The 115,343-nt window shown below is 72.5% G+C and carries 89 protein-coding genes (1 of these 89 running past the window's edge); 54 read left to right on the top strand and 35 right to left on the bottom strand.

From position 1 onward, the window contains the following. From ACPA54_RS28105 to ACPA54_RS28060, 10 genes are all read left to right on the top strand, one after another. Window positions 1–128 carry the 3' portion of a PucR family transcriptional regulator gene (locus ACPA54_RS28105; protein WP_423534175.1) on the top strand. The gene continues 1,435 nt to the left of window position 1, outside the view, so only the last 128 of its 1,563 coding nucleotides appear in the window; its start codon lies off the left edge, out of view; its stop codon occupies window positions 126–128. Between the two features lie 151 nt (window positions 129–279). Continuing rightward, window positions 280–1,722 carry an aldehyde dehydrogenase family protein gene (locus tag ACPA54_RS28100; RefSeq protein WP_423534174.1) on the top strand — a complete coding sequence of 481 codons (1,443 nt, stop codon included), beginning with the start codon at window positions 280–282 and terminating at the stop codon, window positions 1,720–1,722. Between the two features lie 107 nt (window positions 1,723–1,829). Beyond that, a complete protein-coding gene (locus ACPA54_RS28095) occupies window positions 1,830–3,044 on the top strand; it encodes an RNA-guided endonuclease InsQ/TnpB family protein (RefSeq protein WP_423534173.1) in 1,215 nt (404 codons plus the stop codon). Between the two features lie 69 nt (window positions 3,045–3,113). After that, entirely contained in the window at window positions 3,114–4,382 is a 1,269-nt protein-coding gene (dxr, locus tag ACPA54_RS28090) for a 1-deoxy-D-xylulose-5-phosphate reductoisomerase (RefSeq protein WP_423534172.1), read from the top strand. Further along, the gene (locus ACPA54_RS28085) at window positions 4,379–5,680 is read left to right on the top strand and encodes a M50 family metallopeptidase (protein WP_423534171.1); all 1,302 of its coding nucleotides are present in this window, start codon (window positions 4,379–4,381) and stop codon (window positions 5,678–5,680) included. The genes dxr and ACPA54_RS28085 overlap by 4 nt, the downstream gene beginning before the upstream one ends. A gap of 269 nt (window positions 5,681–5,949) precedes the next feature. Then, the gene (ispG, locus tag ACPA54_RS28080) at window positions 5,950–7,107 is read left to right on the top strand and encodes a flavodoxin-dependent (E)-4-hydroxy-3-methylbut-2-enyl-diphosphate synthase (protein ID WP_345678319.1); all 1,158 of its coding nucleotides are present in this window, start codon (window positions 5,950–5,952) and stop codon (window positions 7,105–7,107) included. Between the two features lie 210 nt (window positions 7,108–7,317). Next, window positions 7,318–8,859 (top strand): alpha/beta hydrolase, encoded by a 1,542-nt coding sequence (locus ACPA54_RS28075; RefSeq protein ID WP_423534170.1) that lies wholly within the window; start codon window positions 7,318–7,320, stop codon window positions 8,857–8,859. 98 nt (window positions 8,860–8,957) lie between these two features. Beyond that, a complete protein-coding gene (locus ACPA54_RS28070; protein WP_423534169.1) occupies window positions 8,958–10,463 on the top strand; it encodes an alpha/beta hydrolase in 1,506 nt (501 codons plus the stop codon). Between the two features lie 105 nt (window positions 10,464–10,568). Beyond that, window positions 10,569–11,414: a GNAT family N-acetyltransferase gene (locus ACPA54_RS28065; protein WP_423534254.1), complete on the top strand. Its 846-nt coding sequence runs from the start codon at window positions 10,569–10,571 to the stop codon at window positions 11,412–11,414. A 22-nt stretch (window positions 11,415–11,436) separates the two neighbouring features. Next, on the top strand, window positions 11,437–11,970 hold the full coding sequence (locus ACPA54_RS28060) for a GNAT family N-acetyltransferase (RefSeq protein WP_423534168.1): 534 nt from the start codon (window positions 11,437–11,439) through the stop codon (window positions 11,968–11,970). 58 nt (window positions 11,971–12,028) lie between these two features. Here ACPA54_RS28060 and ACPA54_RS28055 read toward each other — a convergent pair whose 3' ends face one another. From ACPA54_RS28055 to ACPA54_RS28045, 3 genes are read right to left on the bottom strand one after another with little or no spacing between them, the layout of a single operon-like run. Next, window positions 12,029–12,928, bottom strand: a complete 900-nt coding sequence (locus tag ACPA54_RS28055) for an aminoglycoside phosphotransferase family protein (protein WP_423534167.1) — start codon at window positions 12,926–12,928, stop codon at window positions 12,029–12,031. Window positions 12,929–12,954: 26 nt separating this feature from the next. Next, entirely contained in the window at window positions 12,955–13,428 is a 474-nt protein-coding gene (locus ACPA54_RS28050) for a ferritin-like domain-containing protein (RefSeq protein ID WP_423534166.1), read from the bottom strand. Beyond that, a complete protein-coding gene (locus ACPA54_RS28045; RefSeq protein ID WP_345678314.1) occupies window positions 13,425–13,907 on the bottom strand; it encodes a hypothetical protein in 483 nt (160 codons plus the stop codon). Before ACPA54_RS28045 ends, ACPA54_RS28050 begins: the two co-directional genes overlap by 4 nt. Window positions 13,908–14,122: 215 nt before the next feature. On the opposite strand from ACPA54_RS28045, the gene rimP reads away from it, so the two are divergent. The 9 genes from rimP to ACPA54_RS28000 all read left to right on the top strand — a co-directional run bounded on the left by rimP (window position 14,123) and on the right by ACPA54_RS28000 (window position 23,509). After that, the gene (gene rimP, locus ACPA54_RS28040; protein ID WP_423534165.1) at window positions 14,123–14,659 is read left to right on the top strand and encodes a ribosome maturation factor RimP; all 537 of its coding nucleotides are present in this window, start codon (window positions 14,123–14,125) and stop codon (window positions 14,657–14,659) included. Between the two features lie 3 nt (window positions 14,660–14,662). Then, window positions 14,663–15,697: a transcription termination factor NusA gene (gene nusA / locus ACPA54_RS28035; protein WP_423534164.1), complete on the top strand. Its 1,035-nt coding sequence runs from the start codon at window positions 14,663–14,665 to the stop codon at window positions 15,695–15,697. A gap of 9 nt (window positions 15,698–15,706) precedes the next feature. Further along, window positions 15,707–16,066, top strand: coding sequence for a YlxR family protein (locus ACPA54_RS28030; protein ID WP_423534163.1), 360 nt, complete (start codon window positions 15,707–15,709; stop codon window positions 16,064–16,066). Window positions 16,067–16,163: 97 nt separating this feature from the next. Then, window positions 16,164–19,256 (top strand): translation initiation factor IF-2, encoded by a 3,093-nt coding sequence (gene infB, locus ACPA54_RS28025; protein WP_423534162.1) that lies wholly within the window; start codon window positions 16,164–16,166, stop codon window positions 19,254–19,256. A gap of 201 nt (window positions 19,257–19,457) precedes the next feature. Next, complete coding sequence (locus ACPA54_RS28020) at window positions 19,458–19,751, top strand: DUF503 domain-containing protein (RefSeq protein ID WP_345679383.1); 294 nt, start codon at window positions 19,458–19,460, stop codon at window positions 19,749–19,751. Window positions 19,752–19,768: 17 nt separating this feature from the next. Beyond that, window positions 19,769–20,245, top strand: coding sequence for a 30S ribosome-binding factor RbfA (gene rbfA / locus ACPA54_RS28015; RefSeq protein WP_423534161.1), 477 nt, complete (start codon window positions 19,769–19,771; stop codon window positions 20,243–20,245). Beyond that, window positions 20,242–21,420 (top strand): DHH family phosphoesterase, encoded by a 1,179-nt coding sequence (locus tag ACPA54_RS28010; protein WP_423534160.1) that lies wholly within the window; start codon window positions 20,242–20,244, stop codon window positions 21,418–21,420. Before rbfA ends, ACPA54_RS28010 begins: the two co-directional genes overlap by 4 nt. A gap of 88 nt (window positions 21,421–21,508) precedes the next feature. Further along, window positions 21,509–22,408 (top strand): tRNA pseudouridine(55) synthase TruB, encoded by a 900-nt coding sequence (gene truB, locus ACPA54_RS28005; RefSeq protein WP_423534159.1) that lies wholly within the window; start codon window positions 21,509–21,511, stop codon window positions 22,406–22,408. A 156-nt stretch (window positions 22,409–22,564) separates the two neighbouring features. After that, window positions 22,565–23,509, top strand: coding sequence for a bifunctional riboflavin kinase/FAD synthetase (locus tag ACPA54_RS28000; protein ID WP_423534158.1), 945 nt, complete (start codon window positions 22,565–22,567; stop codon window positions 23,507–23,509). A gap of 90 nt (window positions 23,510–23,599) precedes the next feature. Here the strand turns inward: ACPA54_RS28000 and ACPA54_RS27995 are convergent, their stop codons facing one another. The 3 genes from ACPA54_RS27995 to eccE form a co-directional block, all read right to left on the bottom strand. Next, window positions 23,600–28,093: a nucleotide-binding protein gene (locus ACPA54_RS27995; protein ID WP_423534157.1), complete on the bottom strand. Its 4,494-nt coding sequence runs from the start codon at window positions 28,091–28,093 to the stop codon at window positions 23,600–23,602. A 196-nt stretch (window positions 28,094–28,289) separates the two neighbouring features. Next, window positions 28,290–28,979 (bottom strand): hypothetical protein, encoded by a 690-nt coding sequence (locus ACPA54_RS27990; protein ID WP_423534253.1) that lies wholly within the window; start codon window positions 28,977–28,979, stop codon window positions 28,290–28,292. Window positions 28,980–29,037: 58 nt separating this feature from the next. Continuing rightward, window positions 29,038–30,225: a type VII secretion protein EccE gene (gene eccE, locus ACPA54_RS27985; RefSeq protein ID WP_423534252.1), complete on the bottom strand. Its 1,188-nt coding sequence runs from the start codon at window positions 30,223–30,225 to the stop codon at window positions 29,038–29,040. 298 nt (window positions 30,226–30,523) lie between these two features. Between eccE and eccB the strand changes: the two genes are divergently transcribed. From eccB to ACPA54_RS27960, 5 genes are all read left to right on the top strand, one after another. Then, window positions 30,524–32,014, top strand: coding sequence for a type VII secretion protein EccB (gene eccB / locus ACPA54_RS27980; protein WP_423534156.1), 1,491 nt, complete (start codon window positions 30,524–30,526; stop codon window positions 32,012–32,014). Between the two features lie 183 nt (window positions 32,015–32,197). After that, the gene (locus ACPA54_RS27975) at window positions 32,198–32,506 is read left to right on the top strand and encodes a WXG100 family type VII secretion target (protein ID WP_345679329.1); all 309 of its coding nucleotides are present in this window, start codon (window positions 32,198–32,200) and stop codon (window positions 32,504–32,506) included. A 47-nt stretch (window positions 32,507–32,553) separates the two neighbouring features. After that, window positions 32,554–32,844, top strand: coding sequence for a WXG100 family type VII secretion target (locus ACPA54_RS27970; RefSeq protein WP_345679330.1), 291 nt, complete (start codon window positions 32,554–32,556; stop codon window positions 32,842–32,844). A 141-nt stretch (window positions 32,845–32,985) separates the two neighbouring features. Beyond that, window positions 32,986–34,227: a type VII secretion-associated serine protease mycosin gene (mycP, locus tag ACPA54_RS27965; RefSeq protein WP_423534155.1), complete on the top strand. Its 1,242-nt coding sequence runs from the start codon at window positions 32,986–32,988 to the stop codon at window positions 34,225–34,227. Window positions 34,228–34,306: 79 nt separating this feature from the next. Beyond that, window positions 34,307–34,978, top strand: coding sequence for a hypothetical protein (locus ACPA54_RS27960; protein WP_423534154.1), 672 nt, complete (start codon window positions 34,307–34,309; stop codon window positions 34,976–34,978). Between the two features lie 32 nt (window positions 34,979–35,010). Here ACPA54_RS27960 and eccCa read toward each other — a convergent pair whose 3' ends face one another. Continuing rightward, complete coding sequence (eccCa, locus tag ACPA54_RS27955; RefSeq protein ID WP_423534153.1) at window positions 35,011–39,003, bottom strand: type VII secretion protein EccCa; 3,993 nt, start codon at window positions 39,001–39,003, stop codon at window positions 35,011–35,013. Between the two features lie 318 nt (window positions 39,004–39,321). Between eccCa and eccD the strand changes: the two genes are divergently transcribed. From eccD to ACPA54_RS27925, 6 genes are all read left to right on the top strand, one after another. Next, window positions 39,322–40,764 (top strand): type VII secretion integral membrane protein EccD, encoded by a 1,443-nt coding sequence (gene eccD, locus ACPA54_RS27950; protein WP_423534152.1) that lies wholly within the window; start codon window positions 39,322–39,324, stop codon window positions 40,762–40,764. Window positions 40,765–40,966: 202 nt separating this feature from the next. Next, complete coding sequence (gene rpsO / locus ACPA54_RS27945; RefSeq protein WP_235058440.1) at window positions 40,967–41,254, top strand: 30S ribosomal protein S15; 288 nt, start codon at window positions 40,967–40,969, stop codon at window positions 41,252–41,254. 387 nt (window positions 41,255–41,641) lie between these two features. Continuing rightward, the gene (locus ACPA54_RS27940; protein ID WP_423534151.1) at window positions 41,642–43,855 is read left to right on the top strand and encodes a polyribonucleotide nucleotidyltransferase; all 2,214 of its coding nucleotides are present in this window, start codon (window positions 41,642–41,644) and stop codon (window positions 43,853–43,855) included. Next, window positions 43,852–45,210, top strand: coding sequence for a M16 family metallopeptidase (locus tag ACPA54_RS27935; protein WP_345679336.1), 1,359 nt, complete (start codon window positions 43,852–43,854; stop codon window positions 45,208–45,210). Before ACPA54_RS27940 ends, ACPA54_RS27935 begins: the two co-directional genes overlap by 4 nt. A gap of 120 nt (window positions 45,211–45,330) precedes the next feature. After that, window positions 45,331–46,083, top strand: coding sequence for a 4-hydroxy-tetrahydrodipicolinate reductase (dapB, locus tag ACPA54_RS27930; RefSeq protein ID WP_423534150.1), 753 nt, complete (start codon window positions 45,331–45,333; stop codon window positions 46,081–46,083). 22 nt (window positions 46,084–46,105) lie between these two features. Further along, window positions 46,106–46,597, top strand: a complete 492-nt coding sequence (locus ACPA54_RS27925) for a hypothetical protein (protein ID WP_423534149.1) — start codon at window positions 46,106–46,108, stop codon at window positions 46,595–46,597. 94 nt (window positions 46,598–46,691) lie between these two features. On the opposite strand, the gene ACPA54_RS27920 is transcribed toward ACPA54_RS27925, so the two are convergent. Together ACPA54_RS27920 and ACPA54_RS27915 are read right to left on the bottom strand one after the other, a co-directional pair. Beyond that, a complete protein-coding gene (locus ACPA54_RS27920; RefSeq protein ID WP_423534148.1) occupies window positions 46,692–47,459 on the bottom strand; it encodes a TetR/AcrR family transcriptional regulator in 768 nt (255 codons plus the stop codon). Window positions 47,460–47,589: 130 nt separating this feature from the next. Further along, on the bottom strand, window positions 47,590–48,084 hold the full coding sequence (locus tag ACPA54_RS27915) for a GNAT family N-acetyltransferase (protein ID WP_423534251.1): 495 nt from the start codon (window positions 48,082–48,084) through the stop codon (window positions 47,590–47,592). A gap of 358 nt (window positions 48,085–48,442) precedes the next feature. On the opposite strand from ACPA54_RS27915, the gene ACPA54_RS27910 reads away from it, so the two are divergent. From ACPA54_RS27910 to ACPA54_RS27890, 5 genes are all read left to right on the top strand, one after another. Continuing rightward, window positions 48,443–48,823 carry a transposase gene (locus ACPA54_RS27910; protein WP_423534147.1) on the top strand — a complete coding sequence of 127 codons (381 nt, stop codon included), beginning with the start codon at window positions 48,443–48,445 and terminating at the stop codon, window positions 48,821–48,823. Between the two features lie 632 nt (window positions 48,824–49,455). Continuing rightward, entirely contained in the window at window positions 49,456–49,779 is a 324-nt protein-coding gene (locus tag ACPA54_RS27905) for a hypothetical protein (protein ID WP_423534146.1), read from the top strand. Between the two features lie 93 nt (window positions 49,780–49,872). Continuing rightward, window positions 49,873–50,610 carry an FAD-dependent thymidylate synthase gene (thyX, locus tag ACPA54_RS27900; RefSeq protein WP_345679341.1) on the top strand — a complete coding sequence of 246 codons (738 nt, stop codon included), beginning with the start codon at window positions 49,873–49,875 and terminating at the stop codon, window positions 50,608–50,610. A gap of 284 nt (window positions 50,611–50,894) precedes the next feature. Further along, window positions 50,895–51,794: a 4-hydroxy-tetrahydrodipicolinate synthase gene (dapA, locus tag ACPA54_RS27895; RefSeq protein ID WP_423534145.1), complete on the top strand. Its 900-nt coding sequence runs from the start codon at window positions 50,895–50,897 to the stop codon at window positions 51,792–51,794. Between the two features lie 96 nt (window positions 51,795–51,890). Further along, the gene (locus ACPA54_RS27890; protein WP_423534144.1) at window positions 51,891–53,579 is read left to right on the top strand and encodes a ribonuclease J; all 1,689 of its coding nucleotides are present in this window, start codon (window positions 51,891–51,893) and stop codon (window positions 53,577–53,579) included. A gap of 107 nt (window positions 53,580–53,686) precedes the next feature. Here ACPA54_RS27890 and ACPA54_RS27885 read toward each other — a convergent pair whose 3' ends face one another. The 4 genes from ACPA54_RS27885 to ACPA54_RS27870 all read right to left on the bottom strand — a co-directional run bounded on the left by ACPA54_RS27885 (window position 53,687) and on the right by ACPA54_RS27870 (window position 59,210). Continuing rightward, complete coding sequence (locus tag ACPA54_RS27885; RefSeq protein ID WP_423534143.1) at window positions 53,687–53,860, bottom strand: hypothetical protein; 174 nt, start codon at window positions 53,858–53,860, stop codon at window positions 53,687–53,689. Between the two features lie 346 nt (window positions 53,861–54,206). Then, the gene (locus ACPA54_RS27880; RefSeq protein WP_423534142.1) at window positions 54,207–55,583 is read right to left on the bottom strand and encodes a type IV toxin-antitoxin system AbiEi family antitoxin domain-containing protein; all 1,377 of its coding nucleotides are present in this window, start codon (window positions 55,581–55,583) and stop codon (window positions 54,207–54,209) included. Between the two features lie 71 nt (window positions 55,584–55,654). Beyond that, window positions 55,655–56,332: a peptidoglycan-binding domain-containing protein gene (locus ACPA54_RS27875; protein WP_423534141.1), complete on the bottom strand. Its 678-nt coding sequence runs from the start codon at window positions 56,330–56,332 to the stop codon at window positions 55,655–55,657. 313 nt (window positions 56,333–56,645) lie between these two features. Beyond that, a complete protein-coding gene (locus ACPA54_RS27870; RefSeq protein WP_423534140.1) occupies window positions 56,646–59,210 on the bottom strand; it encodes a SpoIIE family protein phosphatase in 2,565 nt (854 codons plus the stop codon). A 481-nt stretch (window positions 59,211–59,691) separates the two neighbouring features. On the opposite strand from ACPA54_RS27870, the gene ACPA54_RS27865 reads away from it, so the two are divergent. From ACPA54_RS27865 to ACPA54_RS27825, 9 genes are all read left to right on the top strand, one after another. Beyond that, on the top strand, window positions 59,692–65,352 hold the full coding sequence (locus ACPA54_RS27865; protein ID WP_423534139.1) for a HAMP domain-containing protein: 5,661 nt from the start codon (window positions 59,692–59,694) through the stop codon (window positions 65,350–65,352). Window positions 65,353–65,732: 380 nt separating this feature from the next. Next, window positions 65,733–66,437, top strand: coding sequence for a response regulator (locus ACPA54_RS27860; RefSeq protein WP_423534138.1), 705 nt, complete (start codon window positions 65,733–65,735; stop codon window positions 66,435–66,437). Window positions 66,438–66,591: 154 nt separating this feature from the next. Then, window positions 66,592–69,117: an FtsK/SpoIIIE family DNA translocase gene (locus ACPA54_RS27855; RefSeq protein ID WP_423534137.1), complete on the top strand. Its 2,526-nt coding sequence runs from the start codon at window positions 66,592–66,594 to the stop codon at window positions 69,115–69,117. Window positions 69,118–69,296: 179 nt separating this feature from the next. Next, on the top strand, window positions 69,297–70,052 hold the full coding sequence (locus tag ACPA54_RS27850) for a helix-turn-helix domain-containing protein (RefSeq protein ID WP_423534136.1): 756 nt from the start codon (window positions 69,297–69,299) through the stop codon (window positions 70,050–70,052). Window positions 70,053–70,335: 283 nt separating this feature from the next. After that, complete coding sequence (gene rimO / locus ACPA54_RS27845) at window positions 70,336–71,970, top strand: 30S ribosomal protein S12 methylthiotransferase RimO (protein WP_423534135.1); 1,635 nt, start codon at window positions 70,336–70,338, stop codon at window positions 71,968–71,970. Between the two features lie 281 nt (window positions 71,971–72,251). Beyond that, window positions 72,252–73,001, top strand: a complete 750-nt coding sequence (pgsA, locus tag ACPA54_RS27840) for a CDP-diacylglycerol--glycerol-3-phosphate 3-phosphatidyltransferase (RefSeq protein ID WP_423534250.1) — start codon at window positions 72,252–72,254, stop codon at window positions 72,999–73,001. Between the two features lie 39 nt (window positions 73,002–73,040). Next, the gene (locus tag ACPA54_RS27835; RefSeq protein ID WP_423534134.1) at window positions 73,041–74,309 is read left to right on the top strand and encodes a CinA family nicotinamide mononucleotide deamidase-related protein; all 1,269 of its coding nucleotides are present in this window, start codon (window positions 73,041–73,043) and stop codon (window positions 74,307–74,309) included. Window positions 74,310–74,486: 177 nt separating this feature from the next. After that, entirely contained in the window at window positions 74,487–74,873 is a 387-nt protein-coding gene (locus ACPA54_RS27830; protein ID WP_345679351.1) for a helix-turn-helix domain-containing protein, read from the top strand. A gap of 204 nt (window positions 74,874–75,077) precedes the next feature. After that, complete coding sequence (locus ACPA54_RS27825) at window positions 75,078–75,428, top strand: hypothetical protein (RefSeq protein WP_423534133.1); 351 nt, start codon at window positions 75,078–75,080, stop codon at window positions 75,426–75,428. 99 nt (window positions 75,429–75,527) lie between these two features. Here the strand turns inward: ACPA54_RS27825 and ACPA54_RS27820 are convergent, their stop codons facing one another. From ACPA54_RS27820 to ACPA54_RS27800, 5 genes are all read right to left on the bottom strand, one after another. Next, window positions 75,528–76,325, bottom strand: a complete 798-nt coding sequence (locus ACPA54_RS27820) for an SDR family NAD(P)-dependent oxidoreductase (protein WP_423534132.1) — start codon at window positions 76,323–76,325, stop codon at window positions 75,528–75,530. Window positions 76,326–76,454: 129 nt separating this feature from the next. After that, window positions 76,455–76,925 carry a hypothetical protein gene (locus ACPA54_RS27815; protein ID WP_423534131.1) on the bottom strand — a complete coding sequence of 157 codons (471 nt, stop codon included), beginning with the start codon at window positions 76,923–76,925 and terminating at the stop codon, window positions 76,455–76,457. Between the two features lie 175 nt (window positions 76,926–77,100). Then, on the bottom strand, window positions 77,101–77,883 hold the full coding sequence (locus tag ACPA54_RS27810; protein WP_423534130.1) for a DNA-formamidopyrimidine glycosylase family protein: 783 nt from the start codon (window positions 77,881–77,883) through the stop codon (window positions 77,101–77,103). 295 nt (window positions 77,884–78,178) lie between these two features. Then, entirely contained in the window at window positions 78,179–82,963 is a 4,785-nt protein-coding gene (locus tag ACPA54_RS27805) for an ATP-dependent helicase (RefSeq protein WP_423534129.1), read from the bottom strand. Window positions 82,964–83,063: 100 nt separating this feature from the next. After that, window positions 83,064–83,258: a DUF3046 domain-containing protein gene (locus ACPA54_RS27800; protein WP_423534128.1), complete on the bottom strand. Its 195-nt coding sequence runs from the start codon at window positions 83,256–83,258 to the stop codon at window positions 83,064–83,066. Between the two features lie 103 nt (window positions 83,259–83,361). On the opposite strand from ACPA54_RS27800, the gene ACPA54_RS27795 reads away from it, so the two are divergent. Beyond that, window positions 83,362–84,612, top strand: a complete 1,251-nt coding sequence (locus ACPA54_RS27795) for an AI-2E family transporter (protein ID WP_423534127.1) — start codon at window positions 83,362–83,364, stop codon at window positions 84,610–84,612. Here the strand turns inward: ACPA54_RS27795 and ACPA54_RS27790 are convergent. After that, window positions 84,588–85,367 carry a site-2 protease family protein gene (locus ACPA54_RS27790; protein ID WP_423534126.1) on the bottom strand — a complete coding sequence of 260 codons (780 nt, stop codon included), beginning with the start codon at window positions 85,365–85,367 and terminating at the stop codon, window positions 84,588–84,590. The genes ACPA54_RS27795 and ACPA54_RS27790 overlap by 25 nt on opposite strands. 150 nt (window positions 85,368–85,517) lie before the next feature. Further along, window positions 85,518–86,411, bottom strand: a complete 894-nt coding sequence (panB, locus tag ACPA54_RS27785) for a 3-methyl-2-oxobutanoate hydroxymethyltransferase (protein ID WP_345679359.1) — start codon at window positions 86,409–86,411, stop codon at window positions 85,518–85,520. A gap of 259 nt (window positions 86,412–86,670) precedes the next feature. Here panB and ACPA54_RS27780 point away from each other — a divergent pair, with 259 nt between their 5' ends. The 3 genes from ACPA54_RS27780 to ACPA54_RS27770 all read left to right on the top strand — a co-directional run bounded on the left by ACPA54_RS27780 (window position 86,671) and on the right by ACPA54_RS27770 (window position 90,189). Then, window positions 86,671–88,269 carry an MFS transporter gene (locus ACPA54_RS27780; protein WP_423534125.1) on the top strand — a complete coding sequence of 533 codons (1,599 nt, stop codon included), beginning with the start codon at window positions 86,671–86,673 and terminating at the stop codon, window positions 88,267–88,269. 3 nt (window positions 88,270–88,272) lie between these two features. Next, window positions 88,273–88,932, top strand: coding sequence for a TetR/AcrR family transcriptional regulator (locus ACPA54_RS27775; protein WP_423534124.1), 660 nt, complete (start codon window positions 88,273–88,275; stop codon window positions 88,930–88,932). A gap of 234 nt (window positions 88,933–89,166) precedes the next feature. Beyond that, window positions 89,167–90,189: an endonuclease/exonuclease/phosphatase family protein gene (locus tag ACPA54_RS27770; RefSeq protein WP_423534123.1), complete on the top strand. Its 1,023-nt coding sequence runs from the start codon at window positions 89,167–89,169 to the stop codon at window positions 90,187–90,189. Between the two features lie 79 nt (window positions 90,190–90,268). Here ACPA54_RS27770 and ACPA54_RS27765 read toward each other — a convergent pair whose 3' ends face one another. The 3 genes from ACPA54_RS27765 to ACPA54_RS27755 form a co-directional block, all read right to left on the bottom strand. Next, window positions 90,269–92,038, bottom strand: coding sequence for an acyl-CoA dehydrogenase family protein (locus ACPA54_RS27765; protein WP_423534122.1), 1,770 nt, complete (start codon window positions 92,036–92,038; stop codon window positions 90,269–90,271). A gap of 68 nt (window positions 92,039–92,106) precedes the next feature. Beyond that, window positions 92,107–93,090, bottom strand: a complete 984-nt coding sequence (gene sigJ, locus ACPA54_RS27760; protein WP_423534121.1) for an RNA polymerase sigma factor SigJ — start codon at window positions 93,088–93,090, stop codon at window positions 92,107–92,109. Continuing rightward, window positions 93,087–93,551: a carboxymuconolactone decarboxylase family protein gene (locus ACPA54_RS27755; protein ID WP_423534120.1), complete on the bottom strand. Its 465-nt coding sequence runs from the start codon at window positions 93,549–93,551 to the stop codon at window positions 93,087–93,089. The genes sigJ and ACPA54_RS27755 overlap by 4 nt, the downstream gene beginning before the upstream one ends. 252 nt (window positions 93,552–93,803) lie before the next feature. On the opposite strand from ACPA54_RS27755, the gene ACPA54_RS27750 reads away from it, so the two are divergent. Then, window positions 93,804–95,165 (top strand): glutamine synthetase family protein, encoded by a 1,362-nt coding sequence (locus ACPA54_RS27750; protein ID WP_345679366.1) that lies wholly within the window; start codon window positions 93,804–93,806, stop codon window positions 95,163–95,165. Window positions 95,166–95,286: 121 nt separating this feature from the next. Here the strand turns inward: ACPA54_RS27750 and ACPA54_RS27745 are convergent, their stop codons facing one another. Beyond that, a complete protein-coding gene (locus ACPA54_RS27745) occupies window positions 95,287–95,898 on the bottom strand; it encodes a TetR/AcrR family transcriptional regulator (RefSeq protein ID WP_423534119.1) in 612 nt (203 codons plus the stop codon). Between the two features lie 283 nt (window positions 95,899–96,181). Between ACPA54_RS27745 and ACPA54_RS27740 the strand changes: the two genes are divergently transcribed. Then, the gene (locus ACPA54_RS27740; protein WP_423534118.1) at window positions 96,182–99,235 is read left to right on the top strand and encodes a bifunctional [glutamine synthetase] adenylyltransferase/[glutamine synthetase]-adenylyl-L-tyrosine phosphorylase; all 3,054 of its coding nucleotides are present in this window, start codon (window positions 96,182–96,184) and stop codon (window positions 99,233–99,235) included. Here ACPA54_RS27740 and ACPA54_RS27735 read toward each other — a convergent pair. Both ACPA54_RS27735 and ACPA54_RS27730 read right to left on the bottom strand, forming a co-directional pair. Next, window positions 99,196–100,083 (bottom strand): phosphatase PAP2 family protein, encoded by an 888-nt coding sequence (locus tag ACPA54_RS27735; RefSeq protein WP_423534117.1) that lies wholly within the window; start codon window positions 100,081–100,083, stop codon window positions 99,196–99,198. The two genes, ACPA54_RS27740 and ACPA54_RS27735, sit on opposite strands and share 40 nt — an antisense overlap. 161 nt (window positions 100,084–100,244) lie before the next feature. Then, the gene (locus ACPA54_RS27730; protein ID WP_423534116.1) at window positions 100,245–101,168 is read right to left on the bottom strand and encodes an NADP-dependent oxidoreductase; all 924 of its coding nucleotides are present in this window, start codon (window positions 101,166–101,168) and stop codon (window positions 100,245–100,247) included. A 222-nt stretch (window positions 101,169–101,390) separates the two neighbouring features. Here ACPA54_RS27730 and ACPA54_RS27725 point away from each other — a divergent pair, with 222 nt between their 5' ends. Both ACPA54_RS27725 and ACPA54_RS27720 read left to right on the top strand, forming a co-directional pair. Continuing rightward, window positions 101,391–102,266: a helix-turn-helix transcriptional regulator gene (locus ACPA54_RS27725; protein WP_423534115.1), complete on the top strand. Its 876-nt coding sequence runs from the start codon at window positions 101,391–101,393 to the stop codon at window positions 102,264–102,266. Next, on the top strand, window positions 102,263–103,228 hold the full coding sequence (locus tag ACPA54_RS27720) for a pirin family protein (RefSeq protein WP_423534114.1): 966 nt from the start codon (window positions 102,263–102,265) through the stop codon (window positions 103,226–103,228). Before ACPA54_RS27725 ends, ACPA54_RS27720 begins: the two co-directional genes overlap by 4 nt. A 115-nt stretch (window positions 103,229–103,343) precedes the next feature. Here the strand turns inward: ACPA54_RS27720 and glnA are convergent, their stop codons facing one another. Beyond that, window positions 103,344–104,759, bottom strand: coding sequence for a type I glutamate--ammonia ligase (gene glnA, locus ACPA54_RS27715; RefSeq protein ID WP_423534113.1), 1,416 nt, complete (start codon window positions 104,757–104,759; stop codon window positions 103,344–103,346). 245 nt (window positions 104,760–105,004) lie between these two features. On the opposite strand from glnA, the gene ACPA54_RS27710 reads away from it, so the two are divergent. Then, window positions 105,005–105,514 (top strand): RDD family protein, encoded by a 510-nt coding sequence (locus ACPA54_RS27710; protein ID WP_423534112.1) that lies wholly within the window; start codon window positions 105,005–105,007, stop codon window positions 105,512–105,514. Between the two features lie 96 nt (window positions 105,515–105,610). Here the strand turns inward: ACPA54_RS27710 and ACPA54_RS27705 are convergent, their stop codons facing one another. From ACPA54_RS27705 to ACPA54_RS27685, 5 genes are all read right to left on the bottom strand, one after another. Continuing rightward, a complete protein-coding gene (locus ACPA54_RS27705; protein ID WP_423534111.1) occupies window positions 105,611–106,297 on the bottom strand; it encodes a DUF4191 domain-containing protein in 687 nt (228 codons plus the stop codon). A 71-nt stretch (window positions 106,298–106,368) separates the two neighbouring features. Then, a complete protein-coding gene (locus tag ACPA54_RS27700) occupies window positions 106,369–106,593 on the bottom strand; it encodes a hypothetical protein (protein WP_345679390.1) in 225 nt (74 codons plus the stop codon). A 301-nt stretch (window positions 106,594–106,894) separates the two neighbouring features. Then, window positions 106,895–107,842, bottom strand: coding sequence for a lipoyl synthase (gene lipA, locus ACPA54_RS27695; RefSeq protein WP_345679376.1), 948 nt, complete (start codon window positions 107,840–107,842; stop codon window positions 106,895–106,897). A gap of 120 nt (window positions 107,843–107,962) precedes the next feature. Next, window positions 107,963–108,748: a lipoyl(octanoyl) transferase LipB gene (gene lipB / locus ACPA54_RS27690; protein ID WP_423534110.1), complete on the bottom strand. Its 786-nt coding sequence runs from the start codon at window positions 108,746–108,748 to the stop codon at window positions 107,963–107,965. Window positions 108,749–108,813: 65 nt separating this feature from the next. Continuing rightward, window positions 108,814–109,449: a hypothetical protein gene (locus tag ACPA54_RS27685; RefSeq protein ID WP_423534109.1), complete on the bottom strand. Its 636-nt coding sequence runs from the start codon at window positions 109,447–109,449 to the stop codon at window positions 108,814–108,816. A 390-nt stretch (window positions 109,450–109,839) separates the two neighbouring features. Here ACPA54_RS27685 and ACPA54_RS27680 point away from each other — a divergent pair, with 390 nt between their 5' ends. After that, a complete protein-coding gene (locus tag ACPA54_RS27680; protein ID WP_345679379.1) occupies window positions 109,840–111,213 on the top strand; it encodes an NsdA family TPR-like regulatory protein in 1,374 nt (457 codons plus the stop codon). Between the two features lie 90 nt (window positions 111,214–111,303). On the opposite strand, the gene ACPA54_RS27675 is transcribed toward ACPA54_RS27680, so the two are convergent. The 3 genes from ACPA54_RS27675 to sucB all read right to left on the bottom strand — a co-directional run. Then, window positions 111,304–112,608: an NAD(P)/FAD-dependent oxidoreductase gene (locus tag ACPA54_RS27675; protein WP_423534108.1), complete on the bottom strand. Its 1,305-nt coding sequence runs from the start codon at window positions 112,606–112,608 to the stop codon at window positions 111,304–111,306. Window positions 112,609–112,865: 257 nt separating this feature from the next. Continuing rightward, complete coding sequence (locus ACPA54_RS27670; RefSeq protein WP_423534107.1) at window positions 112,866–113,783, bottom strand: TIGR01777 family oxidoreductase; 918 nt, start codon at window positions 113,781–113,783, stop codon at window positions 112,866–112,868. 105 nt (window positions 113,784–113,888) lie between these two features. Beyond that, the coding region (sucB, locus tag ACPA54_RS27665; RefSeq protein ID WP_423534106.1) for a 2-oxoglutarate dehydrogenase, E2 component, dihydrolipoamide succinyltransferase at window positions 113,889–115,343 on the bottom strand (1,455 nt) is incomplete at its 5' end.

The raw sequence follows: 115,343 nt of genomic DNA, 5'->3' as shown, positions 1-115,343 counted from the left end.
ACCGGCACACGCTGCGGTACCGCATCCGGCGTGCCGAGGAGATCCTCGGCCGCCGCCTCGACGACCCGGACGTGCGGGCGGAACTGTGGCTCGCGCTGCGCGCGGCGGGGGAGCCGGAAACGTCCTGACCGGCACCGCCGACCTGCTGGCCATTCCGTAGCGTTCGCCGGGCCGGATTCCGCCGCAGTGGACAAAGCCGCTCTCGCGTGCCCGCCGTACCGTGAGGGACAACGGCGCGGCCCTGCGCCGATCCCGTACGCGCAGCAGCATGGAGTTCCCGTGACCACGACCCACGCGTTCTGGCTGGCCGGTCGGCAGGCGACCGGCGAGTCCGCCTTCGACGTCACCCACTCCTACGACAACAGCCTCGTCGGCCGGGTCAGCGTGCCCACCGACGCGCAGACCGAGGAAGCCGTCGCCGCGGCCTACGCCGTCCGCGACGAGTTCTCCGGCCTGCCCGCGTACCGCAAGGCCGCCGCGCTCGACCACGTGGCCAAGCGCCTCGCCGAGCGCACCGAGGAGATCGCCCGCCTGATCACCGCCGAGAACGGCAAGCCGATCAAGTGGGCGCGCGGCGAGGTCGGCCGCGCCGTCTCGGTCTTCCGCTGGGCCGCCGAAGAGGCCCGCCGGTTCAACGGCGAGGGCATGCGCCTCGACACCGACGCCGGCGGCACCGGCCGCTACGCGCTGGTCCGCCGCTTCTCGCGCGGCGTCGTGCTCGGGATCGCGCCGTTCAACTTCCCGCTGAACCTGGTCGCGCACAAGGTCGCCCCGGCCATCGCGGTCGGCGCGCCGATCATCCTCAAGCCGGCCCCGGCCACCCCGATCAGCGCGCTGGTGCTCGGCGAGATCCTCGCCGAGACCGACCTGCCCGCCGGCTCGTGGAGCGTCCTGCCGGTGCCGAACGACAAGATGCCCGCGCTCGTGCGGGACCCGCGCCTGCCGGTCATCTCGTTCACCGGCTCGGGCCCGGTCGGCTGGTCGATCCTCGACTCCGTGCCGCGCAAGCACGTCACCCTCGAACTCGGCGGCAACGCCGCCGCGGTCGTCCTCGCCGACTATGCGTCCGACGCCGACCTCGAATGGGCCGCGACCCGCATCGCGACCTTCTCGAACTACCAGGGCGGCCAGTCCTGCATCTCGGTGCAGCGAGTGATCGCGGACGCCGCGGTCTACGACCGCCTCGTCGAGAAAGTCGTCGTCAAGGTCGGCGCGCAGGTCACCGGCAATCCGTCCGACGACACCGTCGACGTCGGCCCGCTGGTCAGCGAGGACGCCGCCAAGCGCGTCGAGTCGTGGGTCGACGAGGCCGTCGCGGGCGGCGCGAAGCTGCTCGCCGGCGGCAAGCGCGAAGGCGCGACCTACGCGCCGACCGTCCTCACCGACCTCCCGGACGACGTCACCCTCGCCTGCGAAGAGGTCTTCGGCCCGGTCCTGACCATCGCCAAGGTCGACGGCACCGACGCCGCGTTCGCCGCGGTCAACGCCTCCAAGTACGGCCTCCAGGCGGGCGTCTTCACGCACGATCTGCAGACCGCCTTCCGGGCGCACAAGGAGCTGGAGGTGGGTGGCGTGGTCATCGGCGACGCCCCGTCCTACCGCGCCGACCAGATGCCGTACGGCGGCGCCAAGGAGTCCGGCGTCGGCCGCGAGGGCGTCAAGTACGCGATGGACGACTTCACCTACGAGCGCGTCATGGTGCTCACCGGCCTCGACCTCTGATCGAGACCCCCATACGACGGGCCCGGCGACCTGGGGTGGGTTGCGCCGGGCCCGTTTGCCTTTCCGGCTCACCGCTTGTGTCGGACTCATCGCGTAGAGTCCTGGCCATGGTGCGAACGCGTGGGGCCTCCGGCGACACCCGCCGTGTCCGGTACACCTATCGCCTCCGCATGTCACCTGTTGCGCAAGATCGGTTGCTTGCGGAATGGGATAGGTGCCGATGGGTCTGGAATGCGTGCGTGTCCGCGTCACGTGCCGCGCACCACGCGGGCGTCCAGTGCGGTCCTGCGGCATTGGACAAGCGCCTGACCGGCTGGCGTGCCGAGCATGGATGGCTGGGTAGCGGGGCGTCGGTGCCGCAGCAGCAGGCGGTGCGTGACTTCGCCAAGTCTCGCGCCAAGGCGCTCAAGGACGTCAAAGCCGGGACACCGTTTTCCCGCCGTACCGGGATGCCCAGGTTCAAGAAGAAGGCCCTGGCTGCGCCGACGCTGAACTACACCGGGCGCGCGTTCCGTATCAGGGACGCACGATTGCATCTGGTCGGGGGAATCGTCGTTCGGCCGGTGTGGTCGCGTGACTTGCCTGCCGCGCCAACGAGCGTGCGCGTTTACCGGGACGGCCTGGGGCACTGGTATGCCAGTTTTGTTCTGTCGACACGTGTAGAACCCTTGCCGGCGACCGGCCGAGTGATCGGCGTCGACTGGGGCGTGGCAGCCGTCGCGACGACGACCAGCGACGACCACGATCTGGCTCACGCGGAGCACGGCAAGTCCGCCGCACAGAAGCTTGCCCGATACCAGCGCATGATGGCCCGCCGCAAGCCGAAGCGCGGTCACGCTGCATCGAGTGGTTACCGGCATGCGAAGCGGCAAGCCGCAAAGGTCTACCGGAAGGTCTCGCGCCGACGGCAGGACACCGCCCGTGTGTGGGCGAAGCGAGTGGTCCGAGACCACGATGCGTTGGCGGTCGAGGATTTCCGTCCGAGGTTCTTGGCGAAGTCATCAATGGCCCGCAAGGCGGCGGACGCCGCCATCGCGACTACGAAGGCCGAACTGGTCATGATGGCCAGGAAACACGCCCGGGTACTCCATCTTGTTGCCCCGGCGCACACCACGATGGACTGCGGCCGTTGCGGAGCGAGAGCCAAGCACGCATTGCCGCTGTCGGAACGTATCTACACGTGCACGACGTGCGGGTTCGTGTCTCCGAGAGACAAGAACTCCGCGCGTGGGATGCTCGTCCGGGCTGGGCTGTACCCGGTCGGCGCCGACGACGTAAGACCTGCGCGCCCGCCGGGCGCTCAGGCAGTCCGAGCCGGATAATCCCCCCGTAACGCCCCTGAACGGAGGAGCCCTTCTCCAGCAGGGGAGGGGAGCAGTCAAAATGGTGCGATGGACTCCCTGGCCGACCCGTACGCCCCGTTCTCCGATCCGTCCCGGCCCGCCGCACGGCGCGACGTCGTGCTGCTCGGCTCGACCGGTTCCATCGGGACTCAGACGATCGACGTCGTCAAGGCGAACCCCGACCTGTTCCGCGTCGTGGGCCTGTCGGCCGGCGGCGGACGCGTCGACCTGCTCGCCGCCCAAGCCCTCGAACTCGGCGTCGAGGTCGTCGCCGTCGCGCGGGCCACCGCCGCACAGGACCTCCAGCTGGCGTTCTACGCCGAGGCCAAGCGCCGCGGCTACGCGACCGGCGAGTACCAGGTCCCGCGGATCCTGGCGGGCCCCGACGCGGCCACCGAACTCGCCGCCCACCCGTGCGACGTCGTGGTCAACGGGATCACCGGCTCGATCGGCCTGGCCCCCACACTGGCCGCCCTCAACGCGGGCACCACGCTGGCGCTCGCCAACAAGGAATCGCTCATCGTCGGCGGCCCGTTGGTCAAGGCCGCGGCCAAGCCCGGCCAGATCGTGCCGGTCGACTCCGAGCACTCGGCGCTGTTCCAGTGCCTCCGCGGCGGCCGCTACGACCAGGTCCGCAAGCTCGTCGTCACGGCCAGCGGCGGGCCCTTCCGCGGCCGCTCGCGCGCCGAGCTGACGGACGTCACCCCCGCGCAGGCGATGGCGCACCCGACCTGGGACATGGGCCCGGTCATCACCATCAACTCCGCGACCTTGGTCAACAAGGGCCTCGAAGTCATCGAGGCGCACCTGCTCTACGACATCCCGTTCGACCGCATCCAGGTCGTCGTCCACCCGCAGTCGATCGTCCACTCGATGGTCGAGTTCGTCGACGGGTCGACCCTCGCCCAGGCCGGCCCGCCCGACATGCGGCTGCCCATCGCGCTCGGCCTCGGCTGGCCCGACCGAGTGCCCGACGCCGGCCCCGCGATGGACTGGACGAAGGCGCAGAGCTGGGAGTTCTTCCCGCTCGACCACGAGGCGTTCCCCGCGGTCGCGTTGGCCTGCGAGGCGGGTGCGACGGGTGGGACCGCGCCCGCGGTGTTCAACGCGGCCAACGAAGAATGCGTGGACGCGTTCGTCGCCGGGAACCTTCCGTTCCTCGGGATCGTGGATACCGTCGCGCGCGTTGTCGGAGAGCACGACGTCCGCGGGAAGGGCGAGGAAGGCCTCACACTGGAGGACGTCCTCGACGCCGAACTGTGGGCCCGCCACCGTGCGCGAGAACTTGTCGCCGAAGCTCTGGGAGTCACCCGATGACGCTGCTCATGACCGTGATCGGCATCGTCGTCTTCGTGTTCGGGCTGCTGTTCTCGATCGCGTGGCACGAGGCCGGTCACCTGGCGATGGGCAAGCTGTTCGGCGTCCGCGTCCCGCAGTACATGGTGGGCTTCGGCAAGACCCTGTGGTCGAAGAAGATCGGCGAGACCGAATACGGCCTCAAGGCCATCCCGGCCGGCGGCTACTGCCGGCTGATCGGCATGTTCCCGCCGGACGACCAAGGCCGCGTCAAGGCCAAGAGCACGTCGCCGTGGCGCAGCATGATCGAGGAGGCCCGCGAGGCGTCCTACGAAGAGGTGGGCCCCGGCGACGAGACGCGGATGTTCTACACCCGCAAGCCGTGGCAGAAGTTCCTCATCATGCTGGCCGGGCCGGCGATGAACCTGGTGCTGGGCGTCGCGATCCTCACCGGAACGTGGATGTTCTACGGCATCAACCAGCCGAGCACCAAGGTCGCCGTCGTGACCGACTGCGTGGTGCCCGCGAGCGACGCGAGCCGCGAGTGCAAGGCCGACGACGCGGCCGCGCCCGGCAAGGCCGCCGGGCTGAAGGTCGGCGACCGCATCGTCGAGTTCGGCGGGGTGCCGGTCAACTCGTACACCGACCTCCAGCCGCTCATCCGCAAGAGCAGCGGCCAGGTCACGGTGGTCGTGGAACGCGACGGCCAACGCGTGACCCTGACGCCGACCATCGCCCAGAACGAGCTGGCGAAGCTGGACGGCAACGGTCAGGCGATAGACGGCAAGTACGTGCGGTCCGGTTTCCTCGGCTTCAGCCCCCTGATCGAGCGGAACACCCTGGGCGTCGGCGGGGTCGTCGACGAGATGGGCACGTACATCGACAAGTCCATCGAAGGCCTGGCGCGGATCCCGCAGAAGGTCCCGGCGCTGTGGGGCGCCGCGTTCCAGGGCGAGGAGCGCGACAAGGACTCGCCGGTCGGCATGGTGGGTGCCGCCCGGATCGGCGGCGAGGTGCTGGCCGCCGATGCTCCCGCGACCGACCGGATCTTCTACTTCGTGCAGATCCTGGCGATGGTCAACATCGGCCTCTTCCTGTTCAACATGCTGCCGCTGCTGCCGCTGGACGGCGGGCACATGGTCGGCGCGCTGTGGGAGTCGCTCCGCCGCCGGGTCGCCCGGATGTTCCGCCGCCCGGACCCGGGGCCGTTCGACGTCGCCAAGCTGATGCCGGTGGCGTACGCGGTCGCGATGGTGTTCATCGGCTTCACGGTGCTCGTGCTGATCGCCGACCTGGTGAATCCGGTCAAGGTCACATAACTCGCGCCTGACCTGCGCCGACGCCGGGCCCGCACTGCCGCGCAGTGCGGGCCCGGTCGTTTTCGGACACCCGTGGTGATCGCCTTCCGGGCCGGACCAGCCGGTTGTCGCAACGCTATGTGCCGGTACTGCAACAGATTCGCTCGGTAGGGGACGCCTTTACGCGGTTGCCTGGCGCGTGCCGTAGCGTGGGTGATCGGCTTCCGTGCCGACTGCGTCGGCGACGGGCCGCGCACTGTTCGTCCGACCTACCCGGGGCTGAAGCAGCTATGACCGCGATCACGCTCGGCATGCCGTCCGTACCCAACCGGCCGATCGCTCCGCGCCGCAAGTCGCGGCAGATCATGGTCGGCAACGTGCCCGTGGGCGGCGACGCCCCGGTCTCGGTGCAGTCGATGACCACCACGCTGACCTCCGACGTCAACGCGACCCTCCAGCAGATCGCCGAGCTGACCGCTTCGGGCTGCCAGATCGTCCGCGTCGCCGTCCCGTCGCAGGACGACGCCGACGCGCTGCCGGACATCGCCCGCAAGTCGAAGATCCCGGTCATCGCGGACATCCACTTCCAGCCGAAGTACGTGTTCGCCGCCATCGACGCCGGCTGTGCCGCGGTGCGTGTCAACCCGGGCAACATCAAGGCGTTCGACGACAAGGTCGGCGAGATCGCCAAGGCCGCGTCCGACGCCGGGGTGCCGATCCGGATCGGCGTCAACGCCGGCTCCCTCGACAAGCGCCTGCTCCAGAAGCACGGCAAGGCCACCCCCGAGGCGCTCGTCGAGTCGGCGCTGTGGGAGTGCTCGCTGTTCGAAGAGCACGGCTTCCGCGACATCAAGATCTCGGTCAAGCACAACGACCCGGTCGTCATGATCGAGGCGTACAAGCAGCTGGCCGCGCAGTGCGACTACCCGCTCCACCTCGGCGTCACCGAGGCCGGTCCGGCGTTCCAGGGCACCATCAAGTCGTCGGTCGCCTTCGGCGCGCTGCTGTCCCAGGGCATCGGCGACACCATCCGCGTCTCGCTGTCCGCGCCGCCGGTCGAAGAGGTCAAGGTCGGCGCGCAGATCCTGGAGTCGCTCGGGCTGCGGCAGCGCGGCCTGGAGATCGTCTCCTGCCCGTCCTGCGGCCGCGCCCAGGTCGACGTCTACAAGCTCGCCAACGCGGTCACCGCGGGCCTCGACGGGCTCAAGGTGCCGCTGCGCGTCGCGGTCATGGGCTGCGTCGTCAACGGCCCGGGCGAGGCCCGGGAAGCCGACCTCGGCGTCGCGTCCGGCAACGGCAAGGGCCAGATCTTCGTGAAGGGCGAGGTCATCAAGACCGTCCCGGAGTCGAAGATCGTGGAGACGCTCATCGAGGAAGCGCTCATCATCGCCGAGCAGATGCAGAAGGACGGCGTGATCTCCGGCGAGCCGATCGTCGACATCAGCTGAACCTGGTTGGCCGCGGCCGACCCGGGCTGACGCGGCGTCGGCTCAGGCCCCGCGCAGCGGCGCTCTCCAGTAGTTCCCCAGTCCACCCGATCGGGCGTTTTTCCGCCCCGGTCGGGTGGACTGTTCGTTGTTCCCCTTCATCCGCCCGCGGCGGCTGCCGATCATCGGCCGAGGAGGCCGCGCACCCGGCGTCGGCGGGAGGGGGATGCTGTGCCACGCGTCGTGACCAAGAGCCTTGCGGTGGCGGCTGTCGCGGCGGCGCTCGCGGCACTGGGCATCGCCGGCCCCGCGGTCGGCACCGACGGCCGTGACGGGAACTCCGCCACCGAAGGTCCCGCGCCCCGGGTCTCGCCCGGGCTCGCCTGGGGCGCCTGCCCCGCCGACCTGTCCCGCTCGCTGCGCTGCGGCACGCTCGCCGTCCCGCTCGACCACGAGCACCCCGACGGCCGCACCACCACGCTCGCCGTCTCGCTCGCCCAGGCCACCGGCCGCGGCCCCAAGGCGGGCACCATCCTGGTCAATCCGGGCGGGCCCGGCGGGCGGGGCATGTGGCTGGCCGCGGCCGTCCAGCAGCGGCTGCCCGCCGACCTGCGCGACCGGTACGACATCGTCGGCATCGACCCGCGCGGCAACGGCCACAGCTCGCCCGTGCAGTGCGTCGACACCGCGGTCTTCGACCGGGCGCCCAAGCCCGACCCGGTGCCGCGCACCGAGGCCGACAAGCAGCGGCTGCTCGACAGGGCGCGCACGTACGCCGAGGGCTGCGCGGCCCGCGGCGGGGACTTGCTGCCGCACATGAGCACCGCCGAGAACGCCCGCGACATGGACGACGTCCGTGCCGCGCTCGGCGAAGCGAAGGTGTCCTACCTCGGCTGGTCCTACGGCACCTATCTGGGCGCCGTGTACGGCCAGTTGTTCCCGCAGCGGGTCGACAAGCTGATCCTCGACAGCGTCGTCGACCCCAGCCCCCGCGGGATCTGGTACGGCGTCAACCTCGACCAGGACATCGCCTTCCAGCACCGCTGGCGGGAGTTCATCCGCTGGGCGGGCCGGCACGACGACGTGCTCAAGCTCGGCGCGGACGCGGCCGCGGTGGAGGCCGCCTTCGGCCGGGTGCTCGCCGGCGTCCGCGCGGCCCCGGCCGGGAACATCGGCCCGGCCGAGGTCTACGACATGGTCACCACCGCGATGTACGACGACGACCAATGGCGCGATCTCGCCCTCGCGTTCTCCGGATACCTGGCCGGAGACCCGGCGCCGCTCGGCAAGCTCTACGAGCCGCCGAGCGCGGTGCAGGCCAACATGACCGCCGTCTACACCGCCGTCGAGTGCAACGACGCGCCGTGGCCCCGGGACTGGTCGGTCTGGAACCGCGACGCCGACGCGCTGAACCGCGCCAACCCGATCCTCACCTGGCCGAACACCTGGCTCAACGCGCCCTGCCTGTTCTGGAAGACGCCGCCGCGCACGCCGCTGCCGATCGACGGGCGCGGCCTGTCCGGTGCACTGCTCGTGCAGGCCGAGAACGACGCGGCCACCCCGCTCGTCGGCGGCGTCGCGATGCACCGGGCGCTGCCCGCGTCGCGGCTGGTCACGCTGCGCGGCGAGGGCAACCACGGCGTGCTGATCTTCAACCCGAACGACTGCGTGTCCGACGTCGCGTGGGCCTACCTGCGGGACGGCACCCTGCCGTCGGCGGACGTGGTGTGCGCGGGCGGACACGAACCCGACGCGCGAGAGGCGAAGCAATGAGGGGCGGCAGCACGGGAAATGCGGCAGGACGGCCGGAGCGGGCGCCGGGGGCGGGCACAGCCTCCGCGGCCGGGGCGCGGCGCCGCGGGATCGCCGTCGTGCTCGCGGCGCTCGCCGTGGCCGCGTCGGCCGCCGCCGCGCCCGCCGACACCCCCGCGCCCCAGCCCGCCCCGGAGCATGCCGCGCCCGGCGTGCAGTGGGGCACCTGCCCGCCCCACACCGCGGCGGGGGAGCGCTGCGGGACGGTCGCGGTGCCGCTCGACCACGACCACCCGGGCGACCGGACCCTGCAGATCGGCGTGTCCCGTTCGTCCGCGACCGGCAGCGCGGCGGAGCGCCAAGGCGTGCTGCTGATCAACTTCGGCGGGCCCGGCGCGGGTGCCGTGGGGTCGGCCGCGGCGTTCGCCCGGCTGCTGCCGGACCCGGTGCGGCGGGCCTACGACGTCGTCGGTTTCGACCCGCGCGGCCGCGCCACCAGCACGCACGTCGACTGCCTCGACCTGCCGACCTTCGCCCGCGCGCCGAAGCCCGACACCGCGCTGACCACCGCCGCCGGGCAGCAGGCCATCGTCGACGCGGCCCGCGTCTACAGCGACGGGTGCAAAGCCAAAGCTCCCGACCTGCTCCCGTATCTGACGACCCGCCAGATCGCCGACGACATGGACGCGATCCGCACCGCGTTCGGCGAAGACAAGATCAACTACCTCGGCTACTCGTACGGCACCTACCTGGGCGCCGTCTACGGCCAACGGCACCCCGAGCGGGTCCGCCGCATGATCCTCGACAGCATCGTCGACCCCACCCAGGTCTGGTACGGCACCGGGGCCGGCCAGGCGCACGCCTTCTGGCTGCGCTGGCGCGACTGGGCCGACTGGACCGCCCGGCACGACGCCGCATACGGCCTCGGCACCACCCGCGACGCCGTCCTCGCCGCCTGGAACCGCACCCGCGAAGCCCTGGCCGCGAGCCCTGCCGAGGGTGCTCTCGGCGGCACCGAGTTCGACACCCTGACCATCGGCGGCCTCTACAGCGACCGGCAGTGGCCCGCCCTCGCCCAAGCCGTCTCCGCGTACGCCCAGCGGTCCGACGCGGGCCCGCTGCGCGACCTCAAGGGCGCGGTCACCGCCGACGACGAGAACTTCGACTCGGTCTTCCAGACCGTCACCTGCGCCGACGCCCCCGCGCCGGCCGACCCCGCGGTGTTCGCGCGCGACACCGAGGACCTCGGCAGGAAGTACGGCTACCTCGGCGCCAACATCGCCTCCGCGGGCGCCTGCCTCTCCCTGCAGAGCAACACCCTCCCGCCCACCGTGATCGACGGCAAAGGCCTGCCGCCGGTGCTGCTCATCCAGGGCACCCGCGACCCGGCCACGCCCTACACGGGCGCCGCGCACATGCGTGCGGCGCTCCCGTCGGCGCGGATGCTGACCGTGCAGGGCAGCGGCAACCACGGCCAGTTCATCGGGGGCGGGCCCTGCGTCGACGACGCCGGCTCGGCCTACCTGGTGCACGGCACGCTCGCCGACGACGCGAGCTGCCCCGCGCTCCCCGAGCCCGACCCGGGGACGCGCGCACCGCGCGGAGCGGTGCCGCCGGTGCGGTGACGGACCCGGCCCGGGCCCTCGGGAACGCCCGTGTCCCGGCGGGTCCGGGCGGCCCGGGTACCCGTACTCTGGTGAGGTGATCCGCATGATGGCAGGGTGAGGCCCGTGCTTGGCTCGGTTTCCTCCAAGGTGCTCGACGGCACCGATCTGCCCGCGGTGCTGGAAATCCTCGACCGCGACCCGGTGACGAACGTGTTCGTCGCCTCGCGGGTGTATGTCGCCGGTGTCGACCCGTGGCGGCTCGGCGGCGAACTCTGGGGCTACTACGAGAGCGGCAGCCTGACCTCGCTGTGCTACGCGGGCGCCAACCTGGTGCCCGTCGAAGCCGGCCCCGAGGCGATACGGTCGTTCGCCGACCGCGCCCGCCGCCAAGGCCGCCGCTGCTCCTCGATCGTCGGCCCCGCCACCGCCGCCGCGAACCTGTGGGGGCTCCTGGAGCCCGTCTGGGGCCCGGCCCGCGAGGTGCGGCCGCGCCAGCCTCTCATGGTCGCCACCGAGCCGTCCGCGACGGTCGTCCCCGACCCGCTCGTCCGCCGGATCCGCCGCGACGAAGTCGACATCGCCATGCCCGCGTGCGTCGCCATGTTCACCGAAGAAGTCGGTGTGAGCCCGCTGGCCGGCGACGGCGGCGCGCTCTACCGTGCCCGCGTCGCCGAACTCGTCGGCGCCGGACGCGCGTTCGCGCGCATCGAGGACGGCAAGGTGGTCTTCAAGGCGGAGATCGGCGCGGTCACCCCGCACGCCTGCCAGATCCAAGGCGTCTGGGTCGCGCCCGAACGCCGCGGCGAAGGCCTGTCGGAGATCGGCATGGCCGCCGTCCTCGACTACGCGCTGCGCGAGATCGCCCCGGTGGCCAGCCTGTACGTCAACAGCTTCAACCTCCCCGCGCGCGCCGCGTACAAGCGCGTCGGATTCGCCGAGACGGGCGCGTTCATGAGCGTCCTGTTCTGACCACGCGATAACGTTCCGCGCCATGGAATGGACGTGCCGGCTCATCGACCTCGGCGACTTCGCCGTGGAAACCGTCGAGGTGCAGGCCCTCGCCTTCGGGCTCAACGACGACGAGATCGCGGTCCGGCAGCGGATAGTGCACCGGCACGCCGGATTCCCGGGCATCCGTGCCCTCGGCGCCTTCGACCCGGACGGCAAGCTCATCGGCTTCGGCTACGGCTACCCGAACCTCAAAGACCAGTGGTGGTCGCTCGTCATCGAGCCCTACCTGGCCCGCACCGGCAACGCCGACTGGCTCGACGACGCCTTCGTGGTGGGGGAGTTGCACGTCCTGCCGCGCTGGCAGGGCCTCGGCGTCGGCCGCACTCTGCTGAGCCTGCTCTGCCAGGGCCAGGAACGCACCCGCATCCTGCTGTCCGCGGTCGACGACGACACCCCCGCGCGGCGGCTGTACTACGGCGTCGGCTTCCGCGACCTCGCCGTCCCGGTGCTGTTCCCGGGCAACGCCCGCCCCTACACCGTGATGGGCGCCGAACTCCCGCTGCTCATCGAATGACCGTCGCATGACCGCGGGCGGCGGCGACCGGAAACCGGTGCCCCTGGACCGAACTCGGCTACGCGAGCCACTCCGCGACCGACAGCAGGTCCTCACCCGTCGAGTCGTGCACCGACAGGCACCACAGCCCCAGCGCCAGCGCCTGCACCAGCGCCCAGCCGCGCACCCGCTCCACGTCCAGATCCAGCGAGTTCGCCAGCCACGTCACCCGCCGCCGGACCACCGCCTGCGGCCGCGTCTCCGCGACCACCGTCATCAGCCGGTCCCGCACCAGCGGCCCCAGGTCGAACGCCGGCTCTCCGAGCATCGGCCGCGGGTCGATCGCCAGCCACTTCGCCCGCTCGCCCGCCAGCACGTTCCCGTGGTGGCAGTCGGTGTGCAGCACCACCGTCTGCGCCTGCGAGCCCGCCAACTCGGTGCACAGCGACACCGCCTCGTCCAGCAGCGCCTTGGGGCACGGCTCGCCCAACTCGGCGAACCGGCGCGGCATCGACTCGGTCCAGTACCCCGCCCGATCGGCGACCAGGTCGATCGGCGACCCCTCCGGCGCGGGCACCCACAGTCGGCGCAGCACCTCGACGGCTTCCAGCATCGCCCGGTCCTCGGGCAGCGACCGCAGCGACACGTCCGGCTGCAGCCGCTCCAACAGCAAAGCGCCGCGCGCGGGTTCGGCCTCCAGGAGACGCACCGCACCGCGGCCGTCCCATATCGACAGCGCGTCCGCCTCGTGCGCGGTGTAGCGGTCGACGAAACCCAGCTTCAGCGTCGCCGGCGTGCCGTCCGCCCGCCGCACCAGAAAGGTCAGGCTCAGCGCGCCGCCCGGGAGCACCAGGCGCTCCGGCTCCAGCTCCCAGCGCGCCAGGAACTCGGCGGCGGCCTCCGGGAGTCCGGCCAGCCACGGCCGCGCGGCCTCCTCGCCGCACCAGCGCAACGCGGTGCGCACGAGTCTCGCGGGCACTTCCACAGGACTGCCGGCCGCGCCGGTCACGAGGCGCGCCCCGACGGGGACGCGGGAGTGTCCGGGAGCCCCGGGAACGGCACACTCGACCCGCGCCAGGCCGCTCCCGCCACGGCGGCGTCCCGCAGCCACTTCGCGGCCGTCACCCGCGTGTCGCCCGGCGCGGCACCGACCAGGTCCACCAGGTGCGCGGCGACGCCTTCCTCCAGGTACACGGCCAACCGCCCCGCGTCCGCGGGCGTGTTCACCGGGAACGGCAACGCATACGCCGCCGCGGCGGCATGCGGTACGGCACCCTGCTTCTCGACCTGCTGCGCCAACGCGTCGCGGCGGGCCCGGTGCGCGTCGTACGCGGTACGCGCCGAGGTCTGCTGCGCGCCCGTGGACTTGGCGCCGACGACGCCGTAGCCGTAGACCGCGGCGTGCTCGGCGTCCAGCGCCGACTGCAGCGCCCGGACCAGCGGTGACTCGGACGACGAAGGGGACGGAGACGTGCTCACGACGGGCTCCCCAGGCTTCTCGCGTGGACGGTCTGACTCGCCGAGATCGACGCGATCGTCCGCGCCAACTGCGGGCCGACGGCCGGAAGATCCGCGATCCGGTCGTCCGCGGCCCGCTGCTCGCGCGCGGCCAGGTCGGCCACGGCGGCCTGCTCGGTCGCCGGCACCGGCTCGGGCGGCGCGGACGGCGGTACGGTCGGCCGGGTCCCGCCCAACGCGGCCAGATGCCGGCCCACCTCGTCGGAATAGGGGCGCAACCGGCCCGCGAGTGCCGGATAGGCGGCGATCACCGCGTCGTACCGGTCGAGCAGTGCCACGGCCGCGGCCCGGGCCCGCACACGGGCCTGGTCGTCCGCTTTCCGTTGGTCCGGTCCCGGCCCCGAACCGCCCCCCGAATCGCAGGCCGCCGCACCCAGGCCCAGGGCGAGAGCGCCGAGGCCGGCCAGGACGGTCCTGCGCGACGGCCCCGCGTCGTGCATTCGTTCGACTCCCGCTGATCGTCCGGTCGAATGGGCCGCGCAAACGGCGCGGATGCTGACGGACGCTATCGCATCCCCGAGGGCACGGACGGGCGCCCGACCGCGCGTGCACGCGAAGTGTTGCCGACCGGATACTGTTGTCACTCTCAGCGGCCCGGGAGCGGGCCCGCCCGAAGATTCGCGACAACAGCACACGCAGCCGAGGAGTCATCCGGATGAGCACCACCCAGAAGGACCGGCTGCGCGAGTTGCTGGAACCCGTCGCCGCATCTTCCGGTGCCGATCTGGAAGACGTCTCCGTCAGCCCCGCGGGCAAGCGCCGCGTGCTGCGCGTGGTCGTGGACGCCGACAAGGGCGTCGACCTGGACGCGGTCGCGACGATCAGCCGGGCCGTCTCCGAAGCGCTCGACGCCTCCGACGTGATGGGCAGCATGCCCTATGTCCTGGAGGTCACCACTCCCGGCGTCGACCGTCCGCTGACCGCCGAGCGCCACTGGCGCCGCAGCATCGGCCGCCTGGTCGAAGCCGTGCCGGCGGACGGCGGCAAGGTCGTCGGCCGCATCGTCCACGCCGACGCCGACGGCGTCGACCTGGACGTCGACGGCAAGCCGCGGCGCCTCGCCTACGCCGAGATCGCCAAGGCCACCGTCCAGGTCGAGTTCAACCGCAAGACCGATGAGCCCGTCGCGGACGGCACCGACGCTGATGCCGACGCCGACGACGAGGACGACGACATGAACGAGGAGGCGTAGGACGTGGACATCGACATGAGCGCCCTGCGCGGGCTCGAACGCGAGAAGGAAATCAAGTTCGACCGCCTGGTCGAGGCGATCGAGTCGGCGCTGCTCACCGCATACCACCACACGCCGGGCAGCCAGCCGCGCGCCCGCGTGGAACTGGACAAGGCCAGCGGCCACGTCACGGTGTGGGCGACCGAGACCGACGAGGCCGGCCAGACCACGCGCGAGTACGACGACACCCCGCACGACTTCGGCCGCATCGCCGCGACCACCGCCAAACAGGTGATTCTGCAGCGCCTGCGGGACGCCGAGGAAGAGGTCACGTTCGGCGAGTACGCCGGCCGTGAGGGCGACATCGTCTCCGGCGTGGTGCAGCAGGGCAAGGACCCGCGCAACGTGCTGGTCGACCTCGGCAAGATCGAGGCCATCCTGCCCGCCGCCGAGCAGGTCCCGGGCGAGCGCTACGAGCACGGCCTGCGGCTGCGCGCCTATGTGGTCACGGTCCGCCGCGGCCCCAAGGGCCCGTCGATCGGCCTGTCGCGCACCCACCCCAACCTGGTGCGCAAGCTGTTCGCGCTGGAGGTCCCGGAGATCGCCGACGGCTCGGTGGAGATCGCCGCGATCGCCCGCGAGGCCGGCCACCGCACCAAGATGGCGGTCTACTCGACCCGTTCGGGCCTCAACGCCAAGGGCGCCTGCATCGGCCCGATGGGCGCGCGCGTCCGCGCGGTCATGGCGGAGCTGCACGGCGAGAAGATCGACATCGTGGACTGGTCGGACGATCCGGCCACCATGGTCGCCAACGCATTGTCACCCGCCCGGGTGAGCCATGTGGAGGTCGTCGACCTCGCCGCGCGCTCCGCGCGGGTGACCGTGCCGGACTACCAGCTGTCCCTCGCGATCGGCAAGGAGGGCCAGAATGCCCGCCTCGCCGCCCGCCTGACCGGGTGGCGCATCGACATCCGGCCGGACACCGAGGGCGACCCCGGAAGCGGCGACGGAGGCCCGGGCGGAAGAACGCCCGAGCCGCGCGGCGGCCGGGAGCGGTAGACTGAGTTGATGTCTGGTCGGACGCGGGCTAACGCATGCCCTCCTACACGTAAGCGACAGGCCCTGCCGAACCTGGCGGGCCCGGTGCGGACGTGTGTGGGATGCCGAGCCCGAGCCGCCAAGACCGACCTGGTGCGGGTCGTCGCGGTCGAGGGCGCATGCGTCCCCGACCCACGCGGCACCATGCCGGGGCGCGGAGCACATCTGCACCGCGACCCCGACTGTCTTGCCCTGGCGGAACGCCGCAAAGCGTTCCCTCGGGCGTTGCGCGTGGTCGGGCCGTTGGATACGGCCCGTCTGCATGCGTGCGTGGCCCCGGATTCCCAGGGCCGCGGATCGGAACAGCAGTACCTCGCGAGTTGGAAGTAGGTCGAGATTGCGATGAGCACTCGATGAGTACGCGATGAGTACGTACATGCGGTAGCGACGGTCCGGCGGACGACCACCCCGGACCAGAAGGAGCGAAGTGGCTAAGGTCCGGGTATACGAACTCGCCAAGGAGTTCGGAGTCGAGAGCAAGGTCGTCATGGCCAAGCTCCAAGAACTCGGTGAGTTCGTCCGTTCGGCGTCCTCCACGATTGAGGCGCCGGTCGTACGCAAGTTGACTGATGCATTCAAGAAGGACGGCGGGCCTTCCGCACGTCCCGCGGCGCGCAAGCCGGCCGGCGGCGCGCCCGCACCGGCGGCATCCGGTGCCCCGTCCCCGTCCGCCGCGCGTCCGGGGCCGCGCCCCGCGTCCGGCGGCGCCCCGACCCCGGGTCCGCGTCCGGCAGCTCAGCCGGGCCCGCGTCCGGCCGACGCCCCGGCCGCGCCCGGCAGCAAGCTGCCCGGCAGCGGTCCCCGTCCGGCTGCCCAGCCGGGCTCCGGCCCGCGCCCGGCCGGCGCGCCGACCCCGGGGGCCCGTCCGGGCCCGCGTCCGGCGGCGGCCCCGGCCGCTCCGGCGGCAGGCACCCCGCAGACCCCGAGCGCGCCGCGTCCTGCGGCGGCAGCCCCGGGCGGCTCCGCGCCGCGTCCGGGCGGCCGTCCCGGCGACACCCGCGGTGGCGCTCCCGGCCGCCCCGGCCAGGGCGACCGGCAGCAGCGTCCCGACCGCGGTGCCGGCGCACCGCGTCCGGCGGGCGGTCCCGGCGGCTCCTCGCCGCGTCCGGGTCCGCGTCCGGCGGGTCCGCGTCCCGGCAACAACCCGTTCACCTCGGGCAGCACCGGCATGCCGCGTCCGCAGGCTCCCGGTGGCGCGGCAGGTCCGCGTCCCGGCGGCAGCGGCGGCCCCGGCGGTCCGCGTCCGGCGTCGCCGGGCGGCGCCGCGGGTCCGCGTCCCGGCGGCACCGGCGGTCCGGGCGGTCCCCGTCCGGGCGGTCCGCGTCCGAACCCGGGCATGATGCCCAACCGTCCGGCTCCGGGCCCGCGCCCGGGTCCCGGCGGCGGTCGTCCCGGTCCGGGCGGTGCCCGTCCGGGTGGTGCGGGCGGCGGCGGCGGTCGTCCCGGCTTCGCCGGTCGTCCGGCGGGTCCCGGCGGCGGTCCGCGTCCCGGCGGTGCCGGCGGCGGCGGTCGTCCGGGCGGTCCGGGCGGTGGCGGCGGCTTCGCCGGCCGTCCCGGCGGCGGCGGTCGTGGCGGCCCCGGTGGCCGCGGCGGCACGCAGGGTGCGTTCGGTCGTCCGGGTGGACGTCCGGGCCGCGCGCGCAAGTCGAAGCGCCAGCGTCGTCAAGAGTTCGACAACATGTCGGCACCCGCGATCGGCGGCGTGCAGGCTCCTCGCGGCAACGGCAAGGCCATTCGCCTGTCGCGCGGCGCCTCGCTGACCGACTTCGCGGACAAGATCAACGCGATCCCCGGCTCGCTCGTCCAGATCATGTTCCACCTCGGGAAGATGGTCACCGCGACGCAGTCGGTGTCCGACGAGGACCTGCTCGCGCTGGGTGTCGAGCTGGACTGGGACGTCCAGATCGTCAGCCCGGAGGAGGAGGACCGCGAGCTGCTCGAGTCCTTCGACCTCGAATGGGGCGAGGACGAGGGCGACGAGGAAGACATGCGGCCGCGGCCGCCGGTCGTCACCGTCATGGGCCACGTCGACCACGGCAAGACCCGCCTCCTCGACGCGATCCGCAAGTCGAACGTGGTCGCGGGCGAGGCCGGCGGCATCACCCAGCACATCGGTGCCTACCAGGTGGCCACCGAGGTCAACGGCAACGAGCGCAAGATCACGCTCATCGACACCCCGGGTCACGAGGCGTTCACCGCCATGCGTGCCCGTGGTGCCAAGTCGACGGACATCGCGATCCTCGTGGTCGCGGCGGACGACGGCGTGAAGCCGCAGACCATCGAGGCGCTCAACCACGCCCAGGCGGCGGACGTGCCGATCGTGGTCGCGGTCAACAAGATCGACAAGGAAGGCGCGGACCCGACCAAGGTCCGCGGCCAGCTCACCGAGTACGGGCTGGTGGCCGAGGAGTACGGCGGCGACACGATGTTCGTCGACATCTCCGCCAAGCAGGGCATGGGCATCGACGAGCTGCTCGAAGCGGTCATCCTGACCGCCGACGCGGCCCTCGAACTGCACGCCAACCCGGAGCAGGAAGCGCAGGGCATCGCGATCGAAGCCCACCTGGACAAGGGCCGCGGCGCCGTCGCGACCGTCCTGGTGCAGCGCGGCACGCTGCGCGTCGGCGACTCGATCGTGGTGGGCGAGGCCTACGGCCGCGTCCGCGCGATGCTCGACGAGAACGGCACCCAGGTCGCCGAGGCGGGCCCGTCCCGTCCGGTCCAGGTGCTCGGTCTCACCACGGTGCCGCGGGCCGGCGACAACTTCCTCGTGGTCGAGGAAGAGCGCACCGCGCGCCAGGTCGCCGAGAAGCGCGCGGCGCGTGAGCGCAACGCGATGCTCGCCCGCCGCAACAAGCTGATCTCCCTGGAGGACTTGGACAAGGCCCTCAAGGAAGGCCAGATCCAGCAGCTCAACCTCATCCTCAAGGGCGACGTGTCCGGTTCGGTCGAGGCGTTGGAAGACGCCCTGCTCAACCTGGACGTCGGCGAGGACGTCGAGCTGCGGATCATCGACCGCGGCGTCGGTGCGATCACCGAGTCGAACGTCACCCTCGCGGTGGCCTCGCAGGCGATCATCATCGGCTTCAACGTCCGGCCGGAAGGCCGGGCGCGGACGATGGCCGAGCGCGAAGGCGTGGATGTCCGGTACTACTCGGTCATCTACCAGGCCATCGAGGAGATCGAGGCCGCGCTCAAGGGCATGCTCAAGCCCGAGTACGAGGAAGTTCAGCTGGGCACCGCGGAGATCCGTGCGGTCTTCCGCTCGTCCAAGCTGGGCAACATCGCGGGCTGCATGGTCACCTCGGGCCAGATGCGCCGCAACGCCAAGGCCCGTCTCATCCGGGACGGCGTCGTGGTGGCGGAGAGCGTCACGATCGAGGGGCTCCGCCGCGAGAAGGACGACGTCACCGAGGTCCGCGAGGGCTTCGAGTGCGGTATCAACCTTGGGTCGTACAACGACATCAAGATCGACGACCGCATCGAGACGTACGAGATCCGCGAGAAGCCGCGCAGCTGAACGCAGTAACGACGGTGCCCTCCGCGTCGCCCACGGCGGCGCGGAGGGTTCTCCGTTGCGGGCCCCTGGCGGGGCCCGGCCCGGTGTTCCGGCGGCGGCCGACGGCAAGCCACGAAAAATGGCCTGCGCGGTCCGGCGCGGCACCGGTAGAAACAACGCAACATCCCCTGATGGCCCCCGGGCGCCTGGCCCGTGATGCCTGTGTTCGTCGGAACGATCACACTGGACCTGCTGTTCGGCGACGTGCACTCCCTCAAGGAGAAGCGCTCGCTGCTCCGGCCGATTCTGGCCGATCTGCAGCGCAAGAACGCCGTCGCCGCGGCGGAGGTCGACTACCAGGACCTGCACCGGCGCAGCCGCATCGGGATCGCGGTGGTCTCCGCGACCGTCGATCGGTGCGCCGAGGTGCTGGACGAATGTGAGCGGCAGGTCGCCGGGCGACCTGAACTGGAGCTGCTGTCCGCCCGCCGCCGGGTGTTCAGCGAGGACGATTGAAAGCAGTTGGAGGATCAGTGACCGACACCGCGCGGGCGCGCAAACTGGCCGACCGCATCAAGGTCGTGGTCGCGGAGACGTTGGACCGGCGGATCAAGGATCCCCGCCTGGGCTTCGTCACGATTACGGACGCCCGGGTGACCGGGGACCTGCGGGACGCCACCGTGTTCTACACGGTCTTCGGCGACGAGACCGAGCGTGAGGCGAGCCGAGCGGCGCTGGAGAGCGCCAAGGGCGTGCTGCGCAGCGAGGTCGGACGGCAGACGGGCGTGCGTTATACGCCTACGCTGACATTCGTCGCCGACGCCGTGCCGGACACCGCGCGCACCATCGACGAGCTGCTTGCCAAGGCGCAAGAGGCCGACGCGGCGGTACGCTTCTCCGCCGCGGGCGCCACCTACGCCGGCGACGCGGACCCGTACCGCACCTCGAACGAGGACGAGGGCGACGAGGAGGGCGGCGGGGACTCCCCGAAGGAGGAGGAGCAGCGGTGAACCCCACGGTGTCGGCGGCTGGGATCCCTGCGATCCCCGGACCCGCGAAGGCTCAGGACTCCCTGACGGACGCCCGCAAGGGCGCCGCGGCGGGCGTGTCGGGCGGCGGTTCGTCCGCCGGCGCCGCCGTATCCGCGCAGCCGACACCGCCGCACGATCGCGATTGGGATGCGGTGGCCGACCTGGTCGGCGCCGCGTCCCGCATCGATTTGTTCGCGCACGTCAACCCGGACGGGGACGCGCTGGGCTCGGCGCTGGCCGTGGGGCTGGCGCTGCGGGCGCTGGGCCGGGACGTGCACGTGTCGTACGGCGACGATCCGCTCGTCGTGCCCGCGTCGCTGCGGTTCCTGCCCGGGCAGGACCTGCTGGTGCCGCCGCACGAGGTGCCGGACGCCCCCGATCTGGTGATGGTGTTCGACGCCGCGGGCAGTTCCCGGCTGGGGCTGCTGGAGGCCAAGGCCAAGGCGGCCCGGGCGCTGGTGGTGGTCGACCACCACGCGTCGAACACGCGTTTCGGCACCCACCACATCATCGACGTGGCCGCGCCCGCGACGGCGGTGCTCGCCGAGGAGCTGGTGTACCGGCTCGGCGGCACGCTGACCGCGGACATCGCCACCGCGCTCTACACCGGTCTGGTCACCGACACGGGATCGTTCAAGTACCCGGCGACCACGCCGGAGACCCATGCGATGGCCGCGCGCCTGCTGGCCACCGGCATTCCGCACGCGGACATCTCGCGCGCCATCTGGGACACCTGCCGCTTCGGCTACCTCAAGGTGCTGTCCGGGGCGCTGGCCGAGGCCCGGCTGGACGCCGCCGCGGCGGGCGGCCTGGGGCTGGTGTGGACGGTGGTGACGCGCACCGACCGGCACGCGCACGGCATCGCCCTCGACGAGATCGAGGGGATCATCGACGTGGTCCGCAAGGCCGCCGAGGCCGAAGTGGCCCTCGTGCTGAAGGAAGACGACGACGGCCGCCTGCTGGCGTCGGCTCGGTCGAAAGGCCGTGTCGACCTGGGCAAGGTGTGTGCCGCGTTGGGCGGCGGCGGGCACGCGTTCGCCGCCGGTTACACGGCGCGCGACGAGACTCCGGGGCAGGTGGTGGCCCGGTTCCGGGCGCTGCTGGCCGACGCCCGGATTCCGTCGCCGGCCGATCCGGCGGATGCCGCCGGGTGATCTTTCCGTTCCGGCCGCTCCGGCGACGCCGGGTCCACTCCGTTGCGTCGATCCCGACGTCTCCCCGTTCTCTCCGTGGAAAGCAGCGATGAGCAAGCCACGCCGTACCGGCCCCCCGCCCCCCGACGGTCTCGTGATCGTCGACAAGCCCGCCGGATTGACCTCCCACGACGTGGTCGGCCGGATGCGCCGCATCGCGGGGACGCGCAAAGTCGGGCACGCGGGCACGCTCGACCCGATGGCGACGGGCGTCCTGGTGATCGGCGTGGAGAAGGCCACCCGGCTGCTGGGGCACCTCGCGCTCACCGAGAAGACCTACGAGGCGACGATCCGCCTCGGGCAGACCACCGTCACCGACGACGCCGAGGGCGAGGTCACCGCGACCGCGTCGGCGGCCGGGGTGGTGCGGGAGGACCTCGACAAGGGCATCGCGGCGCTGACCGGCGCGATCATGCAGGTGCCGTCGAAGGTGTCCGCGATCAAGGTGGACGGCAAGCGGTCCTACGCGCGGGTACGCGAGGGCGAGGACGTCGAGCTGGCCGCGCGGCCGGTCACGGTGTCCCGCTTCGACGTGCACCACGTGCGCCACGAGGGCGAGCTGCTCGACCTGGACGTCACGGTCACCTGCTCCTCGGGCACCTACATCCGGGCGCTGGCCCGCGACCTGGGCGCCGGGCTCGGCGTCGGCGGCCACCTGACGATGCTGCGGCGGACCGCGGTCGGGCCGTACACGATCGACCGGGCCCGCACCCTGGAGCAGCTCGAGGAGTCCTTCGCGGTGCTGCCCATCGCCGATGCGGCCGCGGCCGCGTTCCCGCGCCGCGACGTGACCGCCGAGGAGGCCCGCCTGGTCGCGCACGGCGGCCGTCTGGCGGCTGCCGGGCAGGAGGGCGGGCCGGTGGCCGTGTTCGGCCCGGACGGGGCGTTCCTGGCCCTCGTGGAGGAGAAGAACGGCCAAGCCAAGCCGATCGCGGTGTTCGTCGGCTGAGCGGACCCTCCCGGGCGCGGGCGAGTGTGCCGCACGTCGCGGGCAGGCCCGCTCATGCCCGGGGCCCGGCGCATGGCAGGCTTGGTCTGCGACATCCGCCCGGGCGATGTCGTGGAAACCGTCGTTGAGAGCGGACGCAAGAGCAAGGAGCGGTCAGTGCAACGCTGGCGGGGCTTGGAGGACGTCCCCACGGACTGGGGGCGCTCCGTCGTCACCATCGGGTCCTACGACGGTGTGCACCGCGGGCACCAGCGCGTCATCGGCCAGGCCGTGGACATCGCGCGCGAGCGCGGCCTTCCCTCGGTCGTCGTCACCTTCGACCCGCACCCCAGCGAGGTCGTCCGCCCGGGCAGCCACCCGCCGCTGCTGACGCCGCACAACCGGCGCGCGCAGCTCATGGCCGGCCTCGGCGTCGACGCGGTACTCATCCTGCCGTTCACGCTGGAGTTCTCGCGGATGGACGCGGCGGACTTCGTGCGCCAGGTCCTCGTCGAGACCCTGCACGCGCAGATCGTCGTCGAAGGCCGCAACTTCCGCTTCGGCCACAAGGCCACCGGCAACGTCGAACTCCTCGAACGCATGGGCGCGGAGAACGACTTCGTCGTGGTCGAGCCGGAGCTGTTCGCGGACGGCGACACCGTGTTCTCGTCCACCGTGGTGCGCGGCCGGGTCGCGGAAGGCGACGTCGACGGCGCGCATGCCGTGCTCGGGCGGCCGCACCGGGTCGAGGGCGTGGTGGTGCGCGGCGACCAGCGCGGCCGCGAACTCGGCTACCCGACGGCGAACTTGGAGACGCTGCCGTACACGGCGATCCCGGGCGACGGGGTGTACGCGGGGTGGCTCGTGCTGGGCGAGGAGCGGCTTCCGGCGGCGATCTCGGTGGGCACGAACCCGACGTTCGACGGGACCGAGCGGCGCGTCGAGGCGCACGCGCTCGACCGCACCGACCTCGATCTGTACGGCGTGCACGTGAGCGTCGAATTCCTGTCGTGGCTGCGCGGCATGGAGCGGTTCGACTCCATCGAGGCGCTGCTGGAGCGGATGGCGGACGACGTGAAGCGGGCGCGCGAGCTGGTGGACGCCTACGACGCGGCGCGGTAGTTCCGGCGCGGCTGCGGCGCTTGCGCCCTGATGACATGAACGAGGGGCTCCTCACCCGGGTGGGTGAGGAGCCCCTCGTGCGTTGTCGGGTCAGCCTTGCGGGGGCTGCTGCGCCTGCGGGGCTTGCGGGTTGTGCGGCGACTGCGGGTTGTGCGGGGCCGGTGGGTTGTGCGGGGCCTGCGACCAGGGTTGGCCCGCCGGGGGTTGTTGGCCCGGGTTCGGGGCGGGCTGCGGGTAGGGCTGCGCGGCTTGGGCCTGGTGGCCTTGCGCTTGGGTGCCGGGCTGGGAGCCGGTGGGCGGCGGGTAGGCCGCGGGCTGACCGCCGTAGGCCTGCGGCTGGTGCTGGTGCTGGTGCTGTTGCTCGGGCGCCCACGAGTTCTGCTGCCACGGCTCGCCGGCGGGCGCGGTACGGCCGAAGTCCTCGGCGACCAGCGCGGCCAGTTCGAAGTACGCCTGCCGGGTCTTCGGCCGCAGCTGCTCCAGGTCCACTTCGGCGCCCGCGGCCAGGTGTTCGTCGAACGGCACGACCACGACCGCGCGGCACCGGGTCTCGAAGTGCGCCACGATGTCCTCGGTCTTGACCAGCTTGCCGGACTCGCGCACCCCGGAGATCACCGTGATGCTGCGCGACACCAGGTCCGAATAGCCGTGCGCGACCAGCCAGTCGAGGGTCGTACTGGCGCTCGTCGCACCGTCCACGCTCGGCGTGCTGATGACGATCAGCTGGTGTGCGAGGTCGAGCACGCCGCGCATCGCGCTGTAGAGGAGACCGGTGCCGGAGTCCGTGAGGATGATCGGGTACTGCGTGCCGAGCAGGCCGATCACCGCGCGGTAGTCGGCGTCGTCGAACGTGGTGGAGACCGCCGGGTCGACGTCGTTCGCCAGGATCTCCAGGCCGCTGGGGGCCTGCGAGGTGAAGCGCCGTATGTCCATGTAGCTGCGCAGCCGCGGCATGGCGGTGACCAGGTCGCGGATCGTCGCACCGGTTTCGCGCCGCACGCGGCGGCCGAGGGTGCCGGCGTCCGGGTTGGCGTCGATGGCGATGACGCGGTCCTGGCGCTCGCTGGCGAGCGTCGCGCCGAGCGCCGTCGTGGTGGTGGTCTTTCCGACGCCGCCCTTGAGGGAGATGACGGCGATGCGGTAGCCGTCCAGGACCGGGGTACGGATGCTGGCCAGCATGCGCGCGCGCTTTTCCTCGGCGGCGCGGCCGCCCAGCCGGAACCGCGACGTCGTGCGCTTCGCCTGCGGCTGGCGGCGGAGCAGCCGGTCGGAGGTCAGCTCGACGGCGGCGGTGTAGCCGAGCGGGGCACCGCCGACGGCACGCGCGGGCCCGCCGTCCTGCGGCGCGCCCCAGGCCGGGTTCGCGGCGGCGGGGTAGGGCTGCGCCGGACCGCCCTGCGGGGCGGGGTAGGCGGCGTCGGGGGTCTGCGGCGCGGACCAGACGCCGGGGTGGGTGGGGGAGTAGCCGTGGGCCGCGGCGGCCGGAGGCGGATAGGCCTGGGGGTCGCCGGGGGCCGAACCCGGTTGGGGGTAGGGCTGGTTGCCCGGAACGGATCCGGGCCGGCTCGCGGGCTCCGAGGTGGGAGGCGGGTACGCGCGAGGGTCGGCGGGCTGGGGGTAGGACGGGGCGGCCGGGGCAGGGGCGGGGGCGTAGGCGCCGGGCTGCGGGGCGGGGCCGGGGGCATCCGCCGTGTGGGGGTCGGCCGGCGCGGCGAAGCCGGGCTGTGAGCTGTCGGCGGGCACGTGCGGGGCGTTGTCCGGGGTCATGCCGGTCGACTCCGCGGTGACGGGGTGGGGTGTGGTCGGTTCGGGGCCGGCTGCGGCGGGTCCGGTGTCGGACGGGGACCCGGTGGCCGACGGGTGCGGCGAGGCGCCTGCGGCCGTGGGCTGTGCCGCGTTCGGGCTTTGGCCGAGTGGTGTGGCGTCGGCGCCTGTCGAGGGCGCCGCCGGGTTGGGTGCCCCGGCTGTGGTCGGCTGCGGGGCCGGACCCGCTGCCCAAGACGGCGTCGGCGGTTGGGGCGTGGCAGGCGGTGCGGCGAACGCGCTGTCGGTGGCGCGTGATTCGCCGACGCTCCGCAGGCCCGGGGTACCGACGGGGGCGCCGGGTGCGGGCTCGGCGGCCGGATCGCCGGAACCGGACCACGCGGCATCGGTGTCGGCTGGGGCCGACTCGCCGGGCGTGGTGGGGCGGTGGACGTCGGCCGCTCGGCTGTGCGGGGTCCACGACGGTGCCGCGCCGGCGGGGGCGCCCTCGGGAGCGGGGTTGGCGGCAGGCGAGGTTGCTTCGGGGCCCGCGGTGTCGGCCTCGACCTGCGTGGGTGCCTCGGCGGGCTGCGGTGAAGTAATTGCGTTGGGCCGGGCGTTGTCGGCGGCTGCGGACCGGGCTGCCGCGGAGGCGGCGTCCGTGGCATCGGTGGGAGCGTCGAGGCCGGTGGCGTTCCCGGTTGGTTTATCGCCGGTGGCGACGGGTGCGTCGGAGGATGCTGCCGCGTCGCCGAAGTCGGCCCGGTCGGCGGTTGCTTGCGGCTCCGACTGGTTGGCTGCGCCCGTGATATCGGCAGCGGGTCGATCGGCGTCCGCGGAGTCGGTGGTGGCCGGGCCAGAGGGGCTCCACAGCGGCGCGCTGGGAGTCTCGGCGGGCGTGGCCTGGCCGGCGTCGCCGGCGGGGTTCCACGGCGGTGTGCTGGAGGCTTCTGGGGGTGCGGCGTAGGAGGTGGCACCGAGGCCACCAGGCTCGCCGCTGGTGGGGGCCACCGCGAAGGGCGCGCCGGGGGCTGCGGTCGTGCCGCCGAAATCGGCTTGTCCCATGGGTGCTTGCGGTTCTGTCGGGCGGCCCGAGTCGGTCGCGCTGCGGTCGGACTCGGCGGCGTCGTCGGTCGTGGTGGCCGGGTCGGCAGGTCCCCACGGCGGCGTGCCGGGGATCTCCGCGGCTGGGGCGTCGGCGGGCGCGTCGTGCTCCGCGCCGCGTTCATCGGCTGCGGGTGCCGCGCCGAAGGGCGTGCCGGGTGCGGTCGTGCCGAAGGTCGCGTCGGCGGACACCGAGTCGGCAGGTGCCCCCGCCGCGCCGGAAGCTTCCTGCTCCACTGCCGTCCCCTGTCCGTCGCCCGTCGCGGAGCCCGGGCGCGGCTGCGCCGTGGCGCCGGCCGGCCCCAAAGCGGCCGCCCAGGCGGGCGTGGACGGCGGGGGCATGATCCCCGCGGAGGCGCTGCCGGGCCGGTCGGCGCCTGCGCCGACGCCGGGGAGGCGCGCCGCGTCCTGCGGCCCGGCGTGGTCGGCAGCGGCGTCGGACGCTCCCGCTCCGGGCGCGGGGGCGGCGCTCCAACCAGGTGCACCTGCCGCGGACCCGCCGAATGCGGCCTCGCGCGAGCCGTCGGCGGCCCAGTGGGGTGCTCCCGCGGACGCATCCGGGGTTTCGGCGGTGGTGCCGGCTCCCTGTCCGGGTGCCGACGCCGGGCCGCCCGGCGCGGTCGCGTCGGGGACGATGCCCCGCTGCCACCCGGGTGTTCCGGCCGAGTCCGATCCGAAGCGGCCGGCGAGACCGCTCGCGTCGGGCGCTTCCGGTCCCTGCCACCCGGGCGTTCCGGCCACGTCCGCACCGAGTCCACCGGGCGTGCCCGGACCCTGCCACCCGGGCATCCCCGCCGAGGCAGAACCGGACGCGGCGCCACCCGCCGACCACTCCGGTGTCCCCTCCGGACGCCACAGCGGTGCCCCCGCGTCGGTCGATCGTTCCGGCGCGGTCGGAGGCTGCCACCCCGGATCCACGGCGTCCACGGCCGGCTGCTCCGGCAGCGCCGCCGCGGCGGCCGCTATGGCCGCGGCGGAGGCGCCGCCCGCGGTATCCGGCTTGCCGAGCTCGATGCCGGGCGCCGACCGAGGTTCGGGCTGCGTCGGAGGCTCGTACGGGCGCGGGTACGCCGGCTGGTAGTGCTGCGCCCCGGGATACGGCTGCTCGGGATACGACGCCCCCGACGCCGCCGGTGCCCCCGGTTGCGCGTACGCCCCCGGCGCCTGCTGCTGCCATCCCTGCGGCGCCGCGTGCGACGGGTACGGTGCCGACCACGCGCTCTCGCCGGACTCCGCGGCCTGCGGATGCCACGACGGGGTGGGCGGCGGAGCCGACGGCTGCGGCGGGATCACCGGCGGCTGGGCCGGGCGCGGCGGGGCCGCCGCGCGCGGCGGTTCCCAGCCGGACGGCGGCGGCATGTCGTCGGTGATCCGCGGCATCAGCCGGGTCGCGGGATAGTCGGCCTCGGGTGCCGGAGCCGGGGGCGCCGCCGGGTCGGGAACCTGGGCGGGCGGGGCGGGAATTCCGGGCGGCGTCCACGACGGCGCATCGGCATATCCGGCAAACTGCCCGGGAGCGGACGAATCCTGACGGGGCGTCGGGTCGGCGGCCGGAACCGGCTCGGCGGGTCCGCCGCCCGGCAGCGCCCCCGCGCCGTGCCGGTCCGCGGGCGCCGGGGCAGCCGGAGCCGCCGGCTGGCCGTACCACGAAGGCATCGTGAAGTCGGGCCCGGACCACTCCTCTTCCTCGTCCGGTCCGGGGTTGTCGACGTGGGTCCCGTCCTGCTCGCTGTTCACCGCTGGTCCTTCCGATCACCCGGCGCGCGCCCGGGTGTCGTCCCGCGGCAGGCTTCCGGAGTTCCGGGCCATGTCCCCGTGCTGGGAGACCCCAGACTATTCAACCCGGGTGGCGGTGTCCCGGGTCGATCTGCCGCGTGCGCTGTGCACAGGACCGCGTTTTCCGGGCGTTCACCCGGGGGCCGGGGGTCGTGCGTCAGTCCAACCGGCGCGGCGGGCCGAGGAATGCGGACTCGACGCCGGTCGGGGCGAGCAGGACGTAGCGGCGTGTGCCGCCCGCACTCCACAGCGTCAGCTCGTCGGCGAGCGACGGCAGGGCCGCGGTGTCGGCCTCGGCCAGGCGCAGCACGGGGGCGGCGGCCTGTGCCTCGGTCGGCGAAACCCGCTGAAGGCCCACCAGGTCCGCATCCGCCAGCCGCGGGGCCAAGCGCGGGTCGAGGAACGGCAGCAGGGTGAGCGTGGTCTGCCACGGTGTCGCCGCGAGCCGGTTGCGCGGCGGACGCGCGCCGCAGTCCCGGATCACCAGCACCGGGCTGGTCGCGGACGGCCCCTGCGGGCCGAGGCGGCCGACCGGCTGCACGGTGACGCACTGCTGCGCGCCGCCCGCCTGCTGCGCCATCGCCGACCACAAGTGCGGGCGCCCCGATTCGATCGCCACCCGGGCGCCGATCGCGGCTGCACGCAGCGCGATGATCTGGATCAGGTAGGCGCCGCCCACGAACGAGATCTCGTACGGTTCCGGGCGAAAGAGGCCCAGCACGGCGGGGACCCGGTCCTGATCCACGCCGATCACGATGCCGTCGTCGCTCACCGGCACGGCCAGCGAGCCGAGTTGGTCGACGGTCAGGGCGTGCCGCTCCACGCGCGGCCCCGCCGTTCCGAACATGCCGATCACCGGTGCTCCCCCTCCCGCGTCGTGTCCTGCCACATGCGCACCAGCGTCCTCACGGGCGGCCGCCCAACGGCAGGGTCGCCAGCAGCCCCGGCTGCTGTTCCCAGTCCAGCCGCACGAGCCCCATCTGCAGCTGCCGTGCCTGCTCTTCCAACTGCTGCGAGGCCTGGGCGAGTTCGTCGGCGGAGCGGGCGGAGATGCGCAGGTGGCCGGTGAGTCCGACCGAGCCGCCGCCGCCCGATTCGGCGGTCAGGGAGAAGGTCGTGGCCAGGCCGGGTGTCGCGGTGAGCGCGCCGACGATGTCGGGGGACGTGCCCGCGGTCACGCGCGGCCAGCGGCCGATCCAGTACGTGGTGTGCCAGCGGTCGTCGCACCGCCACAGGTGCCGTGCTTCCGTCGTCCGCGTGCCTCCGCGACTGTTCCGGCGCACCGCGCGGTTCGCCCCGATGGCAGTGAACAGCGCCTGCGTCAGCGCGTGTTCGTCGAGCGGTCGGCAGGCGAGACCGGCGTCGGCCAACGCCGCGGCCAGGCTGTTGACCGCGCGCAGCAGCGTGCGGCGGGCGCCTTCGGCACCGCCGCCGCGCGCCGCGATCGCGGTGGCACACAGTTCGGGTTCGAGGCGCAGGGCGATCCAGGTCTGCCGGACCGCGGGCACGTCGCCGCCTTCCCGGGACCGGAGTTCGGTGTAGGCGCGGGTGGCCAGCGCTTCCGGCGGCAGATGCGGTGCGGGGGCCGGCCGGCTGTGCTGCACGATCTGCGCGGATGCCAGCACCACGTCGTCGACCCGCAGCGCGTTTGCGAGAGCGGCGAGCGGCAGCGGACGCCGGTCGCGGCGCGGCCGCAGCGGTTCGTCGCGGGCCTCGACGAGCAGCACCGCGGTGAGGAACGTGCCGTCCCCGGCCATCCCGACCGGCCGGCCGCCGCGGTCGGTCGCCGAGGCGACCGTCAGACCAGGCAGGCATTCGCGGACGGGGGCGAGGTCGGCTTCCGGCGTGTGCCCGTCCGCGACGGCGGGCGCGGCGGCCGGGCGCCGTGTGCCGCGGCGGCGCCGGAACGCCAGGACGATCCCCGGCCACAGCGCCAGCCGCCGCCCCCGGTACCGGGGCAGCACGCCGGCCACCAGGAGCACCGCGAGCGCGGCGCCAGGCACGACCCACGCGCTGTGCCGGGCGAGCGGGAACGCCACGAGGACGACGGCGAGTTCGACGACCACCAGGTGCTGGACCAGCACCGCGCCCATCCGGCCCGGGCGGGGCTGGAAGCGCGGCGCCGCGGCGGCCGGGGCGGACCCGGGGGCGCGGGCGGCGGTCGCCCGGGACCTGCCGGGCGAGGTCCTTCGACGCGTGCGCTGAGGTGCGGAAACAGCCACCTTGGTACATCCCCCCGAGTACTGCCGCGCTGCGGTCCGCCGACGCGGGCCGTGACGAACACCGTACGGTACGGCGCGAATCCGTCGCCGGGAAGAGCCTAGGCCCGCACGCCCGACCGGCTGGTTGCGGGTACGCTGCCGCACGCCGATCGTCGAGACGGGGAGATCGATGGCATCGCGACGCGAGCAGCTCGAGGCGTACGTGTTCGCACGTCGCCGCATGGTGGCCGGATTCCTCCAGCCGGAACCCGGCGGGGGGACCGAGGAGAAAGCACCCAGGCCCTTCCGCTCGGTGCTGCCCGGCATCGTGGTCGGCGCGCTGATCCTCACCGGCTTCGGCGTCTACGGGCTGGTCAAGCCCGGCACCCCGCCGGGCTGGAAGAACAAGGGCAGTCTGATCGTCGGCCGCGACTCCGCCAGCCGCTACGTCTACCTCGACGGCAAACTGCACCCGGTCCTCAACATCGCCTCCGGCCGACTGCTGCTCGACCCCGGCCAGTTCAAGGTCAACATGGTGCCCGAGAAAGTGCTCAACAGCGTCGACCACGGCGCGCCGCTGGGCATCCCCAACGCGCCCGACCGGCTGCCCACCGCCAAGGAGGTGGGCAAGACCAAGTCGTGGACGGTGTGCGAACGCCCGGCGACGGGCAAGGACGGCCGGCCCGATCCGGGCTCGCCGCAGCGCAGCGTGTTCGTCGGCGCGCCCCCGAAGCAGGGCGAACTCGGACCGGACGAGGCGATCTTCGTGCAGCAGAAGGCGGAGAAGGCCGGCGACCAAGAGCCGATGTACGTCGTCGAGGGCGGCCATGCGTACCTGATCAAGAGCGGCGGCGTGCGTTCCGCGCTGGTGCTCGACGCGATCCAGCCGCAGCCGGTCACCCGCGAGTGGCTGGACACGCTGGAGCCGGGCGCGGACATCGACTTTCCCGACGTGCCGGACTACGGGAAGCCCGCCGCCGTGGCGCTGCGCTCGCAGTACGCCACTGTCGGGCTCGTGCTCCGTGCCGAAGGCAGCGGCCAGTACTACGTCGTGCTCCGCGACGGCGTCTACCCGGTGAGCCGACTGGCCGCGGAACTGCTGCTCGCCCGCACCGACGCGCGCACCGCCTACGGCGCGGGCCGCACGCCCCAGGCCCTGCCGGTCAACGTCGGCGACCTGGGCGACGCGATCCGGCCGGGCCGCATGTTCGCCGCCGAGAAGGGCTGGCCGGAGCGGCTGCCGCAGGTGGTCAACCGGATCGAGGCGCAGGGCGACGTCGCGCGGACGACGCTGTGCAACACCTACAGCGGAACCTACGCGGGCGGGTTCGCGCAGACCCGGCAGTCCGCCTGGCCGGCGCTGCCGGAACGGCTCGTGGACGGCATGGGCGGCGTGTGGGTCGAGCCCGGCACGGGTGCCCTGATCCGCGAGGTCACCGGCCGCGGCGACGACCAGACCGGCACGCTCTTCCTGGTGACCGACTCCGGGCTGCGCTACCAGATCGTCAACGACCCCCCGGAGCAAGGCGGTTCGGCACCGGCCGGGGCGGACAGCGAGGCGAAGGTCCGGCTCGGCTACCAGGGCATCGTGCCGACCCCGGTGCCGCGGGCCTGGGCGGCCTTGGTGCCCGCAGGTGTGCGGCTGAGCGTCAAGGACGCCAAGCAGCCGCAGAGTTCGTGATCCGTTCGGGCACGCGCGGGGCGCGCTCCTGAGCCGCCGATGACCCGGACGTTGCGCAAGGCCGGGTCGGCAAGATCGACGTAAAGGTTGGGTAACCGGCCGCGTGGTGCGCCTTGGGACGCGCCGCGCGGACCCGTTAGAGTCGGCGCCAACCGATTAGCCACTCATGGGGGATGGTGGATCATGGCGGGTTTCAAGGCGACACCGGAGCAACTCGACGCTCTCGGCAAGCACATCGACACCGAGCAGGCCCAGATCGCGACGCAGATCACGCGCTTCAACGGCATCGTCGACGACCTGCAGGCGGGCTGGAAGGGCGACGCGTTCGCGGCCTACGACGCCCTCCAGCAGCGCGTCAACCAGCTCCTGACGAACATCAACAAGCAGCTGGACGACATCGGCGAGCTGATGACGAAGGGCTCGATCGCGTACGCGCAGAACGAGGCCGAGGTCAAGCAGCAGATGAGCAGCATCACCGCCGCACTCGGCTGAGCCGCCGGCCGTCCGGCCGACTCGTCACACCAAATCGGGGAGAAATCATGGGTTCGCCCATCGTCGTCACATACGCCACCATCACCGGCGGCGCGTCGCAGATCCGCGGCATCAACAACGACATCAAGTCCCGCCTCGACGACCTCAAGGCCAAGGTGGCCCAGGTCGCGGAGAGCTGGGACGGTGACGCGCACCAGCAGTACCTCGTGCGCCAGGGCCAGTGGAACAGCGCCCAGACCGAACTCTGCGCACTGCTCGACCAGATCGCGGTAGCCCTCGAAAAGACCGCGCAGGTCTACCAGGAGACCGAGTCCGCGAACGCCAAGATGTGGGGCTGAGCTTCCGCCCGGAAGCCCGCCGCGTACCGCCCGAGACGCCCGCCCGGCGCGCTTCGGGCGGTACGCCGTGCCGTCGTGCCCTGTCGTTCCTGCCTTCTTTGCCGTCTCCGGTTCCGCCGATCGCGAAGGACCCCTGCGACCGTGCCATCCCCTTCCCGGCTGCGCGCGGGGGCGTCCGCGGCCGCGCTCGCGCTGCTCGCCGCCCTGGCCGCGGCGCCCGCGGCCGACCTGTCCGGCGGCCGCGCGGCATCGGGCGGCGCCGTGCGCCTGGCCGCCGACAGCGACTGCCGCTACCCGGCCAAGCCTCTGGAAGGCAAACCCTGGTCGCTCCAGCGGGTGATGCTCGACCAGGTGTGGCTCAAGTCCACCGGCAGCGGCGTCCTCGTCGGCGTGATCGACTCGGGCGTCGACCCGGGCAATCCGCAACTGGCCCCCGCCCTGGCCGGGATGCCCGGCATGGACTTCTTCACGCCGGACACCAAGGGCGCGGTCGACGAGAACGGGCACGGCACCATGGCCGCCGGGATCATCGCGGCCCGCCCCGACCCCGGCACCGGCTTCGTCGGCCTCGCCTACGACGCGATGATCATGCCGATCCGGCAGAACGGCGGCACCGACACCGAGAAGGGCAACGTCGAGGGCTTGGCCGTCGCCATCCGGTTCGCCGCCGACAACGGCGCCCAGGTCATCAACATCTCGCAGGAGACCAGCGGCCCCGGCGGCAGCAAACCCGGCCCGCTGCTGGAGAGCGCCATCCGCTACGCCGTCGACGTCAAAGACGTCGTCGTGGTCGCGGCGGCCGGCAACTCCGGGGACAAGGACAACCTCGACACGTACCCCGCCGACTACGAAGGCGTCCTCGCCGTCGGCGCCTCGGACCGCAACAACGACCGCGCGGCGTTCTCCCAGAACAAGCCCTACGTCGGCGTGCTCGCCCCCGGCGTCGACATGTGGTCCACGGTGCCCAAGGGCGGCCACTGCCGCGGCGACGGCACGTCGTTCGCCGCCCCCTACGCGTCCGCCGTCGCCGCGCTGATCCGCTCGCTGCACCCGTCCTGGACCGCGCGCCAGGTCGTCACCGTGATCGAGCAGACCGCGCAACGCGGCCGGCCCGGCCACCTGGACGGCATCGGCTGGGGCGTCGTCGACCCGCTGCGCGCCGTCGCGTTCAGCGGCGAACCGGGCACCCAGCCCGTGGCCGACGCGGCCCGCCCGCCGCAGGCCGCCCCCATCCGCGTGGCCCCGCTCACCGTCGGACCGACCCGCGCCGACCGCGACCGCCAGACCGGAACGGTCGCGGCGGGCATCGCCGTTGCCGCGGTGCTGCTGCTGGCCGGCAGCGCCGTCGTGGTGCGGGATGCCCGGAACCGGCGGCAGACCTGAGACGGTTGGCCTACAGTCGCGGCATCGCGCTGCCGGGGGTGGCAGCGGATGTTCCGGAGACTCCCTGGGGGGACCACCCATGCGCCCGAACCGGGCCGCGGCCAAAGCCGCCGCATGCGCCTTTCTGCCTGCCGTCCTGCTGAGCACCGGCTGCGGCGGATCCGACGACGCCGCGGGCGCGCCCACGGCCGAACGGCTGCGGCGGGCTCTCGTCACGGCCGCCGACATCGCCGCCACCGGGCTCACCGTCGCGGAGTCGAACACCGGCGCGGACGCCGTCCCGGCCGCGGACAACGCCGCGTGCCAGCCGGTCCTGGACCTGCTGTCGGCCCGAGCGGCCGGCACGCCGGCCTCCGGATTGGTGGCGGCCACGGCCACCAATCCGCCGAAGACCGCCGAACTCACCGCGATTGTGCTGGTCTCCTACCCGCACGACGACGCGCAGAAGATCATGGACCGCGGAATCGCCGCGCTGGCGTCCTGCCCGACGTTCACCGGACCGATCGCCGGGGGCGGCAAGGCGGAGTACGCCGCGACGAGAGTGCCGGCATCGTCGTACGGCGACCAGTCGGCGACCGTGAAACTCGTGACGACCTCGCAGGGCGAGAGCATCACCGCGCAGTACATCGTGGCCCGGGTCGGCGGCACCCTGGTCGACGTGGTGCTCGCGGACACGAAGGGCGGCCCCGGCGGCCTGCCCGCCTCGACGCTGGTGGCGAAGCAGATCGACAAGGTGAAGGCGATCGGCTGAGCCGATCGCCGACCGCCTTCACCCGGTGCGGGTCAGTTCTGCAGCCACGCCGTCTGAATCGTCGACACGCCGCGGCGCCGCGAGACGAGCCGGCCGCGGCCCGGCGGGAGTTGGGCCGGGCGCACGCCGCCGATCAGCGGGCCCTCGTCGCGGCTGCCGGACAGCAGCAGGCCGCCGGTGCCCAGGTCGAGGAGCTTCTGCAGCACCGGCTCGTACAGTGCGCGGGCCGCGCCGCCCGAACCGCGGGCGATCACCAGGTGCAGGCCCACATCGCGGGCCAGCGGCAGGTACTCGATCAGCGGTGCCAGCGGGTTGCCCGACGACGAGGTCACCAGGTCGTAGTCGTCGATGAGGAAGAACACGTCCGGCGCCGACCACCAACTGCGGTTCCGCAGCTGTTCCTGCGTCACCTCCGGGCCCGGGATGCGGCGGCTCAGCGAGTCGCACACCTGCTCCACCACCGGGCCGAGTGCCGGGCCCGCCGCCACGTAGTGCAGCAAGTGCGCTTCCGGGACCGCGCCGAGAAGGGAACGGCGGTAGTCGACCGCGATGATGCGGGCCTGCGCCGGCGTGTAGCGGTCGCAGATGCCGCGGGCGACCGTGCGCAGGAACGCGCTCTTGCCGGACTCGTTCTCGCCGAACAGCACGAAGCTCGGCTCGACCCGGAAGTCCAGGAACACCGGTTCGAGCGCCGCTTCGTCGATGCCGATCGGGACCGCCTGCCCGGGCACCGCTTCCGGCGTCGGCAGCCGGTCGTAGGCGAGCAGTCGCGGCAGCATCCGCACCCGCGGCGCCGGAGCGCCCGGCCATGCCGCCTTCACGCGCGCCACCAGGTCGGCAGCGCCGTCCGCCAGGTCGAGCGGATCGCCGGAGCCGTCGACGCGGGGGAGTGCGGCCAGGAAGTGCAGGCCGTCCGGGGTGAGTCCGCGGCCCGGCGCGCCGGTCGGCACGTTCACCGCGATGCGCCGGTCGACTTCCGACTCCATCGGCTCGCCGAGCCGCAGTTCCAGCCGCGTCTGCAGCTGGTCCTTCAGCGCGGGACGCACCTCCGGCCAGCGGCCCGCGGTCACCACCACGTGCACGCCGTAGCCGAGGCCGCGCGTGGCGATGTCGGTGATCGCGGCTTCCAACGCCTCGTAGTCGTTCCGGACGGTGAGCCAGCCGTCCACGACGAGGAAGACGTCGCCCCACTCCTCGCCGGGCAGCAGCCCGGCCGCCCGGCGCTGCCGGAACGTGGCGATGGAGTCGATGCCCTGCGCGCGGAACGTCGTCTCGCGCCGTTCCAGGATGCCGGCGACCTCGCTGACGATCCGGCGCACCATCTCGCCGTCCATGCGCCCGGCCACACCGCCCACGTGCGGCAGTTCGCCGAGCGACGCGAGACCGCCGCCGCCGAAGTCCAGGCAGTAGAACTGCGCTTCGGCCGGGGTGTGGGTGAGTGCCAGCGACGCCACCAGGGTGCGGGCCAGCGTGCTCTTGCCGCTGCGCGGCCCGCCGACGATCAGCACGTGCCCGGCGGCGCCCGCGAGGTCGACGAACAGCATGTCGCGGCGCTGCTCGAACGGCTTGTCGACGATGCCCAGCGGCGCGGCCAGGCGCCCGTTGCCCGCCCAGCCCGCGGCCGCCAGACCCCGGTCCGGCGTCGCGGCCAGCGGCGCCACCGACGCGAACACCGCGTCCAGCGAGGGGGACTCCTCCAGCGGGGGCAGCCACACCTGGTGCGCGGGCGGGCCCTGCCCGGCCATCCGCCGCACGATCACGTCGAGCACCGTTTCGGCGAGCGCCGGGTTGCCCGGGCCCCCGGGCGTCCCCGGCTCGGGATCCGGCTCCGGGACCGCGGCCGACACGGCCGCGGACTGCTGCGCGGGGACGAATGCCGCCTCCGGGGTCCACGCGTTGCCGAAGAGCACCGGCCGCGGGGCTCCGCCCGGGCGGTTCGCCGCCAGACTCGCGCTGCGGTAGGCCCCCGACACGTAGGCCGCCTTGAACCGTGACATCGACTCGGTGTCGAACTTCAGCAGGCCCGAACCCGGCACCGGCGGCAACTGGTAGGCGTCCGGAACCCCCAGCACCGCACGGGACTCCGCCGCGGAGAACGTCCGCAGACCGATCCGGTACGACAAATAGGTGTCCAGCCCTCGCAGCCGCCCTTCCTCCAAGCGCTGCGACGCCAGTAGAAGGTGCACGCCGAGCGACCGGCCGATCCGCCCGATCTGGATGAACATATCGATGAAGTCAGGTTTGGCCGTGAGGAGTTCGCTGAACTCATCGATGATGATGACCAGCGACGACAACGGCTCCAGGGGAGCGCCCGCAGCCCGCGCCCGCTCGTACTCGTGGATGTTGGGGTAGTTGCCCGCCGCCCGCAGCAGCTCCTGGCGGCGGGTCAGCTCGCCGGTGATCGCGTCCCGCATGCGGTCCACCAGCGTCAGGTCGTCCGCCAGGTTCGTGATCACCGCGGCGACGTGCGGCATCTCCGACATCCCGGAGAACGTCGCACCGCCCTTGAAGTCGGCGAGCACGAAGTTGAGGATCTCCGAACTGTGCGTCATCGCCAACCCCAGCACGAGCGTGCGCAGCAGCTCCGACTTGCCCGAACCCGTCGCCCCGACGCACAGCCCGTGCGGGCCCATGCCCTCGAGCGCGGACTCCTTCAAGTCCAGGAACACCGGCTCGCCGCCCTCGCCCAAGCCGATCGGCACCCGCAGCCGGTCGTGCGGGGGGCGCGGCCGCCACGTCTGCGCGACGTCCACCGATGCCGCGTCGCCGACGCCCATCAGCTCGGTGAAGTCCAGGTTCGCCAACAGCGGTTCGTCGCCGTCCGCGTTCGACAGCCGCAGCGGCGCCAACGCGCGCGCCAGCGCCTCCGCATCGTGCACGCTCAGGACGTCGGGCCGGCCCTCGTACGCGGTCCCCGACGCCGAATCCAGCACCAGCCGATCCGGCTCCGCCAGCACCGCGAGCCCGCCCCGCAACTCGTCCAGCGGACCGGCCACCACCTCGATGACCGTCACGCCCTGCAGGCCCTCGGACGCCGCGAGCACCGAACCCGACGGCACCGTCCCGCCGTCCAGCACCACGACCAGATGCGGCTGGTCCAACACCGGCGCACCACCCGGCGCGAACCGCGGCCGATTGCCGATCCGTTCACCCAGCAGCCGCTCGACCTCGCCCAGATCCTCCACGATCAGACGCAGCGAACCCGCGCCGTCGGTCTCCGTCGGATGCTGCGCATGCGGCAGCCACTTCGCCCAGTCCCACTGCGGCGCCTTCGACGGATGCACGGCCGCGGCGATCACCACGTCGTCGGGGGAGTGCAGCACCGCGAGCTGCGCGAGCATCGCCCGCGCGACCCCATACACCGTGTCCGGATCACCCGAGACCGTCAGGTGGTAGAACGACCGCAGCGACACCGCCATCGGCAAGTCGTCCAGCATCGACTGGGTCAGCAGGAACCGCCGCATCGCCTCCGCGCACAACGGCTCCAGGTCGTCCAGCGGCGCCGTCTGCGGCGCCACCAGCGGCGTCGCCAACTGCTGCTGCCCCGTGCCCACCCGGATCTGCGCGAAGTCCGCGTCGCCCGCCCGGCGTTCCCATATCCGCCGGCCACCCGCCACCACCGACCACAGCTGGTCCGGCGCGGGATGCGTCCACAACTGCGCGCCCCGTTGCCGGCGCGCCGTCCGGCGCACCTTGCCGCGCTGCTGGTCCAGGTACTTCAGATAGTCGCGGCGCGCGTCCAGCATCGCCGGAGAATTGCCGCGGCGCGCCCGAGCGATGTTGGCGATCACCATGCCCAGCGACGACATCATCATCATGCCGCCCATCACGAACATCATCTTGTTCGCGCCCGGCATGAACAGGAACCCCGCCGAACCCAGCGTGGTCATCATCGGCAGCAGGCTGTTCATCCAGCCCTGCTCCTGTCGGCGCTCCAGCTCCGGCGGTGCCTGCAACACGACTTCGTCCGCAGGCACCGCGGGCGGATACACCCTCGGCGGTCGCTTGACGATCACCACGGTCATGTGAATTCGGCCCCCATCCGCGTCACTTCCGACCGCCGGCCGCACCGGCGCCGCGCAAACCGCACCCGGACAAGGAGGGATGGACCAGGGACCCACCCACCCCGTCAGGGCGGTCTCCAGCGAAGGCCCGCGATGACAGCCGGAACTCCCGGGCACCGCAAGGCGATGGCCGATACTACTGGTTGGCGCCGGGGACGCCCCCGCAACCACACGCCGTGCCTTCCACCCGCGCAGTGCCGTACCCCACGGACCCGTTGGCGTCCGTTACAGTGCCGCCAGCCAAACAGCCACACCGGAAGCCAACGGGGGAGCCGCCGGGTGAGTACAGCAGTCGGCACGGTCGGAACCGCGGGCAGCGCCCCGTCCGCCGTCACCATCGCCACCGGACTCGTCCGGGTCACCATCGTCGCGCCGGACTGCCGCGTCGACGTCGCCCTGCCCGAAGACGTGCCGATCGCCGACCTCTACCCGGAGATCCTGCGCCTCTCCGGACAGACCCAGACCGACGGCGCACCCACGGGATTCCACCTGCGCCGCATGGACGGCGGCGTCCTCGACAGCGCCCGCGGCCTCGCCGCCCAAGCCGTCCACGACGGCGCCCTCCTGCGCTTCACGCCGCTCGCCGACACCCTCCCGCCGCCCGTCTACGACGACGTCGTCGACTCCGTCGCCGCCTCGGTCACCGCCGACCACCGCCTCTGGTCACCCGAACTCCTGCGCCGCGCCGCCCTGTCCGGCGCCGCCCTCTTCCTGAGCCTGGCCCCGGTCGCGCTCTGGCGCACCGCGGCACCGCACTCCGCCGCGGGCATCGCCGCCGCCGTCCTCGCCCTGCTGCTCGCCGCCGTCGCCGGCGTCCGCGCCCGCGTCTACGACGACCCCGCCGGCGGCGCCGTCCTCGGCCTCGGCGCCCTGCCCAACGCCTTCTACGCCGGCCTCGGCGCTATCGCCCCGCACACCGGCGAAGGCCCCGGCCGCGTCCAGTTCCTCGCCGCCTGCGGCGCCGCCATGATCGCCGCCACCCTCGTCGCGGTCCTCGTGCCCGCCCGCAACGCCGCCTACGTCGCCGGCGCCGGAGCCGGCGCGGGCGGCCTGCTCACCGCCCTCGGCCTGCTCGCCGCCGACACCACCCCCGGCCGCTCCGCCGCCGTCGCCGGAGTGACCGGGCTCGCCCTCGTCGCCTTCCTCCCCGCCTGGTCGGTACGCCTCGCCCGGCTCCCCATCGGCTTCCTGCCGCCCGACGCCCCCGCCGCCGCCCGCGCGACCGCCGACGACCCCGTCGACCACGAAGCCCTCGCCGCCCGTGCCCGCGCCGGACACCAAATGCTCACCGGCCTCGTCGGCGCCTGCGCCCTCGTCGTCGCCTCCGCCGCCCTGGTCACCGGCTACTCCACCGACACCTGGTCGCGCATCCTCACCGGCGCCCTCGGCATCGCCGTGCTCGCCCGCGCCCGCCTGTTCCGGCACACCCCGCAGGTCACCCTGCTGCTCGCGGCCGGCGCCGCCGCGCTCGTCTTCCTCTTCACCGGCATCGCCCTGCACACGGACTTCGACCAGGCCGAAGCACAGGCCTGGCTGTATGGGCTGCCCACCGCCCTCGGCCTGGTCTTCGCGCTGATCGCGGCCACCGTCCCGGCCCGCGGCCTGTCCCCCTTCTGGGGCCGCGGCCTCGACATCCTGGAAGGCATGCTGCTGACCGCCGTCGTCCCGCTCTGTCTTGCGGTTCTCGGTGTCTATGGGACCCTGCGCAACATCACCGCCTGACCCCGGCCCGACCGCGGTCCGAGCGCAGCCCGGCCGTCCGCCCGCCCGCGACTGCTACTGTGGGGACAACCTCCGGACCATCAGGCCCGGATTGCGTGCTGCCCGGGAAGCTCCGGCGGATCCGGGCGGCGCACAGTGAGTACCGAAGTCCCCCCGTGAAGCAGACCGGGGGCACTCACACTTCACTCGAATGGAGCACGCAGTGTCGCTCGACGCCGCAACGAAGAAGCAGATCATGACGGAGTACGCCACGAAGGACGGCGACACCGGCTCCCCCGAGGTCCAGATCGCGATGCTCTCGCGCCGCATCAACGACCTCACCGAGCACCTCAAGCAGCACAAGCACGACCACCACAGCCGCCGCGGCCTCCTGCTGCTGGTCGGCCAGCGCCGCCGCCTGCTGAAGTACCTGGCCAAGGTCGACATCGAGCGCTACCGCTCGCTGATCGCACGCCTGGGCATCCGCGCCGGTTCGACGGGCGTCCGCTAAGCACCACCGGGAAGGAGCGGCTTATTCCGAGCCGCTCCTTCGCCGTATCCCGGGTCGGTTTTTGTAGGCTGTGACACAGCGGCGCTGTGGGTCACACCGCGCCATCGACCGACCGGTAGCGACGGCGCCCGACAACGGCGCCCCGCCTGCCGCAGCACCACCCAGCACGACCCGCTCCTCCCGGCACACGGCCGGGGCGAGCACCACCATCGGGAGTGCCGCCCGTACGGCACAGGCGCCGGCCCACGGCGCCGGTCCTCGGTAGTGGCCCCCGGGAATCCGGTCCGCCGGAAACGCCCCCGGAGGCTTCGATCGAAGACCGGCCCGGCCGTCCCTGAACCGTCGCGCACGCCGCGGACTCCCACGACGCGACGAGGAGGGTGCCCCGTGGAGGGTACCGACGTGACCTTCGCCGAAGCCGTCATCGACAACGGCAGCTTCGGCACCCGCACCATCCGCTTCGAGACCGGCCGCCTGGCCCGCCAGGCCGCCGGTTCCGCAGTGGCTTACCTGGACGACGACACCATGGTGCTGTCGGCCACCACCGCTTCCAAGCGGCCCAAGGACCAGCTCGACTTCTTCCCCCTCACGGTGGACGTCGAAGAGCGCATGTACGCGGCCGGCAAGATCCCCGGCTCGTTCTTCCGTCGCGAAGGCCGGCCGTCCGAGGACGCGATCCTCACCTGCCGCCTGATCGACCGCCCGCTGCGCCCGTCCTTCAAGAAGGGCCTGCGCAACGAGATCCAGATCGTCGAGACGATCATGGCGCTCAACCCCGACCACCTGTACGACGTCGTCGCGATCAACGCCGCGTCGATGTCCACGCAGCTCGCGGGCCTGCCGTTCTCCGGCCCGATCGGCGGCGTCCGCGTCGCGCTGATCGACGGCCAGTGGGTCGGCTTCCCGACGCACAGCGAGCTGGAGCGCGCCGTCTTCGACATGGTCGTCGCGGGCCGCGTCCTCCCGGACGGCGACGTCGCGATCATGATGGTCGAGGCCGAGGCCACCACCAGCACGATCGAGCTGGTCAAGGGCGGCGCCGTCGCGCCGACCGAGGAGGTCGTCGCCGAAGGCCTCGAGGCCGCCAAGCCGCACATCAAGGTGCTGTGCGCCGCGCAGTCGCAGGTCGCCGAGAAGGCCGCCAAGGAGACCGCCGACTACCCGGTGTTCCTGGACTACCAGGACGACGTGTTCGAGGCCCTCGCCGCCGCCGTCTCCGACGAACTGGCCGCCGCGCTCACCATCGCGGGCAAGCAGGACCGCGAGAACGAGATCGACCGCGTCAAGGACATCGCCGCCGAGAAGCTGCTCCCGCAGTTCGAAGGCCGCGAGAAGGAGATCGGCGGCGCGTTCCGCGCGCTGACCAAGAAGCTGGTCCGCCAGCGCGTGCTCCGCGACAAGGTCCGCATCGACGGCCGCGGCCTCAGCGACATCCGCACCCTCTCCGCCGAGGTCGAGGTCGTGCCCCGCGTGCACGGCTCGGCGCTGTTCGAGCGCGGCGAGACGCAGATCCTCGGTGTCACGACGCTCAACATGCTCCGCATGGAGCAGATGATCGACACGCTGAACCCCGAGACGCGCAAGCGCTACATGCACAACTACAACTTCCCGCCGTACTCCACCGGCGAGACCGGCCGCGTCGGTTCGCCGAAGCGCCGCGAGATCGGCCACGGCGCGCTCGCCGAGCGCGCGCTGCTGCCGGTGCTGCCGACGCGCGAGGAGTTCCCCTACGCGATCCGCCAGGTGTCCGAGGCCCTCGGCTCCAACGGCTCGACCTCGATGGGCTCGGTCTGCGCGTCCACGATGTCGCTGCTCAACGCCGGTGTGCCGCTGAAGTCGCCGGTCGCGGGCATCGCGATGGGCCTCATCTCGGACCAGGTCGACGGCGCCACCGAGTACGTGACGCTGACCGACATCCTCGGTGCCGAGGACGCCTACGGCGACATGGACTTCAAGGTCGCCGGCACGAAGGAATTCGTCACCGCGCTGCAGCTGGACACCAAGCTCGACGGCATCCCCGCCTCGGTGCTCGCCGCCGCGCTCAAGCAGGCCAAGGACGCCCGCCTGCACATCCTCGACGTGATGATGGAAGCGATCGACCGCCCGGACGAGATGTCCGAGTTCGCGCCGCGCATCATCACCGTCAAGATCCCGGTGGAGAAGATCGGCGAGGTCATCGGCCCGAAGGGCAAGATGATCAACCAGATCCAGGACGACACCGGCGCCGACATCACGATCGAGGACGACGGCACGATCTACATCGGCGCCACCGACGGCCCGTCCGCCGAGGCCGCGCGGAACGTGATCAACCAGATCGCGAACCCGCAGATGCCGGAGGTCGGCGAGCGCTACCTCGGCACCGTCGTCAAGACCACGACGTTCGGCGCGTTCGTCTCGCTCATGCCCGGCAAGGACGGCCTGCTGCACGTCTCGCAGCTGCGCAAGATGGCCGGCGGCAAGCGCGTCGAGAACGTCGAGGACGTCGTCAAGGTCGGCGACAAGGTCCAGGTCGAGATCGCCGAGATCGACCAGCGCGGCAAGCTGTCCCTCGTCCCGGTGGTCGAGGGCGAAGAGCAGGCCGGGGACGACTCCGCCAAGTGACGAAGAAGTCCGTCGGGAGCCCGGCCGCTGCCTACGCGCAGCGGTCGGGCTCGACCAAGACCATCCTCAAGGGCGACGACGGCGGCATAGTCCGACGGACCGTCCTCCCCGGCGGCCTGCGGGTCCTCACCGAGGCCATGCCCGGCGTCCGTTCGGCGACCTTCGGCATCTGGGTCGGCATCGGCTCCCGCGACGAGGCCCCGGCCCTCGCGGGCGCCACCCACTACCTGGAGCACCTGCTCTTCAAGGGCACCGCCAAGCGCGACGCCCTGGAGATCTCCGCCGCGCTCGACGCGGTCGGCGGCGAGATGAACGCGTTCACCGCCAAGGAGTACACGTGCTACTACGCGCGTGTCCTCGACACCGACCTGCCGCTGGCGATCGACGTCGTCTCCGACATGGTGACCGCGTCGCTCATCCGCGCCGAAGACGTGGACAGCGAGCGCGGCGTCATCCTCGAAGAGATCGCCATGAACGAGGACGACCCGGGCGACCTGGTCCACGAGCTGTTCACCGAGGCCCTCCTCGGCGACCAGCCGCTCGGCCGCCCCGTCCTGGGCACCGTCGACTCGATCAACGCGCTCACCCGCAACCAGATCGCCGGCTACTACCGGCGCCGCTACCGGCCCCCGCACATGGTCGTCGCGGCGGCCGGCAACGTCGACCACGCCAAGGTCGTCCGGCTGGTCAAGAAGGCCTTCGCGGACGTCCCCGTCGACGCGGACGCCGAGCCCGCCGCACCCCGCGGCGGCCACCGCGCCATCCGCGGCGGCGGCACCGTGCGCGTCCTGGAACGCCCCACCGAGCAGGCCCACCTGGTCCTCGGCATGCCCGGCGTCTCCCGCAGCGACGACCGCCGCTTCGCCCTCGCCGTGCTCAACGCGGCGCTCGGCGGCGGCATGAGTTCGCGGCTCTTCCAGGAGATCCGGGAAAAGCGCGGTCTGGCGTACTCGGTGTACTCGTACACCTCCGGCTTCGCCGACCTGGGCATGTTCGGCATCTACGCCGGCTGCCTGCCCGGCAAGGTCCACGAAGTGCTGCGGATCTGCCGCGCGGAGCTCGCCAAGGTCGCCGCCGACGGCATAGACGACGAGGAACTCCAGCGCGCCATCGGCCAGCTGCACGGCTCGCTCGTGCTCGGCCTGGAGGACTCCGGATCCCGGATGAGCCGCATCGGCAAGAGCGAGCTGGTGTACGGCGAACACCTGTCCGTCGACGACCAGCTCGCCATCATCGGAGCGGTCACCGCGGAGCAGGTCCGGGAGGTGGCGCGGGACATCCTCGGACAACGTCCTACGCTGGCCTTGGTCGGACCGTTCCCGGACCCCGGCGCGTTCGCGGGAGCGGTGGCGTGACCGCCCCCTGACCGCCGGGCACGCCGCTTCCGGGCCACCGCACGCGAACGTCCACCGCGACGTTCGGGAACATCGAGCACATCGAGCACATCGAGCACTTCGCACACGAGGAGCACGCACATGACCGCGCTGCGGGTCGCCGTCACCGGGGCCAAGGGCCGCATGGGGGCCGAAGTCTGCCGCGCCGTCGAGGCCGCCGACGGCCTCGAACTGGTGGCGCAGGTCGACCAGGGCGACTCGCTCGACGCGCTCGCCGACGCCGGGGCCCAGGTCGTCGTCGACTTCACGCACCCCGGCGTGGTCATGGACAACCTCGAGTACGCCGTCACGCACGGCATCCACGCCGTCGTCGGCACCAGCGGCTTCAGCCCGGACCGCGTCGACACGGTCCGCGGCTGGACCGACGCCAACCCCGGCGTCGGCGTGCTCATCGCCCCGAACTTCGGCATCGGCGCGGTCCTCATGATGCAGTTCGCCGCCAAGGCCGCCCGGTACTACGAATCGGCCGAGATCGTCGAACTGCACCACCCCAACAAGGTCGACGCGCCCAGCGGCACCGCCCGCCGGACCGCCGAACTCGTCGCCGAAGCCCGCGCCGCGGCCGGACTCGGCGCCATGCCCGACGCCACCACGGACGACCCGGACGGCGCCCGCGGCGCCACGATCGACGGCATCCCCGTGCACGCCGTCCGGCTCCGCGGCCTGGTCGCCCACCAGGAAGTCCTGCTCGGCGACGCGGGCGAAATGCTCACCATCCGGCACGACTCGTTCCAGCGCACGTCCTTCATGCCGGGTGTGATCCTCGGCGTCCGCCGCGTCGGCTCGGTGCCCGGCGTGACCCTCGGGCTCGAGCACTACCTGGATCTGGACTAGGGACGTGAGGACCGACACTTCCGTGAAACAACGCGTCACCGCCCTCGTCCTGGTCGCGCTGCTCGTCTTCTACGTGCTGCTCGTCGGCAGCCGCGGCCTCATCGCCATCGACGACGGGCGGCCGACGGTCGTCACTCTCGGTATTGCGGTCCTCGCCATCCCCGTCGTCGGCGTCTGGTACATCTGGCGCGAACTGCGCTTCGGCTTCACGATGCAGCAGCTCGCCCGCGAACTCGAAGCCGAGGGCGAACTCCCCGCCGACGAACTCCAGCGCACCGCCGACGGCCGCATCGACCGCGCCAGCGCCGACGAGGTCTTCACCCGCCGCAAGGCCGAAACCGAAGCCGACCCGGACAACTGGCGGACGTGGTACCGGCTCGCCGTCGCCTACTCCGACGCCCGCGACAACGCACGAGGACGCCGGGCGATGCTGACGGCGATCCGGCTGCACCGGGGGGAGCGGAAGGGCGCGGGGGCGGGGGAGTCCCAGGGGTCCGGGGAGTCTCAGGACTGAGGGGCCGGGGCTCGGGTTCGGGGGGCTTCGGGGCCTTCGAGGGCTTTCGGGTTCCGCGTTCGGGTCCCGCGTTTCGGGGGCTGGGCCTCGGGGTTTAGGCGAGGGCTATGCCGGCGGTGGGCTCGGTGGGGGGCTGTGACGGTCCTGCCGGGTCGGCCGTGCCGCTCCGGTCTTCCGCGTTGTTCCTCGTGTCCGTTGTGACCGTCGCGTCCGTCGCGTCCGTCGTGTTCGTCGTGTCCGTCGGGGGGCGCACGTGGAGAGCTGTGAGGGTTTCCGGTGAGGCCGGGGCCGCGAAGATCCCCACGACCGCGTCCACCAAATCGGCGACGAACGCCATCGGCGGCAAGACGTCCGCGGTACTGCCCTCGTAGACCCGTTGCTCGCGGTCCGCGGTCGCGTGCACCAGCAGACTCCCGCCGAGCTGCAGCCGACTGCGGCGGATCGGCGTCGGCACGTGTCCCATCGCGGCGCCGATCATCCCGCCGATCCGCGTCACACTGCCCTCCACGCCCATCGCGGGCAGGGCATACACCGACGCCCCGGCGTGCTGGTGCACGCGGGCGAGGAACCGCACGTAGAAACTCCCCCCGGCATCGATCTGCTCGGCGAGCGGACGCACCATCGCATCGGTCAACGCCCGCAAATCGGTCGCACGGCCGGCCGCCACCAGCGCGTCCACGAGATCCTCGCGGCGCCGGTTGATCGTCTCCAGACGGAACGCGAAGATCGCCCGGATCAACTCTTCCTTCGTCCCGAAGTGGTACTGCGCCGCCGAGTTGTTGCGCTGCCCCGCGGCGACGCTGATCTGCCGCAACGACACCGCGTCGATGCCGTGCACGGCGAACAGGCGCTCGGCGGTCAAGAGCAAACGTTCCCGCGTCGAAGCCGCATGCGAAGCGGAGGTCGGCGTCACGCGCCAACGTTAAGACGAGTGTCTTAGCACTTCAATGCGTGATCACCGGGACTTTGCCCTTCGCGTTACGCTCGGCCGCTCACGCGTCCGGTGCGCCCGCTCCCGTGTCGGTGTGCAGCCGAAACTGGCGCACCCGCTGCTCGCCGCGCTCGTCCAACTCCAACTCCCGGCGCGCACCGTCCGCCGCCCACCCCGCCGACTCCAGAAACTCCCGCAACGGCCGGTCCGGCTCCAACACCCACATCACCACCGTCCCCGCGCCGGCCCCCCGCGCGTGCTCCACCGCCGCGGCCAACAGCCGCGACCCATGCCCGCGCCGCTGCTCCGCGGGACTCACCACCAGGATGCTCAACTCGACATCCGACTCCACCAGATCCGGATCCTGCGCGGGCACCACCGCGGCAAACCCCACCGGCTCCGGCCCGGCACACGCCACCAACACCGCATGCCGCTCCGTCGGCGGATGCTCGATCGCATGCCCCCACCCGGCGGCCAACACCTCGGGATCGAACGGCTCCAACGCAGCCTCCGGCAGCACCCCCTCATACGCCGCCCGCCACGCCGCCGCCTGCACTACCCCCAACGCCCCGCCATCCCCGGCCCGCCCACCCCGCACACTCACATCCGCCATCCCGACTCCCTCAACGCCCGACCCCGCGGGGGAATTGTCCCGCGAACGAGCAGACCCCGCCCCCAAATCCACAAAGGCCACCCGCGCGGGGCGGGGCGCGGGTGGTGAGCCGGGACTCGGGACACCCAGCGGGGGCGCGTTGTGTGCTCGTACGGCGGACACGCTGCGGTGAGCGCTCCCCCTGGGACGTCGCCTGCAGCCCCACCGCTGAGGCGGTGACCACATCACCCGAACCGGGCGCAAGGCACAGGCAGGCGAGCTTCATGCCCTCTGATCGTTGGATGGTGTCTGGGGTTGAGTGATGTGCAGTGGGCGCGGATCGAGCCGTTGTTGCCGGACCGGACGCCGCGGCGGGGACGGGCGGTGGCGGGATCACCGGGAGGTGATCGACGCGATTGCTTTCACGTTCCGCACCGGGACACCGTGCATGGACCTGCCTGCGGAGTTCGGGTCGTGGAAGGGCGTCCACAACCGGCTGCGGACGTGGGTGACCGACGGCACCTCGGACCGCGTCTTCACCACGCTGCTCGCCCAAGCCGACGCGGACGAGGACCCTGACTGGGTCGTCGCGGTCGACTCCACGATCGTCCGCGCCCACCAGCACGCCGCCGCAGCCCGCAAAAGGGGGCACCGCCAGACGAGCCCGACGACCACGCCCCCGGCAGGTCCCGCGGCGGGCTGACCCACCGAAGTCCACCTCGCCGCCGACGGGAACTGCCGGCCACTCGCGTTCGTCGTCACGCCCGGACAGACAGGCGACAGCGCGCGGTTCGACGCGGTCATGGCCGCGATCCGCGTCCCGCGACCAGTCGGTAGGCCCCGCACCCGACCCGACACGGTCCTCGAGGACAAGGCGTATTCGTCCCGGCCTAGTTGTGCGGACGCGGCGGGGTGTCTGTCAGACAGTTGTCGGTCTGTCTCGAGGCGACACGGGGGATCGACACGCGGACTGCGGCGCGGGGTTGGCCTCGACCGTGCCACGCTGTCCCCGACGCCTCGGCCACCCCCTCCGAGAGGACGCAGCCCATGCCCGCCCGCCCCTGGCACCTGGCCACCACGCTCGCGGCGGTAGCCCTCACCACCACGTCCTGCGTCGCGGGGCCAACCATCACCGACGAAAAGAAGCCCGCCGCGGCGACAGCTCCCGCAACTTCGCTCCCGACAGCACCTGGGGCTCCGAACGCACCGAACCTGCCAACGGCTCAGACGAGTCCGAACGGGTCTGCGATTGCGTCTGCAAGCCCGACGGCACCGCCGAAGATCTATTCCGTAGGCGGGGACGCCTTCGAGTTCGCGTCCTCGATGAAGGTGAGCGTGACCGCCATCACGGACGAAGGCGCGATCTCGTCCGGTGCCCCCGGGCGGCGCCGCGTCGCCGTGCACCTGCAGGTGGTGAATGGTTCTTCCGGCGATCTTCATCCGTACGGCATGCTCGTGGCATTGGAAGCTTGCCCCTCACCCACGGGCAGTTGCGGAACGCCCGGCGATGGACCGGATCGCAAGGAACCATCGGCGATCGCTGCCGGAACAACCGCGGATGTGGTGCGGTACTTCGGTGTGCCGGGGTCGGACGCGCTGAAGCTTGCTCGCGTCGAGATCAAGTACAACACCGCACACGCAACGTTCGCCTATTCCTGAGTGGAGGACCCCCTCGATGGCGTGGCGATTCCCTGTCGGATTGCTGACTAGGCTTGCGGATGTTCAGTTGAGCCCGTCCGAGGAGTGCCCCGCGTGAGTGATGTGTCCGCCGAGTCCGAGATTCGATTTCGGAGTGATGTCACCGTCGAGTTGGTGAAGCAGAGCGCCGGGGACCAGGACGTGTTGTGGGCCGCGCGGGTGTCCACGGCGGGGGAGAAGTCGCTGGACGAGTTGGCGAAGGACCCGGGGCGGTCGAAGGGGCTCATCAACTTCCTGATGCGGGACAAGCACGGGAGTCCGTTCGAGCACAACTCGATGACGTTCTTCGTGAGCGCGCCGATCTTCGTGTTCCGGGAGTTCCACCGGCACCGGGTCGGGTGGTCGTACAACGAGGAGTCCGGGCGCTACCGCGAGCTGGAGCCGGTGTTCTACGTGCCCGCGCAGGAGCGGAAGCTGGTGCAGCAGGGGAAGCCGGGGGCGTACGACTTCGTCGACGGGACGCCGGAGCAGTTCAAGATCGTCGGGGAGTCGGCCCGCGAGGCGTACCGGAAGTCGTACGCGGCGTACCAGGAGATGCTGGCGGCCGGTGTCGCCCGCGAGGTGGCCCGGGCGGTGCTGCCGGTCGGGCTGTACTCGTCGATGTACGCGACCTGCAATGCGCGTTCGCTGATGCACTTCCTGGGGCTGCGCACCCGTCACGACGACGCCGCGTACCCGTCGTTCCCGCAGCGCGAGATCGAGATGGTGGCGGAGCGGATGGAAGCCGCGTGGGCGGAGCTCATGCCGTTGACGTACGCGGCGTTCAACGCGAACGGGCGCGTCGCGCCGTAGGGGTGCGGAGGGCTGTCGGGGGCGGAGGGTAACGGCTGCGAAGCTGCCCCGCGTGGTCAAATCGGCACAAAGGGTGACATGGAACTTTTTTCGCGTCATTGCCCGGCATTTTTCGGCCACGTGCCTGATACTGAAGGAGACCCCGGCGCTGCTTGAACCCCCGAGCAGGCAGCGCCGGGGTCCTCGCACGTCCGGTGCGGGAGGGGGCCCGCGGAGCGGCGTGCGGAGACCGGAATGTGGGCCGCTACAGCTACCCTGCCACCTGGCCCGGTACCGTTTGTGGCATGGCTCCGACCTCCGCCCCCCAGACCCCTTTCGGCAGGGTCCTCACCGCGATGGTGACCCCGTTCACTGCCGAAGGCGCGCTTGATCTCGACGCGGCCCAACGGCTTGCCGCGCACCTTGTGGACGCCGGCAACGAGGGCCTGGTGGTCAACGGCACCACCGGCGAATCGCCGACCACGAGCGACACCGAGAAAGCGCAGCTGGTCCGGGCCGTGGTGGAGGCCGTCGGCGACCGGGCGTTCGTGATCGCGGGCGCGGGGACGAACGACACAGCACACAGCATCGAACTGGCGCGCGAAGCGGCCGCGGCCGGCGCGCACGGGCTGCTGCTCGTCACGCCGTACTACAGCAAGCCGCCGCAGGAGGGCCTGTACCGGCACACCGTGGCCGTCGCGGACGCCACCGAACTGCCGGTGATGCTGTACGACATCCCGGGGCGCACGGCCGTCGCGCTGGAGACCGAGACGATCGTCCGGCTCGCCGAGCATCCGCGGATCATCGCGAACAAGGACGCCAAGGCCGACCTCGGCGCGGCGTCCTGGGTCATGGCCCGCACCGACCTCGCGTACTACTGCGGCGACGACATCCTCAACCTGCCGATGCTGTCCATCGGCGCGGCGGGATTCGTGAGCGTCGTCGGACACGTGGTGGCGCCCGAGCTGCGGGCACTCGTGGACGCGTACCTGTCCGGCGACATCGCCAAGGCGCGCGAAATCCACCTGCGCCTGCTGCCCGTGTACACCGGAATCTTCCGCACCCAGGGTGTGATTTTGAGCAAGGCCGCCCTTGCCGCACAGGGCCTGATCACCGGCACACTGCGTCTGCCGCTCGTCGAGGCGACGGACGAGCAGATGGCCGTGCTGAGGCAGGATCTCGCGGCGGGCGGGGTAGAGCTGTAGAAAGTGCCCGGACCGGGGTCGACCCTGTCCGGGTTTGAACCATCACATGCGCGGGCCGTCCGGACGACGGGCGTGCCCGCGTGGCGAGGAGAGAACTTGAGTCATCCGCATCCGGAACTCGGACCGCCCCCGGAACTGCCCGAGGGCGGACTTCGCGTCATCCCGCTCGGCGGTCTCGGCGAGATCGGCCGGAACATGACGGTCTTCGAGTACGCCGGGCGGCTGCTGATCGTCGACTGCGGGGTCCTCTTCCCCGAAGAGGAGCAGCCCGGCATCGATCTCATCCTGCCGGACTTCACCGCGATCCGGGACCGGCTGGACGATATCGAGGCGATCGTGCTCACGCACGCGCACGAGGACCACATCGGCGCCGTGCCGTACTTGCTGCGCGAGAAGGCCGACATCCCGCTCATCGGGTCGAAGCTGACGCTCGCGCTCATCGAGGCCAAACTCAACGAGCACCGCATCCGCCCGTACACGCTCGAGGTCGGCGAAGGCGACCGCGAACGGCTGGGCCCCTTCGACTGCGAGTTCATCGCGGTCAACCACTCCATCCCGGACGCGCTCGCCGTCGCGATCCGCACCCCCGCGGGCATGGTCGTCCACACCGGCGACTTCAAGATGGACCAGCTGCCGCTCGACGGCCGGCTGACCGACCTTCCCGCGTTCGCCCGCCTGGGCACCGAGGGCATCGACCTGCTGCTCGCGGACTCGACGAACGCCGAAGTCCCCGGGTTCGTGCCGCCGGAGCGCGACATCGCCGGCGTCCTCGACCGGGTGTTCGCGGACGCCGACCAGCGGATCATCGTGGCCAGCTTCGCCAGCCACGTGCACCGCATCCAGCAGGTGCTGGACACCGCGTACGCCTATGAGCGCAAGGTCGCCTTCGTCGGGCGGTCGATGGTGCGCAACATGGGCGTGGCGCGGGAGCTGGGGTACCTGAAGGTGCCGGCGGGGCTGATCGTGGACGTCAAGACGCTCGACGATCTGCGGCCCGACGAGGTCGTGCTGGTCTGCACGGGATCGCAGGGCGAGCCGATGGCGGCGCTGTCGCGCATGGCGAACCGCGACCACCAGCAGATCCGCATCGTCGAGGGCGACACCGTGGTGCTGGCGTCGTCGCTGATCCCGGGCAACGAGACCGCGGTCTACCGGGTCATCAACGGGCTGACCCGGTGGGGCGCGAACGTCGTGCACAAGGGCAACGCCAAGGTGCACGTGTCCGGCCACGCGTCGGCGGGCGAGCTGCTGTACTTCTTCAACCTCACGAAGCCGCGCAACTTCATGCCGGTGCACGGCGAGTGGCGGCACCTGCGGGCGTCCGCCGATCTGGCGGCGGCCACCGGAGTCCGGCGCGACCGGATCGTCATCGCCGAGGACGGCGTGGTCGTGGACCTCGTCGACGGTGTCGCGCGGATCACCGGCAAGGTTCAGGCCGGGTACGTGTACGTGGACGGCCTGTCGGTCGGCGACGTCACCGAGTCGTCGCTGAAGGACCGGCGGATTCTCGGCGACGAGGGCTTCGTGTCGGTGTTCCTGGTCGTCGACTCGTCGACCGGGAAGGTCGTCGGCGGGCCCCAGATCACGGCACGCGGGTCGGGCATCGACGACGCCAAGTTCGACGACGTGATCCCGCGCATCGAGGACGTCCTCACCCGCGCCGCCGCGGACGGCGTGGCGGACCCGTACCAGCTGCAGCAGCAGGTGCGCCGGGTCGTGGGCAAGTGGGTCAGCGACACCTTCCGGCGCCGGCCGATGATCCTGCCGGTGGTCGTGGAGGTCTGAGGTCTGATGCCTTAGGAGGTCGGGGGTGGGGGGCCGGAGGCTGCTGCGGAAGAGAACAAGCCGCGGCGGACTCCGGGGCCCCACCCCCGCCCCTCGCCGCACCTCCCTCAGACGAGGTGCTTCGGGAAGAACGCGATCAGCTTGGCGACCGCCGGAGCCACATAGTGGTTGCGGTCGTACGGGTCGACGTGGGGATCGACGTGGGTGGCGCCCGCGACGAGGAACAGTTCGGCGCTGCCGGCGCTTCTCCGGCGGCACGGTGAACGTGGCCGCGGGCTCACTCGCGGCTTCGGCGCTGCGGAGGTTCCCGGAGTTCGCCAGCGTCGCCTGCCGGCTCTCGGGATCGGCCCACGGAAGAAGCTCGGAACGTCGGTGCCGGAGATGCCTGTGGCGGTCTTCGTACGCTGGTCCGTCTGGGCGGCGTACACGTTCCGCTAGGCGGGTGCGCCGGAACAGCAACGCGTGCTCTGGTCGGCCGAGCCCGGCACCCGGAACGCTGAGCGGCCTGCCGAGCCGGCCCGCGGCACGGTGCCGAGTTCGTGACCGGCCCGATCGCCTGGATGCCCCTTGCCCTTGAGGCAGCCGACGGGCGCTGGGCGGCAGCAGGTGGCGACGCCGCGGCAGTGGTCAGGCGGCCGCAGGCCGACGCTCGCCGCGTGCGTCGAGTTCGCGGCGGATGACGGCGACGAGTGCCGCCGGGTCCGCAGCCACGACGGCCGCGTCGCATTCCAGGACCAGCCACGGGCTGCCGGAGACGTTGCGGCGGCGTGGTGATGCCAGGGCCGGCGTCGCACGCTGCGGTGTCGGCGGCTGCGCCGGCTGTGCGGCCGCGTTCCTGGGCACGTGCGTGGCCGATGCCGGTCGACCGGCTACCGGGAACGGGCCCGACGCGTGGCTGATGGCCGGCACCGGGCCGCGAACGTGGTCGGCCCCCGGCAGTAGCCCAGCTGCTCGGCCGACGCCCGGCACCGGGCCGGGAACACGGTCTGCCGGCACCGGCCAAGCCGCTCGGCCCATGGCCGGAAGCGGGCCGGAATCGTGCTCCGCAACCCGCAGTGGCCGTGACGCACCGCGGCCGACGAGCGGCACCCATCCGGACTCCCGTTCGGCAACCCGCACGGGCCCGGAACCGCGGCCGACGCGTGGTGCCGGGCCGGAATCACGCCCGATGACCGGTCTCGGCTCCGGAGTGCGACTGGGCTCCACGATGACGCCATAACCCGGTGTCGGCAGTGTCGGCAGTGTCGGCCGTGTCGGCCCCGTCATGTCCACGGCCAGCCGGAACTCCGGCCACGCGAAAGCGAACCTGAGCATGACCCGGCCCCATGCCGACTGCAGGGTCCAACCGGGTACGGGCGCGGGCACGCCCGCGTCGGCCAAGGCGAGCCGGATCGTCGTCTCGACCCACGACGCGGCGGCTGCGTTCGCCGCGGCGACAGCCGTGGCCAGGCCGGGACCGCCGGTGCGTGAGCTGTAATGCGTGACTGCCTCCTCGAGTTGTCGGTGGGTGAGGCGCCCGCGGTGGAGCATGCCGTCCAGGACCGTGACCGCGGTGGCGTGGTCGTCGTGTCGGGCGATGTCCACCGCCGTGCGCAGTGGGTTGGTGGCGGGGATGCCCGCCACCCACGCGACCTCGTCGGGTCGCCAGGCCGCCGAGCGTGCCCGGCAGCCTTGGCGGCGTGGCACGGCGACACCCGGGGGCACGGCGATCTCCACGGGACGGCGGCGCGCCACCACCGCCGGACCCGTGGGAACACCCCATAGCCAGGCCGCCGTTCGCCCGCACGCGATCGCCCCGTGGCCGATCGCGAGCACGGTCGCGGCGGCGCGCAGCGCGAGCGTGTCGGGGACATGGGCGCCGACGTAGACGCCGTGGGTCACCCGCCGGAGATCGCCGTCCTCCAGCCGGCGGCGGACCGCGGAACGGGTGATCCCGCGGTCCGCCGCCATGGCCAGGGTGAACGGCGCGGACAGCAGGGCCGCCAGTGCCGGATCGTGAACCATGCGCTCAGTGTGGGGCGCCGTGGACGGCGGTGCCCTCCGCCGTCCACAGCCCGTGCCCAGTGGTGTTTTCATCAGACCGGGGTGTACGCGTGCTCGCCGGGCGGTACTTCCTGAGCGGTCCCGAGCTGCGTGACCCCGTCGGCGCTCCGGGCACGTTCCGCCGCATGGGCGGGCTTCGGAGGCTTCGCGGGCTTGGCGGGCTTGCCGGACTCGGCCGGCTTCCCGGGCTTTCCGGGGCCCGACGGTTTCCCGGGCTTCGCCGGCTTGTCCCCGGCCGGCTTCCCGGGCTTGTCGGGCTTGCCCGGCTGCCCCGGCTCCGCCTCTCCCGACGAACGCGGCTTCCCGCAGCCCTTCTTGGCGCGGTACAGCACCTTCCACGTGGCCTCGTCGGTTTCCCCCGATTCCGCGACCTGGTTGCACTTCTGCACCCAGCGCACCGCCGCCGTGGTCTCGGGACCGTACATCCCGGAGACGTCGAGCTTGGTGCTGTAGCCGGAACGGGTGCCGATGAGGCACTGTGCCTGCGCGACCGCGTCGCCGTGCGAACTCTCGTTCAGCAGCGGGCGGTCGTTCTTGTCGATGTGGTTGCAGACCGGTGCCGCCGCCACGGCCGCGGGTGCGGCCGGTCCGGCGAGGCCGGCGCCGACCGCGACCGCGCCGGAGATCAGCACCGCGGCCGCGCGTCGGCGGGTCCGACCGCGGCCCGCGACGCGGCCGCGGACTCGGGTGGTCTTGGTAGCGCTGCGCATGACTCCTCCTGGAGGGCCGTGTCCCGAAGCGGGTCTTCGAGAACACGGCTGACGCTAGGGCGAGTTGGCGCAGGGTCCGGAGCCGTCGGATCATCCGACAAGAGGTGCGGCATGTGGGGGAGCGGGCGCCCAGGAGATGTCCCGAAGAAAGAGGAGATTGCCCGGCTTTGGGTCAGTCGGTGCCACAGGCCGCGCCCCTGACCGCCCGCCGATCCGCCCCCGGGCGTAGCAAAAAAGATGCTCAACACGCCGTGATGTCAGACCAAAACTGCAGCCAGGGCGGGGCGGGGGCGCAACCCCAGCAACCCACCCCCTACAACCCCGCCGCCTCCCCCACCCGCAACACCAGAATCGCCATGTCGTCCCGAGCAGGCTCCGCCGCGAACGTCTCCACCGCCCGGTGGATCCGGGCCGCCACCGCTCCCGCCGTCAGGCCCTTGCAGGCCGCGAGGACGGTCATCAGCCCGTCCTCGCCCAGCATCCGGGGCCCCTCGCGCCGTTCCGTCACCCCGTCGGTGACGCACAGCAGGACGTCGCCCGGCTCGAGGTCGACGGTCTCGGCGACCAAGTCCAGTTCGTCGAGGACGCCGAGCAGCGGCTGCGGCGTCGCCACCTGTTCGACGTGTCCGTCCGGGGTCAGCCGCAGCGGCAGCGGGTGGCCTGCCGAGACCAGGGTGAGGCGGATGCCGCCCTCCGGGCGGTGCGTGATGTGCCCGTGGAGCAGGGTCAGGAACCGGCTGCGCGGTCCCTCGTCGAGAATCGCCGCGTTCAGCCGCTGCAATACCGCCGGAACGGGCATGCCTTCCCGGGCGAGCAGGCGCAGTGCCTGCCGTGCCAAGCCCGTGACGGCCGCCGCCTCCGGGCCCGTGCCGCAGACGTCGCCGATGGCGAAGCCCCACAGGTCCGGGCCGATGGTGAACAAGTCGTAGAAGTCGCCGCCGACTTCGTTGCTCTCGCCGGAGGCCTGGTACACCACCTCGACGTCGAGGCCCGGCACCCGCGGCAGTTCCGGCGGCAGGAGGCTGCGTTGCAGGGCCTGGCTCGTGGCGGTGCGCTCGGAGTACAGGCGGGCGTTGTCCATCGCCAATGCCGCGCGCCGGGACAGGTCTTCGGCGAGTTCCAGGGTCTCGCGGCGGAAGCGTTCGCCTGCGACGTTGCCGAGGGTCAGCATGCCGATGCCGCGTCCGCGCGCCACCAACGGCAGCGTGACCGCGTCACCCGCCACCAAATCCTCGTGCCCGACCGTCGTCTCGGTGTCCAATACACGCAGACCTCGCCACGGCCGCGCCCCGACCGTCGGGTGGGCCCGCGGCCGTTCCGCGCGGTCGAGCAGCGCGCGGAGGTCGTCGATCCGGGTCTCGTCCGTGTGCCAGACGCAGCTCAGTGCCGGCTCGTGGCCTTCCGCCAGCGTGTGGACGGCGCACCACGTGGCCAGTCGCGGCACCACGATCTGCGCGACCATCGCGAGCGTCATCTCGGGGTCGAGCGTTCCCGCGAGCAGGTCCGATGCTTCGGCGAGGAACGACAGCGAGCCGCGGCGCACCCGTTCGAGTTCGGACAGGCGGGCGCTCTCCACCGACAGCGAGATCCGGTCGGCGGCGCGCTGCAGCCTCGCCGCGTCGTCGTTGTCGAACCGGGCGCGGCGTTCGGACGCCACGCCGAGCGTTCCGGTCAGGCGGCCCTCGACCTTGAGCGGCGCGGTCACCGCCGACTGCATGAGGCTCTCCCCGAGCACCGGGACGGCCTCCCGCACCCCTTCCGCGTCATGGTGCACCGCGGGCATGCGTGCCGTGCCGAACCGGCCCGCGGACCCCGCCACCGGCACGCGGGCATGCCGCTGATGCAGCGCCCCCGCAAGGCCGGTCGTCGCGCGGACTTCCATTTCGCTTTCGTCGTCGGTGGCGATCAGCACGAACGCCGCGTCGCCGTCCAGGAGATCGCGGGCGCGTTCGATCGCGCGCTGGAGCAGTTCGTCGAGGCCGGGGCGGTTGTGGCCTTCGAGACCGTCCCATTCGCTGTCCGTGGGCGGCGGTACGGGAGTCCGCCCTGCCGCCGCGGCCGCCCGGTTCTCCAGCACCGCGCGGGCCCGGGCCGGGACCGCGAGCAGCACGAGCGAGGGATTGTCCGACGCGTCGCGCAGCCGCACATGCGAGGCGAACACCCGCACGGGCCGGCCTTCGGCATGCCGGATGTCGTACATGCCTTGCCAGCGCGATAGTTCCAGCATCGCCGCGAACGGCATGTCGTTCTCGGAACTTTCCGGCGTATGCGGCCAGTCGACCAACTGCGAGAGCCGCATGCCGACCGCTTCGACAGCGGGCCGGCCGAACAGGTCGGCTGCGTCCACGTTCCAGTGCGTGACGCGCTGGTTGGCGTCGGCATGCACCACCGCCACCCGCACCGGCGTGTCGGTGCCGGGGAGCACATGGGTGGGCAGCGTAGGCCCGGCCAGGCTCGTCGCCGACCCGCCGTCGGGCAGGTCGAGGCGGAACCACACCTGCTTGACGCTCTTGGTGTACTCGACGCCCCACGCCGACGCGATCGACGCGGACAGGAACAAACCGCGCCCGCTCTCGTCGTCCGCATCGAAGGCGCCGACGGGCGTGGGCAGTTCACGGGTGGGATAGCGGTCGACGACTTCGATCTGCACCGCGTCGTCGTAGCGGACGCACGACACCTCGGTCGCCGTCCCGGCGTGCACGATCGCGTTGGTGACCAGCTCGCTGACCAGCAGCACCGCATCGTCCACGACGCCGGAGGCGTCCCATTCGGTGAGCGTTTGGCGCACGAAGGATCGGGCGGCGGCCACGGATCGGCCCTCAGGGGCGAACGTGGCACTCACTTTCGCGGTGACGACCATCTCGGCTTCCGGGTCCATACACTCCCGCATCCTGCGTCGTGCGGTGGTTGCGGTGGCGCGGCCTTGCTGCTCCCGTACGTGTAATCGAAGGGCGATCGGGCGGCTACGTCTGATTCATGCGCCGCCGGAAGCCCCGTCCAATCCGGCCTGCATATGTGACGTACGTCTCGGCCACCTCGGTGTTTCCGGCGCGGCCGCCCTGCCACGGGACGGTCCCGCGGCAGCTCCGCACACTACCGCGTCCCTTTGGCGGGGGCGCAGCTCCTTGGTGAACATTGACGCGCCGGCGTACGCCCGCCACCGCGCCGCCACGCACGGTATCGGCCGGTCCGACCTGCGGAGTCGGCCTTGCGCTCCGCGCGATGGTGGAAGACTGCCGATAGCAGGCGGCGCACGCCGCGGCCGGCAGCCGGAGGGCGGCACACACGCCCGGCGGCCGACCGGACCGGGGCGGGTGCCGAGGTCGGTGTCCGGCGGAGTCCGGTGGAGGAATCTCAGCATGGCGAAGACGGCGAGCAAGGCCGGGTCCGGCGGCGCGCGCGCCCGTCGCGACCGGGACGACGAGCGGGAGCTGCGGATGCTGCTCGCGGCTTTGACCGCGGTGCGCGACGGCAACTTCCGACGCCGGCTGACGGTCTCCGGCAACGGCGTGATGAGCGAGATCGCCGCGGTCTTCAACGACGTCCAGGACCGCAACCAGCATCTGGCCGGCGAGCTGGCCCGGGTGCGCCGCGTGATGGGCCGGGACGGCAAGCTCGGGGAGCGCTTGCATCCCGGCCCCGGCGAGGGGTCGTGGGCGGCCGGCATCGACGCGGCGAACGCGCTCGTCGAGGACCTCGTCCGGCCGATCACCGAGATCAACCGGATTCTGTCCGCGGTCGCCGAGGGCGACCTGTCGCAGCGGCTCGACCAGCGGATGTCCGGGCAGCCGCTGCGCGGCGAGTTCAACAAGATGGGCCGCACCGTCAACGGGCTCGTCGACCAGCTGTCCGCGTTCGCCGACGAGGTGACCCGGGTGGCGCGCGAGGTCGGCACCGAAGGCAAGCTCGGCGGTCAGGCGCAGGTCCGCGGCGTGTCGGGTAGCTGGAAGGACCTCACCGACTCCGTCAACACGATGGCCAGCCGGCTGACCGCGCAGGTCCGCGACATCGCGCTGGTGACGACGGCGGTCGCGAAAGGCGACCTGTCGCGCAAGGTGACCGTCGAGGTCGAGGGCGAGATGCTCGCCTTGAAGAACACCGTGAACACGATGGTCGACCAGCTGTCCGGGTTCGCGCAGGAAGTCACCCGGGTGGCGCGCGAGGTGGGCACGGAAGGCCGTCTGGGCGGCCAGGCGCGCGTCGAAGGCGTGTCGGGTACCTGGAAGGACCTGACGGACTCCGTCAACGTCATGGCGGGCAATCTGACGGCGCAGGTCCGGGACATCGCCCAGGTGACCACCGCGGTCGCGTACGGCGACCTGACGCAGACCATCACCGTGTCGGCGCGCGGCGAAATGGCGCAGCTCGCCGAGACGATCAACTCGATGACGGGCACGCTGCGCACGTTCGCTTCCGAAGTGACGCGTGTGGCGAGTGAAGTCGGCTTCGAGGGCCGTCTGGGCGGGCAGGCGCGCGTGGACGGCGTGTCGGGCACGTGGAAGGACCTCACCGACTCGGTGAACACCGCCTTCTACAACCTGACCGCGCAGGTCCGGGACATCGCGCAGGTGACGACCGCGGTCGCGCGCGGCGACCTGTCGCAGAAGATCACGGTGGACGTCTCCGGCGAGATGCTGGAACTGAAGAACACCGTCAACACCATGGTCGACCAGTTGTCCGGCTTCGCGTCCGAAGTGACGCGGGTGGCGCGCGAGGTGGGCAGCGACGGCACGCTCGGCGGCCAAGCCGCGGTGCCGGGCGTCGCGGGCACGTGGAAGGACCTGACCGACTCCGTCAACCTGATGGCGAGCAACCTGACCGGCCAGGTCCGCAACATCGCCCAGGTGTCGACGGCCGTCGCGCGCGGCGACCTGTCGCAGAAGATCACGGTGGACGTCTCCGGCGAGATGCTGGAACTGAAGAACACCGTCAACACCATGGTCGACCAGCTGTCCGCGTTCGCCAGCGAAGTCACGCGCGTGGCGCGGGAAGTGGGCAGCGAAGGCCGCCTGGGCGGGCAAGCGCGCGTGGTGCCCGGCGTCGCCGGCGTGTGGCTCGACCTGACCGACTCCGTGAACTTCATGGCGGGCAACCTGACCGCGCAGGTCCGCAACATCGCCGACGTCACCACGGCAGTGGCGCGCGGCGACCTGTCGAAGACCATCACCGTCGACGCCCGCGGCGAGATCCTCGAACTCAAGACCACCGTGAACACGATGGTCGACCAGCTCTCGGCGTTCGCCTCCGAAGTGACCCGCGTGGCCCGCGAGGTGGGCACCGAAGGCATCCTCGGCGGGCAGGCCCAGGTGCTCGGCCTGGGCGGCGTGTGGCGCGACCTGACGTACTCGGTGAACTTCATGGCGGGCAACCTGACGGGCCAGGTGCGCAGCATCGCCCAGGTCGCCACCGCGGTCGCCAAGGGCGACCTGTCGCAGAAGATCTCCGTGGACGCCCGCGGCGAGATCCTCGAACTCAAGACGACCATCAACACGATGGTCGACCAGCTGTCCGGCTTCGCGCAGGAAGTCACGCGCGTGGCCCGCGAGGTGGGCACCGAAGGCCGCCTCGGCGGGCAAGCCGACGTCAAGGGCGTGTCCGGCACGTGGCGCGACCTCACCGAGTCCGTCAACGTCATGGCGGGCAACCTCACCGGCCAGGTGCGCAGCATCGCCGAGGTGACCACCGCGGTCGCGGGCGGCGACCTCACCCAGAAGATCACCGTCGACGCCCGCGGCGAGATCCTCGAACTCAAGGACACCATCAACACGATGGTCGACCAGCTGTCCGCCTTCGCCGACGAGGTCACGCGCGTGGCCCGCGAGGTGGGCACCGAGGGCATCCTCGGCGGCCAGGCCCGCGTCCGCGGCGTGTCGGGCACGTGGAAGGACCTCACCGACAACGTCAACTCGATGGCGGCCAACCTCACCGGGCAGGTCCGCAACATCGCGCAGGTGTCCTCCGCGGTCGCGTCCGGCGACCTGTCGCAGAAGATCACCGTGGACGCCCAGGGCGAGGTGCTCCAGCTCAAGACGACCATCAACACGATGGTCGACACGCTGCGCGCCTTCGCCGACGAAGTGACCCGCGTGGCGCGCGACGTGGGCACCGAAGGCCGCCTGGGCGGCCAGGCGCACGTCCCGGGCGTGTCCGGCACGTGGAAGGACCTCACCGACAACGTCAACTCGATGGCCGACAACCTGACCGGCCAGGTCCGCAGCATCGCCGAGGTGACCACCGCGGTCGCGCTCGGCGACCTGACCCGCAAGATCGACGTCGACGCGCGTGGCGAGATCCTCGAACTCAAGACCACCATCAACACGATGGTCGACCAGCTGTCCGCGTTCGCCGGGGAAGTCACCCGCGTGGCACGGGAAGTGGGCACCGACGGCATCCTCGGCGGCCAAGCCGAGGTGGAAGGCGTCTCCGGCACCTGGAAGCAGCTCACCGAGAACGTGAACGAGCTGGCCGGCAACCTGACCCGGCAGGTCCGCGCGATCGCCGAGGTCGCCACCGCGGTGACGCGCGGCGACCTGACGCTGCAGATCGACGTCGACGCCCGCGGCGAGATCCTCGAACTCCGCGACAACATCAACCAGATGATCGCCAACCTCGGCGAGACCACCCTGGCCAACCGCGAACAGGACTGGCTCAAGACCAACCTGGCCCGCATCTCCGGCCTCATGCAGGGCCGCCGCGACCTGATGGCGGTCGCCGCGCTCATCATGAGCGAACTGACCCCCGTGGTCTCCGCCCAGCACGGCGCGTTCTTCCTCGCCGAACTCACCCACGAAGACCACGTCGAACTGCGGCTCATCGCCAGCTACGGCTACCAGAACGGCGGGGCCCCGACCCGGTTCCGCCTCGGCCAGTCGCTGGTCGGCCAAGCCGCGCTGGAGAAGCGGTCGATCGTCGTCGAACACGCGCCGCCGGGCTACATCAAGATCTCGTCCGGCCTCGGCGAGGCCCCGCCGGTCAACGTCGTCGTGCTGCCGGTGCTCTTCGAAGACCAGCTGCTCGGCGTCCTCGAACTGGCCTCGTTCAGCCCGTTCACCTCGGTGCACCGCAACTTCCTCGAACAGCTCAACGAGCAGATCGGCGTCACGGTCAACACGATCATGGCGAACTCCCGCACCGAGATGCTGCTCGCCGAGTCGCAGCGGCTGACCGAGGAACTCCAGGAACGCTCCGAGGAACTCCAGCGGCAGCAAGGCGAACTGCGCAACTCCAACGCCGAACTCGAAGACAAGGCCGCGCTGCTCGCCCGGCAGAACCGCGACATCGAGATCAAGAACAGCGAGATCGAACAGGCCCGCAAGGCCCTCGAAGAACGCGCCGAACAGCTCGCCCTGTCGTCCCGCTACAAGTCCGAGTTCCTCGCGAACATGTCGCACGAACTGCGGACCCCGCTCAACAGCCTCCTCATCCTCGCCAAGCTGCTGGCCGACAACGTCGACGGCAACCTGACCCGCAAGCAGGTCGAGTTCGCCGAGACCATCCACGCCGCCGGATCCGACCTGCTCCAGCTCATCAACGACATCCTCGACCTGTCGAAGGTGCAGGCGGGCAAGATGGACGTCCGCCCCGCGCGGATCGCCCTCGTCCAGCTCATGGACTACGTCGAGGCCACCATCCGGCCGCTCACCGCCGAGAAGGGCCTGGACTTCACCGTCCACGTCTCGCCCGAAGTCCCGGCCACCCTCTACACCGACGAACAGCGCCTCCAGCAGGTCCTGCGCAACCTGCTGTCCAACGCCGTCAAGTTCACCGACACCGGCTCCGTGGAAGTCGTCATCCGGCTCACCGACGACATCCCGCCCGCCGTCGGCGACCTCGACGACGCCGACCAGGCCATCGCCTTCTCCGTCGTCGACACCGGCATCGGCATCGCCGAGGAAAAGCTCAAGGTCATCTTCGAGGCGTTCCAGCAGGCCGACGGCACCACCAGCAGGCGCTACGGCGGCACCGGCCTCGGCCTGTCCATCAGCCGCGAGATCGCCTGGCTCCTCGGCGGCGAGATCCACGCGGTCAGCGAACCCGGCCGCGGCAGCACGTTCACCCTGTACGTGCCGCTCGACAGCATGCTCGCCGACGACGAGCCCGCCCAGGCCGGAGCCCCGCTCGCCCTCCCCGGCGAGACCGGCCCGCTCGCGCTGCTGCCCGCGCAGGCGCCGTCCGCCGCGCCCGACCGCCCGGAAGCCACCGCGCAGGCCGCCGCCCCGCTGCGCCGCGTCCTCGCGGTGGAGGAGCCGCAGGCCGACGGCGGACCGATCGTCACCACGCTCGCCGGGCTCGGCGACCTTGTCGAGGTGGCCACGGCGCCGACCCCCGACGCCGCCGTCGACGCCCTCGATCTGTTCCACCCGGCCTGCATCGTCGTCGACGTCCGCCTCGCCGACGAAGGCGCCTGGCGGCTGCTCGACGTCCTCGCCGGCCGCGCCGACCTCCAGGACGTGCCCGTGGTGGTGCACGTGCCGATGCGGCCCACCCGTTCCGAAGCGGCCCGGCTGCGCGGCTACCGGCGGCGCATCGGTGCCCTGCACCGGGTGTCCACCCCGGACGCGCTGGCCGACTTCGTCGCCGACGCCGCCCGCGAGGACACCCGGCCGCCGCGCCCGGCGCCCGCAGCGCGGCCCTTCGAAGGCCGCTTCCAGGGCGAGAAGGTGCTGATCGTCGACGACGACGTGCGCAACGTCTTCGCCCTGACCAGCGTCCTCGAGCAGTACGGCCTGGTGGTCAGCTACGCCGAGAACGGCCGCGAGGGCATCGAGAAGCTCCAGGCCCAGGACGACATCGCGATCGTCCTCATGGACGTGATGATGCCGGAAATGGACGGCTACGCCACGACCGCCGCCATCCGCCGCATGCCCCAGTACGTCGGCCTGCCGATCATCGCCCTCACCGCGAAGGCCATGAAGGGCGACCGCGACAAGAGCATCGCGTCCGGCATGTCGGACTACGTGGCCAAGCCGGTCGACACCGGACATCTCCTCAGCCTGATCCGCACCTGGCTGGAGGAGTGAGCGACTCCACACCCGGCGCCCGGCGGGGCCGCGGACCGGCTCCGCGGCCCCGCCGGTCGGCCGTCGCCGTCCACTGCGGGAAATGCCCGGTCCGGCCCCGGGATTGCCGGATTCGCGGGAACTCCGGGGCTGTCGGTTCCGTTGGATCCGTGGGAGGGTGCGACACAGGGCTGTCGGTACCGTACGTGCGTCGGTGGTCACACCACGCGACCGGCGGTTCGGGAACTGCCTGCCCCGGTCCGTCCGGAGCACTAGCATGACCGGGACGCACCGGGACCCGGCCGGGTACGGACACGAAGCGGCAGAGCACTGATCCAGAGACGAGCGGAGCCGACCGGGACGCGGGCATGCCCGGGTCGCCGGATCGAAGAGGGTGGGCCATGACGGAGAAGGCCAAGATCCTCCTGGTCGATGACCGTCAGGAGAACCTGCTCGCCCTCGAGGCGATCCTGTCCGCACTCGACCAGACCCTCGTGCGCGCCCACTCCGGCGAGGAAGCCCTGAAGGCGCTGCTCAGCGACGACTTCGCGGTCATCCTGCTGGACGTGCAGATGCCCGGCATGGACGGCTTCGAGACCGCCGCGCACATCAAGCGCCGCGAGAAGACCCGCGACATCCCGATCATCTTCCTCACCGCGATCAACCACGGCCCGCACCACACCTTCCGCGGCTACGCGGCGGGCGCGGTCGACTACATCTCCAAGCCGTTCGACCCGTGGGTGCTGCGCGCCAAGGTCGCCGTCTTCGTCGACCTGTACAACAAGAACTGCCAGCTGCGCGAGCAGGCCGCCCTGCTGCGCGGCCGCATCGACGCGGGCGCGGGGGAGAACCGCGCCGGCGACATGCTCGGCGAGCTGTTCGCCCGGCTCGGCAGCCTCGAGGAGAGCGCCGACGACCTCGCCAAGCAGGTCGAGATGTCCGACGACCCGGCGCTCGCGGCCACCGCGAACGGCGTCCTCGGCAAGATCGCCCGGCTCCGCGCGGCCCTCGACGCCCTCGTCCCGGCACCCGCCGGGCACCCCGGCCCGGCCGCGGAAACCCGCCCGCCGGCTCCGCCCGCGGCCCGGCGCCCTCCGGAGGCGTAACGCCGGGACGGCCGCCGGAGCCGTTCTGCAACCCCCGTAAAACCACCGTGACGGAAGCGGTGGCGCGTGCCCTGGCGAATGCGGTGAACGACACGTGCGGCCGAGTTCCGAGTGACACGTGAGACACGCGGGTCCGCCGGGTAACCTCACCCCTATGGCCACGCGTACGTCCGGCGGCGGCGCCCGGACCGGCGGCGCCGCGAAGAAGAAGGCTCCGGCGAAGAAAGCCGCGCCCGCACCTCCGCCTCCGCCGCCCCCGCCCGGCATCTTCGAACGCATCGGCGACATCGTTTTCCGCGTGGTCAAAGGCGTGTGGCTCGGCCTCGCGCACGCCGTCGGCGGCGTGTTCCGCAGCATCGGCCACGGCGCCCGCGGCATCCACCCCGAACACCGCCGCGACGGCGTCGGCCTGGCCCTGCTCGGGCTGTCGATCGTGGTCGCCGCGGCCGCGTGGGGTGACGTCCAGGGCCCGGTCGGCGACGCGGTGACCGCCGTGGTGGCGGGCTCGGTAGGCCGACTGGACGTGCTCGTGCCGTTCCTCGTCGCCGCGCTCGCGGTCCGGGTCATCCGGCACCCCGACCAAGGCGACGCGACCGGCCGCATCGTCATCGGCAGCGTCGCCCTCGTGGTCGGCGTCCTCGGCATGATCCACATCGGCTCCGGGACACCGCACCCGTCGGACGGCGCGACCGCCATGCGCGGCGGCGGCGGCCTCGTCGGGTACGCGTTCGCCGGCCCGCTGGTCGACGCGGTCACGAAGTGGGCGGCCATACCGCTTCTGCTGATCGTGGTGTTCTTCGGCCTGCTCGTCGTCACCGCCACCCCGGTCGCCGCGGTGTCCGACCGGCTGCGCACCTACCTCGGCTTCCCGGGCGGGGACTACCCCGACGACGAGCCGTACGACGACTATCCGGACGACTACGCCGACGACTACGACGACGACGTGCCCGAGGAGACCCCGCCGCCGAAGCGCAGGCGCGCCCCCGCAGCCCCGGCCAAGGAAGCCCCCGCCGCGCCGCGCCCGCGCGGCCGCAAGTCCGGCTCCGACCCGATCGAGGTCGCCGCCGCCGCGGCCGCCGCACTCGACGGCACCGCGCTGCCGGTCCCCGGCGCGCGCACCCGCAAGGCCGCCCCGGCGGTCGTGGACGAGACCCGCAGCGCGCCGCCCGCCAACCCCCTGCCGCCGCGCAGCGAGCAGCTCAGGCTGTCCGGCGACATCACCTACCACCTGCCGGCGAGCGACCTGCTCAAGCGCGGCGGGCCGGGCAAGGCGCGCAGCCAGGCGAACGACGACGTGGTCGCCGCGCTCAGCCACGTGTTCGAGCAGTTCAACGTGGACGCGCGGGTCACCGGCTTCACCCGCGGCCCGACGGTCACCCGCTACGTGATCGAGCTGGGTCCCGCGGTCAAGGTCGAGCGGATCACCGCGCTGGCGAAGAACATCGCGTACGCGGTCGCCAGCCCCGACGTGCGGATCATCAGCCCGATCCCGGGCAAGTCCGCGGTCGGCATCGAGATCCCTAACGCGGACCGCGAGATGGTCAACCTCGGCGACGTCCTGCGGGCCGACGAGGCGGTCTCCGACCAGCACCCGATGCTGGTCGCCCTCGGCAAGGACGTCGAGGGTGGGTTCGTCGTCGCGAACCTCGCCAAGATGCCGCACATCCTCGTCGCCGGCGCCACCGGCGCGGGCAAGTCGAGCTGCATCAACGGCCTGATCACGTCGATCATGATGCGCGCCACCCCCGACGAGGTGCGGCTGGTGCTCGTCGACCCCAAACGCGTCGAGCTGACCGCGTACGAGGGCATCCCGCACCTGATCACGCCGATCATCACCAACCCGAAGCGGGCCGCCGAGGCGTTGCAGTGGGTCGTCCGTGAGATGGACATGCGGTACGACGACCTCGCCAACTTCGGCTACCGGCACGTCGACGACTTCAACAAGGCGCTGCGCACCGGCAAGCTGACGACGCCGCCCGGGAGCGAGCGGGAACTCGCGCCGTACCCGTACCTGTTGGTGATCGTCGACGAGCTGGCCGACCTGATGATGGTGGCGCCGCGCGACGTCGAGGACTCGATCGTGCGCATCACGCAGCTCGCGCGCGCCGCGGGCATCCACCTGGTGCTGGCCACCCAGCGGCCGAGCGTGGACGTGGTGACCGGTCTGATCAAGGCCAACGTGCCGTCGCGGCTGGCGTTCGCGACCAGTTCGCTGGCGGACAGCCGCGTCATCCTCGACCAGCCGGGTGCCGAGAAGCTCATCGGCAAAGGCGACGGGCTGTTCCTGCCGATGGGGGCGAACAAGCCCGTCCGGATGCAGGGCGCATTCGTCACCGAGGCGGAGGTCGAAGCGGTCGTCCGGCACTGCAAGGAACAGCTGCAGCCGGAGTACCGCGAGGACGTGGCCGCGTCCGGTGGACAGAAGAAGCAGATCGACGAGGAGATCGGCGACGATCTCGATCTGCTGTGCCAGGCCGCCGAGCTGGTGGTGTCCACGCAGTTCGGGTCGACGTCGATGCTGCAGCGCAAGCTGCGCGTCGGGTTCGCGAAGGCGGGACGGCTGATGGACCTCATGGAGTCGCGCGGCATTGTCGGCCCGAGCGAAGGGTCCAAGGCACGCGACGTCCTCATCAAGCCGGATGAACTTGATCAGGTGTTGTCAACAATCCGCGGGGAATAGGCAAGTCTGATCGGAAATCCGGTCGCAACCTGATTCACTGGTGACGGTTTGCATCGCGTTCGCGATCTGTCCGAATCTCGGCGCCGCGCGCCGGGGTTCGGCAGGGGAACACGCCGATCCGGCCGCGCCTTAGACTCCTGTGACTCCCGTCTCGTGTCCGTACGCTCGGAGGCGCACTCGTGTCCATCGGTCAGACCCTTGCCCACGCCCGCACCAAGGCGGGGCTCACCGTCGACCAGGTAAGCGAGGCCACTCGTATCAGACAGCCGATCGTGGAAGGCATCGAGCACGACGACTTCGCGGGCTGCGGCGGCGACTTCTACGCACGCGGCCACATCCGCACGATCGCCCGCGCGGTCGGGATCGACCCCGAGCCGCTGGTCGCCGAGTTCGACCAGGCGCACGGCGTCACCCCGGCCCCGAGCCCCACGGTCATTTTCGAACCGGAACGCATCAAGCCCGAACGGCGGTTGACGCCCAACTGGACGGCCGCCATGGCCGCCGCCGTCGTCGTGGTGCTCTCCTTCGTGGTCTTCCACCTCGTCGACGGCAAGGGCGACGACGACAAGCCGGTCGCCGCGCCGTCCCCGACCGGCCCCGCGCAGCCCACCGCCCCGCAGGCCGCCCCGGTGCCCGCCGCGCCGCCCAGCTCCGTCGTCGCGCAGGCCCCGCCGCAGGTCAAGGTCCGGCTCGACGCGGTGGCCGGCAAGAGCTGGGTGCGCGCCACCGACACCACCGGCAAGCAGGTCTACTTCGAAGGCAACCTGGAGAAGGGCGCCAGCAAGGAATTCGTCGACCCGACCGAGCTGAAGCTGGTCATCGGCAACGCCGACGGCGTCCGCCTCAACGTCAACGGCAAGGACCTCGGCCCGGCCAGCACCAAGAACTCCGTGGTCCGGCTCTCCTTCAAGCCGGGCGACCCGCAGCAGGGCTGAGGCCCCGCCCGGCCCGACAGGGCGGGGTGAACCGGGAGGCCGGGGAAGCCCGGAGCAGGAGACCGGGGAAGCCCGGAGCCGGAGGGCTCGGAAGAGCCGGGAGACGGAACCCGGCGGCCGGAAGTCGGAAGCGGAAACCGGGAAGCCGGGGGACCGGAAACCCGGACAGCCGGGGGCGACGTCCCGGAAACCGCCGCCGCCCGGGCGGGGATCCGGGTGCTCGTTCGAGTGCAACCGGTTCCCGCGTCCGGTCCGGGCCGTGTCCTGACGTAGGCTTTCCGGCATGCCCGCCCCCCGCCCCGAGTCCGCGCCTGCCGGTTCCGCGCCGACGGCCGCGGCCGATCCCGCCGTCCGTATCCCGGAAACCGCCGAAGCCGGCAGCACCGCCGCGCCCGTGACCGCGGGCGGCGGCCGCACCGTGGCGCTGGTCACCCTCGGCTGCGCCCGCAACGAGGTCGACTCCGAAGAGCTGGCGGGCCGACTGGAAGCCGACGGCTGGCGGCTCACCGAAGACGCCGCCGACGCTTCCGTCGTCCTCGTCAACACGTGCGGTTTCGTCGAGTCCGCCAAGAAGGACTCCATCGACACCGTGCTGGAAGCCGCCGACCTCAAGAAAGAGGGCCTGACCCAGGCCGTCGTCGCGGTCGGCTGCATGGCCGAGCGCTACGGCGACCAGCTCGCCGGTGCGCTGCCCGAGGCCGACGCCGTCCTCGGCTTCGACGACTACCAGGACATCGCCGCCCGCCTCCGCGGCATCCTCGCCGGCGAGAAGCACACCTCGCACGTGCCCCGCGACCGCCGCACGCTGCTCCCGCTCAGCCCGGTCGAACGCCAGGCCGCCGACGTCGCGGTCCCCGGCCACGGCGGCGACGAGACCGCGAGCGTGCCCGCCGACCTGCCCGAGGGCGTCGCCCCCGCGTCCGGCCCGCGCCCGCTGCGCCGCCGCCTCGGCGACGGCCCGGTCGCGTCCGTCAAGCTCGCGTCCGGCTGCGACCGGCGCTGCTCGTTCTGCGCGATCCCGTCGTTCCGCGGCTCGTTCCTCTCCCGCCGCCCCACCGACCTGGTCGGCGAAGCCCGCTGGCTCGCCGCCGAAGGCGTCCGGGAAATCGTTTTGGTCAGCGAGAACTCCACGTCGTACGGCAAGGACCTCGGCGACATCCGGCTCCTCGAAGCCCTGCTGCCCGAACTCGCTTCCATCGACGGCCTCGACCGGGTCCGGGTCAACTACCTCCAGCCCGCCGAGATGCGCCCCGGCCTCATCGACGTGCTCACCGGGACCGACGGCGTCACCCCGTACTTCGACCTGTCGTTCCAGCACGCCAGCGAGCCGGTACTGCGCCGGATGCGCCGCTTCGGCTCCCGCGAGGCGTTCCTCGGCCTGCTCGACCAGGTCCGCGCCAAGGCCCCCGAGGCCGGCGCCCGCTCGAACTTCATCGTCGGCTTCCCCGGCGAGACCGAGGACGACGTCGAGGAACTCGTGCGGTTCCTCACCGCGGCCCGCCTCGACGCGATCGGCGTGTTCGGCTACTCCGACGAAGAAGGCACCGAAGCCGCCGGCTACGACGGCAAGCTGCCCGACGACGTCATCGCCGAACGCCTCGAACGCGTCAGCCGCCTCGCCGAGGAACTCACCGCGCAGCGCGCCGAGGAGCGGATCGGCACCCGCGTCGACGTCCTCGTCGAGGAGATCGTCGACATCGCCGACGACGGCACCGTCACCGCGGAAGGGCGCGCGGCCCACCAGGCGCCGGAGATCGACGGCCTGACCGTGGTCCGCGGCCAGGGTCTGGAAGTCGGCACGATCGTTCCGGCGATCGTGGTCGGCAGCGAGGGCGTGGACCTGTACGCGGACCTCGTGGCGGACGCCTCCGACCGGGCCGCGGCCGGTGCCGCGGCCGCCGCGGGACCGGTCCGGTGACCGAAGACCCGACGCCGCCCGCCCGCCGCCGCCCGTCGGACGCCGCGCGCAACGCGGCGCAGAAGTCCGCGCAGCGCGCCGAAGCCGCGCGCGCCGCGGCCGCCCAGCGCGCGGAGGCCATGCGGATCGCCGCCGCGCACCGCGCCGAGGCGATGCGCGCCGCCGCCGCCCACCCGGCCGAAGCGGTCCGCACCGCGGCCGCCAACCACCCGCCCAAGCCGGACCGGCTGGGCGACCCGACGACATCGGTCAGCGTGTGGAACGCCGCCAACGGGCTGACCATGCTGCGCATCGCGATAGTCCCGCTGTTCGTGTGGCTGCTGGTGCAGGACGGCGGCCATGACCCCGTGTGGCGCGCATGGGCCTGGGCGGCCTTCGCCATCGCCAGCATCAGCGACCGCTTCGACGGCATGCTCGCCCGCCGCCACGGCCTGGTCACCGACTTCGGCAAACTCGTCGACCCGATCGCCGACAAGGCGCTCATGGGCGCCGCCCTCATCGGCCTGTCGGCGCTCGGCGACCTGCCGTGGTGGGTCACCGGCATCGTGCTGTTCCGCGAAATCGGCATCACCCTCATGCGGTTCTGGGTGATCAAACGCGGGGTGATTCCGGCGAGCCGCGGGGGCAAGCTCAAGACGCTGCTCCAGGGCACCGCCATCGGGATGTACGTCCTGGTCATCACCGGCCCGCTCGCGTCCTTCCGCGCGTGGGTCATGGCGGTCGCGGTCATCGCGACCGTGGTGACCGGCCTCGACTACGTCGTCAAGGCGATGCGCGGCGGCAACGACGGCACGGACGGCAGCACGGACGGCACCGACGGCGACGGCACAGGCGACACCGACACCGACACCGACACCGACACCGACACCGACACCGACACCGACACCGACACCGACACCGACACCGACACCGACACCGACACGGAAACCGACGACCCGGGCGACACCGGCGGCGAAGCGGACGGGGACCGGCACGACGCGGCCCCCGGCACCGACGGCCGTGAACCCGCTGACGCCCGGCGCACCGACTAGCCCACACCACGAGCAGACCACGAGCACCAGGGGGCACGCGTGGACATCGAACTCGTCGCGGTCGGCGACGAACTCCTCATCGGCGACGTCGTCAACACCAACGCGACCGTGCTCGGGCAGATGCTCACCGACGCCGGGATCCACGTCACCGGTATCTCGACGGTCGGCGACGGCCTCGACAGCCTCGTCGACGTGCTGCGCATCGCCGTCGGCCGCGCCGACGCGGTGCTGATCACCGGCGGACTCGGCCCCACCTCCGACGACCGCACCCGCGAGGCCGTGGCCCGGGTCGCCGAGGTCCCGCTCCACCGCGACCCCGATGTCGAACAGTGGCTGCGCGACCGCTACCGGGACAGCAACCGCACCCTCACCGGGCTCGGCCTCCAGCAGGCCGACGTCCCGGAAGGCGGCCGGGTGCTGCCCAACGACCGCGGCAGCGCGCCCGGCCTGGCGATCGACATCCGCGGCACCGCCGTCTACGCGACGCCGGGCGTCCCGCACGAAATGGCCGCGATGGTCGGCGACCAGGTCCTGCCCGACCTGCTGCGCCGCTCCGGCTCGCCCGCCCCGCGCGCCCAGCGCGTGCTGCGCACCGTGGGCGTCGGCGAAGGCGTCGTCGCGCAGTACCTCGAACCGTTGGAGAAGCAGGTCGCCGAGGCCGGCGCGGTCGAGGTCGCCTACCTCGCGGAGCCGGGTGAGACGCGCGTGAAGCTCACCTCCACCGGTCCGGGCGGCGGCGAGGCCGTCGACGCGGCCGCGATGCGCGCCTACGAACTGCTCGGCGACTGCGTCTACGCCGAAGGCGACGAGACCCTGGTGGCCGTCGTCGCGCGGCTGCTGGCGAAGCGCGGCGCGACGCTCGCCGCGGCGGAATCCCTCACCGGCGGGCTGCTCGCCTCGACGATGGTGACGGTGCCGGGCGTCTCCGCGGTGTTCCGCGGCTCGGTGACCGCGTACGCGACCGATGTGAAGCAGTCGGTGCTCGGCGTCGACGCCGGACTGCTGGCCGCCGAGGGCGCCGTACACCCGCGCGTGGCACGGGAAATGGCCGAGGGTGTGCGATCCCTCCTGTCGGGTACGTACGGGGTGGCCACGACCGGAGTGGCCGGCCCGGATCCCCAGGACGGGCGCCCGGTCGGCGAGATCCACATCGCGGTCGCGGGCCCGGACGGAACGGCTTCGGACACCGCGCAACTGTGGGGCGACCGGGACCGGATCCGGGCGCTGACCGTGGTGCGGGCGTTGGAACTGCTGCGGCGCACGCTGCTCGGCCTGCCGCAGAAGCAGGCCCGGGAATGCACGGGCTGAGAGGGGGGTTGTGCCGTCGATGGGGAATGTACGGGACGAACGTGGTAAAACGCCGCTCCGAATGTCAAGGCTGCACGCCCTCAGTGAACAGGACGTCAGACCGGGTACGGAGTCGGGATCGGCCGGGTACGGTGGGGCTGTGTCCGTTGCAGCCGCGGTCCTAGGAGGGAGCGACCGATGATTCTGCTTCGTCGCCTACTGGGTGACGTGCTGCGTCGGCAGCGCCAGCGCCAGGGCCGCACCCTGCGCGAGGTGTCGTCGGCGGCCCGGGTCTCGCTCGGGTACCTCTCGGAGGTCGAGCGCGGCCAGAAGGAAGCGTCGTCCGAACTGCTCTCCGCCATCTGCGAGGCGTTGGACGTGCGCATGTCGATCGTGCTGCGCGAGGTGAGCGACGAACTCGCGCTCGCCGAGCTGGCGCACAACGAAGGTCTGACGTCCCGTCCGGTGCTCGAGCCGGTGGGCTCGGCGCAGAGCGAGCGCGTGCCGGGCGACCGCCTGGCGGGTGCCGGCGCGCCGAACCAGGTCAAGACCGCCAACCAGGTCGAGGTGGTCGCCGCCGCCTGAACAGGGCGCGGCGTGAGCGAGGGCGGTGCGGGCCGACAAGGCCCGGCGCCGCCCTCACGCTTTGTCGACGACTTCGCCGCATTTGTCACGGATCGTCACCAAGTGGTGCGCCGATCGAGTGATTGGCGGTGCCTGGCCTCGCCCGACCGGTTGTTCCCGGGCAAGGCTGGAGGTCCCCGTGAGGGGAACCGAGGGAGGCCGACCATGAACCCGGTTGGGCAGCACCTTGGCACCACCGCCCCGGCTCGCGGCACGCGCCCGCGGCCCGAGGGCGGCTTCGCGGCCCGCACCCTGCGGGCCCTGCTGGACGGCCGCGTCCGCGACCGCGACGCGGCGACGTGGGCCGTCGCCGCCGTCCTGACCCTGGCGTGGTGGGCGGCCTTCGGCTGGCTCGCCGGCCTCGACACCGCGGGCCCGGCCACCGGCGCGGCCCTGTGCGGCGGCTGGAGCCTCAGCCTCCTGCCGGTCCACTGCGCCGCCCGCTTCCGCCGCAACCGCGGCGGGGCGAACGTCGACGACGCCGAGCAGGCGGAGGGGCTGCCGCGGGCGGGGTGACCGGGCACCACCGCCCCGACGCGCCGCCCACCCGCCTCGAACGCGGGCGGGCCCGGCACCCCCAGGAGTGCCGGGCCCGTCGTGCGGGTCAGCGTGTGGCTACCACGGCATCGTCACGCCGCCGTTGGGGCGGAGGATCTGGCCGGTCATGAACTTCGCCGCGTCCGACGCCAGGTACGCCACCGCGTAGGCGATGTCCTCGGGCTCGCCGACGCGCTTGAGCGGGGACATCTTGACCATCGGGGCGGCGACGGCGGCCTTGCGGGCCTCGTCCTCGGTGCCGTCCTCGGCCGTCCAGTGACGGCCCGTCATGCCGGTGACGATCCAGCCGGGCGCAACCGCGTTGACCCGGACGCCGTTCGGGCCGACCTCGGTGGCGAGCGTCTTGGTGAGCTGCACGACGGCGGTCTTGGCGGTGCTGTAGCAGACCAGGCCCGCGTTGGTCGTGTCGATGGCGCTGGACGCCATGTTGACGATGCTGCCGGATCCCTGCTCGACCATGACGCGCGCGGCGGCGCGGCAGCCGTAGAAGACGCCCTTGAAGTTCACCGACAGCACCCGGTCGAGGTCCTCGTCGGTCGTCTCGATCACGGTGCTCGTGTGCATGATGCCCGCCACGTTGGCCATCACGTCGAGGCGCCCGTGCGCGGCGACGGCGGAGGCCACCAGCTCGTCGACGGACGCTGCCGACGACGTGTCGACGCGCGCCGCGGACGCCGTGCCGCCGGCCTCCGCGATCAGCTTCGCGGTCGCCTCGGCGCCGCCCTCGTTGATGTCCGCGCACACCACGGCCGCGCCGAGTTCGGCGAGGACCTGCGCGCTGCTGCGGCCGATTCCGCTGGCGGCACCGGTGATGACGGCCACGCGGCCGGACAGATCGAGGGCTGTGCGCAACACGGGTTCCCCTCCCACGGAGTTCAGGGCCGGGATCCCGGGCCCATCGGGACCGTAGGCAGGATCTGACGAACAGTCAATAATCGTTGACCGGGGCGCGCGTCACCTTGTCCGCGGCGGATCCGCGCCCGGTCAGGAGCCGGACTGCTGGGCCAGGCACCAGCGGTGTGCGGTGCTGCCGACGGAGATCAGGCCGGAGTGGGCCAGCCCGTCGCAGACGTTGTCGGGAAGTCCGGACCCGGTGCCGGGAGTCGACGCGGGCATCGGGCGGCGCGACGGGACGCCGCCGTGCTCCGGCCCCGGGCGGCGCGGGGGCTGCCGCGGCGGTTCGGCGGTGGGGGAGGCGGTGGGGGAGTCGGCCGCGGACGGCTGCGGCGTGTTCCACGCCGTGTGCCGCAGCCCGGCCGTGGCGACCGGGCCCGGCAGCGGCGGCAGCGGCACGACCGCGGGCAACGGCCCGAGGGGGTCCGGGGCGAGCGCCTGCGGGGCGGCCGACACGCAGCCGGCCAGGAACGGCAGGCAGAGCAGGGGGACGAGACGCCGCAGCGGTCGGCGGCGCGCGGCAACAGGATTCACAGCGGTCATATTGATCACAGCGGTCACAGGGAGGCTCCTCCGGGTCGCGCACGCCGAACGCCCTGTACGACGACCCGGAGGCGGCGGAGTCACCGCGAATCCCCCGAACAGTTGACAGCGTTCGATCATCCGCCGGTCGGGTGACCGAAAAGTCTCACCGCGACCGACCGGAAACGACCGGAAGCCAGCGGAAATCTCCAGGTCACCGCGGGTCCGGCTGGCACCGTGGGCACCAGAACACCACGCGCGGCGGCTGCCCCGCGTCGACCCGGCGGATCGGCGTCCGGCAGCGGCGGCACGGCCGCCCCGCGCGGCCGTAGACCCAGTGCTGCTGCCCGGGCCGGGTGTCTCCGGTGGTGACATGGCCGTGCCGCGTGCGGTTCGCGGCCAAGGCGCGCCGCGCCAAGTCGGCCCATGCGCGCAGGTCGCCCGCGTCGGCGACCGGGGCGAACGGGGACACCCCGCGCAGGAAGCACAGTTCGGCCCGGTACACGTTGCCGATGCCCGCCAGGTTGCGCTGGTCGAGCAAGGCTTCGCCGATCGACCGCGCGGGCTGCGCGGCGAGCCGGCGCGCGGCCTCGTCCGCGTCCCAGTCCGGGCCGAGCAGGTCGGGGCCCAAGTGGCCGACGACGCGGGCTTCGTGCGCGGTGGGCAGCAGGTCGACGACCGGCATGCGCAGCCCGACGGCGGAGTAGTCCTCGTTGGTCAGCACCACCCGCACCTGGTCACGGCCGCCCGGAATCCGGGCGTCGGGGGCCTGAACGCGCCACACGCCGTCCATGCGGAAGTGCGTGTGCAGGGTCAGATCGCCGTCGAAGCGGGTCAGGAGGTGCTTGCCGCGGGGTTCGATGCCGACCACGGTCCGGCCGCGCAGATCGACGGTCGCGTAGCGCGGGACCCGGAAATCGGTGCGGGTGAGCACCCGCCCGTCCAGCGCACCGCGCAGCTGCATGGCGGCCAGGAACACCGTGTCACCTTCGGGCATGACCCCATTGTCCGGGACCGGACGCCGTCCGCGGCGGGCAGCCCCGCGAAGGCCGGGCTGCGGACCGCAGCCGCAGACCGCAACCGGTACCGCACCCGCGCGGCCAGGAACACGTGCGCGGCACCGGTTGCCGTTCTGCCTGCCCCTACCGTGGCGCGTGCAGGTTCGTCACGGGCGAGGCTCGCCTCCCCGGAGGGAGGAACGGATCGGCGCGTGGCCTCCGTTGCCCTCGATACTGCGCGACGGACGTGACCGGGGTGTTTCGTCCGGCAGGCGGGGACGTAACGAACAGGTCTCACCCGCGCAGCCGGAGGCCGCGCGGCGTCGCGTGGAACCCGGCGGCTTCCAGCGCCCGGCCGAGCGACGACGTCAGAATGCCCTCGCCGTCCGCGCGTTCCACCGTCAGCTTGCCCAGCGCGCCCTCCCGGACGGCCAGCGCGAGCGCGTCCACCGCGGGCTGCAGCCGCAGCGGGTCCTCGGTCCAGCTCAGCAGCGAACGGCCGCCGCGTTCGATGTAGAGCACGAGCTCGCCGTCGACGAGCACGACCAGCGCCCCGGCCTTGCGGCCCGCCCGGTGCCCGCCGCCCGCGTCGCCGGGGCGTTCCGGCCACGGGAGCGCGGCACCGTACGGGTTCGCCGGATCGGCCGCGGCCAGCAGCAGCGCCCGCGGCCCGGCGTCCTCGCGCGCTCCCGCGGCCCCGCCGCGCGGTGCGAAGCCGCCCGGTGCGAGGGCGCCGGCGCCGAAGCCGCCCGCCCCGAACGCGCCCGGCCCGCCGAATCCGTCGCCGCCCGCGGCCGCCGACTCGGCCCGCCGCTCCGCCGCCTGATGCAGCGCCCGCAGCCGGTCCACCGCGCCGTCCGCGGCGAACTGCGCGGCGCCGAGGCCTTCCACGAAGTAGCCGCGGCGCACCCGCCCGGTCTCCTCGAACACCGACAGCACCCGGTACGCGGCCGAGAACCCGCCCGGGCTGCCCTCCGCGACCACCGCGCCGCGGGTGACGACGCCGTGCCGGTCGAGCAGCGTCTCGGCGAGCGCATGCGCGCGCCGCGTCGGATCGGTCTCCCGGTCCGGGACCAGCGACCAGCGGCCTACCGCCGTCGGCGGCGCGGAGCGCACCGGCATCACCGGTCGGCCGCGGCTCAGCCCCGCGTACCGGCCGCGCGGTGTGGCGCGGCGGGCCCGGTGGGCGGTCGAGCCCGCGGTCCGCCCCGACCCCATCAGGGCGCGCAGCGGTGCGAGCGTGTCGCCGGTGACGTGCCCGGCCCACGCGAGATCCCACAGCGCCGACACGACTTCGCCCTCGCTCGGCGGGGCGCCGTCGGCCAGGGTCGCGGCGACCCGGTCGGCGATCTGCTTGAAGAACAGCCCGTAGCCGCCGTCGAGCGCGCCGAGCACCGCCTGGTGCAACGGGCTGGGATCCAGCGGCACCGGCGGCGGCATGAGCAGCGGTGCGGCATCCGCCAGATACAGCGACACCCAGCCGTCGTTGCCCGGGAGACCGCCGTGCCCGGCCCACACCACCTCGCCGGTCGCGCACAACTCGTCGAGCAGCGCCGGCTGGTAGCCGTGCACGCGGCCCGGCAGCACGAGCTTCTCCAGCGCGGAGGCGGGCACGGACGCGCCCTGCAGCTGCTCGATCGCCCGGACCAGCCCGTCCACGCCGCGCAGCCCGCCCGATCCGGCGGACGCACCGGCGGCGGCGCCCTGCCACACCGGCAGGAACCGGGCGAGGGCGATCGGCGGCACCGGCTCGACCTCGTGCCGCAGCGCGGCCAGCGACCGCCGCCGCAGCATGCGCAGCACCTCGGCGTCGCACCACTCGGTGCCCGCGCCGCCCGGCCGGAACTCGCCGGACACCACGCGCCCGGCCGCGGCGAGCCGCTGGTACGCCCCGGTCACCACCGCCGTGCCCAGCCCGAACCGGGCCGCCGCGTCGACGGCGTGGAACGGCCCGCGGGTACGGGCGTAGCGGGCCAGCAGATCGCCCAGCGGGTCCTTGACCGGCTCGGTGAACGCCTCGGGCACGCCCACCGGCAGCGGCGTGCCGAGCGCGTCGCGCAGCCGCCCGGCGTCCTCGATCGCCGCCCACTGCTCGGTGCCCGCGATGCGCACGCGAATGGCCCGCCGGGACTCCTCCAGCCCGACGAGCCACCGGGCGGTGTCCGGCGCGGAGCCGAGGCTGCGGGCCACGATCTCGTCGGTGGTCTGCGGGCCGAGCAGCCGCAGCAGGTCGGCGACGCCTTCCAGGTCGCGGGCACGGCGGTCGTCGGTCAGGCGCTGCAGCTCGTTCTCGGTCCGGGCGACGACGTCCGCGTCGAGGAGTTCGCGCAGCTCGGCTTGGCCGAGGAGTTCGGACAGCAGGCGGGAGTCCAGCGCGAGCGCGGCCGCGCGGCGTTCGGCGAGCGGCGAATCGCCTTCGTACATGAACTGGGCGACGTAGCCGAACAGCAGTGACCGGGCGAACGGCGACGGTTCGGGCGTGGTGACCTCGACGATGCGGACCTTGCGCGTCGCGATGTCGTCCATCAGCCCGGCCAGGCCGGGCACGTCGAACACGTCCTGGAGGCACTCGCGCATCGTCTCGAGGACGATCGGGAACGACCCGTACTCGCTCGCCACCGACAGCAGTTGGGCGGCCCGCTGGCGCTGCTGCCACAGCGGCGTGCGGCGGCCCGGCATGCGGCGCGGGAGCAGCAGCGCACGCGCCGCGCACTCGCGGAACCGGGACGCGAACAGCGCCGATCCGCCGACCTCGGCGGTGACCAGCGGTTCGACCTCGGCGGGTTCGAACACCGCGAAGTCCGGCGGCAGGCTGAACTCGGCGTCCTGGTCGCCGCCGCCGTCCGGGCCGAACGGGTCGCCGGTGTCCGGCAGCCGGAGCACGATGCCGTCGTCGCCGTGCATCGTCTGCACGTCGAGCCCGGTGCGTTCGCGCAGCCGCGCGGCCACCGCCAACGCCCAGGGGGCATGTACCTGGGCACCGAACGGCGAGTGCACGACGACGCGCCAGTCGCCGAGTTCGTCGCGGAAGCGCTCCACGACGATGGTGCGGTCGTCGGGCACGTGCCCGCACGCTTCCCGCTGCTCCTTGAGGTAGGCGAGCAGGTTGTCGACCGCCCACGGGTCCAGGCCCGCCGCGGCGACCCGCTCGCGGGCCTCGGTCTCCGGCATGGCGCCGACTTCGCGCAGGAACGCGCCGAGCGCACGGCCGAGTTCGACGGGGCGGCCGAGCGCGTCGCCGTGCCAGAACGGCAGCTTGCCGGGCACGCCGGGGGCAGGGGTGACCAGGACCTTGTCGTGCGTGATGTCCTCGATGCGCCACGACGACGTGCCCAGGGTGAACACGTCGCCGACGCGCGACTCGTAGACCATTTCCTCGTCGAGTTCGCCGACCCGCGACTTCGACTTGCCGTCGCCCGCCGCCAGGAAGACCCCGAACAGGCCGCGGTCCGGGATCGTGCCGCCGCTGGTGACGGCGAGCCGCTGCGCTCCGGGCCGCGCGGTCACCGTGCCGGCCACCCGGTCCCACACCAGGCGCGGCCGCAGCTCGGCGAACGCGTCGCTGGGGTAACGGCCGGCGAGCATGTCGAGGACGGCTTCGTAGGCCGACACCGGCAGTGCCGCGAACGGCGCGGCCCGGCGCACGACGCCGAGGAGTTCCTCGACGTCCCAGTCCTCGACCGACACCATCGCGACGATCTGCTGCGCGAGCACGTCGAGCGGGTTGCGTGGCGGCCGCACCGCCTCGATCGAACCGTCCCGCATCCGCTCGGTCACCACCGCGGTCTGCACGAGGTCGCCGCGGAACTTCGGGAAGACCACGCCGCGCGACACCGCACCGACCTGGTGTCCCGCACGGCCGACCCGCTGCAGCCCGGAGGCCACCGACGGCGGCGACTCGACCTGCACCACCAGGTCGACCGCCCCCATGTCGATGCCCAGCTCCAGGCTCGACGTGGCGACCACCGCGGGCAGCCGCCCGGCCTTGAGGTCCTCCTCCACGACCGCGCGCTGCTCCTTGGACACCGACCCGTGGTGTGCCCGGGCCAGCACCGCCGGGGCGCCCTTCGCGCTGCCCGCCTGTGCCATCAGCTCGGCGGGAGAGGAGTCCTCGGGCATCGCCTCGCCGGTGGCGCGCTCGTAGGCGATCTCGTTGAGGCGCCCGCACAGCCGCTCGGCCAAGCGCCGCGAGTTGGCGAACACGATGGTCGAGCGGTGCGCCTGCACCAGGTCGACGATCCGCTCCTCGACGTGCGGCCACACCGACGCGCGCTGCACTTGGCCCAGCTCGTCGTACTCGGCGGGCTTGCCGGCCAGCTCGCCCATGTCCTCGACGGGCACCACGACGGACAGGTCGAAGGTCTTCGCGGACGGCGGCTGCACGATGATCGCGTCGCGCGTCCCGCACAGGAACCGGGCGACCTCGTCGACCGGCCGCACCGTCGCGGACAGCCCGATCCGCCGCGCGGGCTTGTCGAGCAGCTGGTCGAGGCGTTCCAGGCTGAGCGCGAGGTGCGCGCCGCGCTTGGTCCCGGCGACCGCGTGCACCTCGTCGACGATCACCGTGTCGACGCCGCGCAGCGCATCGCGCGCCTGCGAGGTGAGGATCAGGAACAGCGACTCGGGCGTCGTGATGAGGATGTCCGGCGGCTTGGCGGCGAACCGGCGCCGGTCGGCCGCGGGCGTGTCCCCCGACCGCACTCCGACCTCGACCTGCGGCTCCGGCAGGCCGAGCCGCACCGCGGCCTGCCGGATCCCGGCCAGCGGGCCGCGCAGGTTGCGCTCGACATCGACCGCGAGGGCCTTGAGCGGGGAGATGTACAGCACACGGCAGCGCAGCCGCGGGTCGACCGGCGGCGGCTCGGCGGCCAGCCGGTCGAGCGCGGACAGGAACGCGGCGAGCGTCTTGCCCGACCCCGTCGGCGCGACGACCAGCGCGTCCCGCTCGGCGGCGATGGCCGCCCACGCGCCGGCCTGCGCGGCCGTCGGCTCGTGGAAGGCACCCGTGAACCAGTCCCGGGTGGCGGGGGAGAAACCGTCGAGGACCGCGGACATGTCGGGGGCATCGTGGTCATGCATAGGCAATCCATCGTGCCAAGCCGGACCGACAAACGCGCCCGGCGGACTCCGCGCGGCGCCCGCGGACCCAGAGTCAGCCGAGTCAGCCGAGTCAGCCGAGTCAGCGCAGCGCGGCCGGGACGTCCATGGCCACGCACACCGCGCGCCACACGTCCTTGGCGTCGTACCCGGCGTCCAGCGCCTGCGTGACGGTACGCCCGCCCAGCTCGGCGATCACGTGGTCGCGGGCGAAGGAGTCGGCGTAGGTCTCGCCGAAGTGGGCGCGCATCCGTTCCCAGAAGTCGGTCAGTCGCATGCCCCCAGTATCCCGGTTGCGCCCCGGGTCCCGGCCGGTCCGCGGCGGCGGCCGACCGGGCGCGATTCCGGCGGAACCCCGGTCTCCACATACAGTGCAAGGCGTGACCACGACCCCCGCACCCCCCGGCGACGACCACGGCGGCCTCGCGACCGCCGCTCCGGAGACCGGCGACGGCCGTACGTCCGAACCCGCGGGCGATTCCGCCGCCCGCCCCCGCGAGCAGATGCCTCCGTGGCTGCCCCGCGCCGTCCTGATGATCCTCGGCATGATCATCGGCTTCATGCTGCTGCGCTGGGCCTTCGGGCACCTGCGCGGGTTCCTCATGGACCTGGTCATAGCGCTCTTCCTGGCGCTGGCCATCGAACCGGCCGTGGACAAGCTCGCCCGGCGCGGCATCCGGCGCGGGGTGGCGACCGGGATCGTGTTCGTGGTGGTGCTGGCGGTGCTCGCCGCGATCCTCGCCGCGGTCGGCTCCCTCGTCGTCGACCAGGTCGCCAACCTGGCCCGCAACATGCCGCACTACGTCCAGTCACTGCTCGACTGGATCAACCACAGGTTCCACACCGAACTGACGATGGACAAGATCCAGGGCGGCCTGTTCAAGGACTCCAACACCGTCCAGGGCTACGCCGAGAAAGTCGCGAACAACGCCCTCGGCTTCGGCCAGGCGGTCATCGGCGGCCTGTTCGAGCTGTTCACCATCGGCATGTTCACGTTCTACTTCGCCGCCGAAGGCCCGCGCCTGCGCCGCGCGGTGTGCTCGCTGCTGCCGCCCGCGAAGCAGACCGAGGTGCTGCGCGCGTGGGAGATCGCCATCGACAAGACCGGCGGCTACCTGTACTCGCGGGCGCTGATGGCCCTGGTGTCGGCCGTCGCGCACTACATCTTCTTCCTGGTCCTGGGCGTGGACTACGCACTGGCGCTCGGCATCTGGGTCGGCATCGTGAGCCAGTTCATCCCGACTGTCGGCACCTACATAGCGGCCGCGCTGCCGGTGCTGGTCGCGCTGACGCAGAGCCCGGCGGACGCGCTGTGGGTGATCGTCTTCGCGACCGCGTACCAGCAGTTCGAGAACTACCTGCTGCAGCCGCGCATCACGTCGATGACCGTGGACATCCATCCGGCGGTCGCGTTCGGCTCGGTCATCGCGGGCGCCGCGCTGCTCGGGCCCACCGGCGCGCTGATCGCCATTCCGGCGACGGCCACCGCGACCGCGTTCCTCTCGACGTACGTGCGGCGCTACGAGGTCAACGATCACCCGCTGGCGGCCGCGGACACCAAGCCTCCCAAGCCCGCCACGCCCGCACGGGTGTCCGGACCGCGGCGCTACTTCCAGAACCGGAACAAGTGATAGCCGAGTGAGGTCCAGCCCGGCGGGATGTTCATCGCGTCCGTGATGTGGTCGACCTGGTCGAAGAACCAGCGGTTGATCTCCGGCGTGAACAGCAGCGCGAAGAGGAGCAGCGGGCCGAACTGCGCATACGGGGCGATCGCCCGGCGGAAGTCGTAGGACAGCCACGGCTCGATGATCCCGTAGCCGTCGAGCCCCGGGACCGGCAGCAGGTTGAGCACCGCGGCGATGACCTGGAGCTGGGTGAAGAACGCGAAGGCCGCGTAGAACGGCGCCCCCGCGCTGTTGAACAGCGACGTGTTGAGGAGCAGCCCGCACACCGCGGCGATCGCCACGTTGGTGAGCGGCCCGGCCGCGGACACCCAGCTGTGCTGGGCCCGGCTGCGGATGCGGCCGCGGTCGATGTAGACCGCGCCGCCGCTGAGCGGGATGCCGCCCATCAGCACGAAGATCGTCGGCAGGATGAAGGTGAACAGCGGGTCGCTGTACTTGATCGGGTCGAGGGTGAGATAGCCCTTGCCGATCACCGTCGTGTCACCGGCGCGCAGCGCGACGAAGGCGTGCATGAATTCGTGGAGGCACAGGGAGATCAGCCACGCGCTCATGACGAACAGGAAGACCGCGATCCGCTGGTCGCCGCTGCCGTTCCAGGCGCTCGCGCCGGACGCGATGCAGACCACGATCAGGGCCAGGAAGAGCGCGGACGGCCGCACATGGCGGAGGTGCGAGCCGGGACGGGTCCAGGCGTCGGTCACGATCGGGCCTCTCCCGTCCGGGCGTGCGGTCTGCGGTCCGCCGGGCGGGCCCGGCATGTCGGGAAGTATGCCGCGTCCCCGGTCCCGCGCACAGCGGGGGCCGGGGACGCGAGGGGTCTTCCGACGGGTTTTCGACGGAATGTCCGCGGATCAGTGGAAGGCGTGCTCCGGGCCCGGGTACGTGCCGCCCACGACGTCCGCCGCGTAGGCGCGCGCCGCGTCGCCGAGAAGTGCCCGCAGGTCGAGGTACTGCTTCACGAACTTGGGCAGCTTGCCCTGGGTGAGCCCGGCCATGTCGGTCCAGACCAGCACCTGCGCGTCGGTGCCCGCGCCCGCGCCGATGCCGACGGTCGGGATGTCGAGCTGCTCGGTGACCCGCGCGGCCAGTTCTTCGGGGACCAGTTCCAGGACGACCGCGAACGCGCCCGCCGCCTGCATGGCCTTCGCGTCGCGGATGAGCTGGGCGCCCGCCTCGTCGCCGCGGCCCTGCACGCGGTAGCCGCCGAGCACGTTGACCGACTGCGGGGTCAGGCCGATGTGCGCCATGACCGGGACGCCCGCGGTGACCAGCGCCTCGACCTGCGGCGCCATCGCGACGCCGCCTTCCAGCTTGACCGCGCCGGCGCCGGCTTCCTTCATGAAGCGCGCGCCGGTCTCCAGGGCCTGGGCGGGGGAGATCTGGTACGAGCCGAACGGCATGTCGGCCACGACCATCGCGCGCTTGGTGCCGCGCACGACCGCCGAGGTCATCATCACGATGTCGTCGACGGTGACGGGGATGGTGTTCTCGTATCCGAGGTGGTTGTTGCCGGACGAGTCGCCGACGAGCAGGACCGGTATGCCGGCCTCGTCGAAGACCGACCCGATCATCGCGTCGTACGCGGTGAGCATCGGCCACTTCTCGCCGGTCGCCTTGGCGCGCGCCAGGTCGCGCACGGTCACGCGGCGGCCGGTGCCGGTGCCGCCGTACAGCGTGAGGCCGGGGCCCTCGGGGCTCTTCGGCGCGGTCGGCTGCGGCACAGCGGAGGGCTGCGGTTCGGACATGGTGAGACTCCTCATCTAGAGGCGCACGGACGGCGTCCCCTGACTCACGCCCATGGTGGCACGTGTCGGTCGAGGACGACAGACGCCCGCGGCCTCCTCTGCGGCCGGCGCCGAGGGCATGCCGACGGCCGCGGTTTGCCGAGTATTTACGATACGAGCCTAGACCGTTTCGTAAATACGAGTAGAGTCGTGAGATAACGAAACGAGACTGAACCGTATCGAAAACCGGCCGCGAGGCCGGGAGTCCTGGGGGACCCCCTTGTCTGACCCGAACAACGCTGCCGCACCCGGCATACCCGGCCGCGGCACACCGCCGGCCACCGTCGACCCGCACATCCACCGCCGCCGCTGGGCGATCCTGGGCGTGCTGATCCTGTCGCTGCTCGTCGTCGTCCTCGACAACTCGATCCTCAACGTCGCCATCAAGGTCATCGCCGACCCGGACCAGGGCCTGGGCGCGTCGCAGAGCCAGCTCCAGTGGGCGATCAACTCGTACACGCTGGTCTTCGCGGGCCTGCTGTTCACCGCCGGCATCCTCGGCGACCGCTACGGCCGCAAGAAGCTGCTGCTGTTCGGCATGGCCGTGTTCGGCGCCGCGTCGCTGCTGTCGTCGATGGCGCAGAGCCCCGGCCAGCTGATCGCGGCCCGCGCGGTGATGGGCTTCGGCGCCGCGTTCGTCATGCCCGCGACGCTGTCCATCATCAGCAACGTCTTCGAACCGCACGAGCGCCCCAAGGCGATCGGCATCTGGTCCGGCGCGGTCGGCCTCGCCATCGCGATCGGCCCGATCACCGGCGGCGTGCTGCTCGAGCACTTCTGGTGGGGCTCGGTCTTCCTGATCAACGTCCCGATCGTCGTCGTCGGCATCACCGCGATGATCCTCATGGTCCCCGACTCCAAGGACCCGCGGCCCGGCAAGCTCGACCCCATCGGCGTGCTGCTGTCCATCGCCGGCCTGGTCTCGCTCGTCTACGGCATCATCAAGGGCGGCGAGGACTCCTGGTCGAGCCCGCAGGTCATCGGCACCATGCTGCTCGGCGTCGCGATCCTCGCGGTCTTCGTCTGGTTCGAGAAGCGCAGCGACCACCCGGCGCTCGACGTCCGGCTGTTCCGCGAGCGGACCTTCTCCGCCGCGTCCGCCGCGATCGGCCTGGTGTTCTTCGCGCTCATGGGCGTGACCTTCTTCATGGCCTTCTACCTCCAGTCGGTGCGCGGGTACACGCCGCTGGAGACGGGCCTCTTCCTGCTGCCGCTCGCCATCGGGCAGCTGCTCTTCGCGCCGCGCAGCGCCGGCCTGGTGCGCACGTACGGCGTCCGCGCCGTGACCACCGCCGGCATGCTCGTGGTCACCGGCACGTTCCTGGCCTTCCTGGCCGCGGACGCGGACACGCCGATGTGGCTCGTCTGCGGCGTGTTCTTCTTCCAGGGCGTCGGCATGTCGCTGGTCATGCCGCCCGCGACCAACTCGGTCATGGCGAGCCTGCCGCGGGAGAAGGCGGGCGTCGGTTCCGCGGTCACCAACACCGTCCGGCAGGTCGGCGGCGCGCTCGGCGTCGCGGTCCTCGGCTCGGTCCTCTCGTCGGTCTACCGGGACCAGATCGCCGGCAACGGCGTGCCCAAGGGCGCCGACGAGTCGATCGAAGCGACCCTCGGCGCGGCCGCCCATGCGGGCCCGGCCGGCTCCGGATGGGTGGAACCGGCAAAGGACTCCTTCATCACCGCCATGCACGCCACCACCCTCGGCTCGGCCGCCGTGGCCGCGATCGGCGCGGTCGTGGTCTTCTTCTGGATGCCGCGCAAGCCCGCCGCGACTCCGGCGGAGGCTGGGGAGCAGGCACGCGAGACCGCTAAGGTCTGAGTGATGACAACGCCGTTGACCGACCCTGCGCCCGCGGACGACGGCGCGCCCGGAACCTCCCGGGTGCCGGGCGCCCGGCCCCGCGGCCGCCCGCGCAGCGCCGTCGCCGAGCGCGCGATCCTCGACGCCACCATGCGCCTGGTCGCCGAGCAGGGCAGCCTCGCGGGGCTGTCCATCGAGGCGGTCGCCCAGGAGGCGGGGGTCGGCAAGGCGACCATCTACCGGCGGTGGCCGAACAAGGAAGCCCTGGTCATCGCCGCCCTCGAGGCCGCCGAACAGCCGCTTCCCGCACTGCCGGGCGACAACGTGCGCGACGACCTGGTCCTGCTGCTCGACGCGATGCGGGTCAACCTCATCGACGCGCGGGCCGAGGGGCTGCTGTCCGCGGTGCTCGGCCAGGTCAAGCAGCATCCCGAACTGGGCCGCCGCTACCACGAGGTGGTCATCGAGAAGCGCCGCGATGCGATGCGCGACGTGCTGCGCCGCGGCATCGCCTCCGGGGAGCTGCGCGACGACGTGTCCATCGAGCTGATGAAGGACCTGCTCGCCGCGCCGATGCTCACCCGCAAGCTGATGCAGGAACTGGATCTGCCGCCGGAGCTGCCCGCGCTGATCGTGGACACGGTGCTGGCGGGGATCGGCACCGACCGGCCGCGGTGCTGACCGTGTAGTGCTCGGCGAGCCGCCGGGCTCGGCCTTCGGGCCGGGCCCGGCGGTTCGTGTGTTTGCGGGGCTTTGCGGCGGGGTCCGCGGCGACTTTTGTGACCATCGTGTACCGGAACGGCTCCCGGGAGCCGACGGGGGAACCTCGGGGCGCGGCGTGCGCGTCCTGCAAGGACGTATGCGACATTCGGCGCGTGCCCCCGGCACGTGCTCGACCTTCCCCGGGAGACCGCCATGACTTGGCCCACCGCGACGGAGACCCGTGCCGAACCGGCCGCGCCGTCCGCCCGCCGCGGCCCCGCGTGGTGGCCCGGCTTCGGCCCGCTGATGCGCCGCCCGGCGTGGCGCCGCGGCCGGATCGCCGCGGGCTGCGCGGTGCTGCTCGCCCTGCTGATGGCCGGGCACGCCCTGGTGCCGAATACGCCCGGACACGTCGGGTCGCTGCTGGAAACGTTCCTGCCGTGGGTGGGGCTGCTCGTCCTGCCGCTGCTCGCCGCCGCCGCGGTACGCCGCTCGTGGACCGCGCTCGTGGCGACCGCGCTGCCGGTGGTCGTGTGGCTGGCGATGTTCGGCGGGACGGTGCTCCAGTCGGCCGGGAGCGGCCCGTACGACCTGCGCGTGGTCACCCACAACATCAACGCCGGGAACCCGGACCCGGCCGGCACCGCCCGCGCGCTGGCCGCCGAGAACGCCGACCTGGTGGCGCTGGAGGAGATTCCCGCCGGCCAGAGCGACCGCTACGGGGCCGTGCTCGACAAGAAGTACCCGTACCACGTGTCGGAAGGCACCGTGGCGCTGTGGAGCCGCTTCCCGCTGGCCGACGTCGCGCCGGTCGACCTGGGCATGGGCTGGACCCGCGCGCTGCGCGCCGAGGTCACGACGCCGAAGGGCCAAGCGGCCGTGTACGTCGCGCACCTCGCGTCGGTGCGGTTCGGCGGCAGCGGCTTCGCCGTCGGACAGCGCGACGACACGGTCCGCAAGCTCGCCGCCGCGGTCGACGCGGACACGGCCGAGTACGTCGTGCTCATGGGCGACCTCAACGGCCCCGTCGGCGACCGGGGTCTCGCGCCGCTGACCGACGGCCTCACCGACGCGCAGGACGCGGCGGGCGGCGGCTTCGGCTTCACCTGGCCGTCGTCCTTCCCGATGGCGGCTATCGACCACGTGATGGTGCGCGGCTTCGACCCGGTGAGCGCGAAGGTGCTGGCGAGGACGCCGAGCGACCACCGGCCGGTGCGGGCGGACCTGAAGTTCTGACCGCCGCGTCGCCAAGCCAAGCCAAGCCGTCGATCCGGCGAGCCGTCGATCCGGCGATCCGGCGATCCGTCGGGCCGGCTCAGCGGCCGCGCGGCAGCCCCAGCACCCGCTGGGCGACGATGTCGCGCTGGATCTGCTCGGTGCCGCCGTAGATGCCGGCCGCCCGCGACCACAGGTAGCCGGTCATCGCGTCGGGGCCGAGCACGTCCAGGCGCAGCCGCCCGACGAGCCGGTCGACGCGGGTGAGCAGCAGCTTGTCGAGGGAGCCCTCCGGCCCGGGGTCGGCGTCGGGGGAGCGGCCGCGGAGCCGGTCGCGGACCCGCAGGCGCAGGGCGTACAGCCAGCGTTCGGCGTGCCCGAGCCGTTCGGCGACGCGCGGATCGTCGGTGGCGGCCTGCGCGCGGGTCTCGGCGAGGGCCGCGGCCAGGCGCGAGGTCCAGCCGATGTCCGCCGGGCCGCGTTCGTAGCCGAGCAGGGCCATCGCGATGGCCCAGCCGTCGCCTTCCGCGCCCAGCAGGTCGGCCGCGGGCACCCGGACGTCGTCGAAGAACACCTGCGCGAACTCGCGGGTCTCGAACGCGGTGACGATCGGTTCGACGCGCACCCCCGGCGCGTCCATCGGCACCAGCAGGACGGACAGGCCGTGGTGCCGGCCGTCCGGCTCGCCGGTGCGGCACAGCAGCAGGCAGCGTTCGGCTTCGACCGCGCCGCTCGTCCAGATCTTCGTGCCGGTCACCCGGTAGGCGTCGCCGTCGCGGCGGGCCCGGGTGGACAGGGCGGCGAGGTCGGATCCGGCGTCGGGTTCGCTGAAGCCCTGGCACCACGCGACGGCGCCGGACAGCAGGTCGGCGAGGTGCGTGCCGCGTTGCGCGGGGGTGCCGAAACGGCGCAGCGCGTGGGCGAGATGGCCGATCGGCGGGACGGGCGGCATGCCGTGCGCGCCGAGTTCGTCGTTGACCACCGCTTCGTACGCCGCGGGCAGCCCCCGCCCGCCCGCTTCGGCCGGGAACGACACCCCGACGTAGCCGGCGGCGTGCAGCGTGCGATGCCACGCGACACGGTCGTCCGGATCGCCGGGCAGCCCTGCCGCGCGTATCCAGTCGACGAGGCCCGCGCGGAACGCGGCTTCGGGTGGGGTGTCGAGCGCACGCAGATCCGGCAGGGGGGCCGAAGCCGCCGGTGTGCCCGTAGCGGCGAGCCGGTGCGCCCGGCGCAGCCGCATGTGCGCGAGGTGCTCCCAGGTCATGCCGATGCCGCCGAGGATCTGAATCGCCGTCTCGCACACCGCGATTGCCGCCTCGGCGGACAGTGCGTGGGCGGCCGTCGCCACCGCGAGGGCGTCCGCGGGCGGGAGGTGGTCGACACCCCAGGCGGCGTGTGCGGCGATGGCGTCGGCGGCGGTCAGGTCGACCGCGGCGTCGGCGGCCAGGTGGGCGACGGCCTGGAAGGAGCCGACCGGGCGGCCGAACTGGCGGCGCACGCGGGCGTGTTCCAGCGCGTCGTCGAGAGCGCCGCGGGCGGTGCCGGCCAGGTCCGCGGCGGTGAGGGCGAGCGCGAAGGCCTCGGAGGAGCGGCCACTGGCACGTTCCGCCGCGATCTCGCCGTCGAGGTAGGGCGCCGGGACCATCGCGCGGGCGATCTCCCGGACGACAACGGCCACCTGCGCGGTATCCGCCTCGGGCGCGGTGCCGCTGCCCGGGCCGCGCATGGCCACCAGCCCGGCGCTGCGCAGCGCTTCGAGCGCGGGCGCGGGATCGGTGTCCAACTGGCGCGTTCCGGAAGGCCGGAAGGCCTTCGCGATACGTGCCGCGGTGTCGCGCAGGAGCCGGTCCTCGTCGTCGTCCGCCACGCGCGCACGCTAACAGCGCAATCTTTACAAAGAAAGAGTCCGGGCGGCTTGCGGTGGCGAGCCCGGTATCAGCGCGGCGCCCGGCCGTTGGGCCTGCCGTCGGTCGGGAACGCGGCCTCGCCGAGCGTGAAGACCGGGTCGTCCGAGGGGGTGCCGATGCCGCGGAGCTTGTCGGGGTTGGTGAGCCCCTGCACGCCGACGACGCCGTCGTCCGCGGTCTCGAAGGCCAGGAGGATCCGGCGGTAGCCGAAGTCCAGCAGCACCGCGGGCGCGCCGTTGACGTCGACCCGGTAGGCCTCGGTGCGGGCTTGCCGCCGCATGATGCCCAGCAGGAAGCGGACGACCTTCTCGGGGCCGAAGATCGGGTTGCGCGAGGCGGAGATCCGGCCGCCGCCGTCGTTCCACAGCACCACGTCGCGGGCCAGCAGCGCCTCCAGCCCGGCCCGGTCGCCGGTGGCCGCGGCGGCCACGAACCGGTCGACCAGGTCGAGGTGCTCGCGGCGGTCCACAGAGAACCGGGCGCGGTCCCCGCCGAGCCGCGCGGCGGCGCGGCGGTACAGCTGCCGGGCGTTGGCCGCGGAGATCGCCAGGGCGTCGGCGATGTCCTGGTACGGCAGCTCGAAGGCCTCGCGCAGCAGGTACACCGCGCGCTCCGGCGGCGACAGCTGCTCCATCAGCCGCAGTGCGGCCAGCGACAGGGTCGCCCGCTGCTCGGCGGTCTCCGCGGGGTCGAGGGCGAGCCGTCCGGTGGGGACGGGCTCGGGCACCCACGGGCCGACGTAGGTCTCCCGCCGCCTGCGTGCCGACCGCAGCTGGTCGAGGGCGAGCCGGGTGGTGGCGGTGACCAGCCAACCGCGCGGGTCCTCGATCGACGCCGGGTCGGAGCGCTGCCAGCGCAGCCAGGCGTCCTGCACGACGTCCTCGGCGTCGAACCAGCTGCCGAGCATCCGGTAGGCGAGGCCGAGCAGCACCCCGCGGTGCCGCTCGAAGGCCTCGTCCGCACCGGCGTGTCCCGGACCGCCGGGACGCGCCTCGGTCAGCGTGTCCGTCACACGGCCGCCGTCGCCCGCGGCGCGAGCGCCGGGGGCTGCAGGTGGGTGGTGACGCCGATCCGGTTCCACACGTTGATCGTACTGATCGCCAGGATCAGGTCGGCCAGCTCGCGGTCCGAGAAGGCGTCCTGCGCGGCCGCCCAGACGTCGTCGGACACACCGTTCTCGCCGAGCCGGGTGACGTCGTCGGTGAGCGCCAGTGCGGCGCGCTCGACCTCGGTGAAGAACGGCGACTCGCGCCACGCGCCGACCGCGAAGAGGCGGCGGACCTCCTCGCCCTCCTTGAGCGCGTCGGTGCTGTGCATATCCACGCAGAAGGTGCAGCCGTTCAGGAACGAGGCGCGCAGCTTGATCAGATGGAGGAGTCCGTGGTCGACGTTCGCGCGGACGTAGTTCTCCAGGCCGAGGACGGCCTGGTAGCCCTCGGGGGCGGTCTTGGCGAGGTTCAGGCGCTGGTTCACGAGGGGTGCCTTTCCTGGTGCGGGAGCGCCGCCGGGGGAGCGGGCGCGGTGACACACGAACGACGGGGCGGCGGCCTCCGGATGTGACAGCTTCGCCCGTTCGCAGATGTGATGCCAGTCACACGCGCATTTCCGCAGGTCAGGAGGGTGCCGTCGGCGGCCGGCGGGCTCCGGCGGCGCCGTTGTCCGGCTCGGGGACTTTGTTGGAGGGCCCGTAATGTGTTCGCAACCGGGACAGGCCAAGATGTACCCATGGATAAGCAGCAGGAGTTCGTGCTTCGCACTCTCGAGGAGCGCGACATTCGGTTCGTGCGCCTGTGGTTCACCGATGTGCTCGGCTTCCTGAAGTCGGTCGCCGTCGCTCCTGCCGAGCTGGAGCAGGCCTTCGCGGAGGGCATCGGCTTCGACGGCTCGGCGATCGAGGGCTTCGCGCGCGTGCACGAGTCCGACATGCTCGCCAAGCCGGATCCTGCGACCTTCCAGATACTGCCGTGGCGCGCCGAGGCGCCCGGTACCGCGCGCATGTTCTGCGACATCCTCATGCCCGACGGCTCGCCGTCCTTCGCCGACCCGCGGTACGTCCTCAAGCGCACTCTGGAGCGCGCCTCGGACCGGGGCTTCACGTTCTACACGCACCCCGAGATCGAGTTCTTCCTGTTCAAGGACAAGCCGCTGGACGGCACGCCGCCGACCCCGGTCGACCACAGCGGGTACTTCGACCACACGCCACAGACGGTCAGCCACGACTTCCGGCGGCAGGCCATCACCATGCTGGAGAACATGGGCATCTCGGTGGAGTTCAGCCACCACGAGGGCGCGCCCGGCCAGCAGGAGATCGACCTTCGCTACGCGGACGCGCTCAGCACGGCCGACAACATCATGACGTTCCGGCTGGTGGTCAAGGAGGTCGCGCTCGAGCAGGGCGTGCACGCCTCGTTCATGCCGAAGCCGTTCTCGCAGTACCCGGGCTCGGGCATGCACACCCACCTGTCGCTGTTCGAGGGCGACCGGAACGCCTTCTACGAGGCGGGCGCCGAGTACCAGCTGTCCAAGGTCGGCCGGTCGTTCATCGCGGGCCTGCTCAAGCACGCCGCGGAGATGGCGGCGATCACCAACCAGTGGGTGAACTCCTACAAGCGGCTGTGGGGCGCGTCGGCGCGGACCGCGGGGATGGGCGGCGAGGCGCCGTCGTACATCTGCTGGGGCCACAACAACCGGTCCGCGCTGGTGCGCGTGCCGATGTACAAGCCGACCAAGGGCCAGTCGACGCGCATCGAGGTGCGGTCGATCGACTCGGCGTGCAATCCGTACCTGGCGTTCGCGGTCCTGCTGGGCGCGGGCCTCAAGGGCGTCGAGGAAGGCTACGAGCTGCCGCCCGGCGCCGAGGACGACGTGTGGGCGCTGACCGACGCGGAGCGCCGTGCGCTCGGCATCGCGCCGCTGCCGCAGAACCTCGCCGAGGCGATCGCGCTGATGGAGCGCAGCGAGCTGCTGCCGGAGGTGCTCGGCGAGCACGTGTTCGAGTTCTTCCTGCGGAACAAGCGGCAGGAGTGGGAGGAGTACCGCCAGCAGGTCACGCCGTTCGAGCTGGCGAAGTACCTGCCGGTCCTCTAGCCCGAGACGCGGGCGGACACCGGTCCACGACCGGTGGGCCCACCGCACCGACGCAGCAGCGCGCCGGCCGACCCGAGGGGTTGGCCGGCGCGGCTGTTTCGTGCGCCCGGTGTCCGTGCCGTCACCGCAGCGGGCGCATCAGCTCCATGACGAAGCGCTTGAACGCGTCCGCTTCGTCGCCTTGCGGCAGCAGCTGCGGCGCGCCCCGGCGGACCAGGGCGATGCCGATCGCCATCATCCACGCGGCCAGCGCGTGCCGCCGGGCCTCCTCGGGCGCGAGCCCGAGTTCCTCGTTGATGCCCGCGCCCCATTCGAGGCGCTGGCGCGTGACGCGGTCCAGGAACGGGCCGACGACCGGGTGCTGGGAATTGACCAGCAGCGTCGTGGTGACGTCCGCGCCCTGCGGGCCCGTGAACGCGAATTCCGTGAGCCAGCGTCCGCGTTCGACCGGGTCGGTGATGCGGGCGGCGGCCTCCATCATCGCGTCGGTCTCCGTGCACCACAGCTCCAGCGCGGCGTGGATCAGCGCGTCGCGGTCTTTGAAGTGCCAATAGAAACTGCCCTTGGTGGTGCCGAGGCGTTCGGCGAGCGGTTCGACCGCGATCGCGCCGAGCCCGCCTTCACGCATCGCCTCCAGGGCGGCGCGCGCCCAGTCGTCGCGGGAGAGGGTGCGTCTGCCGGACCGAGCAGGGCCGTCGGTCCGGACATTGTCCGAGGGAACACCGTTGCGCATAGCACACACGCTAACGTAGGGTTACCTCCCGTACGGTGGCGTATGGAGAGTCGGCAAGACGGAGGATCCCCCGGGCCGTGGGACGGACGACCCGAAGGGACGGCTCGCCGTACACCATCGGGCGGGTGGCGTGTCACTGCCGGACATCGCGGTCGGGGGACTCGATGGCCGGCGACACGCCCGAGCCGTACGGCCGCCGGGGGCTTCCCTCCGGCGGCCGTACGTGCGCCCGGACGGCGGGTCGCCTGTTGGGCCGCGGCGGCTCCGCGGATACGCTCGCCTGGTGACCACTTGGGACCCGGGATCCGGGGGCGTCTCGACCGCACGCCTGGTCAGGCTGGGTTTCACCGACGCCGCGGCGGCCGCCCGCCGGCTCGAGGACCCCGCCCTCGCCGGAATACGCGAAGACCCGCTCCTCCTCGAAGCGCTGTCCGCGACCGCCGACCCCGACCTGGCCCTGCTCGGCCTCGTCCGGCTGGCCGAAGCCGCCGACGACCGCGCGGTGCTGCTGTCCACGCTGGCCTCCGCGAAACCGCTGCGCGACCGGCTCCTCGGTGTGCTCGGCGTCAGCGCCGCGCTCGGCGACCACCTCGCGCGCCACCCCGAGGACTGGCGCACCCTCGTCACCTACGACGTCCAGGACGCGCACCCCACTCCCGAGTACTTCCGGCGCACCCTCGCCGCCGCACTCGAGGACCGCGCGCACGGCGCGCCGACCGGCGAAGAGGCGCTCGACACGCTGCGCGTCGCGTACCGCCGCTGCCTGCTCTCCATCGCCGCCCGCGACGTCTGCGGCACCGCCGACGTCGCCCAGGTCGCGGCGGAACTCGCGGATCTGGCCGGCGCCACGCTCGACGCGGCCCTCGACATCTCCCGCCGCGATCACCCCGCCGACGCCGCGCAATGCCGCCTCGCCGTCATCGGCATGGGCAAATGCGGCGGCCGCGAGCTCAACTACGTCAGCGACGTCGACGTCGTCTTCGTCGCCGAAGCACCGCCCGGCGTCGACGAAGGCCCCGCCCTCGCCGCCGCCGGCCGCCTCGCCGCCGCCCTGATGCGGGCCTGCTCCGCGACCACCCGGGAAGGCAGCATCTGGCCGGTCGACGCCAACCTGCGCCCGGAAGGCCGCAACGGGCCGCTCGTCCGCACCCTCGCCAGCCATATGGCGTACTACGAGCGCTGGGCCAAGACCTGGGAGTTCCAAGCCCTCCTCAAGGCCCGCCCCGTGGCCGGCGACCTCGCCCTCGGCAAGCGCTACGCCGACAGCATCGCCCCGCTCGTGTGGACCGCCGCGCAACGCGACAACTTCGTGCCCGACGTCCAGGCCATGCGCCGCCGCGTCGTCGACTCCATCCCGCACGGCGAAGTCGAACGCGAACTCAAGCTCGGGCCCGGCGGCCTGCGCGACATCGAATTCGCCGTCCAGCTCCTCCAGCTCGTGCACGGCCGCGCCGACCCCTCGCTGCGCAGCGGCTCGACCCTCCACGCGCTCGGCGCGCTGTCCACGGAAGGCTACGTGGGCCGCGCCGACGGCGCCTCGCTCGACGAGGCGTACCGCTTCCTGCGCCTGCTCGAACACCGCATCCAGCTGTTCCGGCTGCGCCGCACCCACCTGCTGCCCACCGACCCCGCCGACCTGCGCCGCCTCGGCCGGTCGCTCGGGTACCGCAGCAACCCGGTCGGCGAACTCGAAGCCACCTGGCGGCGCACCCAGCACGAAGTGCGGCGCCTCCACGAGAAGCTCTTCTACCGGCCGCTCCTCGACGCCGTCGCCCGCCTCCAGCCCGGCGAGACCCGGCTGACCCCGACGGCCGCCGCGCAGCGCTTCGAAGCCCTCGGCTACGCCGACCCGGCCGGCGCGCTGCGCCACCTCGAAGCGCTGGCCTCGGGCGTCAGCCGCCGCGCCGCGATCCAGCGCACCCTGCTGCCGGTCATGCTCGGCTGGTTCGCCGACTCCGCCGACCCCGACGCGGGCCTGCTGGCGTTCCGCCAGGTGTCCGACGCGCTCGGCAACACCCACTGGTACCTGCGGCTGCTGCGCGACTCGGGCGCGGGCTCGGCGGGCGGCGCGGCCGCGGAGAACATGGCGCGCGTCCTCGCCTCCGGCCGACTCGCCCCCGACCTGCTGCTGCGCGCCCCCGAGGCGGTCGCGCTGCTCGGCGACCCGGACGGGCTGCGGCCGCGCTCACGCGCCGCGCTGGAAGCGGAGGTCCAGGCCGCGGTCGGGCGCGCGCCCAGCGCCGAGGTCGCCGTGCAGATCGCGCGGAGCGTCCGGCGCCGCGAACTCTTCCGGATCGTCGCGGCCGACGTGCTCGGCCACCTCGACGTGGACGCGGTCGGCCGCGCCCTGTCGGACGTCACCGCGGTCACGCTCAGCGGCGCCCTGCGCGCCGCCGCCGACGGCTACGCCCGCGACACCGGCACCGCCGTCGGCACCCGCCTCGCGGTCATCGCGATGGGCCGCTTCGGCGGCCACGAGCAGGGTTACGCGAGCGACGCCGACGTGCTGTTCGTCCACGAGCCCGTGGAAGGCGTCGACGAAACCGCCGCCGCCAAGCAGGCGCACGCCATCGTCAACGAGATGCGTCGCCTCCTCCAACTCCCCGCGACCGATCCGCCGCTGGTCGTCGACGCCGACCTCCGGCCGGAAGGCCGCCAAGGGCCGCTGGTGCGCACCCTCGCGTCGTACCGCGCCTACTACGAGCGCTGGTCGAAGCTGTGGGAGAGCCAGGCGCTGCTGCGCGCCGCGCCGGTCGCCGGGGACGCCGACCTCGGCGCACGCTTCCTCGAGATGATCGCGCCGCTGCGCTGGCCGGAGCACGGGCTCACCGACGCCGACGTCCGCGAGATCCGGCGCATGAAGGCCCGGATCGAAGCCGAACGCCTCCCGCGCGGCGCCGACCCGACCACCAACACCAAGCTGGGCCGCGGCGGCCTCGCCGACGTGGAATGGGTCGCCCAGCTCCTCCAGATGCAGCACGGCCACGCCATCCCGGAACTGCGGACCACCGGCACCCGCGACGCGCTCGCCGCGGCGGCCGAAGCCGGCGTGCTGGACGCGCAGGACGCCAAGGTCCTCGACGAGGCCTGGCTGGAAGCCACCCGGGTGCGCAACGCGGTGATGGTCGTGCGCGGCCGCCCGTCCGACACGTTCCCCTCGGACGTGCGGGAACTCGCCGGAGTCGGACGCCTGCTCGGCTACCGCGGCACGGGCGACGGCGCGGTCGGCGCGGGCACCGTCATCGAGGACTACCGGCGCATCACCCGGCACGCCCGCGCCGTGGTCGACCGGGTGTTCTACGGCGAGGTCGACGAGGCGCCGGCCGGTTCGCGCTGACCGCCGGGCGGTTCGTCGAGTTTCTCGCGCGACCGCGGATCATCCGGCGGGTAGCGTGGGAACTTGTACGCGGAGCGCCCGTTGACCAGGCACTGGATGCCGAACCCGGCGGCCAGCGTGATCCACCCGCCGACGGCGTCGAGCAGGAAGTGGTTGCCGGTCGCCATGATGACGACCAGCGTGAACAGCGGGTAGATGAGCCCGAGCACCCGCACCCACATCGGCCTCGCGAACTTCCAGATCGCGAGCGCGCACCACGTCGACCAGCCGATGTGCATCGACGGCATCGCGGCGTACTGGTTGGACACGCTCTTCATGTCACCGGACGCGAGCGAGCCCCATGTGTGGTGCACCAGCACCGTGTCGATGAAGTCGCCGCCGGGCAGCAGGCGCGGCGGAGCCAGCGCGTAGAAGAAGTAGCCGAACAGCGCCAGTCCGGTCGTGAGGAACAGGACGGTGCGAACTGCCCGATATCGCCCGGGATGCCAGTGGAACAACCACACGAGCACGCCGATGGTCACGATGAAGTGCAGCGTGGCGTAGTAGTAGTTCATGCAGACGATCAGCCAGGTCACGCTGTTGACCGCGTGGTTGATCGAGTGCTCGACGTCGATGTGCAGCCACTTCTCGAAGTCGAGAAGGTCCCACGCCCGTTGGATCGCCAGCGACTCGCGATTCGGCACCGCGTTGCGAATGAGGGAGTAGACCCAGTAGCTGAGGGCGACCAGCGCCAGTTCGACGACGAAGCGCGGGCGGCGCGGTGTGCGCATATACGTACGGAGCTGCGCCGCACGCGATTTCGGGGACGGCGTGGGCAGCGGACGCTCCTGGGTCGGTGTTTCCCCCATAGAGTCCAAGTCTGCCAGAGAGGGCGCCTGCCCTCCTCACCCGCAGGGAGGGTTCCGCCCGCGGCGTGTACCTCCGGGAGATGAGCCCGGGCGGGGGAAGCGGCAGGCCGGGGACCCGCATGCGTGCTGCGGGCCCCCGTGCGCGGTACTGCCGGAGGCGGTCAGGCCGCCGTCAGAACGAGCTTGCCGCGGACGTGTCCCGTCTCGCTCGCCCGGTGTGCGGCGGCCGCGTCGGCGAGCGGGTAGACGCCCGCGAGCGGCACCGTCAGGCGTCCCTCGGCGTGCAGCTCCGCGGCGCGCTCCAGCGCCTGCCGCAGGTAGTCCTCGCCGTCGTGCCCGCTGGAGAACCGGACGCCGTGCGCCCCCGCGTCCACCGGGTCGACGATGCTCACCACGCGCGCCGGGTCGCCGGTCAGTGCGACCGAGACGCCGACCACGCCGCCGCCGACCAGGTCCACCGCGGCGTCCACGCCGGACGGCGCCAGGGCCCGGACCCGGTCGGCAAGGCCCGCGCCGTACACGACCGGCTCGGCGCCCAGCCCGCGCACGTAGGCGTGGTTGGCGTCGCTCGCGGTGCCGATGACGCGGATGCCCTCGGCCCGCGCGAACTGGAGGGCGAGGGTGCCCACGCCGCCCGCGGCGGCGTGCACCAGCACGGTGTCGCCCGCCTGCGCCTTGACCTCGGCGAGCGCACGGAACGCGGCGTCCGCGGCGGTCGGCAGCGCGCCGGCGAGGTCCCACGGGAGGGTGTCGGGCTTGCGGGCCAGGCGGTCGGCGCCGGCCAGGGCGTACTCCGCGTACGTGGCGGTGCCCATGCCGAACACCGGGTCGCCGACGGCCCACTCGGTCACGTCGGCGCCGACCGCGTCGACGACGCCCGCGACGTCCTGGCCGGGCACGTGCGGCAGCTCCACGGGGAACACCGCGGCGAGCAGGCCCGCGCGGATCTTCCAGTCGAGCGGGTTGACCCCCACGGCACGCACCCGGATGCGGACCTGGCGCGGGCCGGGCTGGGGGAGCGGGGCGTCGGCGACGGCGAGGACGTCGGCGGGACCGTGGGCGGCGAAACGGACGACGGCGGGCATGGGATCTCCTTGGGGGTGCGGTGACTGAACCACACCGTTCAGTATTGAGAAATGACTGAACCGTGTAGTTAAATCATCGGGACGGGGCGGGCTCGCCCCGTCCGCTTCGCTGTCGGGAACACCACGACCGTGCCAGCCCTTGACCCGGTGGGGGAGAGGACCGCGCTGGCTAGGATCGCGGGTCCCTGGTTACCGCCTCCGGGAGGGCGCACCATCATGGGCATGGACATGGACCGCCGCGAGCTGGCCGACTTTCTGCGCCGCTCCCGCGAACGCCTCCGCCCCGCCGACGTGGGGCTCCCGGAAGGCAGCCGCCGCCGCACCCCCGGGCTGCGCCGCGAAGAAGTCACCGCGCTCGCCGGTATGTCCCCGGACTACTACATGCGCCTCGAACAGGCCCGCAGCCCGCAGCCGTCCACCCAGATGCTCGGCGCGCTCGCCCGCGCGCTGCGGCTCAACGACGACGAGCGCGACCACCTCTACCTGCTCGCCGGGCACCGCCCGCCCGCCGGACGGCACGCGGGCGAGACCATCAGCCCGGCGCTGCGGCACCTCCTCGACCGCATCGAGGACACGCCCGCGCAGATCCTCAGCGACCTCGGCGACCTGCTCGCCCAGAACACCCTCGCGCGGGAGCTGTTCGGCGGCGTCTGCACGGTCTCCGAGCACGGCCGCAACGTCGTGTGGCGGTGGTTCACCGACCCCGCGGTCCGGGCCGCCTACCCGGCCGACGACCACGAGCACCAGGCCCGGATCCAGGTCGCCGACCTGCGCGCTGCCGTGGCCCGCAGGTCCTACGACCCGGCCAGTACCCGGCTGGTCGCCCGGCTGCGCGCGGCCAGCCCGGAGTTCGCCGTGCTGTGGGACCGGCACGAGGTCGGGGTGCGGCGCAGCAGCCGCATGCGCGTCCTGCACCCCGTCGTCGGACTCGTCGACCTCGGGCTCGAACGCCTGCTCACGCCGAGCGAGGACCAGCAGCTGCTGATCTTCACGCCGCCGCCGGGTTCGCCGTACGCGGCGCAGCTCGAACTGCTCCGCGTGGTCGGCGGCGAGACGTTCGCCGCGGCACCGACCGTCGAGGTTACGGTTGCGCCATGAGCGACCTCGACACCCATCCCGCCGTCCGGGTCTGCGGCGGCCGCGACGGCGTCTCCGCGGAGCCCGTCCACGAACTGATCGCCGGCCGCGAGGTGAGCCTGGGCACCGGGCACCCCGTCCGGCGCGTCCTGCCCACCCTCGGCCGTCGCATGGTCGGCGCCTGGTGCTTCGCCGACCAGTACGGCCCCGACGACGTCGCAGGCCAGGAAGGCATGCAAGTCGCGCCGCACCCGCACATGGGCCTCCAGACCGTGTCGTGGCTGCGTCAGGGCGAAGTCCTGCACCGCGACAGCGTCGGCAGCCTGGCCCACGTCCTGCCCGGCCACCTCGGCCTGATGACGTCCGGCCACGGCATCGCCCACTCCGAGGAGTCCCCGGACCCGCACCCGACGTTCCTGCACGGCGTCCAACTGTGGGTCGCGCTGCCGGACGCGCACCGCAACACGGCGCCCGCCTGGGAGCACCACACCGAACTGCCGACGTTCTCCGCGGCCGGGCTCGACGGCACGGTCATCATGGGCGAGTTCGACGGCGCCTCGTCGCCGGGCACCGCCTACACGCCGCTGGCCGGCGCCGACCTGACCCTCGCCGCGGGCGCCGACGTCCGCATCCCGCTGAACCGCGACTTCGAGTACGCCGCCATCGCCAACGAACCCGGCGCGGTCGTCGACGGCGTCGCCCTCCCGGTCGGCTCGCTCCTCTACCTCGGCAGCGGACGCACCGACCTCCGCCTGCACGCCGACGCGGCCGCCAACGTGGTCCTCATCGGCGGCGAGCCGTTCGACGAAGAGATCGTCATGTGGTGGAACTTCGTCGGCCGCACCCACGACGAGATCGCGGAGGCCCGCCGGCAGTGGCAGGCCGACGAACGCTTCGGCACCGTCCACGGCTACCACGCCCCCCGCCTGGACGCCCCGTCCCTCCCGGCGACGCCGCTGAAGCCCCGGGGCCGGGCGCGCTGACGCGTCCCGCCTCTGGCGACCGCACCCGGCAGGTCCGGAACGCCGAAAGCCCCCGCCAGAGCGCGTCATGGCGGGGGCTTTCGAGTGCGGCGGGCTCAGCGGGTGAGCGGGCCGATCAGAGGTCGAAGTACATCTCGAACTCGTGCGGGTGCGGGCGCAGGCGGATCGGGTCGACCTCGTTGGTGCGCTTGTAGTCGACCCAGGTCTCGATGAGGTCCTGGGTGAACACGCCGCCCTCGAGGAGGTACTCGTGGTCGGCCTCGAGCGCGTTCAGCACCTCGGGGAGCGAGCCCGGGACCTGCGGAACGGCCGAGTGCTCCTCGGGCGCCAGCTCGTACAGGTCCTTGTCGACCGGCTCCAGCGGCTCGATCTTGTTCTTGATGCCGTCCAGGCCCGCCATCAGCATCGCGGAGAAGGCCAGGTACGGGTTCGACGACGGGTCCGGCACGCGGAACTCGATGCGCTTGGCCTTCGGGTTCGAACCCGTGATCGGGATGCGGATGCACGCCGAGCGGTTGCGCTGCGAGTAGACCAGGTTGACCGGCGCCTCGAAGCCCGGGACCAGGCGGTGGTACGAGTTGATCGTCGGGTTCGTGAAGGCGAGCAGCGACGGGGCGTGCTTCAGCAGACCGCCGATGTAGTAGCGCGCCATGTCCGACAGGCCCGCGTAGCCGACCTCGTCGTAGAACAGCGGCGCGCCGTCCTTCCACAGCGACTGGTGGCAGTGCATGCCCGAGCCGTTGTCGCCGAAGATCGGCTTCGGCATGAAGGTCGCGGTCTTGCCGTTGCGCCACGCGACGTTCTTCACGATGTACTTGAAGAGCATCAGGTCGTCGGCCGCACCCAGCAGGGTGTTGAACTTGTAGTTGATCTCGGCCTGGCCGGCGGTGCCGACCTCGTGGTGCTGGCGCTCGACCTCGAGGCCCGCGGCGGCCAGCTCGAGGGAGATCTCGGCGCGCAGGTCGGCGAAGTGGTCGACCGGCGGGGCCGGGAAGTAGCCGCCCTTGTAGCGGACCTTGTAACCGCGGTTGCCGCCCTGCTCGACGCGGCCGGTGTTCCAGGCGCCCGCGACCGAGTCGATGTGGTAGTACGACTCGTGCTGGTTCGTCTCGAAACGCACGTCGTCGAACACGTAGAACTCGGCCTCGGGGCCGAAGAACGCGGTGTCCGCGAGGCCGGTGCCGGCCAGGTAGCGCTCGGCCTTCTTCGCGACGTTGCGCGGGTCGCGGCTGTACTCCTCATCCGTGAGCGGGTCGTGGATGAAGAAGTTGATGTTGAGCGTCTTGTCCTTGCGGAACGGGTCCATCCGCGCCGTCGACAGGTCCGGGCGCAGGGCCATGTCGGACTCGTGGATCGCCTGGAAGCCACGGATCGAAGAGCCGTCGAACGCGAGCGTCTCCGCCGGCTCGAAGATCTCGGCCGGGATCGTGAAGTGCTGCATGACGCCAGGCAGGTCGCAGAACCGGACATCGACGAACTTCACGTCGTTGTCGGTGATGTACCGCGACACCTCGTCGGCGTTGTTGAACATCCATGCCTCCTCGACCCGGCTCCGGGCTCGGGTAGCTTCTCGTTCTCGGGGGCGGCCCTTCTCCCCGCTGGCCACTGGTCCCGAAGGTAGGACGAGGCGGTTTCCCGCCGGTGTCCCGAATGTTTCACACAAGTTACGCGGTCGCCCAATCGGGCCACTACGGTTGCCACCGGACGGATCTTGCCGCATCCTGCACGTTTGCCCCGGTGGGGATGTAGCCCACGTCACTCATCTACCTTGGTGGGGTGGACAGGAAACGACGCGGGACCGCCGCACCCCAGCCCGCTCCCCAGAGCGGGGCGAAGCCCGCCCGGCCGCGCCCGGCGAGCACCCCCGCCCCCGAGCCCGACGACTTCGGGTACAGCGGCAAGCGACTGGGCCTTCCGGAGGACGGCCCCGGTTCGCTCGCCTCCACCGGCCGCCGCCTCGGCGCCCTGGCGATCGACTGGGGGCTCTCCTATGTGATCGCCCTCGCGTTCCTCGGCCACGGGCAGCTCAACGCGACCGGCACCAGCTTCGGCACGCTCGCCGTGTTCGCCGCGGAGAACCTGCTGCTGGTCAGCACCCTCGGCTACACCGTCGGCAAGCGCATCACGGGCCTCCGCGTGGTCTCCGTCACCCGCCCGTACCTGACCCCGCTCGCCGTCGTGCTGCGCACGCTGCTGCTCTGCATGGTCTTCCCGGCGGCGATATGGGACCGCGACGGCCGCGGCCTGCACGACAAGGCGGTCGGCACCGCGGTGATCCGGGCCTGACCGCACGTAGCACGAAGAACGGCGGTGGCGCCGCGGCCCGCAGGGGCCGTACGCCACCGCCGTTGCGTGGGTGGGGTGAATCTCGGAAGGACCGGGTCAGCGGCGCGGACCGCGCGGCATGCGCGCGTTCTTCGGCATCGGGCCCTTCGGCACCGGCATGTTGTCGAGCAGCCCGCCGAGCGCCCGCAGCCGGTCGTTGACCGTGCCGACCTGGGCCTTCGACATGGTGCGCGGCAGCTTCATCATGTGGCCTTGGAGCTTGCGCAGCGGCACCTGGCCCTCGTCGTCGCCGACGATGATGTCGGTCACCACGACGCCTTCGGCGACGCGCGACATCTTGCGCTTCTCGGCCGCCAGCAGGTTCGCCACCCGGCTCGGCTGGCCCTCGCCCACCAGCACGATCCCGGCCTGGCCGACGGCCCGGTGCACGACGTCCTGGTTGCGGGTGACGGCCACCGTCGGCGTCACGGCCCAGCCGCGGCGCAGGGACTGCAGCACCGCCGCCGCGGCACCCGGAGTGCCTTCCATCTGCCCCAGCACCGCCTTCTCGGCGCGCCGCCCGAAGACGAACGCCGCCGCGACGATGCCGAAGAGGAAGCCGAGGATGCCGAGGATGATGGGGTGGTCGATCAGGAAGCCGATCGCCAGGAACACCCCGAGGACGCCCAGGCCCCACGCCGCCACGACCAGTCCGACCTTCGAGTCGGACTTCCTTGTCATCTGGTAGGCGAGCCGGATCTGCTGAAGCCGGCCGCTCTTCTCCGATGATTCCTTGCTCGCCATGCGCACAGGATACCCAGGCGCGTCCCGGGTTCGGCGAGGGCGGGGCCGCCTGAATACGGCGGCCCCGGAGGTCAGACCCGGACGGTGCTCACGCGGGGCGCGGGCGCCTCGTTCGCGAGCCGTTCCAACAGGTCCGTCGCCTCGGCGCGGGCGCGGGCCCGGCGGCGGTCGTCGCACACCGCATCCCACGCGTTGCGCCGCGCGGTGCGCTGGCCGCCCTGGAACAAGAACAACGATTCGACGGTACGCAGCACCGCCCCCACGGTGGCCTTCCGGGCCGACGCCCCCCGCTCGATCGCATCCCGCACCGCGGCGGCGTTGCCGCGGGCGATCCGGCCGAACGGAACGTCTCCGACCTTGCCGACCTGCATGGCTGCTGTCCCCCTGTCACCGGCCCGGGAACCGGGTCCGGATAGGTGTGTGAAGGCGTCTGGCGCGGTGCGTTCCACCCTCGCCACCCTGTGTTACCAGGGCATGACCTAAGGGTCAAACCATCGTGAACAACTGAAACGCGCCTTTTGCGGATTCGGTCGTTCGGCTCACGAAGACCAGCCGGATGCCGCCGCGCGAAATCCGCGCACGCCCCTCGCGCGCGCCTCAGGCGTGCGCCGTCGCGCCGGTTTCGCGCCGGTCCAGCGCCTGGCGGTACAGCCGCCCCGCGCGGTACGACGAGCGGACCAGCGGTCCGGACATGACCCCGGCGAAGCCGATGTCCTCGGCCTCCTCCTTGAGCCCGACGAACTCCTCCGGCTTGACCCACCGCTCCACCGGGTGGTGGCGCACCGTCGGCCGCAGGTACTGGGTGATCGTCAGCAGCTCGCAGCCCGCGTCGAACAGGTCCTGCATCGCCTGGCTGATCTCGTCCCGCTCCTCGCCCATGCCGAGGATCAGGTTGGACTTGGTGACCAGGCCGGCCTCCCGCGCCGCGGTGATGACCTGCAGCGAGCGCTCGTACCGGAAGCCGGGGCGGATCCGCTTGAAGATCCGCGGCACGGTCTCGATGTTGTGCGCGAGCACCTCGGGGCGTGACGAGAAGACCTCGGCGAGCTGGTCGGGCTGCGCGGTGAAGTCCGGGATCAGCAGCTCGACGCCGGTGCCCGGGTTCAGCGTGTGGATCTGGCGGGTGGTCTCGGCGTACAGCCACGCCCCGCCGTCCGGCAAGTCGTCGCGGGCGACGCCGGTGACCGTCGCGTACTTCAGGCCCATCGCCTGGACCGACTCGGCGACCCGGCGCGGCTCGTCGCGGTCCAGCTCGGCCGGCTTGCCGGTGTCGATCTGGCAGAAGTCGCAGCGCCGCGTGCACTGGTCGCCGCCGATGAGGAACGTCGCCTCGCGGTCTTCCCAGCACTCGTAGATGTTCGGGCAGCCGGCTTCCTCGCACACCGTGTGCAGGCCTTCGCGGCGCACCAAGCCCTTCAGCTCGGTGTACTCCGGGCCCATCTTCGCGCGGGTCTTGATCCAGGACGGCTTGCGCTCGATGGGGGTCTCGGCGTTGCGGACTTCGAGGCGAAGCATCTTGCGGCCGTCGGGTGCGACAGCGGACACACGAACTCCCTTGTACGGAGTGGTAGCCGGTTCGGCTCGGCGCGGGCGGTGCCTCCAGGGTACGCCCCGGGTTTCGGCCGTCCGGAACCGGCAACGTGCCGGGTCGACCGGAGATTCCCTTCAGACGCCCAAGGGCGCGAAGACCTCGGCCATGTGCCGCTGCACGACCGGCAGCACCTCGGCGACCGGCACCGGGCGGCCCAGCTCCTCGCTGAGCGACGAGACGCCCGCGTCGCGGATGCCGCACGGGATGATGCGGTCGTACCACGTCATGTCGGGGTCGCAGTTGAGGGCGAAGCCGTGCATGGTCACCTTGCGGGAGACCCGGACACCGATCGCCGCGAGCTTGCGGTCGTCGCCGCGCTGGCCGGCGTTGGACGGCGCGTACTCGGGCCCGGCGAGCCGCGGGTCGAACTCCGGGTGGGCCCGCGGGTCCGGCGCCGCGATCCGGGCGTCGAGCCGCAGCTTCAGACCGCCGGACGGAGCCGGGGCGGGCACCGGGTCGCCCAGCACCCATACGCCGCTGCGGCCTTCGATCCGGGTGGTCTCCAGGCCGAATTCGGCGCAGGCGCGGATGAGGGCTTCTTCGAGGCGGCGCACATGCGCGACCACGTCGACCGGCTCGGTCAGCCGCACGATCGGGTAGCCGACCAGCTGGCCGGGGCCGTGCCAGGTGATCTTGCCGCCGCGGTCGACGTCGACGACGGGAGTGCCGTCGACCGGACGCTCGGCGTCCTCGGTGCGACGCCCGGCGGTGTAGACGGGAGGGTGTTCGAGGAGGAGACACGTGTCCGGCAGTTCACCGGCGACGACGGCGGCGTGCACGCGCCGCTGCTCGTCCCACGCGTCCTGGTAGGGAACGGCCTGGTCGCCGATGCCGGCGTGAACGAAGTGCAAGTCAGCCACGGGACAAGGGTACGGCGGGGCGGAAACAGGGCTGGGGGAGGGGCTTGACGGGTTCGTCGGGGGACCTACCAGCCGGAGGCGTCGTCGATGGAGACGTCGCTGGCGGTGCCGTTGATCTCGATCCTCATCGTCGAGGGCGGCGTGTCGCCGCGGAAGCGCATCGTGAACAGCAGACGGAAGCTGCTTCCGCCGGCCACCGGGCCGGTGCCCGCCGCGCCGGTGTCCGAGCCGCGTGCGTCGGGCGGGCCGCTGATCAGCTGGGCATCGCTCATCCGTCGGCCGCTCAGGCGGACCGTCCACGTGCCCAAGGGCACGTTGTTGGGATTCGACACGGTGACGGTCACCGCCACGAAGCCGTTGTCGCGGGCAAATGCACTGCTTGAGGCCGCGTACGGTTTCGGTGGCGCCGTCGTGACCGGCGGTGCCGAAGTCGGCGGTTTTGCCGTCGTCGACGGAGGCTTGGTCGTCGGGGCTTTGGTCGTCGGCTTGGCCGACGAACTCGCCGCGGCCGTCGCGGTCGTCGACGGACTGGCCGCGTCGGTGGCGGGCACCTGGGTCGGCTCCGGCTGCGACACCGTCACGCTCGGCACGTTGAGGCCGATCGGGGTCTTGTCCTTGCCCGAGTCCCCGCCGCGGAACAGCCACACTCCGGAGGTCGCCAGCAAGCACACCACGGCGGCGATGACGAGCGGCAGCGCCACCCCTTGGGTGGTTCCGTCCCCACGCCCGCGCCGGCCGCTCGTGCCGCCGTCCGCCGCCCGGTCACCGTGCCGGCCCACGCCGCAACCCCCGCCCGAAATAACGTCGACTGAACGTGACTGGATGATGACTTGATATGGCTTTCGGAATGCCCCCCGGCGGGCCACAGCCTAGACGGCGGAACCGCGTGCCGCGCATGTTGCCGGACGGCGCCGTATGGCACAACAGCGCAGGTACCGAGGGCACCAGCGCACTGGGTGGCGCGAATTGGGCGCGCAAGACCGGAGCCATCACCTGAAAGGGTCGTTCTCGCCGAAATGGCGATTCCTGCTTGTTCTTGGTCGCTAAATTCTCGCGCGATCCCATCCCCTCTGCGGGAGGCGTACTAGCGAATGACGACCAGGGCCGAACGGCGTCCCAACCACCGGCTGGCTTCCCTGGTGGAAGAAGCCGGTTTCTCGCACGCCGGCCTCGCCCGCCGGGTCGACCAGCTCGGTGCCGAGCAAGGTCTCGACCTGCGGTACGACAAAACCTCCGTGGCGCGTTGGCTGCGCGGCCAGCACCCACGGGGCATCGTGCCGATACTGCTGGCGGAAGTGTTCACCCAACGGCTTTCCCGGAAACTGAGTGCCGAGGACCTCGGCATGGCGGGGTGCCGTCCCGACTATGCGGGACTGGAGTACGCAACCGGTCCCGCCGAAGCCGTCGACATCGTCTCCGGCATGTGGCAGGCCGATTCCGCGCATCGGCCCGCCCTTGTGGAAGCCGCTTTCACCCCGGGCGCGTTGGTCGTGCCGAGCCGTGACTGGCTCATCGGCGCGGGCGACGAGCAACCGGCCCGGGCCGAAGGAGGCCGCGTCAGCCTCGGCGACGTGTCCGCGGTGAGAGCCGTCGGCGAAGCGTTCCGGCGGCTCGACAACACCTACGGCGGCGGCCACGCGCGGCAGGCACTCGTGCGCTATCTCGACACCGAGGTGGCGACGATGCTGCGCGGTTCGTACGCCGGCGAAGTCGGGTGCGAACTCTTCGGCGCGGCAGCGCTGTTGACCCGGCTTGTCGGCTGGATGGCGTACGACATCGGCATCCACGGCATGGCCCAGCGGTACTTCGTGCAGGCGCTGCGGCTCGCCCAAGCCTCGGGCGACCGGGAGTTGGGTGCCTACGTGCTGGCCACCATGAGCCGCCAGGCGATTTACCTCGGGCACGGCCGCGAGGCGGTGCAACTCGCCCGGGTCGCGCAGCAGGGCACCACGGCCGCGGCCTCGCCGCGGGTGCGGTTCATGCTGCACGCGGTCGAGGCGCGCGGCCACGGGCTGCTCGCCGACAGCCGGTCCTGCATGGCGTCGCTGGTGCGCGCCGAGCAGGCGTTCGGGCAGGCCGGACCGCCGGGCGAAGACCCGGAATGGGTCCGGCACATGGACGAGGCCCAGCTGCACGACGAGCACGCGCACTGCTTCCGGGACCTGGAAGACCACCGCAGAGCCAAGGAGTTCGCCGAGCGGTCGTTGAAGCTCCGGGAGGAGGAGTACGCGCGCAGCCGGCTGTTCTGCGGCACGGTGCTGGCCACCGCGCTGCTCGGGCTGGGCGAACTCGACCAGGCGTGCGAGGTGTCGGCGGCCGCCACCGAGCAGGCGGGCGGTCTGCGGTCGGCCCGCGCGGTCGACTACGTCCGGGAGTTCTCGCTGCGGCTGTCGCCGTACCGGGACTCGCCGGCGGTCCGCGACTTCACCGAACGCACGCGGGAGTTCCTGCGTCCGGCGCGGTGACCGGACAGGTCCGGCGACCGGCATTCCGGTGACCGGACGGGGGAGCGGCAGGCGTGCCGCTCCCCGCCCACAGGCCGGGTCGCGAGCCGGTCAGGCCGCGGGGGCCTTGCCGCCCGGGCGCGCGCCCTCCGCGAACGCGGTCAGCGCGCCCAGGTCGGCGAGTGCGGAGCGGGCCGCGCGGCGGCCGGACGCCAGTGCGCCTTGCAACGAACTGGAGTCGCGGTGGTCGCCGCACACATAGAGTCCGGCGAGCACGCGCACCGGGCGCCGGAAGTTGTGGCCCGGCTCCACGATCGGCACCGCGGCCGGGAGGTGGCGGGTCGTCAGGTGCGTCCAGTCCCGGCCGGTCCCGCCGTAGACCGCGGACAGGCGTTCCCGCACCACGAGTTCGAGCTTGGCAGGCTCGGTGCCGTCGTGCCCCAGCACCGTCGAGCACACCAGAGCGCGCCGGTCGGGGGAGTACGTCGGGGCGATCTCGCTGATCACCGCCGTGTGGCTGAGCGGGCCTGGATCGTCGCCGTCCACGATCAGCACCGGCTCCGTCGTCGGCGCCTCCGGGACGACGTGCCACAGCGTGGTCAGCCGGTGGAACGCCGGGCGCCGCAAGCCCGGGAGCAGCTCGACGGCGGTGGCCGGGTCGGTCGCCAGGATCACCGCGCGGGCCCGGATCTCGCCGGCCACGTCGGTCGCCACACGGTCGGTGGCGATCGCGGTGACGCGCACCCCGTAGCGCACCGTGCCGGCCGGCAGCGCCGCGGCGAGCTGCTCCGGGACGGCGCCCATGCCGAGCGCCGGGACCGTGGAACGGCCGCGCAGATACGAGCGCAGCTCCAGGTCGGCGAAACGCCGCGACGAGGCCAGCTCCGGGTCGTGCAGGAGCGCCGTGAGCAGCGGCCGCAAGGCCCGTGGCCACCCGGCCTCCGCGGCGGGCCCGTCCGCCGCGGCGAGGATCCGCGCCACCGGCATCGCCGACGCGCGTCCGAGCGCGGCGGCGACCCGGGCGCGGTCCGCGGTGGCCGGAAGTCCGCCGCTCCGCAGCGCCCCGAGCGCGCCGCGGACCCGGCGGATGTCTCCGATGCGCCGTCCGCCCGTGTGCCACACGCCGTCGAGCGCGGCCCCGCCGCCCGGCACCCGGACGCCGGGCGCGAACGCCCGCAGGTCCAGTCGGGCCAGGTCGATCCGGGCCGCGACCTGCGGATATGCCGTCGCCAGGGTCTGCAAGCCGTTGTCGATGCGGAAGCCGTCGACCACATCGGTCCGTACGCGGCCCCCCGGCCGGTCGCCGGCTTCCAGCACCACCACGTCGACCCCGGCCTCGGCCAGCCGTTGGGCCGCGCTGAGTCCGGCGATCCCTGCCCCTACGACGATCACATCGCTGTGGTGTGCCTCGGCCACGGTTTCCCCTCCCGTTGCCCGGAGCGCGGCGCGGGCGGCCGCGCGGTCGCCCTGGACTCATACCCAACGCAACCGCCGGAAAGCGCGCAGTATCCGCCGAGCGCGCCGAAACGGTCAGGAATTGGCAAACGGCAAACGGAAGTTGATCGTCCGTCCCGGTGAACTCCGGTATTGCGGCGGGAAAATGTGCGGAATCGATCACCGCGATCGGCGCGCGGCGCGGATTCCGCGCCGCGCGATCAGGACGACGAGGACGATCAGGACGACGAGGACGACGAGGGCGACGGGCCCAAGGCCGCGGTGAGCGCGAGGTCGAACGTCGGATGCGCGAACGTGAAGCCCGCGTCGGTCAGCACATGCGGCACGGCGCGCTGCCCGGTGAGCACGTCGTCGGCGAACTCGCCCAAGGCCGCCTGGAGCGCGAACCCCGGTACCGGGAACACCGCCGGACGGTGCAGCGCCCGCCCCATCGCCTTGGTGGCCTCGGCGTTCGTCAGCGGCTGCGGGGCGGTGAGGTTGACCGGGCCGCGCACGTCGTCCGCGGTCAGCAGGAACCGGATCGCGGAGACCTCGTCGGCCAGTGACACGAAACTCCAGTACTGGCGCCCCGAACCGAGCCGTCCGCCGAGGCCCAGCCGGAAGATCCGGAACAGCGGCCCGAACGCCCCGCCTTTGGCCGTCACCACCAGCCCGGTGCGCAGATGCGCCACCCGCACCCCGGCTTTCACCGCGGGCCGCGCGGCGGCCTCCCAGTCGACCGACAAGTCGGCCAGGAACCCGGAGCCGGGCGGCTCGGACTCGTCGACCACGCGGTCACCGGTGTCGCCGTAGATGCCGACCGCGGAGCCGGCCAGGAACACTTTCGGGGGCTCGTCCATCGCCGCCATCGCGCGGGCGAGCGTCGACGTCCCGAGGATCCGCGAATCGCGGAGTTCGCGCTTGTAGGCGGCCGTCCACCGGCGGTCGCCCACCCCCGCACCCGCGAGGTTCACCACCGCGTCGGTGCCCGTCAGGGCGGCGGCGTCGACCATGCCGCCCTTGGGGTCCCAGCGGGCCTCGTCCGCGGCTTGTGGGGCATGGCGGACCAGCCGCACGACCTCGTGGCCATCGGCGAGGAGGGCGCGGACGAGCGGGGCACCGATGAGCCCCGACGAACCGGCGACGGCGATACGCATGCCGTCATCGTGCCATCCCCGGGCACCGAAGGCGGGTAAGCCGCGAGGGCGGCCCCGGCACGTGGCCGGGACCGCCCTCGCGGGTGATGCGCACTCAGCTCCGGGTCACAGACCCAGGTCGCCCTCGAACGCGCCTTCTTCCAGGCGGGCCTTGAGCGTGGTCAGGAATCGTGCGGCGTCCGCGCCGTCGACGATGCGGTGGTCGTACGACAGGGCCAGGTAGACCATGTCGCGGATCGCGATCGTCTCGCCCAGTTCGGCCGACTGCATCACGACCGGGCGGCGCACCGTCGCCCCGACACCCAGCATGCCGACCTGCGGCTGGTTGAGGATCGGCGTGTCGAACAGGGCGCCGCGCGAGCCGGTGTTGGTGACCGTGAAGGTCCCGCCCGCCAGCTCGTCCGGCTTGACCTGCCCGGCGCGGGTGCGCGCCGCCAGATCGGCGGTCTTCTTGGCGATGCCGGCGATGTTCAGGTCGCCCGCGTCGTGGATGACCGGCACCATCAGGCCGCGCTCGGTGTCCACGGCGACGCCGATGTTCTCCACCGCGTGGTAGGTGATCGTGTCGTCGTCGTTGACGCGCGCGTTGAGCACCGGGTGGCCCTTGAGGGCCTCGGCGGCCGCCTTGACGAAGAACGGCATCGGCGAGAGCTTCACGCCCTCGCGCGCCAGGAAGTCGTTCTTCGCCTTGGTGCGCAGCCGCATGATGTTGGTGACGTCCACCTCGACCACGGTGGTCAGCTGCGCCGACACCTGCAGCGAGTCGACCATGTGCTTGGCGATCGCCTTGCGGATGCGCGTCATCGGCACCGTCTGGCCGCGCAGCGGCGACGCCTCGACGGTCGTGGCCGGCTTGGCGGCCGCGGCCGGGGCGGCGGCGGGTGCCGGAGCCGGGGCCTGGGTGCGCGCGGCGTCGAGCACGTCCTGCTTGCGGATGCGCCCGCCGATGCCGGTGCCGGACACGGTGGACAGGTCCACGTTGTGCTCGGCGGCCAGCTTGCGCACCAGCGGCGTGACGTACGCGGCTTCGCCCTCGGCCTCGGCGGCGGCCGGCGCGGGAGCCTGCGCGGCCGGCGCGGGCGCCGGGGGAGCGGCCGGAGCCGGAGCCGGGGCGGGTGCCTGCGCGGCGGGCGCCGGAGCGGGCGCGGGGGTCGGAGCAGGAGCCGGGGCCGGGGCGGGTGCCTGCGCGGCGGGCGCCGGAGCCGGAGCTGCCGGCGCGGCAGCCGGGGCAGCGGCCGGAGCCGCACCCGGCGCACCGATCACCGCGAGCTGGGCGCCGACCTCGACGGTCTCGTCCTCGGCCACGTTGACGGCCAGCAGTACGCCGCCGACCGGCGCGGGGATCTCGGTGTCGACCTTGTCCGTCGACACCTCGAGCAGCGGCTCGTCGGCGGCGACGGTGTCGCCGACCTGCTTGAGCCAGCGGGTGATGGTGCCTTCCTGGACGCTCTCGCCGAGCGCGGGCAGCAGCACCGGGGTGCCGGCGGCCTCGCCCGCGGGCGCCGCGGGAGCGGCCGGCGCGGCGGGAGCGGCCTGCTGGGCCGGCGCGGGCGCCGGGGC

The organism is Uniformispora flossi, from assembly GCF_049534875.1.
GTDB lineage: Bacteria > Actinomycetota > Actinomycetes > Streptomycetales > Streptomycetaceae > Yinghuangia > Yinghuangia aomiensis.
This window is presented reverse-complemented; position numbering and strand designations above follow the sequence as displayed.

What these genes read in the sequence shown, in the direction of transcription:
- ACPA54_RS28095 (WP_423534173.1), top strand. Translation starts at nt 1,830, where the DNA reads ATGGTGCGAACGCGTGGGGCCTCCGGCGACACCCGCCGTGTCCGGTAC.
- dxr (WP_423534172.1), top strand. Translation starts at nt 3,114, where the DNA reads ATGGACTCCCTGGCCGACCCGTACGCCCCGTTCTCCGATCCGTCCCGG.
- ACPA54_RS28085 (WP_423534171.1), top strand. Translation starts at nt 4,379, where the DNA reads ATGACGCTGCTCATGACCGTGATCGGCATCGTCGTCTTCGTGTTCGGG.
- ispG (WP_345678319.1), top strand. Translation starts at nt 5,950, where the DNA reads ATGACCGCGATCACGCTCGGCATGCCGTCCGTACCCAACCGGCCGATC.
- ACPA54_RS28060 (WP_423534168.1), top strand. Translation starts at nt 11,437, where the DNA reads ATGGAATGGACGTGCCGGCTCATCGACCTCGGCGACTTCGCCGTGGAA.
- ACPA54_RS28045 (WP_345678314.1), bottom strand. Translation starts at nt 13,907, where the DNA reads ATGCACGACGCGGGGCCGTCGCGCAGGACCGTCCTGGCCGGCCTCGGC.
- rimP (WP_423534165.1), top strand. Translation starts at nt 14,123, where the DNA reads ATGAGCACCACCCAGAAGGACCGGCTGCGCGAGTTGCTGGAACCCGTC.
- ACPA54_RS28030 (WP_423534163.1), top strand. Translation starts at nt 15,707, where the DNA reads ATGTCTGGTCGGACGCGGGCTAACGCATGCCCTCCTACACGTAAGCGA.
- truB (WP_423534159.1), top strand. Translation starts at nt 21,509, where the DNA reads ATGAGCAAGCCACGCCGTACCGGCCCCCCGCCCCCCGACGGTCTCGTG.
- ACPA54_RS27990 (WP_423534253.1), bottom strand. Translation starts at nt 28,979, where the DNA reads ATGTTCGGAACGGCGGGGCCGCGCGTGGAGCGGCACGCCCTGACCGTC.
- eccE (WP_423534252.1), bottom strand. Translation starts at nt 30,225, where the DNA reads ATGGGCGCGGTGCTGGTCCAGCACCTGGTGGTCGTCGAACTCGCCGTC.
- eccB (WP_423534156.1), top strand. Translation starts at nt 30,524, where the DNA reads ATGGCATCGCGACGCGAGCAGCTCGAGGCGTACGTGTTCGCACGTCGC.
- ACPA54_RS27975 (WP_345679329.1), top strand. Translation starts at nt 32,198, where the DNA reads ATGGCGGGTTTCAAGGCGACACCGGAGCAACTCGACGCTCTCGGCAAG.
- ACPA54_RS27970 (WP_345679330.1), top strand. Translation starts at nt 32,554, where the DNA reads ATGGGTTCGCCCATCGTCGTCACATACGCCACCATCACCGGCGGCGCG.
- ACPA54_RS27960 (WP_423534154.1), top strand. Translation starts at nt 34,307, where the DNA reads ATGCGCCCGAACCGGGCCGCGGCCAAAGCCGCCGCATGCGCCTTTCTG.
- eccCa (WP_423534153.1), bottom strand. Translation starts at nt 39,003, where the DNA reads ATGACCGTGGTGATCGTCAAGCGACCGCCGAGGGTGTATCCGCCCGCG.
- dapB (WP_423534150.1), top strand. Translation starts at nt 45,331, where the DNA reads ATGACCGCGCTGCGGGTCGCCGTCACCGGGGCCAAGGGCCGCATGGGG.
- ACPA54_RS27910 (WP_423534147.1), top strand. Translation starts at nt 48,443, where the DNA reads ATGTGCAGTGGGCGCGGATCGAGCCGTTGTTGCCGGACCGGACGCCGC.
- dapA (WP_423534145.1), top strand. Translation starts at nt 50,895, where the DNA reads ATGGCTCCGACCTCCGCCCCCCAGACCCCTTTCGGCAGGGTCCTCACC.
- ACPA54_RS27880 (WP_423534142.1), bottom strand. Translation starts at nt 55,583, where the DNA reads ATGGTTCACGATCCGGCACTGGCGGCCCTGCTGTCCGCGCCGTTCACC.
- ACPA54_RS27875 (WP_423534141.1), bottom strand. Translation starts at nt 56,332, where the DNA reads ATGCGCAGCGCTACCAAGACCACCCGAGTCCGCGGCCGCGTCGCGGGC.
- ACPA54_RS27870 (WP_423534140.1), bottom strand. Translation starts at nt 59,210, where the DNA reads ATGGACCCGGAAGCCGAGATGGTCGTCACCGCGAAAGTGAGTGCCACG.
- ACPA54_RS27865 (WP_423534139.1), top strand. Translation starts at nt 59,692, where the DNA reads ATGGCGAAGACGGCGAGCAAGGCCGGGTCCGGCGGCGCGCGCGCCCGT.
- ACPA54_RS27860 (WP_423534138.1), top strand. Translation starts at nt 65,733, where the DNA reads ATGACGGAGAAGGCCAAGATCCTCCTGGTCGATGACCGTCAGGAGAAC.
- ACPA54_RS27855 (WP_423534137.1), top strand. Translation starts at nt 66,592, where the DNA reads ATGGCCACGCGTACGTCCGGCGGCGGCGCCCGGACCGGCGGCGCCGCG.
- rimO (WP_423534135.1), top strand. Translation starts at nt 70,336, where the DNA reads ATGCCCGCCCCCCGCCCCGAGTCCGCGCCTGCCGGTTCCGCGCCGACG.
- pgsA (WP_423534250.1), top strand. Translation starts at nt 72,252, where the DNA reads ATGCTGCGCATCGCGATAGTCCCGCTGTTCGTGTGGCTGCTGGTGCAG.
- ACPA54_RS27830 (WP_345679351.1), top strand. Translation starts at nt 74,487, where the DNA reads ATGATTCTGCTTCGTCGCCTACTGGGTGACGTGCTGCGTCGGCAGCGC.
- ACPA54_RS27825 (WP_423534133.1), top strand. Translation starts at nt 75,078, where the DNA reads ATGAACCCGGTTGGGCAGCACCTTGGCACCACCGCCCCGGCTCGCGGC.
- ACPA54_RS27810 (WP_423534130.1), bottom strand. Translation starts at nt 77,883, where the DNA reads ATGCCCGAAGGTGACACGGTGTTCCTGGCCGCCATGCAGCTGCGCGGT.
- ACPA54_RS27805 (WP_423534129.1), bottom strand. Translation starts at nt 82,963, where the DNA reads ATGCATGACCACGATGCCCCCGACATGTCCGCGGTCCTCGACGGTTTC.
- ACPA54_RS27800 (WP_423534128.1), bottom strand. Translation starts at nt 83,258, where the DNA reads ATGCGACTGACCGACTTCTGGGAACGGATGCGCGCCCACTTCGGCGAG.
- panB (WP_345679359.1), bottom strand. Translation starts at nt 86,411, where the DNA reads ATGTCCGAACCGCAGCCCTCCGCTGTGCCGCAGCCGACCGCGCCGAAG.
- ACPA54_RS27775 (WP_423534124.1), top strand. Translation starts at nt 88,273, where the DNA reads ATGACAACGCCGTTGACCGACCCTGCGCCCGCGGACGACGGCGCGCCC.
- ACPA54_RS27770 (WP_423534123.1), top strand. Translation starts at nt 89,167, where the DNA reads ATGACTTGGCCCACCGCGACGGAGACCCGTGCCGAACCGGCCGCGCCG.
- ACPA54_RS27750 (WP_345679366.1), top strand. Translation starts at nt 93,804, where the DNA reads ATGGATAAGCAGCAGGAGTTCGTGCTTCGCACTCTCGAGGAGCGCGAC.
- ACPA54_RS27745 (WP_423534119.1), bottom strand. Translation starts at nt 95,898, where the DNA reads ATGCGCAACGGTGTTCCCTCGGACAATGTCCGGACCGACGGCCCTGCT.
- ACPA54_RS27735 (WP_423534117.1), bottom strand. Translation starts at nt 100,083, where the DNA reads ATGGGGGAAACACCGACCCAGGAGCGTCCGCTGCCCACGCCGTCCCCG.
- ACPA54_RS27730 (WP_423534116.1), bottom strand. Translation starts at nt 101,168, where the DNA reads ATGCCCGCCGTCGTCCGTTTCGCCGCCCACGGTCCCGCCGACGTCCTC.
- ACPA54_RS27725 (WP_423534115.1), top strand. Translation starts at nt 101,391, where the DNA reads ATGGACATGGACCGCCGCGAGCTGGCCGACTTTCTGCGCCGCTCCCGC.
- ACPA54_RS27720 (WP_423534114.1), top strand. Translation starts at nt 102,263, where the DNA reads ATGAGCGACCTCGACACCCATCCCGCCGTCCGGGTCTGCGGCGGCCGC.
- glnA (WP_423534113.1), bottom strand. Translation starts at nt 104,759, where the DNA reads ATGTTCAACAACGCCGACGAGGTGTCGCGGTACATCACCGACAACGAC.
- ACPA54_RS27705 (WP_423534111.1), bottom strand. Translation starts at nt 106,297, where the DNA reads ATGGCGAGCAAGGAATCATCGGAGAAGAGCGGCCGGCTTCAGCAGATC.
- ACPA54_RS27680 (WP_345679379.1), top strand. Translation starts at nt 109,840, where the DNA reads ATGACGACCAGGGCCGAACGGCGTCCCAACCACCGGCTGGCTTCCCTG.
- ACPA54_RS27670 (WP_423534107.1), bottom strand. Translation starts at nt 113,783, where the DNA reads ATGCGTATCGCCGTCGCCGGTTCGTCGGGGCTCATCGGTGCCCCGCTC.